Source organism: Aneurinibacillus sp. XH2 (assembly GCF_001439585.2).
In the GTDB taxonomy this organism is placed as follows: Bacteria; Bacillota; Bacilli; order Aneurinibacillales; family Aneurinibacillaceae; genus Aneurinibacillus; species Aneurinibacillus thermoaerophilus.
The window spans coordinates 2940344-3052858 of the sequence record NZ_CP014140.1 but is presented as its reverse complement, the minus strand read 5'-3'; the positions used below and the strand labels follow the sequence as shown (position 1 = coordinate 3052858).

124 protein-coding genes, 4 pseudogenes, 3 riboswitches and 1 other annotated feature (2 of these 132 only partly in view) are annotated in these 112515 nt (G+C 44.2%); of the genes and pseudogenes, 98 read left to right on the top strand and 30 right to left on the bottom strand.

Features of this window, described 5'->3' with window-relative positions; all coding sequences use genetic code 11:
- Together ACH33_RS15180 and ACH33_RS15175 are read left to right on the top strand one after the other, a co-directional pair.
- Window positions 1-192, top strand: the end of a protein-coding gene (locus ACH33_RS15180; protein ID WP_057899778.1) for a uracil-DNA glycosylase. The gene continues 489 nt to the left of window position 1, outside the view; 192 of the gene's 681 nt are visible here — the last part of the coding sequence; the start codon falls outside the window, past its left edge; it ends in the stop codon at window positions 190-192.
- A gap of 19 nt (window positions 193-211) precedes the next feature.
- Entirely contained in the window at window positions 212-1546 is a 1335-nt protein-coding gene (locus ACH33_RS15175) for a purine/pyrimidine permease (RefSeq protein WP_236781905.1), read from the top strand.
- Window positions 1547-1592: 46 nt separating this feature from the next.
- On the opposite strand, the gene ACH33_RS15170 is transcribed toward ACH33_RS15175, so the two are convergent.
- The gene (locus ACH33_RS15170; protein ID WP_236781904.1) at window positions 1593-2279 is read right to left on the bottom strand and encodes a B3/B4 domain-containing protein; all 687 of its coding nucleotides are present in this window, start codon (window positions 2277-2279) and stop codon (window positions 1593-1595) included.
- A 99-nt stretch (window positions 2280-2378) separates the two neighbouring features.
- On the opposite strand from ACH33_RS15170, the gene rnhA reads away from it, so the two are divergent.
- From rnhA to yhbH, 12 genes are all read left to right on the top strand, one after another.
- Window positions 2379-2813: a ribonuclease HI gene (gene rnhA / locus ACH33_RS15165; protein WP_057899777.1), complete on the top strand. Its 435-nt coding sequence runs from the start codon at window positions 2379-2381 to the stop codon at window positions 2811-2813.
- Between the two features lie 27 nt (window positions 2814-2840).
- A complete protein-coding gene (gene queG, locus ACH33_RS15160; RefSeq protein WP_057899776.1) occupies window positions 2841-4010 on the top strand; it encodes a tRNA epoxyqueuosine(34) reductase QueG in 1170 nt (389 codons plus the stop codon).
- 66 nt (window positions 4011-4076) lie between these two features.
- Window positions 4077-4613: a methylated-DNA--[protein]-cysteine S-methyltransferase gene (locus ACH33_RS15155; protein WP_057899775.1), complete on the top strand. Its 537-nt coding sequence runs from the start codon at window positions 4077-4079 to the stop codon at window positions 4611-4613.
- 172 nt (window positions 4614-4785) lie between these two features.
- Entirely contained in the window at window positions 4786-5748 is a 963-nt protein-coding gene (locus ACH33_RS15150) for an amidase domain-containing protein (RefSeq protein WP_057899774.1), read from the top strand.
- A gap of 73 nt (window positions 5749-5821) precedes the next feature.
- Entirely contained in the window at window positions 5822-6799 is a 978-nt protein-coding gene (gene sppA / locus ACH33_RS15145) for a signal peptide peptidase SppA (protein ID WP_057899773.1), read from the top strand.
- A 40-nt stretch (window positions 6800-6839) separates the two neighbouring features.
- Window positions 6840-7238: an RDD family protein gene (locus tag ACH33_RS15140; RefSeq protein WP_082706096.1), complete on the top strand. Its 399-nt coding sequence runs from the start codon at window positions 6840-6842 to the stop codon at window positions 7236-7238.
- A 136-nt stretch (window positions 7239-7374) separates the two neighbouring features.
- A complete protein-coding gene (gene trmL, locus ACH33_RS15135) occupies window positions 7375-7839 on the top strand; it encodes a tRNA (uridine(34)/cytosine(34)/5-carboxymethylaminomethyluridine(34)-2'-O)-methyltransferase TrmL (protein ID WP_057899772.1) in 465 nt (154 codons plus the stop codon).
- A 164-nt stretch (window positions 7840-8003) separates the two neighbouring features.
- Window positions 8004-8729 (top strand): HAD family hydrolase, encoded by a 726-nt coding sequence (locus ACH33_RS15130; RefSeq protein WP_057899771.1) that lies wholly within the window; start codon window positions 8004-8006, stop codon window positions 8727-8729.
- 87 nt (window positions 8730-8816) lie between these two features.
- Window positions 8817-8930: riboswitch (SAM riboswitch) on the top strand.
- A 148-nt stretch (window positions 8931-9078) separates the two neighbouring features.
- On the top strand, window positions 9079-9882 hold the full coding sequence (locus ACH33_RS15125; protein ID WP_057899770.1) for a MetQ/NlpA family ABC transporter substrate-binding protein: 804 nt from the start codon (window positions 9079-9081) through the stop codon (window positions 9880-9882).
- 350 nt (window positions 9883-10232) lie between these two features.
- Complete coding sequence (locus ACH33_RS15120; protein ID WP_236781903.1) at window positions 10233-10526, top strand: antibiotic biosynthesis monooxygenase family protein; 294 nt, start codon at window positions 10233-10235, stop codon at window positions 10524-10526.
- Between the two features lie 328 nt (window positions 10527-10854).
- Window positions 10855-12753, top strand: coding sequence for a PrkA family serine protein kinase (locus tag ACH33_RS15115; RefSeq protein ID WP_062731162.1), 1899 nt, complete (start codon window positions 10855-10857; stop codon window positions 12751-12753).
- Between the two features lie 23 nt (window positions 12754-12776).
- Window positions 12777-14066, top strand: a complete 1290-nt coding sequence (yhbH, locus tag ACH33_RS18835) for a sporulation protein YhbH (RefSeq protein WP_236781902.1) — start codon at window positions 12777-12779, stop codon at window positions 14064-14066.
- 433 nt (window positions 14067-14499) lie between these two features.
- On the opposite strand, the pseudogene ACH33_RS20190 reads toward yhbH, so the two are convergent.
- The 4 genes and pseudogenes from ACH33_RS20190 to ACH33_RS15095 all read right to left on the bottom strand — a co-directional run.
- A pseudogene (locus ACH33_RS20190) lies at window positions 14500-15372 on the bottom strand (recombinase family protein); the annotation flags it as partial.
- An 82-nt stretch (window positions 15373-15454) separates the two neighbouring features.
- The gene (locus tag ACH33_RS15105) at window positions 15455-15988 is read right to left on the bottom strand and encodes an ImmA/IrrE family metallo-endopeptidase (protein WP_057899766.1); all 534 of its coding nucleotides are present in this window, start codon (window positions 15986-15988) and stop codon (window positions 15455-15457) included.
- 198 nt (window positions 15989-16186) lie between these two features.
- Window positions 16187-16492: a hypothetical protein gene (locus tag ACH33_RS15100; RefSeq protein ID WP_057899765.1), complete on the bottom strand. Its 306-nt coding sequence runs from the start codon at window positions 16490-16492 to the stop codon at window positions 16187-16189.
- Window positions 16493-16505: 13 nt separating this feature from the next.
- Complete coding sequence (locus tag ACH33_RS15095) at window positions 16506-16877, bottom strand: helix-turn-helix domain-containing protein (RefSeq protein WP_057899764.1); 372 nt, start codon at window positions 16875-16877, stop codon at window positions 16506-16508.
- Window positions 16878-17041: 164 nt separating this feature from the next.
- Here ACH33_RS15095 and ACH33_RS15090 point away from each other — a divergent pair, with 164 nt between their 5' ends.
- From ACH33_RS15090 to ACH33_RS15010, 18 genes are all read left to right on the top strand, one after another.
- On the top strand, window positions 17042-17281 hold the full coding sequence (locus tag ACH33_RS15090) for a helix-turn-helix transcriptional regulator (RefSeq protein ID WP_057899763.1): 240 nt from the start codon (window positions 17042-17044) through the stop codon (window positions 17279-17281).
- Window positions 17282-17295: 14 nt separating this feature from the next.
- Window positions 17296-17625 carry a hypothetical protein gene (locus ACH33_RS15085; protein ID WP_057899762.1) on the top strand — a complete coding sequence of 110 codons (330 nt, stop codon included), beginning with the start codon at window positions 17296-17298 and terminating at the stop codon, window positions 17623-17625.
- A gap of 526 nt (window positions 17626-18151) precedes the next feature.
- The gene (locus ACH33_RS15080) at window positions 18152-18349 is read left to right on the top strand and encodes a hypothetical protein (protein ID WP_057899761.1); all 198 of its coding nucleotides are present in this window, start codon (window positions 18152-18154) and stop codon (window positions 18347-18349) included.
- Between the two features lie 55 nt (window positions 18350-18404).
- A complete protein-coding gene (locus ACH33_RS19490; protein ID WP_156424096.1) occupies window positions 18405-18617 on the top strand; it encodes a hypothetical protein in 213 nt (70 codons plus the stop codon).
- Window positions 18584-18844 carry a helix-turn-helix domain-containing protein gene (locus tag ACH33_RS15075; protein ID WP_057899760.1) on the top strand — a complete coding sequence of 87 codons (261 nt, stop codon included), beginning with the start codon at window positions 18584-18586 and terminating at the stop codon, window positions 18842-18844. The genes ACH33_RS19490 and ACH33_RS15075 overlap by 34 nt, the downstream gene beginning before the upstream one ends.
- Window positions 18845-18933: 89 nt before the next feature.
- Entirely contained in the window at window positions 18934-19134 is a 201-nt protein-coding gene (locus tag ACH33_RS15070; protein ID WP_057899759.1) for a hypothetical protein, read from the top strand.
- 114 nt (window positions 19135-19248) lie between these two features.
- Window positions 19249-19530: a YqaJ viral recombinase family protein gene (locus ACH33_RS15065; RefSeq protein WP_057899758.1), complete on the top strand. Its 282-nt coding sequence runs from the start codon at window positions 19249-19251 to the stop codon at window positions 19528-19530.
- Window positions 19531-19534: 4 nt separating this feature from the next.
- A complete protein-coding gene (locus ACH33_RS15060) occupies window positions 19535-20479 on the top strand; it encodes a DnaD domain protein (RefSeq protein ID WP_057899757.1) in 945 nt (314 codons plus the stop codon).
- Window positions 20476-20670 (top strand): hypothetical protein, encoded by a 195-nt coding sequence (locus ACH33_RS15055; protein WP_156424095.1) that lies wholly within the window; start codon window positions 20476-20478, stop codon window positions 20668-20670. Before ACH33_RS15060 ends, ACH33_RS15055 begins: the two co-directional genes overlap by 4 nt.
- A gap of 181 nt (window positions 20671-20851) precedes the next feature.
- Window positions 20852-21310 (top strand): ArpU family phage packaging/lysis transcriptional regulator, encoded by a 459-nt coding sequence (locus tag ACH33_RS15050; RefSeq protein ID WP_057899755.1) that lies wholly within the window; start codon window positions 20852-20854, stop codon window positions 21308-21310.
- 356 nt (window positions 21311-21666) lie between these two features.
- Complete coding sequence (locus ACH33_RS20595; RefSeq protein WP_409338415.1) at window positions 21667-21921, top strand: helix-turn-helix domain-containing protein; 255 nt, start codon at window positions 21667-21669, stop codon at window positions 21919-21921.
- Window positions 21922-21971: 50 nt separating this feature from the next.
- Window positions 21972-22211, top strand: a complete 240-nt coding sequence (locus tag ACH33_RS15040) for a hypothetical protein (RefSeq protein ID WP_162265046.1) — start codon at window positions 21972-21974, stop codon at window positions 22209-22211.
- A gap of 161 nt (window positions 22212-22372) precedes the next feature.
- Window positions 22373-22882, top strand: coding sequence for an HK97 gp10 family phage protein (locus tag ACH33_RS15035; protein ID WP_236781901.1), 510 nt, complete (start codon window positions 22373-22375; stop codon window positions 22880-22882).
- Window positions 22879-23361 carry a hypothetical protein gene (locus ACH33_RS15030; RefSeq protein ID WP_057899751.1) on the top strand — a complete coding sequence of 161 codons (483 nt, stop codon included), beginning with the start codon at window positions 22879-22881 and terminating at the stop codon, window positions 23359-23361. Before ACH33_RS15035 ends, ACH33_RS15030 begins: the two co-directional genes overlap by 4 nt.
- Window positions 23358-23618, top strand: coding sequence for a YqzN/YkzM domain-containing protein (locus tag ACH33_RS15025; RefSeq protein ID WP_057899750.1), 261 nt, complete (start codon window positions 23358-23360; stop codon window positions 23616-23618). The genes ACH33_RS15030 and ACH33_RS15025 overlap by 4 nt, the downstream gene beginning before the upstream one ends.
- The gene (locus ACH33_RS15020) at window positions 23599-24960 is read left to right on the top strand and encodes a phage tail sheath subtilisin-like domain-containing protein (RefSeq protein WP_057899749.1); all 1362 of its coding nucleotides are present in this window, start codon (window positions 23599-23601) and stop codon (window positions 24958-24960) included. The genes ACH33_RS15025 and ACH33_RS15020 overlap by 20 nt, the downstream gene beginning before the upstream one ends.
- A complete protein-coding gene (locus ACH33_RS15015; RefSeq protein ID WP_057899748.1) occupies window positions 24960-25403 on the top strand; it encodes a phage tail tube protein in 444 nt (147 codons plus the stop codon). Before ACH33_RS15020 ends, ACH33_RS15015 begins: the two co-directional genes overlap by 1 nt.
- A gap of 55 nt (window positions 25404-25458) precedes the next feature.
- Window positions 25459-25869, top strand: coding sequence for a hypothetical protein (locus tag ACH33_RS15010; protein WP_057899747.1), 411 nt, complete (start codon window positions 25459-25461; stop codon window positions 25867-25869).
- A gap of 329 nt (window positions 25870-26198) precedes the next feature.
- Here ACH33_RS15010 and ACH33_RS20185 read toward each other — a convergent pair whose 3' ends face one another.
- On the bottom strand, window positions 26199-26306 hold the full coding sequence (locus tag ACH33_RS20185; protein ID WP_236781900.1) for a putative holin-like toxin: 108 nt from the start codon (window positions 26304-26306) through the stop codon (window positions 26199-26201).
- A gap of 156 nt (window positions 26307-26462) precedes the next feature.
- Between ACH33_RS20185 and ACH33_RS15005 the strand changes: the two genes are divergently transcribed.
- The 13 genes from ACH33_RS15005 (at window position 26463) to ACH33_RS20390 (ending at window position 39427) form a co-directional block, all read left to right on the top strand.
- Window positions 26463-29819, top strand: coding sequence for a phage tail tape measure protein (locus tag ACH33_RS15005; RefSeq protein ID WP_057899746.1), 3357 nt, complete (start codon window positions 26463-26465; stop codon window positions 29817-29819).
- A gap of 4 nt (window positions 29820-29823) precedes the next feature.
- Window positions 29824-30480, top strand: a complete 657-nt coding sequence (locus ACH33_RS15000) for a hypothetical protein (RefSeq protein ID WP_057899745.1) — start codon at window positions 29824-29826, stop codon at window positions 30478-30480.
- The gene (locus ACH33_RS14995; RefSeq protein ID WP_057899744.1) at window positions 30480-31484 is read left to right on the top strand and encodes an XkdQ/YqbQ family protein; all 1005 of its coding nucleotides are present in this window, start codon (window positions 30480-30482) and stop codon (window positions 31482-31484) included. The genes ACH33_RS15000 and ACH33_RS14995 overlap by 1 nt, the downstream gene beginning before the upstream one ends.
- A 2-nt stretch (window positions 31485-31486) precedes the next feature.
- On the top strand, window positions 31487-31912 hold the full coding sequence (locus tag ACH33_RS14990; RefSeq protein ID WP_057899743.1) for a DUF2577 family protein: 426 nt from the start codon (window positions 31487-31489) through the stop codon (window positions 31910-31912).
- Window positions 31899-32351 (top strand): DUF2634 domain-containing protein, encoded by a 453-nt coding sequence (locus ACH33_RS14985; protein ID WP_236781899.1) that lies wholly within the window; start codon window positions 31899-31901, stop codon window positions 32349-32351. Before ACH33_RS14990 ends, ACH33_RS14985 begins: the two co-directional genes overlap by 14 nt.
- A complete protein-coding gene (locus tag ACH33_RS14980; RefSeq protein WP_057899742.1) occupies window positions 32338-33126 on the top strand; it encodes a baseplate J/gp47 family protein in 789 nt (262 codons plus the stop codon). The genes ACH33_RS14985 and ACH33_RS14980 overlap by 14 nt, the downstream gene beginning before the upstream one ends.
- Window positions 33123-33776, top strand: a complete 654-nt coding sequence (locus ACH33_RS14975) for a putative phage tail protein (protein ID WP_057899741.1) — start codon at window positions 33123-33125, stop codon at window positions 33774-33776. Before ACH33_RS14980 ends, ACH33_RS14975 begins: the two co-directional genes overlap by 4 nt.
- Entirely contained in the window at window positions 33773-34090 is a 318-nt protein-coding gene (locus tag ACH33_RS14970; RefSeq protein ID WP_057899740.1) for a hypothetical protein, read from the top strand. The genes ACH33_RS14975 and ACH33_RS14970 overlap by 4 nt, the downstream gene beginning before the upstream one ends.
- Complete coding sequence (locus tag ACH33_RS14965; RefSeq protein ID WP_057899739.1) at window positions 34080-37187, top strand: hypothetical protein; 3108 nt, start codon at window positions 34080-34082, stop codon at window positions 37185-37187. Before ACH33_RS14970 ends, ACH33_RS14965 begins: the two co-directional genes overlap by 11 nt.
- A 12-nt stretch (window positions 37188-37199) precedes the next feature.
- On the top strand, window positions 37200-37610 hold the full coding sequence (locus ACH33_RS14960) for a YomQ N-terminal domain-containing protein (RefSeq protein WP_057899738.1): 411 nt from the start codon (window positions 37200-37202) through the stop codon (window positions 37608-37610).
- A complete protein-coding gene (locus ACH33_RS14955) occupies window positions 37610-37789 on the top strand; it encodes an XkdX family protein (RefSeq protein WP_057899737.1) in 180 nt (59 codons plus the stop codon). Before ACH33_RS14960 ends, ACH33_RS14955 begins: the two co-directional genes overlap by 1 nt.
- Before the next feature lie 320 nt (window positions 37790-38109).
- Entirely contained in the window at window positions 38110-38535 is a 426-nt protein-coding gene (locus tag ACH33_RS14950) for a phage holin family protein (RefSeq protein ID WP_057898526.1), read from the top strand.
- Window positions 38536-38599: 64 nt separating this feature from the next.
- Window positions 38600-39427, top strand: a complete 828-nt coding sequence (locus tag ACH33_RS20390; protein WP_057899736.1) for a M15 family metallopeptidase — start codon at window positions 38600-38602, stop codon at window positions 39425-39427.
- Between the two features lie 588 nt (window positions 39428-40015).
- Here the strand turns inward: ACH33_RS20390 and ACH33_RS14940 are convergent.
- The 5 genes and pseudogenes from ACH33_RS14940 to ACH33_RS14925 all read right to left on the bottom strand — a co-directional run bounded on the left by ACH33_RS14940 (window position 40016) and on the right by ACH33_RS14925 (window position 43770).
- Window positions 40016-40768, bottom strand: coding sequence for a CsxC family protein (locus ACH33_RS14940; protein ID WP_057899735.1), 753 nt, complete (start codon window positions 40766-40768; stop codon window positions 40016-40018).
- 1106 nt (window positions 40769-41874) lie between these two features.
- Window positions 41875-42300: an IS630 family transposase gene (locus ACH33_RS14935; RefSeq protein WP_057899734.1), complete on the bottom strand. Its 426-nt coding sequence runs from the start codon at window positions 42298-42300 to the stop codon at window positions 41875-41877.
- Between the two features lie 123 nt (window positions 42301-42423).
- On the bottom strand, window positions 42424-43146 hold the full coding sequence (locus ACH33_RS14930; RefSeq protein WP_057899733.1) for a DUF3298 and DUF4163 domain-containing protein: 723 nt from the start codon (window positions 43144-43146) through the stop codon (window positions 42424-42426).
- A 74-nt stretch (window positions 43147-43220) separates the two neighbouring features.
- Window positions 43221-43550, bottom strand: a pseudogene (locus tag ACH33_RS20590) (ATP-binding protein); the annotation flags it as partial.
- 7 nt (window positions 43551-43557) lie between these two features.
- Window positions 43558-43770 carry a hypothetical protein gene (locus ACH33_RS14925; RefSeq protein WP_057899732.1) on the bottom strand — a complete coding sequence of 71 codons (213 nt, stop codon included), beginning with the start codon at window positions 43768-43770 and terminating at the stop codon, window positions 43558-43560.
- An 82-nt stretch (window positions 43771-43852) separates the two neighbouring features.
- Here ACH33_RS14925 and ACH33_RS20175 point away from each other — a divergent pair.
- The 5 genes and pseudogenes from ACH33_RS20175 to ACH33_RS14910 all read left to right on the top strand — a co-directional run.
- Window positions 43853-43990: pseudogene (locus ACH33_RS20175) on the top strand (sporulation protein YhbH); the annotation flags it as partial.
- Window positions 43987-45423 carry a SpoVR family protein gene (locus tag ACH33_RS14920; RefSeq protein ID WP_057899731.1) on the top strand — a complete coding sequence of 479 codons (1437 nt, stop codon included), beginning with the start codon at window positions 43987-43989 and terminating at the stop codon, window positions 45421-45423. The pseudogene ACH33_RS20175 and the gene ACH33_RS14920, both read left to right, overlap by 4 nt.
- 134 nt (window positions 45424-45557) lie before the next feature.
- Entirely contained in the window at window positions 45558-45845 is a 288-nt protein-coding gene (locus tag ACH33_RS14915; protein WP_057899730.1) for a hypothetical protein, read from the top strand.
- A complete protein-coding gene (locus tag ACH33_RS19475; RefSeq protein ID WP_156424094.1) occupies window positions 45842-46015 on the top strand; it encodes a hypothetical protein in 174 nt (57 codons plus the stop codon). The genes ACH33_RS14915 and ACH33_RS19475 overlap by 4 nt, the downstream gene beginning before the upstream one ends.
- A gap of 45 nt (window positions 46016-46060) precedes the next feature.
- Window positions 46061-46831, top strand: a complete 771-nt coding sequence (locus ACH33_RS14910; RefSeq protein ID WP_057899729.1) for a DODA-type extradiol aromatic ring-opening family dioxygenase — start codon at window positions 46061-46063, stop codon at window positions 46829-46831.
- Window positions 46832-47103: 272 nt separating this feature from the next.
- Here ACH33_RS14910 and ACH33_RS14905 read toward each other — a convergent pair whose 3' ends face one another.
- Complete coding sequence (locus ACH33_RS14905; RefSeq protein ID WP_057899728.1) at window positions 47104-47721, bottom strand: DUF3298 and DUF4163 domain-containing protein; 618 nt, start codon at window positions 47719-47721, stop codon at window positions 47104-47106.
- Window positions 47722-47864: 143 nt separating this feature from the next.
- Window positions 47865-47981: riboswitch (SAM riboswitch) on the top strand.
- A gap of 102 nt (window positions 47982-48083) precedes the next feature.
- Window positions 48084-48192: riboswitch (SAM riboswitch) on the top strand.
- A 93-nt stretch (window positions 48193-48285) separates the two neighbouring features.
- Between ACH33_RS14905 and ACH33_RS14900 the strand changes: the two are divergent.
- The 3 genes and pseudogenes from ACH33_RS14900 (at window position 48286) to ACH33_RS14890 (ending at window position 50630) form a co-directional block, all read left to right on the top strand.
- Window positions 48286-49450, top strand: a pseudogene (locus ACH33_RS14900) (trans-sulfuration enzyme family protein).
- A 64-nt stretch (window positions 49451-49514) separates the two neighbouring features.
- A complete protein-coding gene (locus tag ACH33_RS14895; RefSeq protein WP_156424093.1) occupies window positions 49515-49682 on the top strand; it encodes a hypothetical protein in 168 nt (55 codons plus the stop codon).
- A gap of 240 nt (window positions 49683-49922) precedes the next feature.
- On the top strand, window positions 49923-50630 hold the full coding sequence (locus tag ACH33_RS14890) for a pirin family protein (RefSeq protein ID WP_057899726.1): 708 nt from the start codon (window positions 49923-49925) through the stop codon (window positions 50628-50630).
- A 48-nt stretch (window positions 50631-50678) separates the two neighbouring features.
- Here the strand turns inward: ACH33_RS14890 and ACH33_RS14885 are convergent, their stop codons facing one another.
- The gene (locus ACH33_RS14885; RefSeq protein WP_057899725.1) at window positions 50679-52019 is read right to left on the bottom strand and encodes a cytochrome P450; all 1341 of its coding nucleotides are present in this window, start codon (window positions 52017-52019) and stop codon (window positions 50679-50681) included.
- A 218-nt stretch (window positions 52020-52237) separates the two neighbouring features.
- Here ACH33_RS14885 and ACH33_RS14880 point away from each other — a divergent pair, with 218 nt between their 5' ends.
- A complete protein-coding gene (locus tag ACH33_RS14880; protein ID WP_057899724.1) occupies window positions 52238-52498 on the top strand; it encodes a metal-sensitive transcriptional regulator in 261 nt (86 codons plus the stop codon).
- A 56-nt stretch (window positions 52499-52554) separates the two neighbouring features.
- Window positions 52555-52752 (top strand): hypothetical protein, encoded by a 198-nt coding sequence (locus ACH33_RS19470; RefSeq protein WP_162265045.1) that lies wholly within the window; start codon window positions 52555-52557, stop codon window positions 52750-52752.
- Here ACH33_RS19470 and ACH33_RS14875 read toward each other — a convergent pair.
- On the bottom strand, window positions 52727-53167 hold the full coding sequence (locus tag ACH33_RS14875) for a 2-thiouracil desulfurase family protein (protein WP_057899723.1): 441 nt from the start codon (window positions 53165-53167) through the stop codon (window positions 52727-52729). The genes ACH33_RS19470 and ACH33_RS14875 overlap by 26 nt on opposite strands.
- 409 nt (window positions 53168-53576) lie before the next feature.
- Between ACH33_RS14875 and ACH33_RS14870 the strand changes: the two genes are divergently transcribed.
- Window positions 53577-54734 carry an aminotransferase A gene (locus ACH33_RS14870; RefSeq protein WP_057899722.1) on the top strand — a complete coding sequence of 386 codons (1158 nt, stop codon included), beginning with the start codon at window positions 53577-53579 and terminating at the stop codon, window positions 54732-54734.
- A gap of 120 nt (window positions 54735-54854) precedes the next feature.
- Here ACH33_RS14870 and nhaC read toward each other — a convergent pair whose 3' ends face one another.
- Window positions 54855-56252: a Na+/H+ antiporter NhaC gene (gene nhaC, locus ACH33_RS14865; protein WP_057899721.1), complete on the bottom strand. Its 1398-nt coding sequence runs from the start codon at window positions 56250-56252 to the stop codon at window positions 54855-54857.
- A 169-nt stretch (window positions 56253-56421) separates the two neighbouring features.
- On the opposite strand from nhaC, the gene ACH33_RS14860 reads away from it, so the two are divergent.
- Window positions 56422-57099: a hypothetical protein gene (locus ACH33_RS14860; RefSeq protein WP_162265044.1), complete on the top strand. Its 678-nt coding sequence runs from the start codon at window positions 56422-56424 to the stop codon at window positions 57097-57099.
- Between the two features lie 326 nt (window positions 57100-57425).
- Here the strand turns inward: ACH33_RS14860 and ACH33_RS14855 are convergent, their stop codons facing one another.
- From ACH33_RS14855 to ACH33_RS14835, 5 genes are read right to left on the bottom strand one after another with little or no spacing between them, the layout of a single operon-like run.
- The gene (locus tag ACH33_RS14855; protein ID WP_057899719.1) at window positions 57426-58517 is read right to left on the bottom strand and encodes a YheC/YheD family endospore coat-associated protein; all 1092 of its coding nucleotides are present in this window, start codon (window positions 58515-58517) and stop codon (window positions 57426-57428) included.
- A complete protein-coding gene (locus tag ACH33_RS14850; protein ID WP_057899718.1) occupies window positions 58514-58978 on the bottom strand; it encodes a GNAT family N-acetyltransferase in 465 nt (154 codons plus the stop codon). The genes ACH33_RS14855 and ACH33_RS14850 overlap by 4 nt, the downstream gene beginning before the upstream one ends.
- Window positions 58965-60290, bottom strand: a complete 1326-nt coding sequence (locus tag ACH33_RS14845; protein WP_057899717.1) for a YheC/YheD family endospore coat-associated protein — start codon at window positions 60288-60290, stop codon at window positions 58965-58967. The genes ACH33_RS14850 and ACH33_RS14845 overlap by 14 nt, the downstream gene beginning before the upstream one ends.
- Window positions 60291-60294: 4 nt before the next feature.
- Window positions 60295-61386 carry a YheC/YheD family endospore coat-associated protein gene (locus tag ACH33_RS14840; protein ID WP_057899716.1) on the bottom strand — a complete coding sequence of 364 codons (1092 nt, stop codon included), beginning with the start codon at window positions 61384-61386 and terminating at the stop codon, window positions 60295-60297.
- On the bottom strand, window positions 61383-62816 hold the full coding sequence (locus ACH33_RS14835; protein ID WP_057899715.1) for a YheC/YheD family endospore coat-associated protein: 1434 nt from the start codon (window positions 62814-62816) through the stop codon (window positions 61383-61385). Before ACH33_RS14835 ends, ACH33_RS14840 begins: the two co-directional genes overlap by 4 nt.
- Window positions 62817-62977: 161 nt before the next feature.
- Here ACH33_RS14835 and ACH33_RS14830 point away from each other — a divergent pair, with 161 nt between their 5' ends.
- Entirely contained in the window at window positions 62978-63667 is a 690-nt protein-coding gene (locus ACH33_RS14830) for a metal-dependent hydrolase (RefSeq protein ID WP_057899714.1), read from the top strand.
- Window positions 63668-63967: 300 nt separating this feature from the next.
- Here the strand turns inward: ACH33_RS14830 and ACH33_RS14825 are convergent, their stop codons facing one another.
- Window positions 63968-64402, bottom strand: a complete 435-nt coding sequence (locus ACH33_RS14825; protein ID WP_057899713.1) for a GreA/GreB family elongation factor — start codon at window positions 64400-64402, stop codon at window positions 63968-63970.
- A 261-nt stretch (window positions 64403-64663) separates the two neighbouring features.
- Here ACH33_RS14825 and trmB point away from each other — a divergent pair, with 261 nt between their 5' ends.
- From trmB to ACH33_RS14810, 3 genes are all read left to right on the top strand, one after another.
- Window positions 64664-65338, top strand: a complete 675-nt coding sequence (trmB, locus tag ACH33_RS14820; protein ID WP_057899712.1) for a tRNA (guanosine(46)-N7)-methyltransferase TrmB — start codon at window positions 64664-64666, stop codon at window positions 65336-65338.
- A gap of 117 nt (window positions 65339-65455) precedes the next feature.
- A complete protein-coding gene (locus ACH33_RS14815; protein ID WP_057899711.1) occupies window positions 65456-65716 on the top strand; it encodes a hypothetical protein in 261 nt (86 codons plus the stop codon).
- 107 nt (window positions 65717-65823) lie between these two features.
- Window positions 65824-67134: a CBS domain-containing protein gene (locus tag ACH33_RS14810; protein ID WP_057899710.1), complete on the top strand. Its 1311-nt coding sequence runs from the start codon at window positions 65824-65826 to the stop codon at window positions 67132-67134.
- A gap of 28 nt (window positions 67135-67162) precedes the next feature.
- Here the strand turns inward: ACH33_RS14810 and ACH33_RS19715 are convergent, their stop codons facing one another.
- The 4 genes from ACH33_RS19715 to ACH33_RS14790 form a co-directional block, all read right to left on the bottom strand.
- On the bottom strand, window positions 67163-67468 hold the full coding sequence (locus ACH33_RS19715; RefSeq protein WP_057899709.1) for a YtpI family protein: 306 nt from the start codon (window positions 67466-67468) through the stop codon (window positions 67163-67165).
- 110 nt (window positions 67469-67578) lie between these two features.
- Window positions 67579-67788, bottom strand: a complete 210-nt coding sequence (locus ACH33_RS14800) for a YtzJ family protein (RefSeq protein WP_057899708.1) — start codon at window positions 67786-67788, stop codon at window positions 67579-67581.
- A 58-nt stretch (window positions 67789-67846) separates the two neighbouring features.
- The gene (locus tag ACH33_RS14795) at window positions 67847-68251 is read right to left on the bottom strand and encodes a sporulation membrane protein YtrI (protein ID WP_156424091.1); all 405 of its coding nucleotides are present in this window, start codon (window positions 68249-68251) and stop codon (window positions 67847-67849) included.
- A gap of 74 nt (window positions 68252-68325) precedes the next feature.
- Complete coding sequence (locus tag ACH33_RS14790) at window positions 68326-68670, bottom strand: YtrH family sporulation protein (RefSeq protein ID WP_236781898.1); 345 nt, start codon at window positions 68668-68670, stop codon at window positions 68326-68328.
- Between the two features lie 210 nt (window positions 68671-68880).
- On the opposite strand from ACH33_RS14790, the gene ACH33_RS14785 reads away from it, so the two are divergent.
- From ACH33_RS14785 to ACH33_RS14745, 9 genes are all read left to right on the top strand, one after another.
- Complete coding sequence (locus ACH33_RS14785; RefSeq protein ID WP_057899706.1) at window positions 68881-72336, top strand: DNA polymerase III subunit alpha; 3456 nt, start codon at window positions 68881-68883, stop codon at window positions 72334-72336.
- A 142-nt stretch (window positions 72337-72478) separates the two neighbouring features.
- On the top strand, window positions 72479-73711 hold the full coding sequence (locus tag ACH33_RS14780) for an NADP-dependent malic enzyme (protein WP_057899705.1): 1233 nt from the start codon (window positions 72479-72481) through the stop codon (window positions 73709-73711).
- Window positions 73712-73787: 76 nt separating this feature from the next.
- Window positions 73788-74459 carry a FadR/GntR family transcriptional regulator gene (locus ACH33_RS14775; RefSeq protein ID WP_057899704.1) on the top strand — a complete coding sequence of 224 codons (672 nt, stop codon included), beginning with the start codon at window positions 73788-73790 and terminating at the stop codon, window positions 74457-74459.
- Window positions 74460-74542: 83 nt separating this feature from the next.
- Window positions 74543-74725 carry a hypothetical protein gene (locus ACH33_RS14770; protein ID WP_057899703.1) on the top strand — a complete coding sequence of 61 codons (183 nt, stop codon included), beginning with the start codon at window positions 74543-74545 and terminating at the stop codon, window positions 74723-74725.
- Between the two features lie 27 nt (window positions 74726-74752).
- Window positions 74753-75637 (top strand): acetyl-CoA carboxylase, carboxyltransferase subunit beta, encoded by an 885-nt coding sequence (accD, locus tag ACH33_RS14765; RefSeq protein WP_057899702.1) that lies wholly within the window; start codon window positions 74753-74755, stop codon window positions 75635-75637.
- Window positions 75637-76605: an acetyl-CoA carboxylase carboxyltransferase subunit alpha gene (locus ACH33_RS14760; RefSeq protein WP_057899701.1), complete on the top strand. Its 969-nt coding sequence runs from the start codon at window positions 75637-75639 to the stop codon at window positions 76603-76605. Before accD ends, ACH33_RS14760 begins: the two co-directional genes overlap by 1 nt.
- Before the next feature lie 98 nt (window positions 76606-76703).
- Window positions 76704-78455: a pyruvate kinase gene (gene pyk / locus ACH33_RS14755; RefSeq protein WP_057899700.1), complete on the top strand. Its 1752-nt coding sequence runs from the start codon at window positions 76704-76706 to the stop codon at window positions 78453-78455.
- Between the two features lie 25 nt (window positions 78456-78480).
- Window positions 78481-78915, top strand: coding sequence for an acyl-CoA thioesterase (locus tag ACH33_RS14750; RefSeq protein ID WP_057899699.1), 435 nt, complete (start codon window positions 78481-78483; stop codon window positions 78913-78915).
- Between the two features lie 19 nt (window positions 78916-78934).
- A complete protein-coding gene (locus ACH33_RS14745) occupies window positions 78935-79345 on the top strand; it encodes an FxsA family protein (RefSeq protein WP_057899698.1) in 411 nt (136 codons plus the stop codon).
- Between the two features lie 197 nt (window positions 79346-79542).
- On the opposite strand, the gene ytvI is transcribed toward ACH33_RS14745, so the two are convergent.
- Window positions 79543-80676 carry a sporulation integral membrane protein YtvI gene (ytvI, locus tag ACH33_RS14740; protein ID WP_057899697.1) on the bottom strand — a complete coding sequence of 378 codons (1134 nt, stop codon included), beginning with the start codon at window positions 80674-80676 and terminating at the stop codon, window positions 79543-79545.
- Between the two features lie 288 nt (window positions 80677-80964).
- Here ytvI and citZ point away from each other — a divergent pair, with 288 nt between their 5' ends.
- The 3 genes from citZ (at window position 80965) to mdh (ending at window position 84560) form a co-directional block, all read left to right on the top strand.
- Window positions 80965-82074 (top strand): citrate synthase, encoded by a 1110-nt coding sequence (citZ, locus tag ACH33_RS14730; RefSeq protein ID WP_057899695.1) that lies wholly within the window; start codon window positions 80965-80967, stop codon window positions 82072-82074.
- Between the two features lie 140 nt (window positions 82075-82214).
- Window positions 82215-83489: an NADP-dependent isocitrate dehydrogenase gene (icd, locus tag ACH33_RS14725; RefSeq protein ID WP_091259842.1), complete on the top strand. Its 1275-nt coding sequence runs from the start codon at window positions 82215-82217 to the stop codon at window positions 83487-83489.
- 126 nt (window positions 83490-83615) lie between these two features.
- Window positions 83616-84560 carry a malate dehydrogenase gene (mdh, locus tag ACH33_RS14720; protein WP_057899694.1) on the top strand — a complete coding sequence of 315 codons (945 nt, stop codon included), beginning with the start codon at window positions 83616-83618 and terminating at the stop codon, window positions 84558-84560.
- A gap of 116 nt (window positions 84561-84676) precedes the next feature.
- Here mdh and ACH33_RS14715 read toward each other — a convergent pair whose 3' ends face one another.
- On the bottom strand, window positions 84677-85459 hold the full coding sequence (locus ACH33_RS14715; protein WP_057899693.1) for an N-acetyltransferase: 783 nt from the start codon (window positions 85457-85459) through the stop codon (window positions 84677-84679).
- 96 nt (window positions 85460-85555) lie between these two features.
- On the opposite strand from ACH33_RS14715, the gene ACH33_RS19465 reads away from it, so the two are divergent.
- The 5 genes from ACH33_RS19465 (at window position 85556) to pnpS (ending at window position 89162) form a co-directional block, all read left to right on the top strand.
- Window positions 85556-85702, top strand: a complete 147-nt coding sequence (locus ACH33_RS19465; protein ID WP_156424090.1) for a hypothetical protein — start codon at window positions 85556-85558, stop codon at window positions 85700-85702.
- A 253-nt stretch (window positions 85703-85955) separates the two neighbouring features.
- Window positions 85956-86177, top strand: a complete 222-nt coding sequence (locus ACH33_RS14710) for a hypothetical protein (protein WP_057899692.1) — start codon at window positions 85956-85958, stop codon at window positions 86175-86177.
- Between the two features lie 21 nt (window positions 86178-86198).
- On the top strand, window positions 86199-86666 hold the full coding sequence (locus ACH33_RS14705) for a hypothetical protein (protein ID WP_057899691.1): 468 nt from the start codon (window positions 86199-86201) through the stop codon (window positions 86664-86666).
- A gap of 11 nt (window positions 86667-86677) precedes the next feature.
- Window positions 86678-87376, top strand: coding sequence for a response regulator transcription factor (locus tag ACH33_RS14700; protein WP_057899690.1), 699 nt, complete (start codon window positions 86678-86680; stop codon window positions 87374-87376).
- 1 nt (window position 87377) lies between these two features.
- Complete coding sequence (gene pnpS, locus ACH33_RS14695; RefSeq protein ID WP_057899689.1) at window positions 87378-89162, top strand: two-component system histidine kinase PnpS; 1785 nt, start codon at window positions 87378-87380, stop codon at window positions 89160-89162.
- Here the strand turns inward: pnpS and ACH33_RS14690 are convergent.
- Window positions 89159-90043: a DMT family transporter gene (locus ACH33_RS14690; RefSeq protein ID WP_057899688.1), complete on the bottom strand. Its 885-nt coding sequence runs from the start codon at window positions 90041-90043 to the stop codon at window positions 89159-89161. The genes pnpS and ACH33_RS14690 overlap by 4 nt on opposite strands.
- Window positions 90044-90194: 151 nt before the next feature.
- Here ACH33_RS14690 and ACH33_RS14685 point away from each other — a divergent pair, with 151 nt between their 5' ends.
- The 13 genes from ACH33_RS14685 (at window position 90195) to thrS (ending at window position 106083) form a co-directional block, all read left to right on the top strand.
- On the top strand, window positions 90195-91025 hold the full coding sequence (locus ACH33_RS14685; protein WP_204244841.1) for a prohibitin family protein: 831 nt from the start codon (window positions 90195-90197) through the stop codon (window positions 91023-91025).
- Between the two features lie 126 nt (window positions 91026-91151).
- On the top strand, window positions 91152-93800 hold the full coding sequence (gene polA, locus ACH33_RS14680; protein WP_057900412.1) for a DNA polymerase I: 2649 nt from the start codon (window positions 91152-91154) through the stop codon (window positions 93798-93800).
- Between the two features lie 42 nt (window positions 93801-93842).
- On the top strand, window positions 93843-94673 hold the full coding sequence (gene mutM, locus ACH33_RS14675; protein ID WP_057899687.1) for a DNA-formamidopyrimidine glycosylase: 831 nt from the start codon (window positions 93843-93845) through the stop codon (window positions 94671-94673).
- 93 nt (window positions 94674-94766) lie between these two features.
- A complete protein-coding gene (gene ytaF, locus ACH33_RS14670) occupies window positions 94767-95429 on the top strand; it encodes a sporulation membrane protein YtaF (protein ID WP_057899686.1) in 663 nt (220 codons plus the stop codon).
- Between the two features lie 17 nt (window positions 95430-95446).
- Window positions 95447-96058, top strand: coding sequence for a dephospho-CoA kinase (gene coaE, locus ACH33_RS14665; RefSeq protein WP_057899685.1), 612 nt, complete (start codon window positions 95447-95449; stop codon window positions 96056-96058).
- A gap of 27 nt (window positions 96059-96085) precedes the next feature.
- Entirely contained in the window at window positions 96086-96661 is a 576-nt protein-coding gene (locus ACH33_RS14660) for a lytic transglycosylase domain-containing protein (RefSeq protein ID WP_057899684.1), read from the top strand.
- Between the two features lie 182 nt (window positions 96662-96843).
- The gene (locus ACH33_RS14655; RefSeq protein ID WP_057899683.1) at window positions 96844-97878 is read left to right on the top strand and encodes a glyceraldehyde-3-phosphate dehydrogenase; all 1035 of its coding nucleotides are present in this window, start codon (window positions 96844-96846) and stop codon (window positions 97876-97878) included.
- 144 nt (window positions 97879-98022) lie between these two features.
- On the top strand, window positions 98023-98490 hold the full coding sequence (gene nrdR, locus ACH33_RS14650; RefSeq protein ID WP_057899682.1) for a transcriptional regulator NrdR: 468 nt from the start codon (window positions 98023-98025) through the stop codon (window positions 98488-98490).
- A 96-nt stretch (window positions 98491-98586) separates the two neighbouring features.
- Window positions 98587-100083, top strand: a complete 1497-nt coding sequence (locus ACH33_RS14645) for a replication initiation and membrane attachment family protein (RefSeq protein WP_156424089.1) — start codon at window positions 98587-98589, stop codon at window positions 100081-100083.
- 13 nt (window positions 100084-100096) lie between these two features.
- A complete protein-coding gene (gene dnaI, locus ACH33_RS14640) occupies window positions 100097-101026 on the top strand; it encodes a primosomal protein DnaI (RefSeq protein WP_057899680.1) in 930 nt (309 codons plus the stop codon).
- Between the two features lie 177 nt (window positions 101027-101203).
- Complete coding sequence (gene mqnC, locus ACH33_RS14635) at window positions 101204-102331, top strand: cyclic dehypoxanthinyl futalosine synthase (RefSeq protein ID WP_057899679.1); 1128 nt, start codon at window positions 101204-101206, stop codon at window positions 102329-102331.
- Between the two features lie 287 nt (window positions 102332-102618).
- Entirely contained in the window at window positions 102619-103266 is a 648-nt protein-coding gene (locus ACH33_RS14630; protein ID WP_057899678.1) for a hypothetical protein, read from the top strand.
- Between the two features lie 897 nt (window positions 103267-104163).
- Entirely contained in the window at window positions 104164-106083 is a 1920-nt protein-coding gene (thrS, locus tag ACH33_RS14625; protein ID WP_057899677.1) for a threonine--tRNA ligase, read from the top strand.
- Between the two features lie 162 nt (window positions 106084-106245).
- On the opposite strand, the gene ACH33_RS14620 is transcribed toward thrS, so the two are convergent.
- Window positions 106246-107565, bottom strand: a complete 1320-nt coding sequence (locus ACH33_RS14620) for a methyl-accepting chemotaxis protein (RefSeq protein WP_057899676.1) — start codon at window positions 107563-107565, stop codon at window positions 106246-106248.
- Between the two features lie 205 nt (window positions 107566-107770).
- Window positions 107771-107905 (top strand) — a sequence feature (ribosomal protein L20 leader region).
- Here ACH33_RS14620 and infC point away from each other — a divergent pair.
- From infC to rplT, 3 genes are all read left to right on the top strand, one after another.
- The gene (gene infC, locus ACH33_RS14615) at window positions 107896-108447 is read left to right on the top strand and encodes a translation initiation factor IF-3 (protein ID WP_236781897.1); all 552 of its coding nucleotides are present in this window, start codon (window positions 107896-107898) and stop codon (window positions 108445-108447) included. It overlaps the preceding feature by 10 nt.
- A 26-nt stretch (window positions 108448-108473) precedes the next feature.
- Window positions 108474-108674 carry a 50S ribosomal protein L35 gene (gene rpmI / locus ACH33_RS14610; RefSeq protein WP_057899675.1) on the top strand — a complete coding sequence of 67 codons (201 nt, stop codon included), beginning with the start codon at window positions 108474-108476 and terminating at the stop codon, window positions 108672-108674.
- Window positions 108675-108707: 33 nt separating this feature from the next.
- The gene (rplT, locus tag ACH33_RS14605; protein ID WP_057899674.1) at window positions 108708-109067 is read left to right on the top strand and encodes a 50S ribosomal protein L20; all 360 of its coding nucleotides are present in this window, start codon (window positions 108708-108710) and stop codon (window positions 109065-109067) included.
- A 53-nt stretch (window positions 109068-109120) separates the two neighbouring features.
- Here the strand turns inward: rplT and ACH33_RS14600 are convergent, their stop codons facing one another.
- Window positions 109121-109702 carry a class I SAM-dependent methyltransferase gene (locus tag ACH33_RS14600; RefSeq protein WP_057899673.1) on the bottom strand — a complete coding sequence of 194 codons (582 nt, stop codon included), beginning with the start codon at window positions 109700-109702 and terminating at the stop codon, window positions 109121-109123.
- A 156-nt stretch (window positions 109703-109858) separates the two neighbouring features.
- Here ACH33_RS14600 and ACH33_RS14595 point away from each other — a divergent pair, with 156 nt between their 5' ends.
- From ACH33_RS14595 to ACH33_RS14580, 4 genes are all read left to right on the top strand, one after another.
- A complete protein-coding gene (locus ACH33_RS14595) occupies window positions 109859-110278 on the top strand; it encodes a CoA-binding protein (protein WP_057899672.1) in 420 nt (139 codons plus the stop codon).
- Window positions 110279-110946: 668 nt separating this feature from the next.
- Entirely contained in the window at window positions 110947-111378 is a 432-nt protein-coding gene (locus ACH33_RS14590) for a winged helix-turn-helix domain-containing protein (RefSeq protein WP_327874982.1), read from the top strand.
- Window positions 111375-111920: an IS630 family transposase gene (locus ACH33_RS14585; protein WP_082706086.1), complete on the top strand. Its 546-nt coding sequence runs from the start codon at window positions 111375-111377 to the stop codon at window positions 111918-111920. The genes ACH33_RS14590 and ACH33_RS14585 overlap by 4 nt, the downstream gene beginning before the upstream one ends.
- A 372-nt stretch (window positions 111921-112292) precedes the next feature.
- Window positions 112293-112515, top strand: the 5' portion of a protein-coding gene (locus ACH33_RS14580) for a DUF5412 family protein (RefSeq protein ID WP_162265043.1). 146 nt of this gene lie beyond the right edge of the window; the window shows 223 of its 369 coding nt (coding positions 1-223); it begins with the start codon at window positions 112293-112295; its stop codon lies off the right edge, out of view.

The window sequence follows — 112515 nt, the reverse complement described above, 5'->3', positions numbered from 1 at the left end:
CAATTTTTCTTTCCGGATATGAAAACTATGTCACAGTTCAGGGGCAATGTGTATGACTATCAGGGAATTAAAGTTGTACCCACATGGCATCCAGCATACGTAGTACGGCAGCGGGGCGATGCCCTTGCCAAAACAAAGCGGGAAGTATGGGCAGATTTGAAGGTTGCTATCGAATGTGCCAAGGGAAATTAGAAAACGGGAGGAGAGAAGAGTGGGATCACAGCTAGAATCAGGTAGAAACTTGTATGGATTAAACGAAACGCCGCCTCTCTCAGTAACGGTAACCGCTGCATCGCAGTGGTTTTTTGTTACGCTTTCAAGTTCTCTTGTCGTGCCGTTGGCGATCGGGGAAATGTATGGATTGCATGCATCGCAGCTGAGTCAGTTTGTACAGCAGACGTTTTTTTTTATAGGACTTGTATCGCTTTTGCAAATCTTATTTGGTCACCGATTGCCGATTACAGAAGGACCGGCTGGTATGTGGTGGGGCATTTTCGTGATTTTAGCCAACCTCGGCATGGCTGCTGGACAGGCGCCGCGTGAAATCGCGCAATCTTTGGAACTAGGGCTTATTGTTGCAGGAATTATGCTGATTATTCTCGGAGCGACTGGATTTATTGAGAAAATCGAGAAAATATTTACGCCGCTTGTCAGTGGAAGTTATTTAGTTTTGCTTGCCGCCTCGCTAAGCGGCCCGGTTGTGAAAGGGATGCTCGGTATTGATTATTTTTCGCCGGGAAGTGGGGTTCAGCCTGCTCTGGCCGCTGTTTCTTTAGGGCTTGTTTTCTTTACGTTTGTCATGATTCGTTCACGGTTTAAGTACATCCGCAGTTTCGCTATTCTTATCAGTATGGTCGTCGGATGGCTCATATATTTAGCGACGGGGTGGATAAAGCCGCTGCAGGAGGCAGGGGCGTTATTTTCTTTACCCAAACTATTTTTCTGGGGGCCACCTGTATTGCATGTCGGCACGATTTTAACTTCTCTGATTACAGCTTTAATTTTGTTGACGAACCTTATTGCCAGCATTGCTGTTGTAAGCCAAGTGGTAGGTGTGCGGCCGCAGGAAGAAAATTATCGGCGAGGGGGAATAATGACGGGGGTAGCGCATATCTTGTCAGGAGTCGGAGGCATCGTCGGTCTCGTTCCCCTTTCCATCGCTGCAGGTGTTATTCAGGTGTCGCGCATCGCTTCGCGTCTCCCCTTTATAGTTGGTTCGGTCATGATGATGTTACTCGGCATCTTGCCGCCGGTAAGTCGTATTCTTGCTGGCTTGCCGTCTCCTGTCGGGTATGCGGTCATGTTCGTTACATTTACGCAGTTACTTGGTTTTGGTCTGCGGGATTTCGGGCGTGTTATTCTGGATGAAAGAAAGATTTTAATTGTCGGGTTTGGATTGTTGGGGGGAATCGGACTGATGTTTGTTCCGCCTGAAGCGTTGCGGAGCTTGCCGCCTATCTTCAGCAATCTATTTGGCAATGGTCTTGTTATGGGAGTTCTGTTGGTTATTTTTATGGAACAGGTTGTCATGCGTCAAAAATCATAACTTTCAAGCAAAAAACTCGCGAAGTTTTCGCGAGTTTTTTGCTGCGCTATGTAATAACAAGATATGGCTTTCCGTCTACTTTCGTGCATGCTCCGCCATTTACATGAGTGAACATTTCTCCGGCCGATTTCAACAACTGTTCGTCTGTCCAGCGGTTAAATTCTGGATAGATGTAGAAAACATGTGCTAATCGTTTTGCCTCTTCCGTGACGCTTGTACGTATGGAGTCGACAAAAGGGCTGCCAAACGGTCCTTGCTCGTCAGCAAGCACAAGTTTTCCTGCACAGGAAATTTCCCGCCCGTTTAATCCTTTATATGTTTCACTTTTCTTTCCAAGGCGCAGGCAGACATTTCCTTCGATTTTATCACGGTCATACAATCCGGCCGGAAGACCGAATTGCAAAGATAAGAAGTTATTTATATCCACGCCTGTATGGATCCAGTGAAACGGTTTGTTTTGTAGCACGCGTCGCACAAGCGCCTCCGAGGAAGGACGATAGCGTGAAGGATCTATACCTAAGGCTTTGAATATACGGCGCCATTCTGTAATGCCAGGGACTTCTGTTATCGGTTTATCCAGATAATCATGACGTATATTTTCCAAAAACAGATTAATGCGTCCTTTCAGCATTTTGGGTGTGGCTGACAGCGATACATTATCATAATGTAAAATACCGAGCCTAAGTCCGGGCACTTTATCGCGAATGGAGGAATCCATTGTATATGTTTGCACAGGTCAACCTCCTTTTTGATGGTATTTTATCATATTTGCCAAAAAGACAGGAGAAATTGATATACTAAATAAATAAATCTAAAGAAAAAGAGGGACAAGATGAAAGATGTGATCATTTATACGGACGGCGCCTGTTCCGGCAATCCGGGGCCCGGCGGTTGGGGAGCCGTGTTATTATATGGGAAGCATCGCAAAGAAATGTGCGGTAGCGAAGATAACACGACGAACAATCGCATGGAGCTGAAAGCTGCCGTAGAGGCACTTAAAGCATTAAAAGAGCCGTGCAATGTACGTTTGCATAGCGACAGTGCTTACCTTGTCAACTGTTTCCAGCAGGGCTGGTATAAAGGCTGGATCAAAAACGGCTGGAAAAATAGCAAAAAGCAACCAGTGGAAAACCAAGATTTATGGAAAGAACTACTGGCGCTGATGGAAATTCACAATGTACAGTATGTAAAAGTAAAAGGACATGCAGACGACGAATTAAACAACCGATGCGACGAACTGGCGACTGGGGCCATTGTGCGCCGGTAGAAGGAAGAAAAACGAAGGGGTGGCAGGATGGAACAAAAGCAGCACAAACAAGCGGAGACGGATTGGAGCCACCTGAAGCAGGAAATCATTGCATATGCGCATAAAATTGGAATTGATAAAATCGGGTTTGCCTCGTCGGCCCCGTTTCTAACATTAAAAGAAAGATTGTATAAACATCGTGAGCTGGGTTACGAGTCCGGTTTTGAAGAAAAAGATATTGAAAAACGGACGCATCCAGAGCAAATTATGCCGGAAGCCAAATCGATTATCGCTATTGCACTCGCCTACCCCTCCCGCATGGAAGCGCCGCCAAAATCGACGCCTGGAAATTATCGGGGGATTATGGCCCGCGTGTCGTGGGGGGAAGACTACCATCGTGTACTGCGCGATCGTCTGAAAAAGCTGGAACAATTCCTGCACGAAAAAGTCCCTGATATTAGGACCGAGATTATGGTGGATACGGGTGCATTATCAGACAGGGCGGTGGCGGAACGCGCCGGATTAGGCTGGGTAGGCAAAAACACATCGCTGATCACTCCTGAATTCGGCTCATGGGTATACCTTGGAGAAATGTTGACGAGCGCGCCGTTTCCGCCGGATAAACCGATAGAGGACGAATGTGGGGATTGCACGATTTGCATCGATGCTTGCCCGACGGGCGCCATCGTTCAAAGGGGACAGCTAAATTCACAACGTTGTATCGCATTTTTGACACAGGTTAAAGATATGATTCCGGAAGCATTTCGTCCGGCGGTTGGCAACCGTTTATATGGCTGCGACACATGCCAGCAGGTTTGTCCCAAAAACCGCAAAATCAATTTTACCCATCATCCGGAATTCGTTCCTGATCCGGAGATGGCCAAGCCATTGTTAAAACCGCTTTTAACCATTAGCAAAAAAGAATTTGCTGCGAAGTTTGGCCGTACATCCGGAGCTTGGAGAGGAAAGAAGCCCATTCAGCGCAATGCGATTTTAGCCTTGGCACATTTTAAGGATAAGAGCGCGGTTCCGGATTTAATTGAGATCATGACAAATGATGAACGTCCTGTGATGCGGGGAACGGCTGCTTGGGCGCTCGGCAGAATCGGCGGCGATGCAGCAATTACCGCTCTAAAAAAAGCGAAAACACGCGAAAAAGTTAAAACAGTTCTTAGAGAGATAGAAAAAGCGCTGTCCCTTACAGAAAATGTCGAATGATTGTACTGGATTTTCGTTTTTTATCCGAGGTAAGATGAAAAGAAAATGTATAAAGGTAGGGATTAGGTGAAGTCGGAAGTTTACTATACCGTGTATCAAAGTCCCCTCGGGCCTATTACATTGGCCGCTGCTGACGCTGGAATGTGCTGGGTAGAGTTTGGCGAAAGCGAGACAGCTAAGCTTTCTTTGGTGCGTTGGACGAAGAAATGGCTTCATACGGAGAAAATTACCTATGCTCCGAAATTTTTCTTAGAAGCGACAAAACAGTTAGACGAGTATTTTGCGGGCAAACGCCGTGAGTTTACCCTTCCGCTTGACATACACGGTACGGCGTTTCAAAAAATGGTCTGGGAGCAGTTACGAAGGATTCCATATGGCGAAACGAGATCGTACAAAGACATTGCATTGGCAATAAACGCTGCGAAAGCGGTGCGCGCTATTGGCGGAGCTAATAACAAAAACCCGTTGTCTATTTTCATTCCGTGCCATCGGGTTATTGGCTCAAATGGCGCGCTTGTCGGGTACGGCGGCGGGTTGCATATCAAAGAATATTTGCTGCGGTTGGAGGGCGTACTGGAGCGTTCGGAAATCGGTTTTGTATAAATGATAAATAATACAAGAAATAAGAAGTGGAAAAGGTGGTGTATGACGCTTGCATACAAAGCGTCATACACCACCTTTTTTGGTTTGCGCTATTATTCTGGTCTTCGTGGAGCATATACATATTTTGAAACGATATTTTTTAAGATAGACCGCTTTGGAAAGGAGAAAGGAAATGACCACATGGAGAGAGGCGCTAGAACACTATTTTCAATGTCGGACAAAAGGAATGATTGTAGGGACGGAAGAACTGGATTCTTATCTGGGCGAAGGCACAAAAGCGGAAATGATTCAGGCCTGTAATGCGCGGCGCAGGCAGCAGCTTTCTGCGAGAAATGCGCGTCCGCTGAAAAGTCGGTTGCAGCTTAGTGGTATCCAAATTGAAAAAGAAGGTACCACAGAAATTATCGTTCGGGTTGAAGCGAACGAATGGTATGCTTATCAACTGGAGAATCAATGGTATGAGCAGGAAAAAGAAGTACGCACACGCATTGTATTGCGAAAATGCGAGGAAAACTGGGTCGTTGAGCAGGAGGAACCGATTGTCGCCCACCTTAATGCTTGGGAATCAGAAGCATTAGAAGTTCTTTGTTTGGGTGGTAATGACAAATATGAGGTAGAGGACGGAAGTGAGCACGGATTACGTTATACGTACGATCGGCTTCAGGCGGTGCGTTATGCCGAAGCGTGGTGGGACGGCTACAACCCACAGTTTCGTCACTTTGACGTGGATTGTACGAACTTTATATCGCAATGTTTGTATGCGGGGGGAATCCCCATGCGCTATACAGGCAACAAGGCGACAGGTTGGTGGTATAGAGGAGGAAACAGCCCATCGGCACAGTGGAGTCATAGTTGGGCGGTTGCGCACAGTTTTCGCTGGTATCTCGAAAAGGGAGGCCATATTAAAACCGAAGTGAAAACGAGCGCTGGTGAACTATCGCTAGGAGATGTGATTTGCTATGATTTTGACGGCGACGGGCGGTGGCAGCATTCCACTATTGTTGTGGCCAAAGACAGCCAGGGTATGCCACTTGTGAACGCCCATACGACGAACAGTCGCCATCGCTATTGGGACTATCATGATTCAACCGCTTATACACCGCGCATTCAGTATCGTTTTTTTCATATTTTATAAACGAATTGAATCTTTTGAACGGATGATTCGTAAAGAAAAGAGGAAGGATGATATGCAGATAAGGAGGAAGTGAATGATTGTTATGAGCAATATGAACAAACGGAGGTGGATTGCGCTTGCAATCGTTGTAGTCATAGTAGGAGCGGCGCTGTTCCTTCAAATATTGCGGGGCGATACGATATCTGCTTCTGCCCCGAAATTGTGGCAAGAGGAAATCGTATCAGGAAGCGGCTCCGACAAGATATTGCAACTATATGTAGAAGGCGTGATCTCGGAAGAAACAAGCTGGAATAGTTCATTTGATTACGAAGCGCTTATTTCCCAGTTGAACCAGGGGAAGGATGACCCGAAGGTTAAAGCGTTCGTTATTCGGATTAACTCGCCGGGCGGAGCAGTTGTTCCGACGGATGAATTGTATCGTAAACTCAAACAGATTAAAGCGGAAACGAAAAAGCCGATTGTTATTAGCATGGGTTCATATGCGGCCTCTGGCGGCTATTATATTGCAACAGCTGGAGATAAAATCTTTGCCAATCCGTCCACGCTGACTGGTAGTCTCGGCGTGATCGCTTCGTATTTGAACTACGGTGAGCTTGCAGAAAAATACGGGGTTAAAGAAGTTGTAATTAAGAGTGGTAAGTTCAAGGATATTGGAAATCCGATGCGCGAAATGACGCAAGATGAACAGGCATTATTGCAAAATATGATTAATGAAAGTTATCAGCAGTTTGTTTCAGTAATTGCGGAAGGCCGAAAGATGCCACGGGAAAAGGTTCTTCAACTTGCCGATGGCAGGGTATATACAGGAAAGCAGGCGAAAGCGAACGGTTTGGTTGACGAATTTGGCACATTGGAAGATGCGACTGAGGCGGCACGAAAAATGGCCGGTTTGCAGGAAGCAACGGTTGTTCGCTACGAAGAGCCGTTCGGCTTTTCTAAAATATTCTCGTCTTTTTCGGCTAAACTTTTTTCATTGAATTTGCAGTCTTTACCCGATGTTCTGAAAGAAGAAAGACGGACACCAAGCCTCGAGTATATTTATCGTCCGTAGTTTATACATTGGTGGCAACCGGGCAAAAGGAGGAGTGCTTATGGAACATGAAAGCATGCGGTACGCCGGATTTTGGATTCGTTTTTTGGCAGCCTTGATTGACGCTATTGTGCTGATGGCAGTTATGTATATTTTAGGGTTAACTTCGTCCGAGACATTTTCCGTAGAGTGGAATATAGAGAATCTTATCGGGCTTGCCTACTACATTATCCTTACTGGTTTGTATGGGCAGACGCTTGGCAAAATGATTATTGGGGTCAAAGTAGTGCGGACGGATGGCAGCGCGGCAGGTTGGGGCGCGGTTGTCTTAAGAGAGACAATCGGCAAAATCCTATCCGCCATTGTATTTTTCCTCGGGTTTATATGGGCCGGATTCGACAAGCAAAAACAGGCTTGGCATGACAAGATAGCCAGCACATATGTAGTGAAGACGAAATAAAGGAATGCGAAGAGAAGGGCCGCAATTTTGCGCAGCGGCTCTTTTTTACATATTATGATGAAAAGCAACAGACGAAAGTACGTTCATTTCTGTTTTACAAAGAATGTGCTATGATAAAGATGAGGTGAACAGGTGAATGGCGTTTAACATCGTGTTGCATGAGCCGCTTATACCGGCCAATACGGGCAATATCGCCCGCACGTGTGCGGCGACCGGGACAAAGCTTCATTTAATCGAGCCGCTCGGTTTTTCCACGGACGATAGATATTTAAAGCGGGCAGGGCTTGATTATTGGCATGCGGTCGATATTACATACTATAAATCGTTCGCCGATTTCGCAGCGCAGCACAGGGAAGGACGGCTCTTTTTTGTCGAGACGAGTGGAGCGAGATACCATTCCGAGGTAGAATACAGGGATGGTGATTTTTTTGTTTTCGGTAAGGAAACAACCGGTATTCCGCAAGAGATTCTTTCGCAATATCCCGGACAAACGATACGCATCCCGATGGGCGATGCGACTCGTTCACTTAATCTGTCTAATACAGCGGCGATTGTATTGTATGAAGGTCTTAGACAAATAGGTTACCCTGGCATGAAGTAAAACGGGATACAGAAGTTTGGAGGTATATATTATCGAAGGAATAAATTCCGCATGTTCATTATTATCGACCGTGCGAAACAGACAGGCTGCAATTATCGGGATTTGTACAAGAATAGAAAGAGCATATCGCTCAGCAGTGGAAACAGTAAAAGGAGGATCCGGGAATGGCGGAAAGAGCGATGCTATTTGATCTGGACGGAACGTTGTTGGCATTGGACACAGAAGCTTTTGTTCACAGGTATATGAAGAGGCTGGGGGAATATACCGCTCATATTGTCGATCCGGAATTGTTGGTCAAGTCTGTGTGGCAGGCGACCAAGTACATGATGACAGATGACAGGGCAGAACGGACGAACGAAGAGATTTTCCGTGACCATTTCCTTTCGTTATGCGGCTTAGAACAGGAAGCCATCTGGCCTGTGTTTGATAAGTTTTATGCGGAAGAGTTTCCGCGGTTGAAGGAAGATATTGAACCGCACCCGTACGCGCTTCAAGTCGTAGAGGAAGCGAAAAAGCAGGGCTACAAGCTTGTTGTGGCTACCAATCCGATATTTCCCGACGTTGCTATTCGCGAGCGGATGAAGTGGGCTGGTCTCAAGGAAAATGATTTTATTCATGTAACCGTTTTTGAGTCATCCCATTATTGTAAGCCGAACCCGAAATATTTCCTGGAAATTTGTGAACGGATTGGCATAAAGCCGAAGTATGCTATCATGGTCGGCAATGATATGCAACAGGATATGGTAGCGGCGGAAGTTGGTTTGAAGACATTTCTTGTCGAAGATTACAAGATTGATCGCGGTGTGCCACAATACCGGGTGGATGCTTCCGGTACGCTGCAAGAGCTGTACGATCAACTTATTTCACGCAACGGAATTTTTTCCGAATAATTAACAAAAACATTTTATTAGAAAAATAATTGACAAGAGTGCATAAGACACGTAATATAGTTCTCAGCATAATAATTAAATACTTCTCGCTTATCGAGAGAGGCGGAGGGACTGGCCCAATGAAGCCCGGCAGCGGATTTTCCTTGAGCGGAAAATGCTGTGCCAATTCCAGCAGGATTTTTCTATCCTGGCAGATAAGAGTTCGAGGTTAAGATATAACCCCTCTTCGCTCTGCCGGAGAGGGGTTTTTGTATCACGCATATCGGGCCCATGTGCGCGATACGAACCGACACCTTTGCCAGACATAGAAAATTAGAAATGAATTGAGAGTAAAGAGGGGTAAAAGACGATGAAAAAATGGATTGTATCTGTCGTTTTGTTGCTCACCGTCGGTTTGCTCGCGGCATGCGGCGGGGAAGGTAATGGGAAGAAAATTGTGGTCGGTGCAAGCTCTGTTCCGCATGCGGAAATTCTTAAGTTTGTACAGGATAAATTAAAAGAGCAAGGCGTGGAGATGGAAGTAAAAGAATTTACAGACTATGTGCTGCCGAACACGGCGCTTGAAGAAAAACAGCTTGATGCGAACTATTTCCAAACCATTCCTTATCTTGAAGATTTCAATAAAAAACATGGCACTCATATCAAAGCATTGGATGGCATTCACTTGGAACCGATGGGACTGTACCCAGGCAAAGAAAAGGCGCCTGAACCGAAACAAGGTGCAGTTGTAGCGATTCCAGACGATGTATCCAACGGTGCACGCGCATTGAAATTGCTGGAATCGAAAGGCTGGATTAAACTGACGCCCGGCAAAGAGCTAAACAGCTTGACGAAACAGGATATTATCCAGAATCCGAAAAAGATCAAAATTACGGAAATGCAAGCTTCCATGCTGCCGCGGGCGATCAATGAAGTGGATTACGCAGTCATTAATGGAAACTACGCGATGGAAGGCGGTCTGACGTTCGACCAGGCGCTTGCGGTAGAAAACAAAGATTCCGAGGCCGCCAAAACGTTTGCTAACATTATCGCTGTTAGAGAAGGCGATGAAAACCGCGAGGAGATTAAGAAGCTGATTCAAGTACTGAAATCAGACGATGTGAAGAAGTTTATCGAAGAAAAATATAAAGGTGCAGTTATTCCGGTATTCTAAGAAGCGAGACAACCGGCTTGCCCTTTTTGCCTAACGCAAGAACTCCGCTCTTTATAAAAGATGCGGAGTTCTTATATTTCATAGTCCCCAAGTTTTGTCTTCGTTATAACCAGCTGTGAAGATCGCACCAAGTAACATGACTGAGACAAGCAAGATGATAACCATTTCTTTGTCTCCTTTCCCAAGCCTATTTCATCTTTATTATAATGGATTGTGTCATACTTTGGAATATCGCAGAAAAGACAATCTTGTTAAAGATAATGCGCTTACATTGGAAATTAACGGAGTGATTTGCTATATTGAAAAGGAGCGATACTTTACGGAGGTGAGCTTTACAAATGTATGTTGTGATGAATGTGTTGCAAGTCCCCGCTGAAGGCAAGGAGCGGATGGCAGAGATGTTTGCTAAAAGCGTGGAGCGGATGAAACAGGTACCCGGTTGTCTGGAATTCCAGTTTTTAAGCGCAAAAGGTGCGGACAAGCAGATCGTGTATACGAAATGGGATAGTGAAGAATCGTTCCGAGCGTGGACCGAAAGCGAAGGATTTCGTCAGGCTCATGCGCACGCTTCCAACAATAATCCGGCTACCGGATCGCAACTGGAAATTTACGAAGTGTTGCATGGTGCTACATACGACAAATAAATTGAATCGGGATATAAGTTGAAACACCAGACCTATAGCGGGGCTGGTGTTTTTTAATACCCTGCCTGCAATTTTTGCTTAAGCAGTGATTCTACATTCGGGTCGTTCCGTCATATATATATAAATACTAATAAGAACTACTGGCTTAACTTTATACAAATGGTCATATGTTATAGCTGGAATAGCAAGGGTTTTTGCAAGTATGTAAGCCGGATAAAAATCTTTATGGTGAAAAACCTGCTAGCATGTCATCTGCATTTTCAGAATAAGATAGTAAAAAGCGCCCTAAGAATGACCATTCCGTAGAAGAAAAGGAGAGGAGTGCCCGATGGATATCCTGAAGCGGATTGCAGAACACCGTGCACGTGAAGAAAAGATAAAATGGGAAGGAACATTCGCTGAGTACTTAGAGATCGTAAGAAAGAATCCGCACGTGGCCCAGACCGCACACGCCCGGGTGTATAACATGATTAAGCACGCCGGGATTGAATATAATGAAGACGGCACGAAACGATATAAATTTTTTAGCGATGAAATTTTTGGCCTAGACCGTGCGATTGAGAAGTTGGTGGAGGAGTATTTCCATTCAGCCGCTATGCGTCTTGATGTTCGTAAGAGGATTTTGTTGTTGATGGGACCGGTCAGCGGAGGAAAATCAACCATTGTTACGATGCTTAAGCGCGGCCTTGAACAGTATACACGCACCGATGAAGGAGCGGTATACGCGATTAAAGATTGCCCGATGCAGGAAGATCCGCTACATTTGATACCGCATGAATTGCGCCCGGAATTCGAAAGGGAGCTTGGCATTAAGATTGAAGGTAATCTGTCTCCATATAACCAGATGCGTCTTGAAACAGAATATGGCGGTCACATCGAAGATATGCCAGTCGAACGCATCGTTTTCTCGGAAGCAAAACGGTGCGGCATTGGAACATTTAGTCCGTCTGATCCGAAATCGCAGGATATTGCCGATCTTACGGGAAGCATCGACTTTTCAACGATTATAAAGTATGGCTCCGAATCTGACCCGCGCGCGTATCGTTTTGACGGGGAATTGAACAAAGCGAATCGTGGTCTGATGGAATTTCAGGAGATGCTGAAGTGCGATGAGAAATTCCTCTGGAATTTGCTTTCGCTTACCCAAGAAGGAAACTTTAAAGCTGGCCGTTTCGCCCTTATTTCCGCTGACGAGCTTATCGTTGCCCATACAAACGAATCAGAGTACAAAGCATTTATCAGTAATAAGAAAAATGAAGCCCTCCAATCCCGGATGATCGTGATGCGCATTCCGTATAACTTGCGCGTATCGGATGAGGAGAAAATTTATGGGAAGCTAATTAGACAAAGCGACCTTGGACACGTCCATATCGCGCCGCATTCCCTGCGTGCTGCAGCGATTTTCTCCACTTTGACACGCTTGAAGGAATCGAAGAAGCAGGGCGTTGATTTGTTGAAGAAAATGCGGTTGTATAACGGGGACGCTGTGGAAGGATTCAAAGACTCAGACATTAAGGAACTGCAAAGCGAATTTCCGGATGAGGGCATGTCTGGCATTGACCCGCGTTATGTTATTAATCGTATTTCTAGTGCTCTTATTCGCCGCGATACCGAATGCATCAATGCCCTTGATATTTTGCGGGCGCTCAAGGATGGCTTGGATCAGTCACCTACCATTACAAAGGAAGATAAAGAACGCTACCTTACATTCATTAACATTGCGCGCAAGGAGTATGACGAGTTAGCCAAAAAAGAAGTACAAAAAGCGTTTGTTTACTCGTATGAAGAATCTGCGAAAACCCTTTTGGATAACTATCTTGATAACGTAGAGTCCTATTGCAACAAAACGAAGGTATGTGACCCTATTACCGGTGAAGAAATGGACGCGGATGAAAAACTTATGCGGTCGATTGAGGAACAGATTGGCATCTCGGAGAATGCGAAAAAAGCATTCCGTGAAGAGATACTCATCCGGATTTCTGCTTATGCGCGTAAAGGCAAGCGATTCGACTATAACAGTCATGAACGACTGCGCGAAGCGATCGAGAAGAAGTTATTTGCTGATTTGAAAGATGTTGTCAAAATCACGACCTCAACCAAAACGCCGGACGAAGTGCAGTTGAAGAAAGTAAATGAAGTAACCGCGCGCTTGATTGACGAGCATGGATACTGCCCGATTTGTGCAAACGAACTCTTGCGTTATGTGGGCAGTCTTTTGAATCGATAAGCGGTGAAAAAGGGGGAAATTTTATGAAACAAGAACCACCGTTTATCATTTCACGTGAAGATTGGTCGCTGCACCGTAAAGGTCATCAGGATCAGCAACGCCACCAGGAAAAGGTGAAGGAAGCAATCAAACAAAATCTTCCTGATTTAATAAATGAAGAAAGCATTGTTATGTCGAACGGACGGGATGTTGTAAAAATCCCGATCCGTTCTCTTGATGAATATCGTATTAGATATAATTACAACAAAAGTAAACATGTCGGCCAAGGTGATGGCGATTCTAAAGTTGGCGACGTGATTGCACGAGAAAGCGGAGCGGGTCAGGGGCCGGGCGCAGGCGATCAGCCTGGCATAGATTACTATGAGGCGGAGATTTCAGTAGAAGAGCTGGAAGAGATGCTATTCGCCGAAATGGAATTGCCGAATCTTCAACAAAAACAAGAGGATCAAGTGATCGTTACCGATATTCGCTTTAATGATGTAAGGAAAAAAGGATTGATAGGAAATATTGACAAAAAGCGTACGATTTTGGAGGCGCTGCGTCGCAATGCGCGAGAAGGATACAAAGGAATTAAAAACATTATTGATGAAGATTTGCGTTTCAAAACATGGGAAGAAATCGTCAGACCACACTCCAACGCGGTTATCATCGCAATGATGGACACTTCAGGTTCGATGGGGGCGTTGGAAAAGTACGTAGCGCGTAGCTTTTTTTTCTGGATGACCCGATTTTTGCGCACGAAGTATGAGAAGGTGGAAATTGTATTTATTGCACACCATACCGAAGCGAAAGAAGTAACGGAAGAAGCGTTCTTTTCCAAAGGTGAGAGCGGGGGCACGATTTGCTCGTCCGCCTATCGTAAAGCGCTTGAGATTATCGATAGCCGTTACCCACCATCTCTGTATAATATTTATCCATTTCATTTTTCAGACGGCGATAATTTGACATCAGACAATGATCGTTGCGTGAAGCTGGTAAAAGAGCTAATGGCAAGGTGCAATATGTTCGGATATGGTGAGGTTAACAGTACATTTCTTGATGATATATATAAATCGAGGCCGCCTAAATCGGAAGCCTCGGCACAATTTCAAGTTCAAACTGATCTTTTTTTGTCCATTCTTTCTTGCGAGTGTAGTATACTTTTTCCAATATGGATTTCAACAAATGGTTTTTTTCAACCGGGCTTTCAATTTCCCAGTATGTATCAACAACCTTCTGGATTTGAGGCAGTATATTTTTCTGATGGTGGAGCTGGGCTTCTTCCAGCTCTATTTCTTTTTTTAGTTGCTCAATGTTTGCTTCTGCTTCTTTGATTTTTTGTGAAATAGTCTGGTGACGCTGCAAAAATATCTCTTCTGTGTACACCTTCTTTTCTAGCATTTCAAATGCTGTATCTCTCATTCCGTGCAACTCTTGAATCTCTCTTTCAAGTTTGCTGATTTGTTTTTGCTTGCGTTCAATTATAGATTCCTCTTTTTGTAACGAAGCGGCCAGCTCGTCCTGCTGAAGCGTCGCCTGTTCGACAAGCATATGAAGAGAATTGATAACCCGTTCTTCAATAAGATGAAAAAGCGCCCCTTTCTGAACAGATTGACAGTGTAGATTGATACATCTTAACTGCGGCCTTCTCTCTTTTGAATAAACATAACGCAAGGAACGTCCACAAACGCTACATTTTACAATGCCAGCAAGCGGATTGGTTAACTGACTGCCTTCTTTTGTTGGCGTGCGATAACGGCCACTTAGGGCTAGATTTGCCTGCTCGAATAAATCTTTTGATATGATTGGCTCATGTGCGTTTTCATGACGAATCCAAAGTTCTGGAGGAACGTTTTTTCGTATTCTCTTGCCGTTTCGTTTGATATATTTATGTTTTCCCCAAACGATATGTCCCAGATAGACTTCATTCTTGATGATATAGCTGATGGTAGACTGCTCCCATACCTTTCCTTCTGGTGGCTGAATGCCGAGTAGTTCTAATTTTTTTACGACAGCCTGCCGTCCGTTTCCTTCTGCGGCCAATTCGAAGATTTTGCGTACAACTGGTGCCTCTTCCGGGTGAGGGTGAAGCTTCAAATTCTCATCACGTATATATCCATACGGTGGTTTGCGCGTAATAGATTTTCCATCCTTTGCGGAACGGCGGCGGCCACCTTGCAGACGTTTGTTGATCTGCTTGAGTTCTTCGCGGGCAATAATGGATTTAACACCGAAAAGAAGCTCAGCGCCTTCAGAATTACAGTCAATCACTTCGTTCGGAGTGATGATGAGCGTATCGGAGAATTTGAAAGCGCGGAAGATTGTTCCTGCGTCAATCATATCACCACGACCCAAACGGTCTAAGTCCATAACGACGACGCCTTCAACAGCGCCTTCTTCTACCTGACGAAGCATTTCCTGTGCAACATGACGCTCAGAAAGAAATTCACCGGACACAACTTCTTCAAAGATATCGATGACGTTGTGTTGTTCACGCTTGACGAGCTCCAGCAGTTCCTTTCTGTGTTTAGAAAGCGTATCGTATTGCCGGCCATTTTCCAGGGCCTTTTTTTCTTCCTCGATATCTTTCCTACTTTTTCGTAGATAAATGAAAACATCTTTGCCAGTAGGACGGTACATGTACAATTCACCTCTTCATGATTGTAACACTTGTCGCTTGAGATGTTTGTCAGATTTTCTGTGAACTGTACAGTTGAGATTGTTAATAATATGAATGTACGTTCTGTTTTTGGGATAAAATTTTTTTAGCCTCTTGTTCGACTAAATAGTTTGCTTCAATTCGGTTTCGAATGTAGGTAAGACGTTCGCAAGCATATTCATAAGAGACGCGGAATATTGTAGCCAAGCGAACTGGATGCCAATCGTAAGGTTCTAGTTTTTTCATCATAAAGAATGGCATCATTGCCAAGCTTGTGAATCGCTTAGCATCCATTTCCAAAAATTCGCGCCATGTGTGAGGCATCATGAACTGATCGCCTTCATGGCGCAACATGTGGCATAGCTCATGAAAAAAACGTTTCTTAAACTCAGATTTATTCAACCCTTCCGTCATTAAGATAACCCGAATTCCATCCTGTTCAGTAGAACGTGTCGGGCCGAAGGTAGGGAGTAGGAATACAGAGAAGATTCGTGTCAGGTTTTTAATGCTTAAATCTTGTGGAGTTAGAATACCATTTTGTTTATACAATTGCTCGATCCATGTTTCGGTTAGTCCTTGTCTATAGTATTTTAGCATGTCTCGTCCTCTCCCTGATGCTAACATATGTTCTTGTTTTTGTGTAAAAAGAAAAGCCCAAGAAGGGTGTGTTTAGAAAAAAATAGTTTATTCTGGACGTTTCATCATTTTTTCATATCCCTTTACATTTATGTAATAATTTTCTTTGATGTCTATAATAATTCCCTGCTTGTCCAACTGGTCAGGCAGGGTCATTGTTTATTGTCCAAGGCGTTTCAGGCGACTAATTTCTCTTTCATGCTCACTTATCTTTTTGTACATCACATCAAAGTCAGATTCGAGAAAGCGGAGTGTTCGGTCAGTTTTGTCAAAGCGATCATGAATATCATTTGTCAGAGCATCTAACTTAGCATCAGCTTCCTCCTGTCGTTCCTGAATCGCTTTTACGATTTCGTTTGTTTGAATAAGTTGTTGCTGTATTTGTTTTTGTCCTGTTTCAATCGCCGAAATACGGCTATCCATCTGAGTAAGTTTTTGAAGAATCAAGTCAAGTTTGTCAGACATTTTGGCCCCCTCTTTATTTCTTTTTCTTTAGCTTCTTAACGAGCTCAATAGCTTGTCTCGCTTCTTCATACATATGTTCACGAAAGGCTTCCTGCTCTTCAGGCGAAAGGTCTTCATATCCTTCCAGTCCATCATAGAAGAAGAGGTTCATTTTTTTATCGGATTCTTTTGGTGATGGATCGTTGGTACGGCCTAAGAGATAATCAGCAGAAACATCAAAGATATCAGCGAACAGCTTGATTTCACTGTCTTCTACAGGTCTTTTTCCAGACTCAATTCTAGATAATACACTATAGTTAATATTTGCTCTTCGGGCTAGCTCTCTTTGGGTCCAATCTCGCTGTTCCCTAAGTTTTTTTATAATATTACCAATACCGTTACCCACTTGCTCACCACCTTTTATTTTAACAATGTAATTTTAACATGTTTCTGATATAGAAAAAAATAATGTTGCTAAAAGAGAAATTAATTACTTGACGTTGCTAATATAGAAACGTATAATAAAGACAAGAAAGTTGCTAAAAGTGAAACGAGAAAGGAGGAAGGAACATGAAAAAACTTAATCTCCCTTTTGTTAAAAAACGAAGAGTAGAATTAAAGCTTACTCTAGCGAATATGGCAGATAATTTCGGGTTTAAGTCTCCATCTACATATTTAAAGTATGAAAATGGAGATTACGCTTTTCGTGCTGAACATTTACCACTACTAGCCCAATTGTTGAAATGTAATATCGAAGACCTTTTTTTGACAATATCATTGCTAAATCAGCAACAAAAAACATCGGCATAAGGTGGTGACACAGCTTGAAAACACATTATTTCACCTTCGATCATCTTGCTTGCATTAAAGGTCAAGTTAAGCAAGCGGTGTATGAGAATCAACTGGAAGTACCATGTCGCGTTATCGCTACTATTCCATACATGAGGTATGGCAAAGAGCCAATCGAGTACAAGTTCGACTTCCTTATCGAACAGGGAGCAAGCCAGTACGGAATGGTAGCGCATGAAATAGATAACTGGATTGAGAAGGTCGAGTCACCAAAAACGTTGGCTGAAATTTTGAACGAATTCCCAGATGAAGAAATCGCCGAAGTGCTAGCGCAACGGTTAAAGCAAAGAAGGCACTCAGACTGAAAGGAGGTGAGACAGACACGCTTCAAGGCGTAATTTCCAGCGTCGCTGGATTTGGACGATTAGCTTATCTAGTTACATCTAAGCAATCAAAAGATTAAATCTACCCGACATTGTTTTTTTCCTTTTTAGAAGATGGATTGTTTTCCTTTCATAGTTTTTCTTGATCGTTACAAACCTCCTTGATTCTTAAGTAGGTTTTGAAATAAAGACGAGCGCAGTCTTCGGTTGTTTTATGGTCAGCAAGATTCAATGAATTTTGTAAGAACAAAATCGTTAACCCATGAAATTATCCATATTTTCACCTCCTGTATATTCGAACTCGGAAGAACTCCAACTCGCCAAAGTCCTCGTTCTTCCGAACACCATAATTTTACAGAGAGATAGGAAAATTCTACAAATCTAAATATCGTCAATTTTTCCCCACTTTGATTACCAAAAGCAGCCTCGGTTGGTAAGGAGGTGAAAAAGTATGTGGGTTGTCCTTCTTCCCCAAACTCATACACATAGAGCAAGGGGGAATGAGCAAATGGAAGACCGTCCTTGCTTTGAAACGCAAATTGGCAACACGACCATTAAGATTCGTTCAGCACTCCCGTTTATGACAGCAGAGGAACAAGCACAGTGGTTCCAAGACAATGATTCTCTGCCGGAAGTGCGGATGATGAAAAGAGCATGGATTCGCGCTCTACATCACATAGAAAAAGAAAAATCTGATTCAGCTTGACTTTCCTTTTTTTGAGTAGACAAGCTTTGAAAACTGAATAGAAAGGAAAATTCGCATGATACGGCGTCAACTCAGTCCTTTGCACGAAAACATGCTACTCATTCAAGAAGCGACGGCGCAATGGTCAAGAATGGGGTCTTCACCCGAAAAAGCTCGTTCGCTTGAACAACTAGCACAATACGCAACAGATTTTGTTGTTCACTTCCATTTTCGCACAGAAGAAGGGGCGACACCATGTTCAAGGATGCGAGAAAACGCGCTGGTCTAAGCATCGAAGAGGCGGCTTTCCGTGTGAATGTTGCACCACGGACGCTATGCAAGTACGAAGCTGGCGAGACGGTTCCGGGGCCTGACGTTGTGCCTGGAATGAGCCAAGAATATAGAAGGCCAGACATGACGCAGCGCTACTGCCGGGAACACTGCCCAATTGGACAAAGATATAGCTACATTCATCTGAACAACGTTAGCACGAATTTCTCGGACATATGGATGTAGTTAGAACTGGAGCTGGCAGTCTATAATTTCGAGCCTCCAGGCAGCACGGCGGCCTATATGCGAAATGTACTGTTAGGGAGGTGATAGGGATGATTGGAAAAGCGAGCAGCATTAAAGTAGTACACATTACGCGCTACTCATACGACGGAAAAGGTGGTTTCGATGGGGCTATTAATCGTTGGCTATCTGAAAATGCAGAGGTTGAAGTTTTAGACATTAAATTTTCTTCTAGTGCAACTCAGGAAGATACTTACGAAGATGCGCTAATCATCTACAAACCAGCGCAATAAAAAATGACCTGCCGCTAACAGGTCACAAACAATCCAAACTTATTTGCGGTTATTGTACCATGTTCGGGCATTGGCCGCAAGTTCAAACTTTGAAAATTGAACAGGGGGATACCTATGAGCAATATAGCATACACGATAGACGGCCAACAACGTCGAATTGAGCCGGGAACACATGCGATTCGATTGGTCAATACGCTTGATATGCCGCATGAAGAATGGCTTGAATGGCGGCGTAAAGGTATCACAGGTAGCGATGTTGCTGGCATCTGCGAAATAACAATGTGGAGTTCGCCAGTAAAAGCATATCTCGACAGGCTCGGCCAGTTAGCACCACAAGAAGATAGCGACGCGATGTACTGGGGCCGGATTCATGAGGATGCGATTGCGAGAGGATGAGGAGATGAACTACATCAAAGAAATTAACGCCTTTATGGATTGGCTCGAAATAAACCCACTGGAAGCAATCACACAAACTTTGTGGTTTCACCTTATGGCGATCGCAAACAAGAGTGGTTGGCCAGAGTGGTTTACGGTAGCCAATCTGACTTTACAGGCGCGTTTAGGCGTATCGGATAAAACATTGGGGAAGCACCGAAACATTCTCATTCAAAAGGGAAGAATTGAGTATCGGAATCAGGGAAAACAGCAAGCTGGTAAGTATCGTTTCCTTCCTTTCTATCCGGAGGAATCATCTCGAAGTGAAGAGCTTACCGGAAAAATTCCGGTAAAAGATTCGGTAAGCGACCCTCTTACCGGAAATATTCCGGTAAACCCTCCGGTAAAGTGTTCGGTAAACTCTTCGGTAAACCGTTCGGCATTATATAAACAAAACGAAACAAAACAAAACGATAGCAATCAGGATCTTCTTCTGCAGCGGCATGCGCGCGCAGATTTCAGCAACCCATTTTTGCTTTATGAACACGAAATTGGCCCAGTTACAGATGTCATTCGGGAAATGATGCTAGACTGGCTGGATAGCGGTTATTCAGATGAGCCTGAGGCGCTGCTTTGCCATGCGATACGGGAGGCAGTGATTCATGAAAAGCGTTCCTGGGCCTATGTCAACAAGGTTTTGCAACGTTGCATTCAACAAGGAATTCGGACGGTTTCGCAGCTTGAACAAAAAAAGAAAGAGTTTGAGGCACGCAAGGATAAAAAAGTTGCTCCTTTGCTGATGAAAAGGGAACAGGTGCGAAGAGAGAAGGTTCCTTCTCTAATCTTGGAACAGTTAGAACGGCAGAAGAAAGCAGGAATAGAACAGAAAAAACCAGCAGAGCAGCTTAGTTACGAGGAGAAAAAAGCTAAGATGCAAGAATTACTGAGGGCTATGGGTGAGGTGAAATGAGGAAGTGCCGAGTGCTGATTCCAGAAAAAGCCACGGTTCGGGCCATGATTTGCTGCCTGGACAGCATGAAGGAGCAGTTACACAAACTTGGGCCGGAAGCGTTGGACAAGCGGATTACAGGATTTCGGATAAAAGCAGATCGGAGCTGGGAAATCGAAACAGGGGGCGAGCCTGATGAGAAGCTTTTATGAGCATGGACGAACATTGGTTCCTGGGGAGAAGCATGATATACATTCGTCCAATGAAATTTGGACAAGGTTGGAGAAGTTTTTAAAGGGGATAAAAAATCCCCTCCCGGTCGCTACAACCGGAGAGGGGTTCTATGCTTCCTTCCTTTAAAAATATTTTACCATAGAGCAGGGGGAATTAGGTATGCAATTATCGTTTTTGCCGAAGATTGATCGAAAGGCTACACAGAAGCGTGTAGAGGAAGCATTGGAGACAGCACGTATTTATCGTCAGATTGGTTTTGTTCGCCGTGAAATCGGGATGACGCCTGCTTATGAAGCTCGATACCACGGTGCGACGAACAAGACGACTGATGCCGCAGCGGATTGTGCAGTATGGAATGTTGATAAGGAAGAGGAAATTCGGCAGCTTACGGAGCGTGTGGAGTGGGCTGTGAGCCGTTTGTCGAGGAAGGAAATAGAAATTATTCAGAAGCGTTATTTGAGCGATGAAGAGACGTTTGATTACCTGTTATGCGATGAATTGCATATGAGTGAGCGGACGTATGCAAGAATAAAAGCGAAAGCATTTTATAAACTGGCCTTTATGTTAAAGCTGGAGGTATTGGAGGAGGAAAAAAAAGCAGAAGACCGCTTAAATTAATGGCATCCAAACGTAGTCTATTTGGCAGGAAAAATGCAGTTAGTTTGGAAGTGAATGTGTTACTATGATAGTGTCAGAAGATAAGCGAAGGCCGTTCCAGGGGAGCGGCTTTTTCTTTTACATTAAAATGGAGAAAAAAGCACCCTATTTATGGGCGCTTTTCGTTTATTCCTGAGTATTGTTTTAAAGCATCTTGTAAAATATGCGAAAAGTTAACGTTATGTTCTGATGCTAAATCATCGAGCCATTTTGGAATTGTTAACGTTGCTTGCTTCTCAATGCTTTTTCAGTGTTTTGGATTGTAAAAATAAAACTGGAGGTGGGTGGTGATGTAGATGGCGAAGAGAGGATAAAAGATAACCGAAGAACTTGAAGCAAAAATTTTAGCGATGGCCGCCGAAGGAACGAGCCGGCGGAAAATAGCTAAAATGCTTGGTATCAGCATATCTACAGTGAATCGAGTGGTAAAAGGAAAGGGTGTTTCCGAGGACTTGCTCGAACACTTCGAACAAGAAGATAGGCTCTTTTTTTATATTTCGAAAGGGGATGATTTCACGGAACAGGTGGGGATCATGAAACAACGAAAGGAGGTGAAAGGAGATGCCATATGAGTTGAAAAATGCAAAAATCACACATATTTCACTTGTGGATAAAGGAGCGAATGGCGTACCGTTTGCGATTATCAAATGGCCAAACGATTGATGAGTTTAAAACGGTCGCTGTAGCGCTGACAGCTAAATGGCCGGCAGAAGCAGATGTAATTGGCAAAGCCGAGAAAATGGAGCTTATCAGTAAAGCAGGCAAAGCGATTTCATCTGGAAATATGAAGCACATTGAAGATGCTATTACTGCATTAACCACATTAAAAGAAAAAGTGACTGTGAAAGAGTCAGGGGGATGATGATGTGAAAGTAGAAGACGTTCAAAAAGCTTACGATGACAAAGGCACTTGAACCGATTAAGAGGCAAGTAGAGCAACTTGCCGATGATGTGCAGGTACTGAAGAACAGTCGAAGTTCGAGTTGATTTCCCGGACACGGTTGACGGCAAAATCATGCTAGCATGGGTGAAGCTACAGTGAACATTCATGATTTTGATGGACTTTATCGAAAACTTCAGGAAATGCAACACGGTGTAATTGAAAAGGTCATCCGAAACATTGTAGAAGCATTAGGCGAAACGCTATTGAATGAACTTATCGAAGAAATCGGGCGACAGGATTTAATTGATACGGGAACGTTGTGGAATTCTTTTACACGTGGCGATGAAGAGAATGTATGGGAATGGGATATTGACCGCAATGCCATTACATTAGAGGTCGGCTCTAATCTCTCATACGCTCGATACTTGAATGATGGATATACAATAGAAAAAACGCATTTTGTTCCTGGTTATTGGAACAGTGGCGGAAGTTTTATATATGCTCCATCTGCTAAAACTGGTTTTATGGCAAGGCCACGCACTTTTATCGGCCGGACATACTTCGATATTACAGTTCAGCATTTTGAAGGCGGCATGAATGAATTGATCGTACAACGATTAGAAAAAGAGCTGGGGAGGGGAGCGGCATGATGGATATTGGTAAAAAAGTATGGGTTGAAATCATTAATCGAATATATCCTGACTTGCCTGTTATCCGAGATAAAGATACCTGGTTAACCGGGCAATTTAAACGACCCAGTGTGTTTATTGAAACCGATCTTGTTTCGGAAAAAGTGCATACGCCGCAATCTGTAAGAGTTATAGAGGATGTAGGGCTAGTCTTTCATTATGATTACGAAAAAGAAAAAGAAGAGGATAAAGGGGAACCGATTCCATTTGATTTATCACCGTTCTTTTTGTATTTGCGTCAGGAACGGTATTGTGTAGGTCCACAAAAACATGGAATTATGCTAGTGGTCGATCCGCCACGAACACGTGAGAAAAGCGATCAGATAGAAATAATATGCCGTTACTCCTATCTTTTGCACATTCCCAAGCATACAACAACGCCTGGGGGCAAAGAAATACAGAAAATCAATCATTTTTGTGTGGAGGGGGTGGACGAATGAGTACACGAAAGAATACACCAACTGAACATTGGAAGCAGTTTGAGAATATGGAGCTTACGAAATCAGAAATGATTGAGCAAGCTCCTATTTTATTCAATGCGGAACGCTTTGAAATGGCTGGCGCACTGCATGATGTAGGACACAAGGAAAGTGTAACGGTTAAGACAGCAAAGAGAAAACTGGATAGCTACTTAAAATTAAAAGAAAATACACCAGTAAAAGAAAGGATGAAAGAAAATGTCAATTCAGAGAATTAGAGGCGGCGTATATATTGACCTGATGGCTGTCGCCAAAGAGCGGATTTTGCCCCGTTCCGGCCGTGTGCTGGTTCCGTACCAGGGCGACTGGGGACGACCCAATTTTCCGGTCGATATGGCGAATACGGCTGAACGAACGGCAGAAACCTGCCTGCTTGTCGATGAAGTAGAACTGGCGGCCGAGAACGGCGCCACGGTTGTTGGTTTCAATATCACGAATGGAACAGAGAAAAAGGCAGCTATTGAGGTGGCGACAAACTATGTCATTGAGGCCAAATATCCGGGTGCGCGCGGGAATGATTTTGGTCGCTTGATTCGCAAAAGTATCGGTGATCCAAGCAAAAAGGAAATGGTTGTGAAGGACACAAAAGGCATCTTTGAAGATGAAGTGTTTGTGTTTGAATCACGAAAAGACTTGGAGAACCGCTTGAAAAAGTCCAAGATGGTGCGTTTTGTAGATAAATCTACAGATGAAGCGCTCGACATTCCAGAAACAACGTTTGAACAGCTCTCCGGCGGTGTATCCGGCATCGGTACGATTACACCAACGGATTGGACACGCATCTTCAATCAAATTAACGGTGTGCAGTTTGATGCGATGTACTTACCAACGTTCGACCCCGCGGTACAAGCAGCAGCAAAACAGTGGATGACAGACCGGAGAAAGCAAGAGCGGCGATTATCACAGCTTGTTGTTGCAGGCGACCCGAATAAAGATGATGACATGGAGGCGCACAATGCGCGCAGTCGGGCTATGAATGCACGTTTCATTATCAACAATACGATTGCCGGACGGCATATCAACGGGAAAGAATACAATTCACTGCAATGGGCGGCATGGCTGGCCGGTCTTGTGGCCGGAACCCCGGCTAATGTATCCATGACCAATATGAAAGTACCGCTCGAAGAAGCTTTGATAGACTGGGGACACAGCGATGTAATGAAAGGTCTATCAGAAGGTACGCTCATGGCGACGCGGGATGGTTATGACTATGTCATCGAATCCGCTGTTAATACGCTTACCACGCTGGGGCCAGGCGAACGGGAGGACTTTGGTAAAATCCGTGTTTCCATGACAATCGATCAAATTATGAATGATATCTATACAGCAGGGAAAAAGTACAAAGCTAAGCTCGACAACGATTCAGATGGTCGGGCTATTTTTATTGGCGCGGTTCTGGAATACCTGAAAATACGCGCTGAACAAAAAGCGATCGATAAACAATTCTCATTTACGGAACATCCGACGAAAAAGAGCGACTTCGATTTTGCTTACTTTAAACTTTTTGCCAAACCGCTTGATGCCGTTGAGGCATTTTTCGTTGACTGGGAGGTAGCATAATGGAACGCGAACTGATTGGACGGAATATGTGGATCCAAGACCATAATGGTGACCCGATTCAAACCATAAAGGAAATGGAAGTATTGCTTAAAACAGAGACTCTTGACATTGTTCGAGCCATGCGGATGGCGAAAACAAAGCAATTGGTTGGGTATGAAATCACATTCAAGATGGTGATGTCGAAGTTAGAGTCACGGCTACGTTATAAGCTGTTAGACGACTTTAAAGCCGGGCGAACGATGTTTTTGCCGCGCGTGACGGGGAAACTGGAAGATAAAATCACCGGAAACATTGAGCGCGTGTTAATGACAGGCATCCATATTCATGGTAATATTGATATTTTTATCGCGAAAACGAATGAAAATAAAGGAATTGACATCACCTTAGAAGGAACGGTAACAGACTTTGAATTCTTGGATAAATTCCCGGATTATATGGCGTGAGTATATACTCGCGCCTTTTCATTTCACTATTAAAAAATCGAAAGGATGAGAAAAAATGAGCGATAAACTACAAAAATACTTGGCAAAAGGAAAAACAGGTTATAAAAGCGAGACCATCACAGTGAAAGCGGATGGCGAGGAATGGTCTGTGCGTCGGCTTACCACAATGGAAATTCGCCGCGCGGTGGAATTGGCCACAAATGAAGATGGTACACCACGCGAAACGTTCAACGAAATTGATGTGATGATCGTGAAAGCGACAGAGCATGAATTTGATTGGAATAACGATGAATTACTAAAAGTGTATGGTTGCGAGATTAAATTCGAACTGCCGCCGCGCATTCTGGACAACCCGGAAGAATACGCGAAATTGAGTCGTGCCGTTCGTGACTTCACCAAAACAAAAGAGGGATTGATAAAAGAAGCAAAAAACTCATCCGAACCGACGGAGAAGCAAGTTGGGTAGCAAGCTTTTGGATTAATCAGCACAAGCTACCGGCTGAGATTTTGCCGTATGAAGTAGATAAGGAGATGCAGCAATACTTTTGTATGGCGGCTTCGATGTTGGCGGAGGAAGAGATGAAACGAATGGCACGAAAATAGGACACGTTTGTTTACGTTGATTCCTATTTTTTCAAATGGTATAATATCAGTACAAACATACGTAGAATAAAAAAGACCGCTGGTGCGGCAACACCAAGCGGCCTGTACAATAGACGTTCCCACAAGGGGATCGGCTCATAAGCTCTAATTAGAAATAGACCTTCCTTTCTGCTTGCGAGGCTCAAGGGAGGTCTATTTATCTTTCTTCATGACAGCAATGGCTGTGAATACTGCGATAAATATTGTGGCAACCAGCACGCCACAACCCAGCATTAAAGATATTGCCTCATATACTGTCATTATTCTCACCCCCTTTCTATTAGGGGATGAGCCGACCACCCTTGAGAGAGCCGATTCTATTGTACAGGAAGATTATAGCATATTTTTATAGAATGGATGCGCGCTCTTTTCCGGGCGCGCTTTTATTTTGCTTAAATTTTGGAAGGAGGTGAAACATTGGCAATAAAACCTGTTACATTCGTATTCCAAGCAAAGGACTTCATTTCGGAAAGATTAAGAAAAATGGGTGCTGAAATACGAAGAACGTCGGAGGACGTGATTGGCCTAAGAAGTACTACTGAAAAAATGTACGACAGTTTGGCAAGTGGCGGACAAAAAGTACAAAAAAGTATGCGCGATATTCGCGATCAAGTTGGCGCCGCAAATAATGAAATGCAAAGTTTTGCTCGAAAGAAAATGGATGATATCTTTGGTCGTGCAAAAAAAAGTGCAGACGATTTTCGCTCTGAAGTGAAACGAGCCGATGACGAGGTTAGAAGCATGAACGATGCGACCGTTCATTTACAGGCAAAGGATGAGGCCAGCCCAACACTTGATGGAATTACCTCAAAACTTGCAACCATCGCAGCAACAGCGGGAAGGATTTTTATTGGAGTATTTGATGGCGCTACTGAGTATTGGAATGAAGCGGCTCGCTTGGCACCATATATGTCAAAAGCAGAACGAGAATCAGCGCTAAAAAAAGCGGATGACCTATACGGGAAAGGCTTTTTTGAATCACGGGTAGAAGCGGTAAAAGTTACAGCCGACATTGCGCCGCTCGTTAGTGACAAAAAACAACTGCCGTCTTTTGTTGAGTCTTTAGCAAAAATGAAGTATATAATGCCAGATTCAAGGTGGGAAGAATTAAGTCGCGCGCTTGGACAGAGTACAAACGTCTTTGAAGAAACTCCGCAACAGGTCACTGACAGCATGATGTATGCCTATTCGAAAGTCGGGGATAGGAAGCAAGATTTAGCAAACACTTTCTGGGAATCTGCACTTTACTTTAAGAATGCGAATTTGACTTCTGCTCAAATGTCGAACTTTCTTGTGCAAAGTGTGCAGAAAGGCGCGTTTAACTATGACAAGCCCGCTGACTGGTTTAAAGAGGCGTTTGGTGTAAAAGCGCTTAATGAAGGTGATATGGCTAAATATTTCGAGCATCGTGGTTCAAGTAAAGATGTAGCAAAAAAACAAGCGAAAGAATTTGTAGCCGATATCAATTCAGGAGATCGTCAAAAGTCTCAGGGAGCTATAATGGCGCTTGTAGCCGATCTTGCAAGCCAGGAACGCTCCGAACGGAAAGCCTCGCTCGTTATGCTTGGTTCAGCGGTTGGTGCAGACTTAGCGAGTTCAATTCTTGAGACATATGGAGTGGCACTTGAAAAGCCTCCGGACGAAATCGCTGGTACAACGGATCGGATGATTAAGGCGCAAAAAGATGCCAACCCAATGATGGAATGGATTGAAGCGCGTCGTCAAATGGATTTAATTATGCAGGAAATCGGTGGTAATGTAGCTCAAACATTTCTTCCGTTAGTCAAAAAAATGAATACGCTTCTTGTCGAAAATAAAAGCGAAATTCAAGGATTTATAGGGGCTATTACTAGTGGCTTAACTAAAATAACGGGATTCTATAAAGAACATACAGGCCTTATTAATGGCATTTTAGGTACAGTACTTGCTGTTGGAATTGCGTTAAAAGCCTGGACCATAAGCAAAAGAACGATTGATACCATTAAAGATATAAAATCAACCATCGGTAGTGTTGCAAGAAAACTCGTTTCTTTGCTTCCTGGTAGAAAAAAAGGCAATGATGTCCTTCCTGAACGCCGCCGCTTCACCCTAAAAGGAAGCGATCCTATCCATTCCGTCTCGTCCGTAACTATCAACGCCGCGCGCGTCTACATTAACGGCCCGGTTGACGGTGGTAGAGGCGTCCGGACGCGTGATGAAATTGGCGGCGGACGAAAGAAAAATAGTGACACTACACCGCGGCGGCGAAAACGAACCATCCCGCGTGAGGTGGCAGGCGAATTCCTTCGTCGTGGCCGTCCGGAACCTAAACCGAAAAAGAGTGTCTTTTCCCGTTTCAAAGACTTTGTAACAGGAAATCGCAACAAAATAGAGGAAACAGGTCTTGAACAGGCCGATAAATTAGCGAGGATGGGTAAGTTCGTTAAAGGAGCTGGCGTCGTTGGTACAGTGGCTGGCACCGCACTAGCCGGATACGACATGTATCAAGCAGCGAAAGAAAAAGGATGGCGAGAAGCTATTTCCACAAAAGGTGGAGCTATGGCCGGCGGGGCATTAGGTGGAATGATTTTTGTCGTAGGCAGTTCTATTCTTGGCCCTGTCGGAACAATGGTCGGCGCAGCCGCTGGGAACTGGATAGGAACTAAACTGGGGGCTTTAGCTGATCAAAAAGGGTGGACAAAAAACATCGTAGATGGCGTTGTAAGTGCGAAAGAAAAAATGAGCGAATTTACATCTGACGCCGTTAAAAAGCTTACCAGTCTAAAAGATAAAGTGTCTTCCTGGTGGCGGGGAGACAAAGGGAAAACGAAAGAAGTACAAAGTGCAGTTGCGAGTTCCTCTTTCTTCTTTCCTTCTTTTACTCCAGAAGGAAAGAAGAAAATACAGAACGCAATCACCTCCCTTAGGAATTCGCTGAAAGAAAAAGGAATTGAGATAGACCTTTCTCCGCTCCAAAAGGCCGGTACAAAGGTGAAAGATGCTTTTACGATGATGAAGAAGAATGTTACAGGGTGGTGGAAAAGCTCTGATTCCAAAAAGGCGCAGGATGATATGAAGGCGGTTGGAACTTCTACCCAAAAAACAACCGCACAAGCGAAGCAACTTGGTGTTACAACGGCTAAAAGTACGCAACAGGTAGTCCAAGGCGCAAAACAAGCAGGCCGGAGCTTTACAGACGTGAAAGCGGCGGCGACAAATGCCGTTGCCCAAATTAAACAAAAACTTGAATCTCTTGGTGATATCGTAAGTAAGGGGCAAAACTGGGGGAGCAACCTCATTTCCATGGTTATATCTGGAATGCGCAGCCAATTTCCTACGTTAACATCTGTTGTATCCAGTGCGGCTGGAATAATAAAAAATTTCCTTGGTTTTTCTTCACCGACAAAGGAAGGGCCCGCAAGCAAATCTGACCGCTGGGCACCGAACTTTATCCATATGTTCGTCAGCGGTATTGATGAGCATATTGTTGGACGGAAAATGAATCGTGTAGCTGCCATGATGAATCAGCCGCTCCGTGGCCGTGCTTCCCTTGATGTGGTGCCACATAGCCGAATGGCTTCCGGTAGCGGTATTCCGGTTGCCAAAGCGTTTCAGGGACAAGCAAACCGAGCAGCCAATATAAACATTGGAAAAATTGTCATTGATATGGGACAGCTTATGAAGAATGTCAGTGACCCACAAGCAGTTTTGCGTATTTTATCTAGCCGAGAAGCGCATGGAATTATTATCAATACGGTGGAAAAAGCATTGATTAACGCTTTGGAAAACGGGTGATGCAATGTTAGCGTTAGCACAAGGAAATCATCGGTTTCGGTTTCCTCTCACAACGGCTGAATTTCAAGTCCAAATGGGAAATGAGATCGAGACCTTTACCATCATTACAGGAGAAGAGATGACGTCAAAAAAACCGGTTTCAAAAGCAAAACGGGTTTCTTTTCAGGTGATTGTACCACGAAGATGGGAAGAAATATGGGAAAGCGGAACCGAAACGATTAAATATAAATCACCAGAACAATTCATAGAGTTGATGGATCAGTGGAAGGGACGACCGGTTGTCGTCCTTTTTTATTCCGTATTTTCCAAGACGATGCTCATCGAAAACATTGAGGTGACATACAAAGACGGACAAGGGAACTTGCATGTGACCCTGTCATTTGTCGAGTATAAGCCAGTTAAAATTGTCACCTATTCAAACACAAAACAATTGCTGAAACCGGGGCTGGTGATTACAAAGCCGGCCAAAAGCCGCGCAAATACAACGACGAAAAAGCCGAAGAAAAACGAGAGGAAAAACAAGGACAAGAAAAAAAATAATACGAACAAAGATAAGAAAAAGGATAAGAAAAAAGAGGAAAGCAAAATGGGCAACTTTGATTATGCCGCCCAAAAAAAGCGAATGAGTCAAACAATAGAGCGGGCAAAAGGTGGGAAGTGATGCAAACCGTTCAAAATATCAACACACAGGATTTTGCGGTCGTGTATGGCAAACAGAATGTCCGTCATATTCTCACGGACGCTCTGACCGATTTATCCTGGTCATCGAACCGGGATGAAATCACTCAAACGATGACAGCGCGGTTGCGAAACGCACCTCCCATTCAAGAGGCGGGGATGCTTATGTGTTTTGCCAAGCGTTCCAAGCATCAGCTACTAAACCAGATGAACCAGTTTTTTCACGGCCCCATTATAAGCTGGGAGAAAAACGAGTTTACGGACGAATGGGAGATTACCGCGAAAGAGCTCGGATGGTATTTGACCAAAAATGATGGCACACGCCCGTATCTTAAGGGAGAGGCGGGAGCGGAGCTACAAAGATATATCCAGTCAACAGGCGTTGACTTTCGTTGCCCAAATCTTGGCTTTTCAATAGACGAACGGTATGGAACAAGGCCACATAGCGAAATTGTGTTGGATGTGTTGCAAAAGGCATATGAGCATACCGGATACCGCTTTTATATTGAGTATATCCGTACTGATCAAAGTTACTTTATGGTGGTGACGCGCGAGGGAAGAAACACGCGTGTGCCAGTCTTTGTACGTGAACAGATGGAAGCCAGTAGTATCAGAAAATCAATCGAAGACGTATATACGGTGGTCACCGCGCAAAAATGGAAGGATGACAAAGTGGTTTCGTCTGTGACGAAGAAAAATGACGGTGCCATAAAAAACATTGGGCGAATGGGAAAGATCATTGAAGTAGAAGAAGGAGAAGACCCGGCGGCTATCGCCACCTATAAACTTTATGAGCTTTCCAATCCGCGCCCAACAAAAAAAATCACTGTTCGTCATTCCGATCATACGCTATCCGGTCTCCGGGCTGGATGGCTTGTTTTGATCCAGGAGGAAAAATACAAGTCGAAATGGGTGGTTGTTTCGGCAGATACAACATTCAAAAATGGGGTATATACAGTACAGCTTACACTCGAAGGAAGGGAATGAAAATGAATGAAGCGATAAAACGAATTAAAAATAAAGTGGCGCGACACATTGACGCACGAGATGTAGAATATGCAACACTTTTAAGTTGGCCGAATGCCAAGATAAAAATAGAAGGGGATCCTCATCCATATGAGCAAGACAAACTTGTGTTTGCTGAATATCTGCTTGACCGAAAAGTAGATGTTGTTTTTCAGGTGGTCGAATATATGGAGGGAGAAGAGGCGAAAGGCTCTGTTTCGGGAGTACTTGCCAATGGGATGGAATATGAAAGCGGAATGCCATACCAACAAGTGCCGCGCTCTCTTCTCAAAGGCGTTCTGCTCATTCCCAGTCCCTTAAAAGTCGGTGATAAGTTGATTGTTGAACGTATCGCCGACCAACGCTATTACGTACTGGGGAGAAGGGATGTGGTCTATGATGGCGGATGAGTCTCAAGTGTTTCCGGATATGAATTTTGAAGACTTGAATGATATTGACCAATTCGAGGGAATGCCTTCCGAACAAAAATGGACGTATATGATTGACTTTGAAAAACGTCGGCTTCTACTGGATGAGGATGGACGTCCTAAAAAAACAGAAACATACGAGGAATATTTGATCCAAATATGTACGATGATTTTGAATACAGAACGGTTTCAGTACGTCATTTATGATGGGGAAATCGGCGTGGAGAAGTCAGAATGGCCGGCATGGGAAGACCTTGAAATCAAACGCGATATTGAGGAAGCGCTGGAAGTCCATTCAGAAATCGTGAAAGCCGAGGTTTTAGCGATGGAACGGGCGGAAAATAAAATGCATATAAGTGTCCGTTTAACTGGATTATCAGGGATGGTGGAAACGGAGGTGGAGGTACTTGGAACTGGATGACAAAATGTTGTTGCTTTTAGAAACACCAGAAATGATTTATGAGCGTGTAGCGAACCGCGTTAAAGGCGAAATTCCTATCGAGCAGGGAGAATTATTTTATATCTTTGCTTATCCAATTTGTCAGGAGATTGCCGAGCAGCAAGAGCAATTACAATACATGTTTATTCAAGGCTTTCCTTTATGGGCCGACGGGGAATTTTTAGACCGACATGGGGAAAAGGAATTCATTAAGTTAGAGCGTCTACCGGGAGAAGACGACGAATCATACCGTAAACGAATCCTTACAGCAACCAGAGAAGAAGAAGGAAATGGGCGTCGTCGGGACTATGAACGATGGGCGCGTGATGCCGGTGCTGGTGGTGCCTTCGCCGTCGAACACGCTCGGCATGAGAATAGCATTGATGTGTACATTACAGACTACCAGGGCAATCCGGCAACGCCTGAACTATGCGCCACAGTTCGTGAAAAGATGGAAAGCAAACGGATCGCTGTCCATGATTTGCAGGTTCTTCCAGCTCTTACGAACGCGATTCATGTAGAAGCGCGCCTGCATCTGCTTCCTGATGCAAAGCCAGAAGAAGTTGATCGGTTGATTTTAGAACGTCTCACCCAGTACGTTCAGCAAACGTCGCTGATTCGCTATCATGTTATCAATACGCTTTTGTTTGTTCCTGGGGTTGTCGATTGGGAATCTTGTACCGTAAATGGGGGGACTGACAATATCGAAAGGCCAGAGGGAGCGATTAATGTTGTGACGTGGAGGCGAATCGAATGATTCGGATTCCGCTAAAATACCGACAAAAAATCCCGCCTTTTGTATATGAAGACCCCATTCTTGCCAAGGCGTTTGAAGCCATTGACGAGGAAATCCAGTTATTCAATAAAAAGGCGCAGGAAATTGTTGATCAATATTTTCTGTCCACAGCTACATGGGGATTACCTGTTTGGGAGAAAATGTTCGGGATTACGGACAGTAGCGGGACAGATGAGGAACGACGTGAGAAAATTCGGCGTAAATATTGGGCGAAACGGAATTTTACATTGGAAACACTACGGTTAGTCGGGGAGCAAGCAGGGCATTTAGACGCTGTAAAAGAAGATTTCATGCGTAAAATCGTGATGTTTGAATTTTTCTTGGACAAACCTGTTCATTTGCCTTCGTTATATAAAGATTTTGAAGAATTACGCCCCGTCCATGTGCAGGGAGCAGAAGTGATCCTTCATCATCAACCTGAAGTTGTTTTGATTGAAGAATACGCCCGTTACCATCACATGGATTCCTATATTTGTGATACGTTTTATCCAGAGATTGACGCAGAAGGTCGATTATATCATGAAGCATTAGACGTATCTGAACAGGGAAGAAATCATAGGCTCGACTTTCCTATTATAGATACATTCTATCCAGAGGAGGAAACACGATGATTATCCAGCCTCTTTTCTTGACAAACATCGTACAGGATATGGATAACCGTATTGATCATGCATTGGTCAACGTTGCCGGGGAGCTTGCGAAATATCCTATTTTTCGCTCGGAAATCCAAGAAAAAAAGTTAACGGTTTACATCTATATTCCTGATAATGAGGCGATAGGCAAGCAAATTCTTGGCGCATCGCTCATGAGCAAAGACGGAAACACATTAGCAAATAAACCCTTGAACGCAATCAAAGGCGACAAGGGTTTTTTAATTGCTTTCGAATTTTCTGTGGAAGTGAAGGTGAAGACAAATGGCGTATGAAAAGCAGACATGGATTCCTCACATTGTTGACCCGAATAAGCCGCTTATTGATCCGAAGACAGGGAAGCAGGCTATTGACCCGAATACAGGACGCGTCTTGTGGCAGCCAGTACAGGAGGGCACAAGATTCACTCCCGGAAGAATGAATCATATGGAGGAGGGAATTGAGCAAGCGCATATCTTAATTGAGCAACTGGCTAAAGAATGGGGAGGAAACTTTGTTGCCTCTCCAAACGGAGCGGCTGGCTTCCAATTCTCGCATGATGGCCTGACCGTTTCATGGACCGCAGGTATTGCGTATGTAAACGGCCGCCGCTTTGAAGTTCCGGCGGGTAGCATGGAACTAAACCCGACGCAGGGACAATACATCTATCTGGACACGGACGGAACGATGAAGAAAACGACGTCCCAGGCGACCGCAGAGGCTGGGCTTTTGCTTTGGTATTTTGCCACGGATGCCAGTCAAGTTATTACGTCTACGGATAAACGAAAAATCATTACGCCGGACACATATGCAAAAAAAGAAGAAGTAGTCATGAAAGAGCCTGGAAAAGGGTTGTCTACTAATGACTATTCTGATACAGAAAAAGGGAAAGTAGCATCACACGAAACCCGCCTACAAAAAATCGAAGAAGAAATGGGGGAAGGGACACCGTTTCAAACAACAGTACTTCCTGGTATGAATATCATCACCGTCCCACGTAGTACACCGTTCAATGTGCTGAACATAAAAGGTCGGACGTTGATTAACCTATTGGGACGGGATGGAAATTGCGAAAGTTTAACTAACCTCTCTAGCCATTTGAATGTTAATGTAACTGCTACGTTAGATTCAACGAATAAAAGCATAGGGAGTAAAAGTATAAAGGTTACGTTGAACGCAGGAGCAACATCAGGTAATACCGTAGGTGCTTTTTTTAATTTACCAAGCACTACAGCTAACGACTACTATATTTTTATTGGTGAAATTAAAAACGGTAATGCAACTCAAGCAAGAATAGGACTTCCAAATGTAGGAAATGTATATAGTATGTTTGCAACAGATACCACAAAATTTACAACTGTATATAAAAAATTTATTCCACAAACATCTAGTTCTACGTATGTTGCATTAATGGTAGAAGGGGCGGAAGGACAATATGCATACTTTGACGCTCTCCGCCTTTATAAAATTAGCGAAGCCGAATACAACGCCATAGACAATATGACACCGGAGCAAATCGCCCAACGTTGGCCGTATGTAGACGACATAAAAGGCGTTCGGAATCCATATATCATCCGGTATGGTAAAAACATTCTGCCGCCGTTTACGGAGTGGACGCTTCATGCAAATACAAAAGTGCAGAGTTCTTACGAATTAAAGCACACGAAAACAACGACAGGAACTTATGAGGCAAGTATTTTTCGTTTACCAGCCGTTGCTGGACAAACGTATACAATCGCTGGAGATATTGAACTGTCAGGTATTGTTGGCTCTAGCGGACAAACGGCTACTGTAGAGATTTATGGATTTGACAAAAACGGAAACTATGTTTCTCTTGTTGACAACTGGATTAATGAAAATGGACAATCTAAAGTATCCTACACAGTCCCAAGTAACGTAACACATATCGAAGGTAGATTAACTGTTAATGCTAATGTAACTGGTACTGTAACTTTCAAAAACCCGATGCTCAATATCGGAGACACCCCCTTACCTTTCGAGCCACAAAACAATGACTATATCTTCATTGACGGTACATTCCATGGAATGAACGGCGTATCAGACGAAATTGTTGTGCGGGATGGTAAGGTATCCGGGAAACTGAAACGGTTTGAAGAGATTGCGTTGGATGGAAGTTTATCGTGGGAATTTTTCATGGATTCGGCAGGCTGGAAGGTGGTAAGAACAAAAATTCCAACCGGAAGATGGCCGTACAATATCTATACTCATGTCATGACAAAATACGACGGGAAAGTATTGGTAAACAAAAATGCTGATACCTTTACTGCCGCTGACTTATTTGATTTGTACGTTAATGACTATGTTTATATCTCTATCGCAGACACAGACAGCGGTTGGCCGGAAGCATGGGCGGGAGCTACTCTCGCAAAAGCAACCTATACCACACTTACAAGAGACGCAACTGCCGTAGATATGATAAAAGCATACTTTAATGGATGGAAATGGGACGAAGCGAATAAACGTTGGTTTCCTATAAATAATCCAGCGTCATATTCCTCCGATGTTGATTATGTAACCAATCCATCCAATGCCGGAGCATATCCATACCGTCTACTCTACCAACTCGCTACACCAGTCGAAGTCCCGGTAACATCCGAAGGGGAAATTTCTTTGCACGAAGGGGATAATTTGCTTGAAGTCGGGACAGGGGTTGTACGAAGAGAGCATGCAAATCCCGGTTTATCGTTACCAAGATATTGGATAAACGCAAATGGATTGCAGAGTACATGGTTTAAAAATCGTGCAGAAAAAATCCTTGCCGTATATAAGAATGAAATTATTGATAAAAGCTGGACGATATGGACAAACACTATAACAGGATATGGTCTTTCCGAAGCAGGTGTATTAACAACAGATTATGACCCGACAGCAGCCTACTCTGCATCATACATTGTATTAGATAAGTATTTATATACAGCACCGTTACTTGACTTACAATGTGAATATAAAACAAAATTAGCTGGGGTAGTATCAGAATTAGCGCAAGACCAGGCGGATACAAAAACCGATGTAGACATGATAAAAGCACAGTACGCACGAAAGCAACAGGGGCCATGGGTTCCGGCGGTGTTGTTGAATGGGTGGGTGAATTATAAGGAGTCTTTTGCTACTGCCGGGTATATGAAGGATGAATTTGGATTCGTTCATATTAAAGGCACGATAAAAAGTGGAGTCACAACAGCAGGAACGGTGATTACTACACTTCCTAAAGGTTGCAGACCAAAAGAGAAGCGGGAAATTGTTACAGCGTGTTTCAGTCCTGCTTCCGTTGCGCTTCTATCTATCTATCCTACAGGAGATATTGTAGCGGATATTGTCCCATACAACACATGGTTGTCTTTAGAACTAAAACCGTTCCTAGCCGAACAATAAAGGAGGTAACATATGCTCATACAAGTACACCGGATAGATGAAAACGGGTTTTATGTTGAGCCTGTTCTTATCGAATCGGAAGAAGAACTATACGAAACGGTGACGATGTTTGAAGAAACACCAGAAGGCGAGCGAGTGCAATACACAACTCAGCAGAAACGTGCGGATATTATGGAAATTGCCCCACCGGAAGGTCTTTTCCGGCCGCGTTGGGTTGAAGGAGAATGGACGGAAGGGTTATCCCAACAGGAAATCGACGAACTGACGAAGCCAAAACCATTGACGCCGTCTGACATGGAGCTTTTACAACAAGAAAATGCAAGTTTAATTATGAAAGTCGCTGCTTTAGAAATGCAAAATGAACAACAAGCACAAGACCAAGCGGCGTTGATTATGGAATTAACTGAGAAAGGAGTTTTATAATGAATTGGTTTGATACCATCAAACGTTATTACAATATAGGCTGCTATACAGACGATCCAAAAAGTACAATGTATGTTGGGAAATTCGTCGAATATGGAAAAATCACAAAAGAAGAATACGAAACGATTACAGGCGATCCTTATCTGAAGCCGGAGGATAATATAAAAACGAAGAAATAACCAACGTCTTTTCCAAAACGGAAGAGGCGTTTTTATTTTCTTGAATAGATGTATAAATGACTAAATAATAGCACACGCTATCCAAATGGAGGTGGATAGTGATGTGGATAATACTAGGTATTTTGGTTGCAATTATTTTATGGAAGTTACTTAAATTGACGTTTACCGCTTTGATCTTACTCCTTATTGTCGGCGTAATTTTAGGAGCTATACCGACGTTTAGAAGGAGAATAGGAAATCGATAACTAAAGATGAATGCATTTTTTAGGAGCCATATTGGCTCCTTTTATTTTTCCCCAACAGGGGTGAGGAGGATGTAGATGAGACAGGAAACAGATACATTTTATACTTTTGTAGTTGGGGGCGGCGCAGCGAGCGCTGCCTTTTTACTTGGAGGATTTGACCGTTTAGTGGTTGCCCTTGCTATTTGTATGGCAGCAGACTATCTATCTGGCATTTTAGTCGGGTTTTTTAGAGAAAAAAAGATAAGCTCAGAACGAGCATTTCACGGACTGCTTAAAAAAGGGGCCATGATTCTACTGGTCATTGTTTCCCATCAGTTGGATGTAGTAGCTGGCAGTACAGATTCGCAATTCATGCGAAATGCAATGATTATGTTTTTAATCGCAGTGGAGGGGATTTCACTTGTGGAAAACATGGGGAGGCTTGGGGTTCCAGTCCCCGCGTTTTTGCGTCAACGTTTTGAACAAATGAAAAACGACAACGACAAGGAAGCAAAATTTTGAAGAGAAACGGAGGCAACAAACGGGCATCTATGCCTTTTCATGATCTAAAGCAGGAGGGATGGACATGGCCATTGCATGGGACTGGTTGAAACAAAAGAACTTTCGGTTGAACGACCCGAATTTACATCCAGTCGTTGCCCAGCGTGGCTGGGAAGTTGTATTCGAAGCCTGGCGAAAGGGTATTTACGTGCTTATCACTCAAGGGAATCGTACCTTTAAGGAGCAGGAGGAAATATACGCAAAAGGTCGGCGGAAAAATCCAGATGGTAGCTGGACAGTTGTAAACAAAAAAGAAATCGTGTCCAACGCAAAGCCAGGGGAAAGCTATCACAATTACGGTATCGCTCTTGATTTCGCTCTATATACACCAGATGGCAAACAAGTTACATGGGACATGAACACAGATTTTAATAAGAATCACAAAAAAGACTGGATGGAAGTCGTACAAATGTTTAAAGCCAGAGGATTTGAATGGGGTGGTGATTGGAGAAGTTTCAAGGACTACCCACACGTTCAAATGACCTTCGGTTTTTCTATTGCACAATTAAAAGCGGGAAAACGTCCATCACGTCCAGCTATGGTGGTACAGGTTCCAGAGCTGACGAAAGTTGTTGCATCGGTTACTGACAAAAAGAAGGAAGAATACATGATTCCCGTTTCAAAAGCGGACAAAATCATCGCACTCATCCAAGCAGAGTGGAAAGAGAAGGACGAACAAATCAAACAATATCAGAAAATGTGGCAAGAAGAAAACGCGAAGCCGGACAAGTGTCAGCAAAAGTTGGACGAGTATCACAGAGCAGCCGAAGCGTTGCGTAAGGATAAGAAAGAGCTTGGTGAGCTGGCTGACGAGGTGAGGAAGGTGTCAGGTAGACGAGCGGCGAATAACTAACTATATAGGTCAAAATAAATAACGATTGTCGTCGATGTCGTCGACCTCTAATCCTGCAAAAAAGGCGGGGGATCGACGACATTTGATTTTGGTTTAAATATGTATAAACATTGAGGTTGGCGATAGGACGTAAAAAATAGCTTATCATATGGCGTATGTTTATATTTTGGTGTGAGAACTAAAAAAACGTTATGTCGCAAGGATTCTCATTATGTATGTTTTCATGTAAAATGGGTTTGTAGCTTACCTATAAGGAATTGAAACTCGTCTTTACCCATGTGAAGGCGACCGTCTTATACTGTTTGTAGCTTACCTATGAGGGATAGAAACAATCCTATAAATTGGCTTGACAAGTTATCGCTGCAACGATCTCACTAAAAAAGCTGAAGTTTTGTAACCAGAATTCAAGAAAGGGGTAAAAGATACCCCGCTATCCGGTCGTCCGGATGGCGGGGTGTTTTTATTTGTTGCGAACCGTGCTGACCAAATCAAAGTCGATATTCCTTTGTGCCAGCGGCTGCTTCTTCATACGTCTTGGGGGTACTCTCTTTAAAATATTCTGGAGATATTAAGAGATATTAAAGGCTGTCAACAAGGGTTGTCAGCACTGTCAATGCTGTCAACGCGCACTTGCTGATTCTGTAAGACTTTGACCGTAATATCGAGCACCATCTTCTCTACAATGCTTCTGAACGTTCCTTCTTCGAATGGACCATTTACCAGTGGCTCCCGATCGGTCGCTTCATCCCATTCGGTAATATCAGCGCGAACCAGTTCGCAGAAGACCTGTTCGTTGAAAAATTCAACGCTTTGTTGATGGAACTGGGATAAATCCGTGGACATGAGGCGGTCTTTGGACGGAAAGCCAGCGGGTAGCGGCTGCTCTACAAGAAAATCGAATTCGTTGCGCACATTAAAGAAAGGACCCACCGGGGGCGTAAGGAACGTCGTAATTTCCGCCACACAATCGAACGGGACATCAACCGTTAGCGAATGAATCACAGAGCGTACCTCATCCTCATCACTAGGGCATACAGGTGTTGCATACTGAATATTTTTGCGCACAAAACCACTTAGGAACAGTTTACTGCGGGGTGTTTCACCCGGCAAGGTACGCGGTTGGATAAGACGGCATTGCGTTAATTTTACGCGCTTTTTAATTTTCTTGATTTCAAGCACATCTTCTGGAAAAGTAATACGCGCTCTTAGCGGCAGCTGCACCGACACTTCCTGAAGTAGTACCGGAACTTTGACAATAGGGTTGCCTCCTGTTAGGGTAGGTCGGACCGCGCGCGCGTCACATTCATTTACACTAGCTGTTTCATCAAAATTAATTGGCATTTACCAATTCTCTCCCTCCAATTTTGACATACTACATACTATGAAGGAAAACGGATTGTGTATGGATATATCACATAGGACAACCGTACATTGTTTGTATTTAAAAAAGAAAAGCTGACTTGTGAGCCGTTTTTCAACGCTATTTTGGTTGCTCAAAAACATTCCCTATATTTTCCTTTTGTTGTGATATGGAACAAAAAGGGAGTGTGCAAATGAACAAACGCTATCTCTCCCGTGTAGACAAAACAGGGGCTATCCTCTTACTCGAAGACCTTCAGAAGCTTGTCCACGCAGGCAAACTGGAAGTACATACAGAAAACGGCTAGCTTGCACTAAAGAACCCGAAACCTGACTACGTATTTACAGGATGTCAGAACAAAAATAACCCGGCGTGGCCGAGATGTTTTATTTTAACGTGCTTATAATTTTTTCACCTTTTCTAAATATCAGGTCGTTTTTGTTTGCGTATACTCTTGAAGAGCCTCTTCTAAAATCTACTGCTGTTCTTTCTCGGTAATAAATGCCCTCGTTTTCAATAAATATACATTATATTATGAAAGTTTAAATATGCGTGCTTTTTTAGCCATTAGTATCGCCCTCTTCTTCTATTTCTAATAAATCGTCGTAATATAATTAAGAGCACAATGACGGACGATACAAGCGCCATTACAGAAGCGATGAAAGCAAACCAATAAATTGACATCGAGAATTCCTTCCTTTCTTTCCAAACATGTGGCTTTTTATTGTTTATTATTCAGAGATTATACGTTTTGCAACATCCTTATAAGAATAAGGGTTGCGAAACAATTTGGAAAAACAAAGGTAAATAAAATTAAATATCTCTGTTTATCTCAAGTTTTTGCAAGAGGAAAGAGAATAAAAAGGAAAAAAATAAAATAAGTATGTGGTCAATGTGGTCAAACAAAAACCTGGCCTTGCGCCGGGTCTTCTCTTTCACTCGCTCGTACGAAAGCTAAACATCCCAAGTTCCTCTTACGATAGGGATGAGGGGAAATTTTCTAATAAAAATAAAAAGCCGCTACTATAAGCAGCGACCTTCTTCCCACTACGTTCAGATAATTACTATATAAATTTGCTTTGAGATTTTAACGTTTCAAACAACCAATTCTGGATAATACTTTCTCAGGACACGGGTGAATAAATTCAAGAAAATCAGAAACAGATGAGCGAATCTCCGATTCATCTTTATGGAAACGGTTGACGATAACCATATCCTTCAGCCAGCGCCATAACTTTTCAATGGGGTTCCATTCTGGAGAGTACGGAGGAAGAAACAATAAGGAAAGCTGGTGCCGATTCTGCTCTAAAAACGGTCGTAACAGCTTCACATGATGAATCCGGGCATTATCCAGTACAAGAACAATAAATTTATCCATATAATGGACCAGAAGTTTTTGGAGAAAACTTAAAAAAGCAGCGGCATTACACTGATTGGCTGAAGTACAGAATCCATCTCCTGTCTGGACATCGACGGTTCCAAACAGGGTAACATGGGCGTGATGATTCGTCATAAAATAATCTTAAAATTATGTATATTTTTAATTTATCTAAAAGGAAATAGGCTGGAAACAAACGATAGAGCGTAAATGACAAGGAACCCCGCTATCCGTATGGATGGCGGGCTTTTTATAGTTTTACAACTTAGAGATATTTAAATATTTCTTTACTGTAGTGTAAGGAATTGTGAATCTTGGTATTCCGGCAGCATACGATGTGTATTCGTAAAGAGAAAAATAAATAACAATACCTTTGTCTGTTAAATAAAAACGTTGGTTTTGTTTGATGTTTTTGAATGAAGATAAATCAAATTGGTATTTATCCTTGGCCTTCACTTGTTTTTTTATCTCATTGCTTAAAAGTGACACATAGTTTGTATTTTTCTTAAACAGATCCTTTAAATTATACACTTTGCCTGTGTTTACATTGATGTTATAGGCGATCAAATCATACATTCCATGAGCTCCGCCCAAGTATTCAGAATCAGTAAATACAACACTTATTATACCATTCTTGTTTCTGCTTACTTCATATGTTGTTGAAACATTATACTTATGATCTTTCATGAATGGATCTGGACCCTTCGCATTCACTTTTTGTGCATACTTTTTTCTTTGTTGTACGTGGTTAAAGAAAAGCGTATTAATGCTACTTTGAATTTTTGCATTAGAAAGACCGGAGATATAAGGATATTCGATATCTCCCTCAACATATTTAAGATTAATTTTTTCTTTCTTTTTTGTAATTTTCACTGTGGAAATTTTAGAAGCTGCCGATACAGATGAATAATTTGGAACCAAGCCTATGTAAGTTCCTGTTAATAAGAGAAAAGTGAGTGCAAAAGCAATAAACTTTTTCATTAGATAGCCTCCTAAAATTTTTAAAATACCTTCTTTTTCCATTGATTATAGTTTGAATGACATAGTTTTGGCTGTCAAGTATGTTTGAACACGTAGTGGCTGCCAAATATGGTTTGCCGATTTTAATACGATAACTTTCTCCATGTAAATGAATGACTTCGCTTTTTTGGATGAGTCGGTCTAAAATAGCGGTGGCGATGGCTGGATCGCCAAGCAACTCTCCCCAGTCCTCCGGTCCTTTATTGGACGTAACGCTCAAAGAGGTTTGCGCGTACATTTCATTAATGAACTGAAAAACCAGGTTTCCTTTATTTTGATCCGTTGCCATAAACAATAATCACCAGCTCGGAGGATAGAATTCTTTTAATACGGCTCTGGCTGCTGCGGGTAGTCTCCTGGATTTTTCATACGTCATTTAGTGTATAGTCCTATTAAATAACTTGCATACTCCATACTATCTTTAGTAACTTTTGTATGCCCTGTTAGGGTTCTAACATATTTGTAACCTGGAAGTGCTGTAAGAGCAAAGTTGCTTTTTGACTGATTGCTTTGCTGACGTTTCATTTTCAAGGGTAATATTTCTCCGTTAAATTTTACCTCTCCACTATTAAAGTTAAGTTCCATCTTACCGGTTTTCCCATCCTATTCAGTGAAAGTACGATAGATTCCTTTTTCTTCTACTGCCTTATCAAGTTTTACATACTTTCAATATAATAGACATTCAACGTTAATGTCTGCCTATAAACATATTAAAGATCCAAAATTCAAATACTGTATCGTTCGTGAAAAAGGTGAGGTTTATAAAGCGTTAACCACTTTCTTTGGGAAGGAGGAGAAAGAGTGACATCGGATGAGGTTAGACAATTAGAGCGGGCGGTTGATGAGATTACTGAAATTGCCAAAGGGTTCGGGCTTGATTTTTATCCGATGCGCTATGAAATTTGTCCGGCGGACATTATTTATACGTTTGGCGCATATGGTATGCCAACACGCTTTTCTCATTGGAGTTTTGGTAAAGCTTTCTATAAAATGAAACTGCAGTACGATTTAGGTTTAAGCAAAATCTACGAACTAGTCATCAATTCGAATCCGTGCTATGCGTTTCTTCTGGAGGGCAATTCGTTAATTCAAAATAAACTAATTGTAGCCCACGTGCTGGCACATTGCGATTTCTTCAAAAATAACGTTCGTTTCAGCAAGACAAACCGAAATATGGTCGAGAGCATGGCGGCGACAGCAGAGCGGCTGCGCCAGTATGAGATTGAATATGGCAAGCAAACCGTAGAAGAGTTTCTTGACGCGGTGCTTGCGATTCAGGAGCATGTCGATCCAAGTTTGAACCGCCGCCATTTTAGCTGGGCGGAAGAGATAGAAAAAAAACGGAACACCGTCGAACTAAAAAAAAACAACCCTTATGGGGATATATGGTTTTTAGACGAAGAGGAGCAGAAACGACGGAAAATTGCGGAAGAAGAAGTGAAGAAGAGGTGGGATCGCTTCCCTCCAGATCCGGAAAAAGACTTGCTTTTGTTCATTGAAGAGTTTAGTCCGCGCTTGGAGAATTGGCAACGCGACGTACTTACGATTATGCGGGAAGAAATGCTGTATTTCTGGCCGCAAATTGAGACGAAAATTATGAATGAAGGCTGGGCGTCTTACTGGCACCAGCGTATTCTGCGGGAAATGGATTTAACTGAAGAGGAGACCATTGAATACGCGAAGCTGAATGCTGGTGTTGTGCAGCCGTCTACCATAAGCATTAACCCGTATTATTTAGGCCTGAAAATGTTCGAAGATATTGAAGAGCGCTGGAATAACCCGACTAAAGAAGAACAGGAACGTTTTGGTCGAAAGCCAGGCATGGGGCGTGAGAAAATCTTTGAAGTACGCGAACTGGACAGTGATATTTCTTTTATCCGTAACTATTTAACAAAAGAACTTGTTGAAAAAATGGATATGTACGTATTCGCACGTCAAGGCAACGATTGGACGATTACAGACAAATCGTGGGAGATAGTGCGCGATCAACTGGTGACGAGTCGCGTCAATGGCGGATTTCCATACATTTTAGTACAGGATGGCGATTACTTGCGCAATGGCGAACTATATTTGTTTCACCAGTATGAGGGAATGGAATTGGATATAAAGCACCTAGAAAGAACGTTGCCATATATCTATAAGCTTTGGGGCAGAACGGTGCACTTGGAGACAAAAATCGAGGAACGTCGCGTGCTGTTTACTTATGACGGTAAGAAGTGTCACCGGAGATTTCTTTAATTACCGAAGACCGCTACAGGAAAAGCGGTCTTTTTCTTTCCCATATTATTCATACAAGGTAAAGAAATTTTTTCTTTTTTGTCTAACTAACTATTTAACCAAAGGAGAAAAGGAAGAAAAAGGGGGATTTGGCGATGGCGCGAATCGACACGGGCGGAATTTTGATTTCCGTATTTATTGGCTTTGTGCTTGGATTGAAAATGCAGGATAATTATTTATGGGTACAGCCAAAACCGACGGAAAATGCGCTGCAAGCAATTGCCTCCACGGATGTTGTGCAAGCGAAGAATATAACAAAGGAAAGGCTTGTAGAAGAACTAAAGAAATACATGACATCCAACTTTGGCTACCAGTCGTTAAAAGTTTCATGGATTCAATATATTAAAGATTACGATATTTTTTTGAAAACGAAGGTGTTATGATTCAAGTTCAGACTCATTTGCTTGAAACGAGCGGGGATTTAGTATATATGTTAAACGCGGTACAAGGGTTTGTGAAAAGCCGCTTGCCGGATATGTATGAACAGAGTCGAGTCGTGATTATAAACCAAAAAGGGGATATACTGATGGAAAGGAAGTTTTCTGCTTCATAAAGATAAACGATTATTATAGGGAACAGAAAACGGAGGGATGCAGTGATGGTACCTGCTTTGTTTGTTGCACACGGCGCGCCGACATTGGTATTAGAAGAAAATCAATATACGAAGATGCTAAAAGGATTGGCTGATCGTCTGCCGGAACCTCGTGCTATTGTGTTGTTTTCGGCGCATTGGGAAGCGCCTGTACAGATGGTGAGTGCTGTAGAAGAATATGAGATGATATATGATTTTTACGGTTTTCCGGAAGAAATGTATAAAATTGTATATCCGGCCAAAGGAAACAAGGATCTTGCACAGAAGATCGTAAAGTTGTTGGAGGAAAGTGGAACCGATTCCAAAGTGGACGCGGAGAGGGGGATTGATCACGGAGCTTGGGTGGTACTTCGGTTGATGTACCCGGATGCTCGTGTCCCGGTTGTTGTGCTATCGGTGAATCCTGCGCTTTCCCCTGCGGAGCAATATTACATAGGGCGGGCGCTGGCACCGTTGCGGAAAGAAGGTGTGATGATTATTGGAAGCGGCGGAACGGTACATAATTTGCATAGGTTGAATTGGAACAGTTTAGAAAAAGAAAAGTGGGCGGCCACGTTTGACGATTGGCTGCAAGCAAAAATAGAGATGTGGGATACGGATTCGCTGTTTAGGTATGAGACGGAAGCGCCGTATGGCAGGGAAGCTGTGCCACGCAACGAGCACTTTATTCCGCTGTTGCTCGCCATGGGGGCGGCGGATGACGGAAGAAAAGCGGATTTGCTGCATCGGGAATATCAGCATGGAAGCTTGAGTCTATGTTGTTGGAAGTTTGAATAATCAGTGTAAGGGTGTCGCAATTTATAGTCATTTAACTACAAATTGCTAATTGGAAGCATCCTTCCTCTGCAGACGAGCAGCCGATTGGTAGGTATTCAGTATACAACGATTGGCAAAGTATTTGAATATCCGCGTCACGCATTTGAAATATGAAAGACCTTTCGATAATTGAAGGGTCTTTCATATTTCAAAGCGGTGTTTGAACAGCATGTATCCAGTTTTATGACGTTTTCGGATATAATCTTGCGTTTTATACGGCAACAGATGTAATGTTATGCTTGAGCCATTTTTCCTAAAGGCCCATTTTCATTGATGATATCTTCCAAGTCGTATACAGATATGGGAAACATGGGAAAGCCGACATAGTAAGGGGTAATTTCATACAGTTGAAAATAAATAACCAATGCTTTATCTGCTATATAAAAATCTTGATCTGGCCGAATCCCTTTAAATTCGCCTAACAATGGGATGTTTCGTTTTTTAATCTGGAATTGAATAATATTGGACAGTCTTTTTATGTAATCACTTCCTTGTTGAAATAAATCCTTCAATTGATAGAGTTTACCTGTTTGAATATTTATAGTTAATGATTTTAAAATGGTGAGTCCATGTGCGTGGTGCAAGATATAGGCATAATTCTCTAGGGTTAGGCTAAGGATATCTCTTTCATTGGATTTGATCTCATAATGGCCGAGCATTTCGATCGTTGTTGGATTTTGATAATACCCTTGTTCTTGGATTAAGGCATAAACTTGATGCAAAATGATAACGTTTATTTTTTCTTGTACAGCCTTATTTTTCAGTCCTTCTACCCGAGGATAATAAATGGTGACATTTGGGGCAAGAATGGACATTGTTTGTATATAAACGGGGAAGTTATATGAATCCATAGCATACCAATCCCTTTCGATTTTTTCCTATGTTTTAGCCTATTCAGGAAGTGGTTGCACGGTTTTTGTTTAGAGATTTTTTAAATTTATTGACAGTTTTCATAAACGTAATTATTATAGAATAAATAATTTATATATTGATTTTCTTATCAAGAGAGGCGGAGGGACTGGCCCAGTGAAGCCCGGCAACCCCAATGACCCTATTCGAGGGAAGGAAGGTGCCAATTCCAGCAGGATACACATATCCTGAGAGATAAGGAAAAGGATGAGCAATCAGCTCCTTTATACCTTACTCAGGATAAAGGGGTTTTTATTTTGCCCTGCAATTTGGTTCGTACGATGCACACAAACTGAATATATCGCTCTTATCAAGAGAGGTGGAGGGACTGGCCCGATGAAACCCGGCAACCATCAAACGCAATGTTTGAACGGTGCTAATGCCTGTGGAACGACTGTTCTAAACGATGAGAGGGGAAAGTTTGCTGTATATAAACACTCTCCATCGAAGAGTGTTTTATTTTTTATCTTTGATGTTTATGAAACGAAATGAAACGGAGGAAGAACATGAACATTGAAACACTTCTTGTTCGTTCTGGGTTAGAAAGAGACCGCGCGACTGGTGCAATCAGTACACCGATTTACCAGAGCGCGACTTTCCAGCATCCAGAGCTGGGTGTCAGTACCGGATATGATTATTCCCGCACAGCCAATTCAACCCGGACAGCGCTGGAAGAAGCGATAGCCGTGTTGGAAAAAGGAGCGAAGGGCTTCGCTTTTGCTTCCGGGATGGCCGCCATTTCCTCTGTTTTTTGTTTGTTAAAGAGCGGGGATGAGATTTTGCTTTCTGATGACATTTACGGCGGCACGTACCGGGCGATTACAAAACTGTTCCCTCGTTTCGGCATACAGTCAAAGTTCGTAAATACAACGGATATCGGTGCGATTGAAAGCGCGATTACGCCGGCGACACGTGCGATATTTTTGGAGAGTCCGTCCAATCCGCAGATGAATATTACAGATATTGAAGCCGTATGCCGGCTGGCCAAACAATACGGGTTGCTAACCATTGTCGATAATACGTTTATGACGCCTTATTTACAGCGGCCTTTGCGGCTGGGAGCCGACATTGTGATTCATAGCGCCACCAAATATATCGGAGGACATAGCGATGTTGTAGGGGGGGGTGGTGGTAGCGGGCAAAAAAGAAATCGCTGAAGAAATCGGATTTATTCAGAACGCGTTCGGTGCCATTCTCGGCCCGCAAGATTCCTGGTTGTTGCTACGGGGATTGAAGACGTTGAAAGTGCGGCTTGACCAACATCAGAAAAGCGCGCATAAAATAGCGGTTTGGCTGCAAAACCATCCCGCGGTAAAGCGGGTATATTATCCCGGTCTTCCCGAACATCCGGGGCATGAGCTGGCCGCTAAACAGGCAGCGGGCTTTGGCGGCGTGCTCTCTTTTATGTTGCATAATGTAGAACAGGTAGAGCGATTTTTGCGGAATGTCACTCTTCCGGCTCTTGCCGTAAGTCTCGGCGCTGTCGAAAGTATTTTGACGTATCTGGCTCGGATGTCGCATGCCAGTATTCCGGAAGCGGATCGAAAGAAAATGGGAATTACGGATACGTTATTGCGCCTATCGGTCGGTCTGGAAGAGCCGGACGATTTGATTCAAGATCTGGAGCAGGCTTTGCAATGTAGTGTTTCCAGTTCCAATTATGTTTCTTGAGTATATATCATTTTGGATGTTTTGTATGTACAATCAAAAGAAACTGTTTTGTACATATAGGACATTGATACACAAAGATGGAAAATCTTTCGGGGTATGGGTAACGATACGGGCTGTGCCCAACGGCAAAGAGCATCATGTGCGGCAATACGGCGTGCATTTAATAAACAAGCCGTGTGGCGAAGAGAGACCGGTCGGTGATGCAATTGAACGGCAGTGTTTGATGGGATGAAAAAGTGCAGTTCCTGGCTGGGAAGCGCAGCGCATGTTTACCGGGGAGAAGTCATTTCCATAAGGGCAAACCGGGATAAGGAAGGACAGCCGATAGATGTTTCGGCTGTTTTTTTACATAGAAAATGATTTGAGAAAGAATAGGCTCATAATAAAGGAAACAGGGAAAAGATGATTGACTTTTTTATTTATTGTAATATACTTTTATAAAGTAAGTTAATAACTTATCAGGAGGTTGGATATGATTACTATTTATCCAGCAGCTTCGCGTTATTCCACAAATCATGGTTGGCTGCAAAGTAATTTCAGTTTTTCGTTTGCTGAGTATTATGATCCAAATAATTTACAGTTTGGCCCGCTTCGGGTGTTTAATGATGATATCGTACAACCGGGTACGGGCTTTGGTGCTCATCCGCACAGGGAAATGGAGATTGTCTCTATTGTGCTGAGAGGACAATTGAAACATCAGGATAGCACTGGTAATTCAGCGGTGCTTGTGCCGGGAGAAATTCAGCGCATGACCGCCGGGACGGGGATTATGCACGCTGAGTTCAATCCGTCCGATACGGAAGAGGTTAATTTTTTGCAGCTTTGGTTTCTACCGGATGAAAAAGGATTGGAGCCTTCATACGAACAATTCGCGTATAATCAGGAAGCAATGAGAAATAACTTGTTGCCTATAGTAGCGAAACGTCAAGTAGATGGGCATCGCGTAGCGCATATTCATCAGGATTTGACGTTATATCTTTCCAGGCTGGATACCGGCAAGAGCCTGACATTTACGCAAGCGGAAGGCCGCCGTATCTATGTATTTGTGATTGAGGGCGAACTGGAATTAAACGGGAAGAAAACGCTGCACACTCGTGATGCCGCGCGCATTATGGACACGCTAGTATTGGAGTTGAAAGCAGCAGAAAATGTACACTTTATGCTTATCGATCTTCCTTAATCATGCAAGTAATGAAAAACTTGCGGGTAACGTGCCCGCGAGTTTTTCTTATCTTTTTTTCACGATCATGCGCAAACCGTTTTTGGGGCGCAGCGTCACCACCGGTTCCGGTTCGACCGGATTGTGCGGATCGGCGAGACGCAACTGGAATTTTTGAGCAATTGTAACGAGAATAAGCGTGGCCTCCATAATGGCGAAATGATTACCGATACAGACGCGCGGCCCCCCGCCGAACGGAAAGAAAGCAAACTGCGGGATTTCTTTAAGGAGATTGCCTGCAAATCGCTCAGGAATAAAGGCATCTGGATTATCGAAATATTTTGGATTGCGGTGCATGACATACTGGCTCATCATAATCGATTCGCCCGGTTTAAATGTATGTCCTCCAATCTCTATTTCATCCGTCACCTCACGGTTAATTGCCCAGGCGGCCGGATAGAGGCGCAGCGTTTCCCAGATTATATTTTCCGCGTATTTTAATTTCGGCAGATCATGTACGGTTACTTTCCGTCCGCCAAGCACTTGTTCGATTTCCGACCAGAGCTTTTGCTCCGCTTCCGGGTGTTGGGCGAGAAGGTATAGCGTCCATGACAATGTGTTTGCCGTTGTTTCATGGCCGGCGATGAAAATCGTCATGACTTCATCGCGTACCTGATGGTCGGTCATGCCCGTACCATCGTCTTCATCCCGTGCCGCAAGCAGCATGGAGAGTAAGTCGCCACGGTTTTCATCTTCGCTTTTCCGGCGTTCTTCAATAATCGAGAAAATGACCTTATCCAATGTTTCCGCTGCTTCTTTAAATTCGCGATTGCTTTTGGTCGGGATGCTTTCCGGAATATCAATAAACGAAGAGGCGCGTCGGCTTACATATTTTAACCCTACATCAATCGCATGCTCGATATCATTTAAATTTTTATTAATACTTGTCCCAAACATTGTTTTTGTGATAATGGAGAGGGTTAATTCCATCATATCTTTCGAGATAAGGCGCTCTTCGCCGTCCTTCCATTTACTGATGAGTTTCTCCCCATATTCCACCATCGTGTCGCCGTAGCTGACAATATGGTCTTGACGGAATGAAGGCTGCATAAGGCGCCGCTGACGCATGTGGAATTTTCCTTCGCTTGTGAGGATGCCTTCTCCGACGACTGCTTTGGCAACTTGTAGACCTTTTCCTTTTTTAAAGTGTGCTTGTTTGGTTACGAGTACTTCCTTAATATAATCGGGGTTGCTTATTAGATAAAGGTGCCGGGGACCAAATCTCAGGTGAACAATATCGCCATATTCTTCAGCGGCGCGGCGCAGAAATTCAAGGGGATTCTTGCGAAAAGCAAACAGATTGCCGGTAATGGGTAAGCCCTTTGGGCCGAGAATTTCGATTTCACTCATGTATGTTCCCTCCATTTTTGGTTATATTGTGTACTATCTCCCTTTCTTATTCTTTTTTTTATTTTTCCTTTATAAATCTTACGGAAAGACAAAAGAACATTGTCCGTGGGGAGGAGTTCGTGCTATGATTTGAAAAAAACGGGATTGCGAACTTCCTGTTTATTGTTGATACCTTAGCGGGTATGATAAAGACATACCATCGATTGAGGTGATAAGGGATGGAATATAACGATGCTATAAAAAATCGCCTCCGCCGCATTGAAGGACAGATTCGCGGAGTGCTCAGCATGATGGAACAGCAAAAGGATTGCCGTGATGTTGTCACCCAACTCACCGCGGTTCGTTCCGCTGTTGATCGCGTGATCGGATTGGTTGTGGCAAATAATATGGAAGCGTGTATACGCATGGAAATTGAAAAAGGAAATAATCCCGATCATGTTATTAAGGAAGCGGTTGATTTGCTTGTAAAAAGCCGCTAAGAAAGCAAAGCAGCACGTTATGTGCTGTTTTTTTGTGATACCAGTTTACTTACGACTTGAGAACAAAATGTGAAGATATGGAAAATATGTTGTTAGGGAGTGTCATTTCCGCGCTGTCGACCGGACTGAGCGCCGTGCCGATTTTGTTTCTTCCGCATATTTATCATTATGCACAGCATATACTGGTAGCGCTGGCCGCTGAAATAATGATGGTCGATTTCCCTAACATTATGATTCCTCCGATTGGACGGTGATTCCGTGACGCATCAACAGGGCGGTAGTGACACCGACACCTTTTCGTTTTGTTTTGGAAAATGTGCCATTATAAATCATGTTGCTGCCACAGGAAGGGCTACGTTCTTTCAAAATGGCTTCTTTAGCATTAACTGATTGCGCAATAAGCAAAACCTGCCGTGCACCTTGCAGGAACTGTTCTGTTACGTCATTGCCTTGATTGTCAATAACTTTTGCTTTCCCATCGAGTACATCAAATCCGTCGCCGCCCACAATTTCCGCCGGATTGCGGGGGGTTGACAGCCCGCCCAGTTGCTCTGGACAGACAGGAATTGCTTTTCCGTCTTTGACGAGTTGCTCAATTTCTGCTACCCGATTGTCTTTTTGGTCGTACCGGCATGCGCATCCCATTAAACAAGCGCTTATGATTTTCATCTTTGTTTCCCCTTTATCATTTTATTATTTGTGTTGTCAATCACACGATCATGTCGTTTCCGGTTTCTTTTGTTTTTTGTTGCAACTTCTGCAAGCTTTCTTCAAGATGAGCGATCAGCATGACTTTGCCTTGTTAGGGGAAAGCGCTTTTATCGTTGCTCCCCCGATTCTGCTGATGGCTCCGGTAATCATGGCACCTTTTCTTTCTATTGTTCATATATGCTGTTCCCTTTGAAATAGGGTGGAGAGGCAAATTATATTATACCACGTACCACAAAGTCTGAATCGAAGCCGCTGAAATTATACGGATGCTTAGTATTGAACAGCAAAATTCATCATAAGGCGTGCTATACTTGAAAAAAAGAGATAAATATGCGTACTGCGCGCGGAAGAAAGGGTGTACGAGCAGATGGAACATTTAATCAATCCGCGGGTTCGTGATATTCAAATTTCCGGTATCCGCAAATTTTTCAATCTTGTGCAGCAATACGATGACGCCATTTCTTTAACAATTGGTCAGCCTGATTTTGCTACGCCAGGTCATATTAAAGAAGCAGGAAAACGCGCGATTGATCAAAACTGGACAACATACACGCCGAACGCTGGCCTGCCTGAGCTGCGGGAGGCGGCCGCAGCGTTCGTTTGGAAAAAATACGGCTTACGTTATGACCCGGTGACGGAGATTATTGTGACGAACGGAGCGAGTGAAGCGATTGATATCGCGTTACGTACCGTTCTGACGGAAGGCAGCGAGGTTATTTTGCCGGGCCCGGTTTATCCTGGCTATGAGCCAATTATTCGCTTATGCGGCGCCACACCTGTATACGTGGATACACGTGAAACCGATTTTAAAGTCACAACGACGTTGTTAAGCGAGAAAATAAATAAGAATACGCGTTGCGTGATTTTACCGTATCCGTCCAATCCGACCGGCTGCACATTAGAACAGGATGAAATTGAAAAGATTGCTGCCCTCCTGGAAGACAAAGAGGTGTTTGTGATTTCGGACGAAATTTACAGTGAGCTTATTTACGAGAAAAAGCACCGCTCCATCGCTTCGCTTTCTTCCATGCGGGAAAAGACGATCGTTATCAATGGCTTGTCTAAATCTCATTCCATGACAGGATGGCGCATCGGATTTACGTTCGCACCTGCATATATAACATCGCAGATGGTGAAAGTGCATCAGTATAATGTTACATGTGCCAGTGCAATAAGCCAGTATGCGGCGCTTGAAGCATTAACGGAAGGCATCAATGACGCGGAGATCATGAGAGCCGAGTATGACAAGAGAAGAACATACGTGTATGACCGCCTTACAGAAATGGGGCTGGACGTTGTTAAGCCGAATGGCGCATTTTATATTTTTCCGCGTATTGGGCACTTTGGACTGTCTTCGTTTACATTTGCTTCGCGTCTTTTGGAAGAACAACGGGTGGCGGTAGTACCAGGGGACGCTTTTTCAGCTTATGGAGAGGGATACATCCGTATTTCTTATGCTTACGCGATGGAAGTGCTGGAAGAAGGGCTGAATCGTTTGGAAGCCTTTATCACATCTTTGAAATAGTTGAAATTACGAATGATGGTTAATCGAGAGCCATAAAGCAGAAGAGGGGAAGACGCGGCCGCAGCCGGGAGGCGATAGGATTGTCCGCTCGTGGCCGTCAGATGAGAAAGAGGAGCCTTGTCAGCTCCTCTTTTTTGTTTCATACGGCACGCCGATACCCGTAAACCCGAATAGTATCGTGATTACAGGACAAAGCAGACAGAAAAACGCGAACGGCGCATATTCAAAAACAGATACGCCAAGTACTCCGGAAATAAAGACGCCGCTGACGCCCCACGGAATAAGCGGATTTACAACGGTGCCGGCGTCTTCAAGCGTTCGTGCCAGATTTTTGCGTGCAAGACCGAGTTTTTTGTATTGCTTGACAAACGCATTACCGGTAAGAATGATAGACAAGTATTGCTCGCCGAGCAGTAAATTGATACCTATGGCGGATAAAGCGGTTGAAGCGATCAAGCGTCCGCGCGTCTGGATAAAACGTTGAATCATATCCATCAGTTGATAGATAATGCCAAGATGATATAGCAAGCCGCCCATGCTGAGCGAAAGAAAGATAAGAGAAACGGAAAACATCATGCTTTGAATGCCGCCTCGTGTTAGCAATGAATCAATGACTTTGTTTCCTGTCTCGGACGTAAAGCCATTTTGGATAATCCCGATCATGTCACCTATTTTCAATTCATGATTAAGCATGAACGCTACTGCAATTCCCGATAGAATACCAACCATCAGCGTTGGAATGGCCGAAATCCGGCGCATCGCCATGACCATGATGAGCAGAGGCGGCAACAGTGCCACAGGATGGACAACAGCATGTTCGATAAGCGCACGGTGCAGGCCCTCAATTTGTTCCTGCGGAATGGCTCCTGCGTTTCCGTTTCCGAGAAATAAAAACAGCAGGAGAGAAAGCAACAGCGCCGGAGTTGTTGTCCATGTCATGTGGCGAATATGGGTGAATAAATCGATGCGTGCTACTGTAGGCGCTAAGTTTGTCGTGTCGGACAGGGGCGACATTTTATCACCAAAGAACGCTCCTGATACTATCGCACCTGCTATCCAAGCGGGATTGATGCCTATCATCGTTCCCATGCCCATAAATGCGACTCCGATCGTGGCTGTCGTTGTTAGCGAACTTCCGGTGCAGGTTCCTACAACCGCAGTGATAAGCAGAACGGCGGCTAAAAAGTATTTTCCCGATAAAATGCTGAAACCGTATGCCATCATTGTGGGAACAGTGCCGCTTGCTATCCAAACGCTAATGAGTGCACCGATAAGAATAAAAATAAATATCGGCGTAAGTCCTGGCCGCACGCCTTCAATCATACCTTCTTCAACCGTTTTCCAGGGCACTTTTTTTATGGAACTAATAATGATTAAGAGAAAAAGGGATAAAAGTAAAGGAACGTGCGGAGGCGCCTGCCATCCGATAATACAGAAGCTAAGAATGCTGAGCAAAAACAATGTAATAAGCCCAGCTTCCGCTTTTGTAAATTTTGTTTCTTGGTGTTGCTCTGGCACGATTCATTCCTCCAAAAAATTTTACTACTTAAACGCTTGTACGCTTTTAAGCGTTAAATTAACTTTTTAAGAATACTCGATTAATAGTTTGTTTGTAAAGCATTATTTTAAAAGATGATAAAAAAAAGATGAGTTATACTGTCTAGTAGAAATCAATCCATAACAGAGAATGAAAGGCAGGAAAAACATGGGGAATGACGTGCTATGGTGGGAAGAAGAAAACAGGCAATTGTTGTCCGCAGTATGCCGAAATTGCCCGGAACCGCATTTTCAGCGGCGTTCAGGTGATTTACCGCATATCGGGTGCTGTGCGTATGAACCGGTATTTACTTTGTTTGAAATATATAAGATGATTGCCGCGGGAAAGACGGAATTCTTTCTCAAGGAAATATATGCAAATCCGCAAAATGAGATATACGACTATGAAATTGTGGCGGGTGCTAGCATTCAACCGTTATTTTACGAGCGTTCTTCGGAAGAAGATGAATCGCCGGCGGAGCGCTATGAACGTCTGAAACGATCGCCCAATACGGCGTATCTTGCGGTGGATGAGCGGCTGGCGTATGCGGTATGCCAGTTCTTTATTGATGGCAAAGGGTGCGGCCTCGACCCGCGCTTTAAAACAAGCATCTGTCGTTCCTTTATTTGCAGCTCGATTGAGGAGCAGTTGACAGAAGAGGAACGGAAGCATTTGAGCGCCTGGCAGCGCGCGATCCGTGATGAAGCAGAGCCGTTTCACAGACGACATAAAGCTATTTTAGAAGAGAAGGGGTGGACATTACACAATCACGTACATGGCATTGTGGAATACTTTCGCCAGGTAAGCCAAGAAGCCCCTCTTTTTTGATGAGAAAAGAGAGGCGCAAGCTGTGAGTTTTTCTTAATTTTACAATCCGGCGTGCGGTTACATAATATTTTTTATGCTAGGGCTATTAAGGCTGCTGAGCGTGACGTCTGTTTGACGGTTCTGCCGAATTTCGCAGACACCATTGCCGCTTCGGCTTGTCCTGGAGCGGCGGCCATACCTCCTGTTAGCATGTTTTTTGCCATTAAGGAAAAGAACATTAGCAGATGGATGGCATTGTTTCCTGTAATTATAAAAAAAGACAGAAAGTCATATAGCCTTTGTTTCGCCTATAAGCGAATAGAGACTATATGACTATGTTGATTGTTTTACAAATAAGGGGAAGAAATCTGGTGTATGGCTGCGCGAATAGGCATTTCGACAGCCTTTTTATACGTTTCTATCAAGCCTGCGAGGCGGAACAGTTCCCGGTTAGGTTTGGTATTCACTTCGATGATCCAGATTTGGCCTTTTGTATCAATTCCGATATCAATTCCAAACTCTATGAAAGAACCGAATTTTGATTCGATGTGTTGGGGCAATAATAAGCTTACTTGTTTAATGCCTTGCAGGATGCTTTCTGTTTCTTCGGGAGAAAAGCGTAGCGTAAGCAAGTTTTTTATGGGAACAGCGCGGCCCCCGCTTTGTAAATTGGAAGTAATGAGCTGTTGTGGAGATTGTTTGCCTACGATACCGGTTATTATCCACTGTCCTACCTCATTTTTTTGTACGAGTACACGGCTGTCACAGATGAAACCGGGGAGAAGCGCAAGATCGAGGCCTTGCTGTAAAATAAACGTGCGGCCCTGCCTTTGACACCAGAGCAGAAGGTAACGTTCGGCTGCAGGAAGAGAGCGGATCGTATTGCGGATGATGCAGCCTGTTTTATCTCTGCCGACCATCTCGAATATCTCGTGCTTGCGCTGAATACGGATGATTCCTTTGCCTCCCGAACCGTTAACTGGTTTTGCGTACAGGACTGGATATTTTCGTATTAGTTTTCCGAGTGCGCCCTGCTGTACGCGCATTGTTTCAGGCAGATGCGGGGCGATGTCGGAATGACCACTAAAAAACTGGTGCGCGTTCCACTTGTGAGCAAAACGGCTATTTAAATAAACAAGGCGGCTTTTGTTCCGGTATGCTGCGTACTTTTTGAATATCTCAGGTGTCATGTTACTAAAGCGGTCATATACAATATCGGGAGTCCGTGTCTTTTTGGCCTCCCATTTTTTTTCTTTTTTGTCGTATGCAAATCCGCGGACGATGTTTTTTTCTTCACAAATATCAGCTGGAGAGTAAACAACGAGCTCGCAACCGTATGTTTCAGCCACGAGCGCCAAGCGAGTAAGATATGTTTTGCCAGCGATAAAAGCGCCGTTGCGATAAGTTAACACTCCGATAAGTAGTTTTCTTCCAGTCATATTGTTTTCACGTCTTCTTTTCTCCAATCTCCTGCCGCAAGCCATAATGTCGGCTTTCCGGTAACGCCGCGCACGCAGGCGAACGCAACCATTCCGATGGTAAAGCAAGTTTTTAAGCTAGCCGTATTATCGGCTGCTACCCGCACGTACAATTTGCCAAGCCGGGAGAGCGCCGCGTTCGTCAGCGCTGTTCCGATCCCCTGTTCTCTTGCTTTCTGGTGGACAACGAGAAACGATTCCTGTGTCCCATACCCATAAACGGCGATACAGCCAAGCAATTTGCTGTTTTGGGTATAGATAAGAACAATATTCCCTTCCTCTTCTAGCATTTCCGCAGGCAATGCGCGCAGCCAGCGAATGGCGCGGGCGGTGATGCGTCTATCCCCATGTACATGAATGAAACGGAGCAATTTTTCCCGTGTTCGGGAAAACAAAGCGGGAGAAAGTTCATGAATGAACATGGCGTTTTTCACCCGAAATAGCAGCGAAATTTGCCTGATACTGTGCGTACTCGACGATGCGCCGCAACGAAAGTTTACGGATATGGGGTTCGTCGAATTTGCCCGGTTTGGCATTTGCCTCTATAAACCAGAGACGTGCCGTCTTATCAATGCCGATGTCTATGGATATCTCCCCGAGAGTAGGCCACTCTTTTTCAAGGGATCTGGCGATACATAACGCCATAAGCCGTATGTTTGAGAGCAGCTTTTCCGCTGAGTAATCCGGAAAAGCGGCTGAAAGGATGGGGACCGGAGGCTGCACGGAACCGCCGCGTGGCACGTGAGTCGTAATTTTACCGGAGCCGGCCAGCCGAACCCCGATGCCCGTCACCCCCCATTCACCTTTTCCGTCTTTTTGCACAAGCAGACGAATGTCAAAAAGTTTGTTATCAAATGTGGCGAGGTCAATTCCTTTTTGAATTAAGTAATGCTTTTTTACGTGCGGAGCGAGATAGAACCATGCTTCTTCTTTTGTTTTAAACATTTTTCCTACTGTTTTTTTTCGTTCTTGATGTTGCACGAGATAGTTTCCGCCACTTTGACGCTGAACCCGGTAAATTCCCTGCCCTGACATTCCATTTGCCGGCTTTAGATATACGAGCGAATAGGAAGAAATCATATTATAAAAAACATCTTTGGAAGAAAGCGGGAGCGTACGTGGCAGATAGGGAAGGGTCTCGGGATTGTTCTGTAGGGCGGCGTACAATTGTTGTTTGTTAAAAAAGTGTGGGTTATAAAGCGTTAGACCGGGGGTGGCAGAAAGCTGGTTTAGTGCGGCTTTTACATGCGCTTTTCCCTCATACGCTCGGTTTGGAATCCTGTTATAGAAAACATGCGGAAACGGAAGTTTTTCTTTTATCCATTTTTTTCTTTTTTTATCGAACAAGTATCCTCGCACGGTGCGAGAATTCCAGTCGATATTTTCCACTGGAACGACATAAACGAGCGCTCCCAGCTTTCTTCCTGTTTCGATAATATCAATAAAGTTGCTTTGTACACCGCGGAACAGACCGCCTCCTGCCACGGTTAAAATACCAATGAAAGGACCGATGGTAAGGTGTTTTTGCTGAGAACGGATTCGTACTTTTGAATTGATAGTATGGGGGCTGGGATGCTTACAGGTGATAAGCAGTGTTTTTTTCCAGCCACCAATGCGAAGGTGTAGCTTTTTCTTTGCCAGTAGGGTGTGCGGCGCTTTTTTCGCGGAAAAATGAAGGTGCCATGTACGATGCAAGGGGTGAATGGACACCCATCCCGTCGCGATTATACTCATATGCTCACCGACCCTTTCGCAACTGCGCAAGATAATGTGTATAGCGCAAAGGGTTGAGCCGTACATCCCGGTAATATGTGCTGTTTTCGATTCGACGAAATGAAGCGCGTCCTGGCTTGGAATTCACCTCAATCAACCAAACTTTGCCTCCCCTATCGACTCCAATATCAATGCCGAGTTCGACTAAGCGCCCGTGTTTGCTTTCTAGAAACGGTGGGAGTTCCTTAACGATGTATTCAATATCACTATAAATTTTCTGTAACTGTTCTTCGGTGAAATATTTGTTTAGAAATGGTTTACACGAATGCGCTTTGCCGCCGCCGCATAGATTGGACGTAAGGCCGTTTACTACTCCTGCCCGAATGGCGCGCCCGGTCTCAACCCATTCGCCTTGGCCATTTTTTTGTACAAGCACCCGGATATCAAAAGGGATGCCTTCCGGTGTGGAAAGCTCTAGATAAGGCTGGGCGATCATTTTTACACTAAATTGGTTGCGTAGCCAGAGCAAGAGCGCAGTACGATTGGAGAATTTGCGGTAAAAGATTTTGTTTTTAAAATCGCGCCCTTCGACTCGATGGCTTCCTTGTTTGGAGGTGATTTTCATAACGCCGATGCCAAGCGAATTGCGCATTGGTTTAATTACGACTGCATCGTACTTGTCGAGCATGTTTTTTATTACCTGCAGCGAAGTGACAAGTTCGGTTTCCGGCATATATGCGGCAAGGCCAGCGTGCTGGATAAGTAGGTTATGGTTTTTGAGTTTATCGCCCAGCACATGTCCTAGAAAAGTAATCGAAGGATCATTTTTTAGTTTTCGGATTTGCGTCTCATACTTCTTGCGATTAGAAAGCCGATCATAGACAAAGGTGGGGAAAGGAAAGCGTCTTTTTATCCATTTTTTTTGTTTTGTATACTGGTAACCAATAACAGTCCGGGTAACGAAATTAATCTGGGTTGGTAAAAAGACGTATACGGGCAGTCCGATACGTATCCCGGCCTGGCATAAATACGCGTAGAATGACTTTTCCGGAAATGGGTGATATTTTGTGCTTGGGGTCGCTAGGATGCCAAGATACCCCAACGTCTTTTTTATCATGGTGATAACCTCCTTTTCGAGGAACGTTTGATTTGCATTGTTTTTTTGCGAGGATTAGGTATATAACCGCTGCGGTAAAAACAGTAGTCGACCAGCCGAATGACAGAAGGGCGGGGCCCTTTACCGGCATTCGCCAAGGAGTTGTTTGTTTTTGAAGGTTTCGAATTGATTTCAAGCAGCCATACTTTGCCTGTTCTATCGACACCGAGATCGATGCCGAGTTCAGCATAATGTCCTTCCGTACACTGTTCGAACAGGCGGGCGATAAGAAGCGCGTGTTGCCGGACGGAAGCAGTGATGGAAGCGCGGGCGGCGGGGGAAAAACCGGCTGCAATCAGCGTATTGCCCAACGGAAGTATAGTGCCGCCGCGTGCTACATTAGAGACGATACTTTTGCAGGTGGGAGCACTTCGTCCGACAATAGATGTAATACTCCATTCACCGTTTTTATTTTTTTGGACAAGGGCCCGAAAGTCGACAATGCCTCCCTTGAGTTTGATTAAATGCAGTCCCTGTTGCATAAGATACGGTTGTTTACGCATACGGGAACGTAGCATTTGGTGCAGCAAGTTGAACGAGTTGTATCGCCGCGTTACCGTGTCATTGAGGGTAGCATACTGACATATATATCCATTTTGGGTACGGGACAGACGGATAATTCCGCGCCCCAGGCTTCCGCTCGAAGGTTTTAGGTAAATATAAGGATGCTTTTGCAGCATGGCTTGCAATGAAGCGGCTCCTTTATATAAATCCGTATAAGGTGTAAACGATGCTGTTTCTGGCAGCAAGGACATACGCTGATGAATTTGCCATTTATCCAGGAACTGTTCGTTGAAAAATAGGACGCCTTTTTCTTTTAAAATCGCGATTTTTTCTTTGGTCTCCTCCCTTTCTTCAACTTTGCGTGAACCGATTCGATTGTACGTGCAAAACGGTATAGGAAATACTCGCTTTATCCAATGACCATTGCGGTATGTCCAGCCGTTCACCATATCTTTTTCCCGCGAAATTTGATCGAGTGTGAAAATAAAGCCGAGCCCGCCGCGCAGGCGGCATGTTTGTGTCACTTCCCGACAGAAGTCGGTAATGCTGCCGAAAGGACCTTCGTCTGTTGGCACCATCCTTGAGATTAAAATACCGACAATCGGCCCGATAACTAGCCTCCTTGTTGCCGGGTGGAAGTGGAGTCCATACGCGATTTCTTCTTCTAATAGGCCGAGCCGCTGTGCGAAAGATTCTTTTATTTTTATGACGGATGAAGTCGTAATTTCAAAAGCGGCAGTTATTGTCCGCAATCCGTACATAAGTTCGAACGGTTTTTTGCCGACAATCCCGTATTGTTTGACAAAGGAAGCCGGGAGCAGCACATCGATCGCAGCAGGAAAAGACTGGTCGGGTGTGCGCTGGATACGCGTATAACGTTGTGGCAAGGCTCGCTCCCCCTTTCCTACATCTATATATCATCCCTTCATCTTATGAAAAAAAGAAAGGGAGCGTGAGTATTCTCCTATTTGTTTGTTTGTTTGTCGTACATAACGCTGGTACAATAAGAAAAGATGGACAAGAAAAGAAAATAATGGAGGGTAGAAGTATGAAGATTACGTATCATGGACATTCTTGCGTACAGGTTTCTCATGCGGGCAAATCTATCATTATTGATCCGTTTTTGACTGGAAACCCACTGGCGGTAACAAAAGCGGAAGATATCGAAGTGCAATATGTATTGTTGACGCACGCACATGGCGATCATATTGGTGATGCGCTTACTATCGCAAAGCGGAACAATGCCATGATTATCGCCACACATGAATTGGCTACATACATGGGATGGCAAGGCGCAAATGTCCACGGAATGAATCTTGGCGGCGCCTATGAATTTGAGTTCGGCAAAGTGAAAATGACACAGGCGTTCCACAGTTCTGCCATTGTGCTGGAAGACGAAAGACAAATTATTTATGGTGGCATGCCGGGCGGGTTCCTCATCACAATGGGAGGCAAGACACTCTATCACCTTGGGGATACCGGATTATTCAGCGATTTGAAATTGATTGGCGAGCGAAACGATATCGATGTGGCATTTGTACCGATTGGCGACAACTTCACAATGGGGCCAGAAGATGCGTTGCAGGCGGCTGAATGGGTCAGCGCCAAGCTGACGGTTCCGGTGCATTACAACACGTTCCCGCCGATTAAGCAAGATCCGGAAGCTTTTATTCATAATCTGGAAAACAAAGGATTAAAAGGAAAAGTTGTAAATCCGGGAGAAGAATTGGAAATATAATAGATTAGTAATAGTTTTGTAATATGTGTGTAATATTGATGAGGTATCTTAAAAGTGTGATGAAAAACCCCCTTTTTATATACCTCTTGTGTTTTGGGCGGCGTACAAGCCGCTCTTTTTTTCGTAAGATAAAGCGAGAGCGGAAAAAGAAATGGCCTGCCACTTGATCTCCTCGTACTTAAGGAAAGAAGTGTCAGGCCTTTTAAGCTGTGCTTATGTGAGGCGAGAATGCCTAGCAATAGGTATATAAGGTACTAATGTAAAGTTCGAAAGGTTTGTGCTCATGATTTTTTAGTATTTTTACCAATCATTAAATTCAATTTTTTGAATGACGACATCCGTTTTTCCGTTTGGTGTATTTAAAGTAAATGCTTCGTTTGTTGAGCGCAGTATGAGTTGCCAACCTACCGGAGAAAGAAAAGAAATGTATCCAGAATCTGGGTTGGCTTTTTCGGGAAAACATAAAGTGAAGGAGTCTGTTTCCTGCCCTTGCTCATAAAATAGCAATACTTTACTTCCGATAAACACGCGAGACATTATTGAAGTAGGGCCCGCGTTAAATGTTGAAAGAAAACTCTCAACTTCTTGTACATATTGATCGAAAAACTTGTCCACTTTACTTCGTTCCAAAAGGTTTGAAGGGAAGTAAGTATCTAAGAAAGTATAACGATGTTCATCAATAAATGCTAGCTGTTCAACTAAACGCTTTTGCAAAGGATGATAACTATGGTTCATAGTAGATTTCTCCTAAAGCTGGATTTTTTCTTGGATTCGGTTTGGTTGTGATACTTATCGTACTCATATAATCCTCCTTATTACATAGATTTAGGTGCATGATAAAAAAACACCCATTATATATTTTATCATTAACAACCAGGAAATTTTATCTAAAAAATGAAAATTTCGCGCCTTGTTTTCTTGGTTGCATCTATCTCCCATAATGCGTAAGATAAATAACAGTGCATAAAATCTCGAAACAAATAGGTGATTCTACCCATGCGTCTACGTAAAAAACCTGGCGTGCGCGAAGCGATGGCCAACTATCCGAAACTTGTCCCACAGGATGCGGAACAGTACAAAGGCAAGTGGCGCGAGTTTTTTGGCAACAACAATCCAATACATGTCGAACTCGGTACTGGTAAAGGCAACTTTATTACGACGCTTGCCGAACAAAATCCGCATATCAATTATTTTGGTGTCGAATTGCATGAAGAGGTGCTTATTAAAGCCGTGAAAAAAGCGGAGGAAAAAGGGCTTGCGAATATTGCATTTCTCTGGATTAACATTCGCGAACTTGAAAGCTATTTTGCACCCGCAGAGGTAGACAGGTTCTACCTTAATTTCAGCGATCCTTGGCCGAAAAAGCGCCACGCAAAGCGTCGCCTGACCCATAATGATTTTCTAAAACAGTACAAAAAACTATTAAAAGCGGAAGGCTGTATTCAATTAAAAACGGACAATGAGGGATTATTTGAATACAGTCTCAATCGATTCGCAGAAGAGTTGTTTTTGTTGAAAGAAATTACGTTTGATTTGCATAACAGCGAATACGCGGAAGGCAACATCATGACTGAGTATGAAGCGAAATTTGTACAGAAAGGGATGAAAATTTTCCGCTGTATCGCCGCGCATCCAGCGCAACTGGCGGCCAATTTTGTGGAGAATGAATAATTTCTTATCATTCTGATTTCTCAGCCTCGCGCATATACTGTACAAGCGTAAAGAGAAAAGGAAGCGTTATATCCAACTTCCTGTTTACGCTTATTACAGCAAAACGAGGTGAAGAATATGAGGAATGATTTTCGGCATATTATTTATCTGATTTTCGCATTTTTGCTTGTATTATATAGCTTGCCGCGCCTTCCGCTTTTGCGCAGTCAAACAGAAGCGGTCTTGTTCAGCGTTATATGGCTCACATTCGCTCTTCTTATTATTGGCTCTCAGCTTTATCAAATCATTGATGGATGGGCGAAGGCAGAGCAATCACCGTTGCTTGCTATGACGCAGGATGAGCAGAAGGTTGGAAGAACACAACCCGATTATGAATAGTACAGAGGAAGCCGCCTTATCAAGGCGGCTTATTTTCTGTTTGTGATTGTTATAACAAAGAAGTATAATAAAAATAATACAGATTGATACAGAAAAAAGGTGAGTCTATGGCAACGAAACATGAACAAATTCTTCAGCATATCGAAGATTTGGAAGTAGGTACCAAGATTTCCGTGCGCCAGATAGCAAAAGATTTGGAAGTGAGCGAAGGAACGGCGTATCGGGCGATTAAAGAGGCGGAAGCGCAAGGATTGGTCAGCACGATTGAACGTGTAGGAACTGTACGGATCGAAAAGAAGAAAAAACAGAATATTGAGAAGTTAACGTTCGCTGAAGTCGTAAACATTGTCGATGGACATGTGCTTGGCGGACGGGAAGGGCTTCATAAGACGCTGAACAAATTCGTTATTGGAGCGATGAAACTGGAAGCGATGATGCGTTATGTGGACGCGGGCAGCCTTTTGATAGTTGGAAACCGTTATCAGGCACACAAGCTTTCCTTGCAACACGGAGCGGCCGTATTAATTACCGGTGGTTTTGACACAAGCGAAGAAGTAAAGAAATTGGCGGACGAATTGAAGTTGCCCATTATCTCCAGCAGCTATGATACGTTTACGGTGGCAACATTGATTAACCGTGCGATCGATGATCGTCTTATTAAAAAAGAAATCATGATGGTGGAAGATATTTTAATTCCGCTGGAGGATGCCTATTATTTGCAGGCAAATCATACAGTAGGAGATTGGCGCCGGATGGTAGAAACAATCGGGCATGGCCGCTTTCCGGTTGTGGACGAAAACATGAAAGTGCTTGGCGTGGTCACAACAAAAGATATTGTAGGGCACGATTATAATGTTCCGGTAGAGAAAGTAATGACGAAGAACCCGATTACCGTAATGGCGAGGGTTTCGGTCGCGTCGGCGGCTCATATGATGGTGTGGGAAGGCATTGAGATGCTTCCGGTTGTAGACAATCACCGCCGCCTGCTGGGGATTATTACTCGCCAGGACGTATTGAAAGCGTTGCAGTATATCCAGAAGCAACCCCAAATGGGAGAAACGTTTGCAAACCAGATTATGAACCGATTCCATGAAGAAAAAGGAGAAGGGGGCATTTATTTTCGAGGAGAAGTAACACCGCAGATGACGAACCATCTCGGAAACATTTCCAGCGGGGTGCTGACTACCCTCGTCTCCGAATCTGGAAGCCGAGCGTTGCGCCAGTATAAGAAAGGCGATATGGTGCCGGAAAATATTACGGTGTATTTCTTAAAACCGGTACAAATCGAGAGCACGATTGAAATCCGCCCGCGCGTGCTGGAGGTGGGCCGAAAATTTGGAAAGGTGGAAGTCGAAGTGTACCATCAGGGTATGCTTGTTTCAAAAGCAATGATGACCGTGCAGGTTATCGAACGATAAAACAAGAAAGCGGAGTCGCGGCTCCGCTTTATCTTTTATTTTGTTGTTCTCTTTTGAGCTTCGTAAAGTATGTAAGATTACGGATTCCCATAATCAAGTTAACCGCGCCTATAAAAAGGAGAATAATACCAATAACCAAACGAATTGTATCCACATCGTCAAACATAAGCTGATTAGTACCGACACCGAGCAAGAATATGCCCATGCCGATATTCATGCGCGCCTGATAAATTCGAGCGATCACACCGGGTTGGCTGCGCCATGTAATCGCGTAGTAAATAGCAATGGTAGCTGATAAAATGATAACGATGGTAAAAATGGACGATAATGGCAATGATTGAACTCCCTTTCCTGCATTTTTCTTCAATTCATTTTTGCATTCATTTATCCAGTAATTATAAACAATGGCCGCTTTTCGGCAGGGAAAGCGGCCGTGCTTTCGCGTTATGAATGGGGGCGGGTCTCGTGTTCTGTACCGTCCGCGGGAATGAACCAGCAGCCCAAGGATGTTTTGTCGACATGAACATTTAGCTTCTCTTCCTTGATGTAGCGTTCCATCAGTTCCGTAATTTCTTGCGTTTCAGAGAACGCGGAGAACCCTTTTTTTAATTTTTTGACTTTAGCGCGAGCCATTTCTCTTCGACTAATAACCATTGTTCATTCCTCCTTTTTTTTATTTTACTAAAGTTTGCAAGCGGTGGCGATAGGAAGACTATCTTTTTTCTTCAACCCGGATATAAAAATGCAAGGAGGGCGAAATCACAAGTGTAGACAAGTGCAGTAAATATGTCCGTCCATCGATTGTGTATGTGCGTTCCGCAAGCATTATTCCGATCCCTTCATGAAAACTGGCGACATAATCCAGCGGCTTTCCTTTAAGAAAATATAAGTCCTTGAGCAGCTTTTTTTCCAGTTCTGTTCCCACGAACTCGTCTTGTGTTTGCAAATGAATTTCTATTTTTTCTACCACTTTTTTTTCTTTTTGAATCAAGTTTTTTCTTATTTCTTGATACTCTATTAGTTGTTCTACATATTGAATATTTTCATTTTCTAGTTTACGGGCTTTTAAATGGAGCCTGTCCATTTCGTCTCCTACCATGAGAAGAAGCGCGCACATTCCTGCAATCACCCCGAGAAGAAAAAGAAGAACAAACCGGAGGGAGCGCCGAAAAGCGGAAGCAGAAGGCACCCTCATGAAGGCTCACCACGGATGAGCCATTGGATCATGCGTGTGCCTGTATCCGCACCAATAAACGCGCTGATGATAAAAATAATTTGTTTAATAACAGGAGACATGTTGCCGTCGAGAATGACGCGCTCGATTTGCATAAATGAATCAAAGGTGCCACCAAGTGCGCCGACCATTCCCCATATTTTTAATTTGACCGCGAGCGTTTCCATTTCATGAAACGGAGGCTGCCGGGTTAGAAAAGCTGCCAATCCCCCCAGAATAGCACCTCCTAGGACAATGCCGAAGGCGACAAAAAAGTACATCACCATATGGCTAACTAAATAGCCGAACAACGATTTGTTCACAGGAGATTTACTCCTTTCTATAATAAAATAGATTTGTTTTCATGCTTTGATGAACCGTGAAAATATCCTGATATATCAATCTGTATGGGAGACAGGCTGCAAATAGAAGGGGAATATTTGTTCTTATATTGCTTTGAGTATTATATGTTAAGGTTTATAATAATTGCAGGAGAAAACGGGAGATTCCCGAAGGCGAAGAGGGTGAGAAACATGAAAACGGCATCTTTTGTTCATTTGCATGTGCACAGTGAATATAGTTTGCTTGAAAGCGCGGCGCGCATTTGGCCGCTGGTGCACCGGGCGAAAGAGTTGGGGATGGAAGCGCTGGCAGTTACGGATTCCTCAGCGATGTACGGGGCTATCCCTTTTTATAAGGCGTGCAAAGCGGAAGGAATTAAGCCGATTCTTGGGACACAGCTTCAAATTAAAGATGAGACGAAAGAAGATGGACAGGTACATGGCCAGAAAGGATTTTCGTTGATTTTGCTTGCGGAGACGCTGGAAGGCTATCGTAACATTATGCGGCTGTTATCCCGCGCACATGCGGAAGGTGTGTATCACCCGGTGCTGGCAAAAGAAGCCTTGCACGGATGCACAGAAGGTATCATTGCACTGAGCGGGGCGCAGGATGGAGAAATTGGTTCGTTGTTGAGAGCAGGGAAAATGGATAAAGCGAAGGAAGTGGCTGAGGAATACAGGGCACTGTTTGGTTCAGAACATTTCTTCCTTGAGATTCAGGATCATCTTCTGGAAGAGCAAAGGCTTGTAAATCAGCGCACAGTCGATTTGAGCAGAGCTACCGGGATTCCGCTTGTAGCTACCAACAATGTACGTTATTTACGCGAAGAGGACGCTGACATTTTGGATATATTGCTTTGCATAGGCGAAGGGAAAAAGATAGATGATACAGAGCGGGCATACCAGACAAAGGAGTATTATTTAAAGAGCGCGGAAGAAATGAGCGAGCGTTTTATCTTTCTGCCAGAGGCGATTGAAAATACGGTCCGCATTGCTCGGCGTTGCCAGGTGGAGCTTCCGTTGGGTGAGACGATTTTGCCCCGTTTTCCTCTTCCAGACGGCCAAACCGCAGAAGAGTATTTGCAGAAAGTATGTGAAGACGGACTTCGTTTACGCTATGGTAACGATGCGAACGAAGAGGTTCGTGAACGGTTGGCTTACGAACTTAGTGTAATTAACCGCATGGGATTTGCCGACTATTTTTTGATTGTATGGGATTTTATCCGCTACGCGCGTGAACGAGGGATCGCGGTCGGGCCAGGCCGGGGATCGGCGGCGGGCAGTTTAGTCGCGTACGTGCTACAAATTACGAATATTGATCCGGTAAAATACAATCTCTTATTCGAACGTTTTTTAAATCCTGAGCGTATTAGTATGCCGGATATCGATGTGGATTTCAGCTACGAGCGCCGTGATGAAGTCATAAATTATGTAGTAAAAAAATACGGGGCTGATCGCGTAGCACAGATTATTACGTTTGGAACGATGGCGGCGCGTGCGGCTGTGAGGGATGTAGGGCGCGCGCTCGATATACCGCTGCGGGATGTAGATCGAATCGCGAAATTGATACCGGCTGAACCCGGCATTACACTGGATCGCGCGCTGAAAAGAAGCAAGGCTTTGTGTCAGGCGGTAACGAATAATCCGCAGACGAAGAAGCTGATCGAGCTTGCGCGTGCTGTGGAAGGGCTGCCACGGCACGTTTCCACTCATGCGGCCGGTGTGGTCATTTCGCGCGACCCTTTGACTGAGCACGTGCCGCTACAGCAGGGGCATGACGGGCATGCGTTGACACAGTATACGATGGAAGCGCTTGAAGATGTAGGGCTTCTAAAAATGGATTTTCTTGGATTGAAAAATTTAACGTTGCTTGAACAGGCCATTCGCCTTATCAAAGAGCAAGAAGGGATTAGCATTGATTTGGCGGCCATTCCTCTTGATGATACGCGTACGTACCGAATGCTTGCAGAAGCAGATACAGCAGGCGTCTTTCAACTGGAATCGGGGGGCATGCGTCGTGTGCTCAGGGAAGTAAAGCCGTCCAAGTTTGAGGATATCGTTGCTGTTTTAGCCCTGTTTCGTCCGGGGCCGATGGAGTTTATTTCGGATTTTGTAGCGGCCAAGCATGGCAGGCGGGAAGTGACCTATTTGCATCCTGTACTGGAACCGATCTTAAAGGAAACGTACGGCTTTATTCTTTATCAGGAACAAATTATGCAAATCGCTTCCAAGGTGGCTGGGTTTACGCTTGGCGAGGCCGATATTTTGCGCCGCGCGGTGTCAAAGAAAAAGCGTGAGTTATTGCAAGAGCAAAGGAAAAAGTTTGTCGATGGCGCGTTGAAACAAGGATACGATGATAAACTTGCCAACCAGCTGTATGACATGATTGTTCGTTTCGCTGATTATGGATTTAATCGGAGTCATAGCGCTGCGTATGCAATGATTGCGTACCATATGGCGTATATAAAAGCTAATCATCCAGTCGCATTTTTTGCGGCGTTGTTGACAATGGCGCAGGGAAATATGGACAAAGTAGCTGAGTATGTAGACGAATGCAAGAAGCGCTCCATTCCTGTGCTAGGGCCAGACGTTAACCGCAGCGAAACAGATTTTACAGTAGAAGACGGAAGCATTCGTTTTGGGCTTGGAGCAATTAAAAACGTCGGAGTGCAGGCGATTCGACGAATTCTAGAGGAGCGAGCCAAGCGCCCGTTTGTGGATTTGGCCGATTTCTGCATGCGCGTTGATCAGAGGGTGTGCAACCGACGTGTGCTGGAAGCGCTCATTAAAAGCGGAGCGATGGACAGCTTTCCCGGACATCGGGCGGCTTTGCTGGCCGCGCTGGACAGGGTGATTGAATGGGCGCAGCGCGCGCGGCGCAAGGAAGAAGAACAGATTGGCTTTTTAGTAAAACCGGAACAACATAATGAAGAGGTGCTAATGGTTCCGGACGTTTCGATTAATACCCCGGAATTTGGTTATGAAGAGAAGCTTTTGCAGGAAAAGGAATTGCTTGGCTTGTATATATCAGGCCATCCTCTGGATGAGTACCGCGAGGTGTGCGAGCACTTTTCGTTTCTCCCGCTTCACCGGCTTAAGGAAAAGCGGGAAAAGCAGCCGGTGCGTCTTGCTGGTATGGTATGCGCCGTACGCAACATTACTACACGCCAAGGACAACCGATGGCATTTGTACAGCTGGAAGATCAGACCTCGCGTGTAGAAATGGTTGTATTTCCGGGCGTTTACCATCATGCCATGCCGTTACTTCAGAGAGGAAAGTTGTTGGCGGTTGAAGGGAAAGCTAACAGACAAGGGGATGAAGTGAAATGTATCGCTGAACGGATTAAAGAGCTGACGGAAATCGCTTATACATTTACTCACAGTGATATACCTAGGGAAGCGTTTGAATCTCCACCTATGGTATTCATTAAAATCGAAGAGGCTGTGGAGAGCGATGTGGTCAAACTGCAAAATTTACAGCAGATTTTGCGCGCGGAGCGGGGGATGAGTCCGGTTATTCTCTATTACGCAGGAAAACGGCATTCTGTGCAATTGACGGAAGAATATAATATAACTCCTAAAAGTGATACTATTAGAAAAATTGAGAAAATAATTGGGGAAGGAATGGTTATTATTAAAAAACGGTAAATTTACGGTAAAAAACCCCTAGAAGCAGGTTCGATCAGGTTTACAGATTACTCTCTTTTGGTATAATGAGAGAATAATAAACGGAGTGGTCAGACCACTTTGATGAAATTCGGGGTTGAAGAGAGAAGGAGTTGTTAAAAAGGTGCCAAACATGCGTGAAGCAGCACTGAAGCTGCATAGAGAGAATCGAGGAAAAATTCGGGTGGAATCGAAAGTTTCGCTAAAGAGCACAGAAGATTTGAGTCTGGCTTATTCACCCGGAGTAGCTGAGCCGTGCAAGGATATTTTTGATAATCGTCAGAAAGTATATGAGTATACCGTGAAAGGAAATATGGTTGCTGTCGTTTCCGATGGTTCGGCGGTACTTGGTCTCGGAAACATCGGACCTGAAGGAGCGCTTCCGGTTATGGAAGGCAAAGCGGTTCTCTTCAAATCTTTTGCAGGTGTAGACGCGTTTCCAATTTGTTTGAACACGCAGGATCCGGAAGAAATTATCAAAACCGTAAAGTACCTGGAACCGACGTTTGGCGGCATTAATTTAGAAGATATCGCCGCTCCGAACTGCTTTATTATTGAAGAGCGGTTAAAGCAGGAATTGTCCATTCCCGTATTCCATGACGACCAGCATGGAACGGCGATTGTTACAGCAGCCGGGCTTTTGAACGCGCTCAAAATCGTCGGTAAAAAAATGGAGGATATTTCCGTTGTTGCAAATGGTGCGGGCGCAGCTGGTATCGCCATTATTAAGCTGCTTCTATTCATGGGTGTCAAAGAAGTCATTATGTGTGACTCGAAGGGTGCGATTTATGAAGGGCGTCCGTTTGGCATGAATCCGATCAAGGAAGAGATCGCGCGCATTACAAACCAGCGCAAAGTGGAAGGTACATTGGCCGATGTGCTGAAAGGAGCGGATGTGTTTATCGGCGTATCCGTCGCAGGATCGCTTACGCTAGAGATGGTACGGTCGATGAACGATAACCCGATTATTTTTGCAATGGCTAATCCGGTACCTGAGATTATGCCAGATTTAGCAAAAGAAGCGGGGGCTGCGGTAGTTGGCACAGGACGTTCGGATTTTCCGAATCAAGTGAACAATGTGCTTGCATTTCCGGGAATTTTTCGCGGAGCGTTGGAAGTTATGGCTACCGATATTAACGAAGAGATGAAGCTGGCCGCCGTACGTGCGATTGCAGACCTAATTAGAGATGAAGAACTGAAACCGGACTACATTATTCCTTCTCCGTTTGACCCTAGGGTGGCACCGCATGTAGCTGCCGAGGTTGCGAAAGCAGCGATGGATACCGGTGTAGCCAGAAAGGAGATCGACCCTGAACAAATCAAAGGACAGATGCTTTCCGCAGTACAAATACTATAAAAAAGCTGTTGATGATGATAAGGAGGAGCAATCCTCCTTTTTTGGCAATTAAAAATCAGCAAACAGGGTGAGTGCCGTGTCAAGTTTGCCCGAGCAGCGCAAAGTGTATCAGGAAATTCTTCTGGAAATAAATAAGATTATTAAAGAGGACGGATTAAAGCCGGGAGACAAGCTTCCTTCTGAGCGGGAACTGTCGGATCGGCTTCAGGTGGGACGTTCCTCGGTGCGAGAAGCGCTGCGGGCGCTCGAGCTCCTAGGATTGATTACGACCCGCCGTGGGGAAGGAACGTTTCTCCAACATTACCGACATAATCAGCTTATTAATGTTATGGGCGCATATATTTTAAAAGACTTTAAAACGAGAAGAGACGTAGTCGAAATGAGAAAAATACTGGAGCTTGATGCGGTTCGCTTGGCATGCAGCCGAGCCGGTGAAAAGCATTTCTCCGAGATGGAACGCATTATTTTGCAAGGTGAAGAAAAAATTAGGGAAGGCAAAGTGCCGACGGAGGAGGATTATTTGTTCCATAGGGCGATTTGCCGTGCGAGTCGTAATTCTGTATTACATCGGATATGGGTACCGTTGGTTGAGTATAGTAAGTCGGTGCGCGAACGTTCTCTTGCGCGTGAAGGAAGAGCAGAAGAAGGATTTAAGGAACACAGGGCGATTTTGGAAGCTATTCGAGCCGGTGACGAAGAAGAAGCTGTGCTCCGTATGGCGAACCATCTCGAAAACAGTATCTTATAGCCTTGAACGTACGTAAAGAACAATAAAGCAAAAGGTTTAGAATGGAACCAGATAACATATATTTGTTTAAGGAGGAAGACGGGATGTGGACGGTCATCTACATCGCCCCGAGCGCAAAAATCGCGGAAAAAATCCAAGACAAGCTAACAGCCGAAGGGTTCCTTGTGAAAATACGCCAATCCGGTGTCTCCAAGCAGTATGAAATTCTCGTTCCTGCGGGTGAGGTGGAAGAAGCGCAGGAAGTCTTGAGTACGATTCTTCATTGATACCTTAAGAGAGGTGTACTATTTTTTATGTTAAAAGATATTTTCTATAAAAAACGTCGGTACGCAACTGTACGTACGGGACAGGCCCAGGATCGGGGGGAGGAAAAAGCTGAAGTCAAGGAAGTGCCCGAAGGTCTGATGATTAAATGCGACAAGTGCGGTACAATTGCGTACGCCAAAGAACTTGAAAAAAATTTAAAAGTTTGCCAGGGTTGCGGCTATCATTTTCCAATGACAGCATTCGAGCGGATCGCGATGCTGTTGGATGAAGGGTATTTTTTCGAGTATGATAGCGAACTGCTCTCGACTGATCCGCTGAACTTTCCGGATTACTTATCGAAGCTAAAAAAGGATATGGAGACATCCGGCCTTTCTGAAGCGGTTGTAACGGGAGAAGGTACGATCAAAGGCTATCCGGTAGTTATCGCTGTTATGGATCCGCGCTTTCGCATGGGAAGCATGGGCTCGGTTGTTGGCGAAAAAATCACCCGTGCGGCTGAACAAGCGCTCGAGAAACGGTACCCATTCATTTTGTTTTCTGCTTCCGGCGGCGCGCGTATGCAAGAAGGCGTGCTCAGCCTGATGCAGATGGCAAAAACAAGCGCCGCTCTTGCTAGGCTGAACGAAGCGGGCGTTTTGTACATTTCCGTGATGACGAATCCGACTACTGGAGGGGTGTCGGCCAGCTTCGCTTCGTTAGGTGATTACAACTTTGCGGAGCCGGGGGCGTTGATCGGTTTTGCGGGGCGGCGCATTATTGAACAGACCATTCGCCAGGAGCTTCCGGAAGATTTTCAAACCGCGGAGTTTCTTCTAAAAAAAGGTCAGCTTGATAAAGTCATTCCCCGTCAAGAACTGCGTCATACGCTTGCTAAAATTCTTGATATGCATACGGTAAGGAGGGGAAGCTAATGGCTGGAGAATTATCATTTGAAAAGCCGCTCCTAGAATTAAACAGAAAAATTGAGGAATTGCGCAGATTTACGGAAGAAAAGGATATAGATTTTACGGATGAAATTGTAAAATTAGAAGCGAGGGCGAAAGCGCTGGCCCAGGAGATATACGGAAATTTGACGCCGTGGCAGCGCGTGCAGTTGGCTCGTCATCCGGAGCGTCCGACCACACTTGATTTTATCAATGCGTTATTTACTGATTTTATCGAACTGCATGGCGACCGTTTGTACGGGGATGATGCTGCCATCGTCGCCGGTATCGCTAAATTTAACGAGCAGCCTGTCACAGTAATAGGGCATCAGAAAGGAAAGGACACCAAAGAAAACATTGCGCGCAATTTCGGAATGCCGCACCCGGAAGGCTATCGCAAGGCGTTGCGTCTCATGCAGCAGGCGGACAAGTTCAACCGGCCGATTATTTGCTTTATTAACACGCCGGGCGCTTATCCGGGTAAAGCAGCGGAGGAACGTGGTCAAAGCGAAGCGATTGCACGTAATCTCCGCGAGATGGCCTCGTTTGGGGTACCAATTATTTGCATTGTGACCGGCGAGGGCGGAAGTGGTGGCGCATTGGCGCTTGGCATTGGTAACCGTTTATTAATGCTTGAGAACGCCTTTTACTCCGTCATTTCTCCGGAAGGGGCGGCGGCGCTTCTGTGGAAGGATGCATCCCAGGCACAACGCGCGGCTGAGTCGCTGAAAATTACGGCGCAAGACTTGTTTGAATTAGGAGTGGTGGACGAAATCGTGCCGGAGCCTATCGGTGGCGCGCACCGTAATTTTGCGGAAACAGTAACCGGCTTGCGTTCTGTGTTGCTCAAACATCTTGATGCGTTAAAAACCATGAGCCGAGAGGAACTGGTTGTTGATCGTTATCACAAATATAAAGCAATAGGACGGTATGCAGCCTTCACGGAATCTGTATAATATTTCATTCTTGATAGTTTGACATTCGTATTGTGGTGAGAGGATACATAAAGAATGTCGAACTATCAAATCAAATGTACATAGGAGGTCCGTAAACGATGCGAAAAACGAAGATTGTATGCACGATTGGCCCTGCAAGCGAATCGATTGAGACGTTGAAAGCATTGATGGAAGCAGGAATGAACGTTGCCCGCCTCAACTTTTCTCACGGCACGCACGAAGAGCACGGTGCGCGGATTGCCGCGGTTCGTAAGGCGGCATCTGAAGTGGGAAAAAACGTGGCGATTTTGCTTGATACGAAAGGACCGGAGATTCGTACAGGTGTGTTGGAGAGCCCGTCCGTTGAACTAATAGAAGGTGAAACGGTTGTACTGACGACGGAAGAGATCAAAGGAAATGAAAAGCGTGTATCCGTTACATATGCGGGACTTCCAAACGACGTGCATCCGGGATGCACGATTCTTATTGATGACGGCTTGATCGAGTTGACTGTCGAGAAAGTAGAGGGCACGGAGATATATTGTCGGATTCGTAACGGCGGGACGCTAAAAGATAGAAAAGGGGTCAATGTTCCCGGTGTGCAAATCAGGTTGCCGGGCATTACAGAAAAGGATGCTAAGGATATCGAGTTTGGTATTGAACAAGGCATTGATATTATCGCTGCTTCATTTGTCCGCAAGCCTGAAGATGTGTTGGAGATTCGCGAAATTTTGGAACGTCATAATGCGGATATTCAAATCATTTCAAAGATCGAAAATCATGAGGGAGTTAAAAACGCGGTCGACATTCTTGCTGTTTCAGACGGCTTGATGGTTGCTCGCGGAGATTTAGGAGTAGAAATTCCTGCGGAGGAAGTGCCGCTTGTACAAAAAGAATTAATTCGCCGTTGCAACGAGGCAGGCAAACCGGTGATCACGGCAACGCAGATGCTGGATTCGATGCAGCGTAATCCACGTCCGACACGCGCTGAAGCGAGCGATGTGGCGAACGCGATTTTCGACGGTTCAGACGCGATTATGCTTTCCGGTGAGACAGCAGCTGGTAAATATCCGATTGAAGCTGTGAAAACAATGAACCGAATCGCGGAACGAACAGAAGCTGCGCTTGCGTATCGCGAAATTTTGCACACACATTCGAGTGCGAAGCAGATGCACATTCCGGATGCACTAAGCCAGGCGGTAGCGAACGTGGCATTTGATTTGGATGCAGCCGCCATTATTACCGCAACAGAGAGCGGACACACGGCGCGAATGGTTTCGAAATTTCGTCCGAAAGCGCCGATTATCGCAGTTACTCCACATGAGCACGTATGCCGCAAGCTGGCGCTTGTGTGGGGCGTGATTCCGCTTTACAGCGAACCGACGGAAAGCACGGATGAAATGCTGGATATTTCCGTACGTACAGCTGTTCGTTCAGGTATTGTGAAGCGCGGTGATCTTGTCGTCATCACAGCGGGTGTACCGGTGCGTGAGTCGGGTACGACAAATCTTTTGAAAGTGCATATTGTCGGCGATGTTGTGGCCCGAGGTCAAGGCATTAGCCACAACACTGCCACAGGTAAGGTGTTGAAGGTAAAGAGCGGTGTCGAAATTCCGCCGGTTGGTGAGAAAGGGTACATCGTGGTAGCAAAAGGAACAGACCGCGATATGATGCCAGTTATTGAGAAGGCAGCTGCGCTGATCGTGGAAGAAGGAGGGCTTACTTCGCACGCTGCAGTGGTAGGGCTTAATCTTGGCATTCCAGTTGTTGTTGGCGTAGCGGATGCGATGAATTTGTTTTCGGATGGCGATGAAGTAACAGTGGACGCAGCAAGCGGTCGCATATATGCCGGATTTTCACAGATTTTGTAAAATGGGAGAAACGGTGGAGTGAAAGATGGTGACAGAAGGAAAAGAGAAGTGGTTTGAGACGACGCTCAGGGTTCGCTATCAGGAGACGGATCAGATGCAGGTTGTTTATCACGCCAATTATCTTGTATGGTTTGAAGTTGGGAGAACGGAAATGATCCGGCAGATGGGCTTCACTTATCGGCGGTTTGAAGATATGGGATTTATGCTTCCACTTTCAGAGGCACACGTAAAATATAAACGTTCGGCCCGTTATGATGATGAAATTCTTATCAGAACGAGGGTGATTCGTTGTGAAGGCGTTCGCCTTTTGCTTGGATATGAAGCGTTGAGGCTACCGGATCGCGAGCTTCTAGCCTCAGGTGAGACACATCATATCTGGACGACGACCGATTTAAAGCCGGTGCGTCTGGAGAGACATGCGCCGGAAGTGTACCGCTTGATGAAGCAATACGAATGGTAAAAGGAAGGGGGAAGAAGACATGCTGCGCGTATTTATAGCGATATTGCTGATCGTGCCTGTGCTTGAAATTTGGTTGCTAGCGGCCGTCGGAAAAGGTATTGGCTGGCTTCCGACGCTTTTGCTTTGCATTCTGACAGGGGTGATAGGAGCGTGGCTCGCCAAGCGCCAAGGATTGCAAATTTTTCAGTTGGCGCAGGTACAGTTCAGCCGGGGTGAGTTGCCGGGTGAAGCGATTTTGGACGGCATTTGTGTGTTCGCCGGCGGCCTTCTTCTCCTGACCCCCGGATTTTTTACCGATATTGCTGGATTTTTGCTTTTGATTCCATATACGAGAGGAATCGCCAAATTGTTCATGAAGAGATGGCTGTATAAAAAAATTCAGTCCGGCAACACTCAAATATTTATATGGAACCGATTCAACCGATTTTAAGATAGTCGATAGTACGCCCTTTTTTTCGTACTCTTTAACATTCTGCTCGGCGAATGGTTTTGCTGCATAATGTTAATACATACAAAGAAGAGCGCATCACGCCGTAACGCTGCCGGTTAGCTTCTTTTCCAGCATAAGGCAATCCTGTCCTTCTTTCGAGGACAGGATTGCCTTTTCTGTTTTGTGGACGCCTTTTTTTACAGTTCTGGCGGTTTTCCTTTTATATATTTCCACGTATCGCGGAAGATACCCGCGTTGCGCAGTGCGTTAATAATCACCAGCAGCACGGGGCCGAGAATAAGGCCAAGGAATCCGAATAGTTTCAGTCCGACGAAGAGCGCGATGAGCGTAAACAACGGATCAAGACCAACATTCGTAGCGACGATTTTAGGTTCCATAATTTGCCTTTGTATGATTACGATTGCGTACAGAATAGCAAGTCCGATAGCAAGACGGAGATCTCCTGCGAAGGCGGCGTATGCAATCCACGGTACGAATACTGCCCCTGTTCCCAGATACGGCATTAAATCGACCAAACCGGTAAGAAGACCAATGGATACAGCATACGGAACGTCGAGAATGAGCAACCCAACGATCACAATCATAGAGGTAATGGAAACAAGTGTAAGTTGCGCTTTCACGAAACCAAAGAGCGCTTTTTGCAAATCAGTCAATATTCGTGCGCCTTTGTTCGTGAACTCGACGGGAACCATGCTTTTTGCTTTGCTTATCATTTTATGGTAGTCCTTGCTTATAAAAAAGGCAGATAGAATCGAAATAACGAATACAGTCGCCATATTGGGAATGGAGCTTAGAAAATTACTGATGCCGGTAAGAATTGTTTTCGTCATATTTGTTCCGGCCTGGGCAATCTTGGTCAGAGCCTTTCCTGCATTTTCCTGTATTTTTTGCTGGTATCCCTCATCAAGACTGCTGTACAGGCTGACAAAGTGTTCATACAGACTGGATTGCAAACTGCGCGATATGAAATTTTTAGCATAATTGGAAAGTTGATCGATGTATATCGGCAGCATTTCGAGCAATTTTCCTATTTCAATGACAACTTGTGCGACAAGTATAGTAATGATGCCAACCAGAACGGCGATCACTATCGTAAGCATGACGGTTACGGCAAGCCAGCGTGGCCAGCGTGCCCGCTTCTCCAGCATATCTACCGGACGGTTAATTGCATATGCAATGATAAAACCGATGATGAAAGGATATAATAAAGGAGCAAAAAAGATTGTGAGTCTGTACGTGGCGTACAGAATACCCATCACAAGTAAGAAACGGAGCACCTGAAACATTCGATGGTAAATAAGAGGATTCATTCCGACCTCCTTATACATAGCCAGACTAATGATTAGCACTTTCACAAATTTCTATTTTAGGTTATGATAATTGTGAACAAAAAAGCAAGCTTTCTGCTTGTTGTGGAAGATTTCACATTTTTTTTAGGAAACATTCACAAACCCGCTGAAATATTCTATAATTATTCTGAAACTAAAGACGTATCTTCTCTCTTTTTTTATGCCTACAGAGTTTTCCGGGAAAAGAGAGAGGATATTTCTGAGGGCGTCCGACAGATAAAATTATAGGGATAAAGGAGAGATAATACTATGTCAGCAAAAGGATTAGAAGGAATTGTAGCAGCCCAGTCTTCCATTAGTTCCATTATTGACGGGGTGCTTACATATGCAGGTATCAATATTGATGAACTTGCCGAAAACGCTTCATTTGAAGAAGTTGTGTACTTATTGTGGCATGGTCGCCTTCCGAAGGCTAATGAACTTAGCCAGCTGAAAAAAGACTTGGCTGAAAATGCTGCGATTCCTGAAGATGTAATCACGCTGTTAAAAACTATCCCTGAAGGAAATCATCCGATGGCTGTTCTGCGCACAGCGATTTCCGCTCTGGCTCTGTATGATCCGGAAGCTCAAGATATGTCTCGGGAAGCAAATCTACGCAAAGCAACTCGCCTGCAGGCGAAAGTAGCAACCGTCGTTGCGGCTTACCACCGTATCCGTCAGGGGAAAGAAGTAGTGGCTCCGCACGCGGAATTTGGCTACGCGCAAAATTTTCTATACATGCTGAACGGAGAAGAGCCGGATCAAATCGCGATCGATGCGCTTGATACGGCACTTGTCCTGCATGCTGACCATGAGCTGAATGCATCCACGTTTGCTGCTCGTGTTACAGTAGCTACTCTGTCTGATATTTATTCCGGAATTACATCTGCAATCGGCGCTTTGAAAGGACCGCTACACGGAGGAGCGAACGAAGCGGTAATGGCCATGCTTGAAGAAATTAAAGACCCGGGCAATGCGGAAAGCTATATTCGTAATAAACTTGCTAATAAGGAAAAAATCATGGGATTTGGTCATCGCGTATACAAAGATGGTGACCCGCGCGCGAAGCATCTGCGTAAAATGTCTGAAAAGCTAACAAAGCTTACAGGTCAGCCGCAGTGGTATGAGATGTCCGTGAAAATTGATGAATTGGTAACGGCTGAAAAAGGATTAAAGCCGAATGTAGACTTTTATTCCGCGTCTGTATATCACAGCTTAGGTATTCCGCGTGATCTGTTCACGCCGATTTTCGCGATCAGCCGTATGTCTGGATGGACAGCCCATATCTTAGAGCAATATGAGAACAACCGCCTCATTCGTCCGCGCGCCGAATATGTTGGACCGGTAAACGCGCATTACGTTCCACTTGAGGAACGCTAAAACATAAATAAAGTTTAGGTGAGGGGTTACCGTAAGGCAGGCCCCTCTCCTGCTTTTGCCATAATTGTGTTGTAGGGAAACCTCACGCGCTTAATACATATTTAGGAGGGGTAAAGGTGTCCATTTTTGAAAAATATGAAATGCCTACACACGGAGAGAAAATCACGGTAGACAGCACAGGCAAGTTGAATGTTCCAGACAATCCGATCATTCCTTTTATTGAAGGAGATGGCACGGGTCCGGACATCTGGAACGCGGCGGTTCGCGTTCTTGACGCAGCAGTAGAGAAAGCATACAAAGGCCAGAAGAAAATTGCGTGGTACGAAGTATACGCGGGGGAAAAAGCGTTCAACAAATACGGCGAATGGCTTCCAAATGACACATTGAAGGCTATCAACGAATATCTTGTCGCTATCAAAGGCCCGCTGACAACGCCGGTTGGCGGAGGTATCCGTTCTATTAACGTAGCGCTGCGCCAGGAATTGGACTTATATGCGTGCGTGCGGCCGGTGCAGTATTTCAAAGGCGTACCTTCTCCTGTAAAACACCCTGAACTGACAAACATGGTTATTTTCCGCGAGAATACGGAAGATATTTACGCTGGTATCGAATGGAGCGCGGACAGCGAAGAAGTGAAAAAAGTGATCGCGTTTCTGCAAAACGAAATGGGCGTTAAGAAAATCCGCTTCCCGGAAACGTCCGGAATCGGTGTAAAACCTGTTTCCCAAGAAGGGACAAGCCGCCTTGTGCGCGCCGCTATTCAATATGCGATTGACAACAATCGCAGGAGCGTAACATTGGTGCATAAAGGCAATATCATGAAGTTTACTGAAGGCGCGTTTAAAAACTGGGGATACGAGGTGGCGGAAAAAGAATTCGGCGACAAAGTATTCACTTGGGCGCAATACGACCGTATTGCCGCAGAATTGGGTAAAGATGCGGCAAACAAAGCGCAGGAAGAAGCGGAAGAAGCAGGGAAAATTATTGTAAAAGATTCTATCGCTGACGCGTTCCTACAACAAATCTTGACTCGTCCTGCCGAGTACGATGTGGTAGCTACGTTGAACTTGAACGGTGATTACATTTCAGATGCGTTGGCTGCTCAGGTTGGTGGCATTGGTATTGCGCCGGGCGCAAACATTAACTATGTAACCGGTCGTGCAATTTTTGAGGCAACTCATGGCACTGCTCCGAAGTATGCAGGACTTGATAAAGTAAATCCGTCTTCTGTTATTCTATCCGGTGAAATGATGCTCCGTCATTTGGGCTGGACAGAGGCAGCCGACTTGGTTATCAGCGCGATTGAAAAAACAATCTCTTCCAAGCAAGTAACATACGATTTCGCTCGTCTCATGGAAGGTGCAACTGAGCTGAAATGCTCTGAATTTGGCGATGCACTAATTAAGAACATGTAATTTAAAACTTGCTTTTTATGGGGCAACGCATACACATCGTGTATATGTTTCCCCTTCCTTATGTGTTCTACATGCTTATGCATGTGAAACATTCTATAAATTGCATTCAATCAGGAGGAGACCGTTATGTCTTTCACTCGTAAGAAAATCGCTGTTATCGGTTCTGGATTCACTGGAGCAACTACCGCATTCATGCTGGCTCAAAAAGAACTCGGAGACGTCGTACTTGTTGACATTCCGCAAATGGAAAATCCGACAAAAGGTAAGGCATTGGACATGGCCGAAGCAGGCCCGGTTCAAGGATTTGATGCTCGCATTACAGGTACTTCCAACTATGAAGAAATCAAAGATGCTGATCTTGTGATCGTAACGGCAGGTATTGCGCGTAAGCCTGGCATGAGCCGCGATGACCTTGTCAATACAAACGCAGGCATTATGAAATCCGTGGGCGAGCAAATTAAGAAATATGCGCCGAACAGCACAATTATTGTATTGTCTAACCCGGTAGATGCGATGACGTACACGATTTACAAAACGACTGGTTTTCCGAAAAACCGCGTAATCGGCCAGTCCGGTGTGCTTGATACAGCACGTTTCCGTACATTCGTAGCGATGGAACTGAATATCTCCGTTAAAGACGTAACAGGTTTTGTGCTTGGCGGCCATGGCGATACAATGGTGCCGCTTGTACGTTATTCCTATGCTGGTGGTATCCCGCTTGAAACATTGATTCCAAAAGATCGCCTGGATGCTATTGTTGATCGTACACGCAATGGCGGCGCGGAAATTGTAAACCTCCTGGGTAATGGTTCCGCTTACTATGCTCCGGCTGCTTCTCTGGTAGAAATGGCTGAAGCCATCCTGAAAGATCAGAAGCGTATTTTGCCTGCTATCGCTTATTTGGAAGGTGAATATGGCTACAACGATCTGTACCTTGGTGTACCGACATTGCTCGGCAAAGACGGTATCGAAAAAGTATACGAACTTGAACTTACTGCAGAAGAAAAAGCGGCGCTCGACAAATCCGCTGATGCCGTTCGCAACGTCATAGGTGTATTGAAATTTGACTAATTTGATCCATGTGATTTTCGATAAGAGTCCGGTGCGTATCCGGGCTCTTTTTTTGAGGCGACGAATAAGAAAAGAGAGCCATCAATAAAAGGTGTAGCTCTCTGATATCCTTGTAGCTATTGATTTGTTGCAAGGATTCCCAATTTCGACTCCAATAAACGCTTATTGTGAAGTACGCTGTTATCTTCCGGTCTATATTTGCGAGCTTCTTCATTATGTTCGTAAGCTTTTTGATAATCGCCTAAATAATAATGACAAATACATAGTTGCAGGTGGGGATACCAGGTATGATAGGCAGGGTAGCTAAAGCTCCATTGATCGGAATCGATCGTTAACCGCGTGGCAAATTCAAACCAAGCGGCCGCTGTTTTGTAGTCTTTTTTACGGAGAAAATGATATCCGATCCGGCAAATGGCTTCCGCTTTCGGTTTTGCATACTGAAAACTTTTTAATAATGAGGTGAGTTCATTTGGAAAATCTCCTAAACTGCGGTAGCAATCCGCCATAAAAATGCAAGCATATATCTTGTCTTCGACCCATCCTTCTTCCAATGCGAGGTTATTTTGATAACTTTCAATCGCCTTTTCACCGATTGTAATGCCAGGCAAGAGTGTAGCATTATTGCCTATTTTTGCTCCGCGCTTGATCATTGGCCCTTTATGCGGGTAATTTCCCATTCCCATATACTTATCATTTGATGAGGAACAGCATGGGCCAATGAATACCTCATCTTCGATGATCATGTTTGCCGTAATATAGCTACCCGTTTGAATCGTTACTCTTTTGCCAATCGCAGTAGCTGGTTCAACAATCACGTTGCGTCCGATAATACTGGATTCTTCGACGACTACATCTTCTCGGATACTGCTTAAATCCCCGATCAGAACATCTTCGTGCAAAACAACGCCATAATAGATCTCTTTAGCCCCCTAGAGAAGTTGGACACTAAGGGTGTATTTTGATTACACTTATAGTGACAGAGGGGGAAGACATCAATGACAAGAAGAAAGTATTCGATTGATTTCAAAAAACAAGTGGTGAAAGAAGCGAAAGAGAAGAAAAGGGGACATGCCCTGCGCGAAAAACAGCGGCAGATGGCTTGTTATTCCCTTTTTTCAGGCTATAGGCAGGGCCCATCGTAGCCTTTCCTCTCTCCTTTTCTTACCCTCTTACTACCATACACATGTCGAAACATTAAGCCAGATGTATATAAATTCCCTGCTAAATGACAGGGATTACCACATAAATGAAATAGCTAAAAAGCAAGAGACATCGTTTGGCATACGTCAACAATTGCTAAGTAGTCGTCGTATTTCACTCTTTTCACCTCTCACATGGATTTTCTGTTCAACTTATTGCAGGATATGATTTTCATATTTATAAAGTTTATAAAGAATGAAAAAACAGGCGTTTGGAAAAGCCTCTTCAAGTGATTGTGAACTTCAAAAGCGGATTCAGGATTTGGAGAAAGAGCGCGCCTTGCGTGAAGAACAACTGCGGCTGGCTTGCCATTCGCCTTCTTCCAGGTTTCAGGCAGAAAAAGTGTGCTGCGTTCAAATGGTTATGCCGGATGAGGAGAAAGCTCTTCTTGCTTCTTATTTTTTCGATAAGGTATGATAACTTTGGAGGGATATAGTTATGCCAAACAAAAGATTGATTTTGGCTATTTTTGTGGTCGTATTGTTGGTACTTGGTGGGTGTGCAACCAGCCAGGAAGATCTGGCTTATTATCAGAGCCAATTTTTAAAAAAGTCAGATGCTGCTTTTGAAGCTTTGGACAACTTCGGAAAAGTGCTGGAAGATGTACGGAATGAGGCGTCCAAAGGTATGAAGCGGACAAAAGTCATGAATGCGGTTGATCAGGGTCGCACAACCCTTCAATCCATGCATGATGACTTGTTTAACTCGCCTGTTCCGAAGGAAATGGAGCTGGCTAAAGAAACGCTATTAAAGGGAATTAACAAAAAGATAGAAGCGCATAGCGAATTATTTACGTTTTATGATTTGCAGGACAAGCAATTCGAACAAAAAGCGGAGCAGTTGTTAAAAGAGTCAAATGATTTGATTCAGCAGGCGAAAGCTGAAATCCAAAAATTTAAGAAATAAGGGTGCTAAGAGTGAAGAAAATACTTGTAGTAGATGATGAACAATCAATTGTAACATTGTTAGAATTTAACCTTCAAAAAGCAGGTTTTGCAGTAATAAAAGCCGGAGACGGTCCGACAGCGGTAAAAATGGCGGAAGCAGAAAATCCTGACTTAATTATTCTCGATATTATGCTGCCGGGGATGGATGGCATGGAAGTGTGTAAAACGCTAAGAATGGAAAAAATGAATACGCCGATTTTGATGTTGACTGCCAAAGATGAAGAATTTGATAAAATTCTTGGTCTTGAACTCGGCGCGGATGATTATATGACCAAGCCATTCAGCCCGCGCGAAGTCGTTGCGCGCGTAAAAGCGATTTTACGTCGCAGTGGACATCAGGAGCAGGAAAGCGGGGCAGGGCAGCAAGAGCAAACGATTACGATTGGAAAGCTGGTGATTTATCCAGAGAAGTACGAAGTTTTCTTTGACGGCAAACGTCTGGAGTTAACACCGAAAGAATTTGAGCTCTTGCAGTATATGGCCAGTCATCCGGGGCGTGTTATGACGAGGGATCAATTATTGAACGCCGTTTGGAATTATGACTTTGTTGGCGATTCGCGGATTGTTGATGTGCACATCAGCCATCTGCGGGAAAAAATTGAAGAAGATACAAGACAGCCGAAATATATCAAAACGGTGCGCGGCCTTGGTTATAAACTAGAGGGATAGCATGCAGAAATTCCGAATTCGCCTTAACTTTGTTTTTCTTATAATTATTGGTGCTCTTTTGCTTATCCTTGGCATTTATTTTGCGAAAATGTTGCAGTCTCTGTACATTGACGTGTTGGAAGAACGTCTTGCGACAGAAGCGCGTATTATCGCTGATGATGTGCAGTATGCTGGTTTGATGACCAGAACTGATCTCTTGCAACAACGCATGAAGCGGTTTGCTGATGATATTGGAGCACGCATTACAGTGCTTGATCGGCAGGGAGATGTATTGGCTGATACGGAGCATGATCCGGCAACGCTGCCGAACCATGCCAATCGGCCAGAAGTCCGCAAAGCGCTGGAAACAGGTGTGGGACAGGCTGTAAGGTATAGCGCGACGCTTCATTATGATATGATGTATGTCGCTGTGCCGCTGAAACAAGGGCAGGATATTAAAGGAATTGTACGCGCGTCTATTAAAGTGACACGTGTACAGGAAACCGTGAAAAAACTGTGGATGAGTCTCGGCGGTGTGCTTGTGTTCACGCTTTTGCTGTTTGGTTTCATCAGCACGCGCATTACGAAAAGCATTACCCAACCGATTGAAGAAATCACCCGGGTGGCTCGATGTATTACGCGCAAGGAGTTTAAAAACCGTATTCGCACGAACGCCAAAGGGGAGATTGGGCAGCTGGCCCAGGCGATTAATTTCATGGCGGTCAGCCTTGAGCAACAGATGTCAGCTATTCGGGAGAATGAGAAACGGCTGGAGAGTATTCTGAACAATATGTTCAGCGGAATGATGTTGATTAGTGATACGCGCCGCATTGCGATGATGAACACGGCTGCGGAGCAATTGCTGGGCTATAACGCGAAAGATTTTCTTGGCCATATCCATACCGAAGTCGGTAAGAATTCAGGCTTAAGCCAACTGATTGACCGTTGCCTGGAAACCGGAGAGAAAATACGTGAAGAAATTCATGTTTACTATCCTGAGGAGCATATTATTGACGTCAATCTGGGAGCGTATACGAATGAAGAAGGCGAAATCAAGGGAGTGATTGTGCTTCTGCACGATATTACCGCAATCCGCCGTTTGGAAAAAATGCGGAGCGAATTCGTTGCCAATGTCTCTCACGAATTAAAAACGCCGATTACTTCCATTAAGGGATTCACTGAAACGCTTTTGGATGGTGCGTTGGAAGATCCGGATATCAGCCGCTCTTTTCTTACGATTATTAATGAGGAAAGCGATCGTCTTAATCGCCTGATTACCGATATTCTTGATTTATCGAAAATCGAACAGAAAAAAATGCTATTGAAAATAGAAGAACTTAACTTTAGTAAGTTAATTAAAGAAACCGTACGAATTGTGCGGGAAGAAGCACGTGCCAAAAACATCGCCATTTATCTTCCTACGGAAGAAAACATTACACTGGAAGCGGATCGTGACCGCCTCCAGCAAATTGTTCTGAATTTGGTAAGCAATGCCATTACCTATACACCTGAAAACGGGGAGGTAACCATTACATTGTGTGAGCGTGAAGACAAAAGCGTGGAAATGATCGTTGCTGATACCGGGATCGGCATTCCGCCCGAACATCTCCCGCGCATTTTCGAGCGTTTTTACCGTGTGGACAAAGCACGCTCACGCGAATCCGGAGGCACCGGACTTGGACTTGCCATTGTTAAACATCTGGTAGAATCGCATCATGGCACGATTCATGTGGAAAGCCAAGAAGGGAAAGGGACGACATTTACAGTTATTCTTCCAAAATATCAGCCGCCAAAATTTTTAGGCTAGCGGGCTGTGGGCTGATTGTAACGCATAAACAAATAGATGCCACTAATAATCACAGCTGTTCCGATAAGTTGGGCGGCTGTTATTTTTTCGCCAAGAATAAAATAAGCGAGAATAGCGGCCCCGATCGGTTCCCCGAGAATAGCTACGGAGATGGTATTTACGCTTAACCACTTAATCGCCCAATTAAAAACCGTATGTCCAAGCAAAGTCGGAAAAACGGCAAGCCCGATAAAAACAAGCCAATCTTTTCCTGGATAAGGATACAAAGCGAAGCCGAGTGATAAATCGTATGCCAGTAATACAGAAGTGCTAATTGTATATACGACAAACGTATACATCATAAGGGAGAGGCGTTTACGAACGCTTTGTCCGAATAGCCAGTATCCCGTGACAGTTGCCGCGCCGAGAAGAGCGAGAATGTCGCCGAGCAGCGCCGTGCCGCCGATGCGGAAATCGCTCCAGCCGATATATACGCTTCCGGCTACAGCCAGCAGACAGCCGATTATTCCCTCTAAGGAGACGCGTTCTTTAAAAAAGAAATAAGCCCCTACAAATGAAAACAGCGGCTGTAGGGTCACAAGCACGACCGAACTGGCCACTGACGTGTAGTTTAGCGATTCAAACCAGAGAATAAAGTGAAGCGCAAGAAATACCCCAGCTATCGCAGAGAAAACCCAATCGCGGGCGCATATGTTCTTTATTTCATGGGCATGCTTCCATAACACGAACGGAAGCATAAAAAGCACGGTAAATAACAGCCTATATGTGGCGATAACGCCCGCAGGCGCATCCGTAAGTTTTACGAAGATGGCGGAAGTGGAAACCGCGATGGTTGCGATGACAAGAGCTAGATAAGGTGAAAAAATCGGTTGTTTGTTCATAGCATCTCCTATTTATACATATTATGAATTTATTATAGATTCCTTATTTATGGTAAAGAAAATGATTATTTTTGACAATATTGAAAAAAGAAACTTTGAGGCTAGGCGAACCGTATTACATAATGAGAAAAAGATACGAGGAGGAAGCAGCGTGAGCGAAAAAAAAGTTGTACAAATGGGAAGTGAAAACTTTAAAGTGGGAAAAATTCTAAAATTTCTTATCCCTGTTATTATTCTTGTTATTTTAGCGTTTGAATCGTTTACGGTCGTTCCGCCTGGACACAGGGGAATTGTTGTGCAATTGGGCGCTGTGCAACCGAAAGTATTTGATGAAGGGCTTCATTTCAAAGTTCCGTTTATTCAGGAAGTAATGCCGATAGAAGTTCGTGTACAGAAAGCAGAAAGCAAAGCGTCTGCCGCTTCAAAGGATTTGCAGGTTGTGACAACGCAGATGGCGGTAAACTTTCACATTGATCCAGCGTCCGTTAACAAATTGTATCAAAATGTTGGTATAGATTATAAAGCGAGAATCGTTGATCCGGCCATCGGAGAGGCACTCAAAGCGGTCGCGGCCCGCTATACGGCCGAACAGCTTATTTCCAAGCGTTCGGAAGTTAGCCAGCAGGTAAAGGAGTTGCTTGCTAAAAAGCTAAGCACATATCATATGGCACTTGACGAAGTAAATATTACTGAATTTAAATTTAGCGATGAGTATAATCGCGCGATTGAGCAGAAACAAATCGCGGAACAGCAAGCACTGAAGGCGAAATTGGATCTTGAACGGGTGAAGATTGAGAAAGAGCAAACCATTACCAAGGCGCAGGCGAACGCCGAAGCACTTCGCCTACAGAAGGAAAACGTAACGCCTGAACTCGTAAAATTGCGCGAAATCGAGGCACAAATTCAAGCGATTGAGAAGTGGGACGGTAAGCTGCCAAGCACTACCGGTGGAGCCATTCCGTTCCTGAATGTTCAAAAGTAAAAATCCATGTTACAGGTAGTCTGGCGCTGTCCTTTTTATGGACAGCGTTTTGTTTTGTCTTCAAACTCTATGGTATGATGGAAGCGTATATGCTTATTTCGCTAAAGAATAGGGCGTGGAATGGAAATGAACGAGAAATTAATGATTATTGACGGCAACAGCATTGCCAACCGGGCTTTTTACGCACTTCCTCTTCTGACGACAGAAGAGGGTTTGTATACAAATGCGGTGTACGGATTTACCACTATGCTGTTGCGCATGATGGAAGAGGAGAAACCGACACATTTGCTGGTAGCGTTTGACGCGGGCAAGGTTACATTCCGGACGGAAGAATATAAAGATTATAAAGGCAAACGTCTAAAAACGCCGAGTGAGCTGTCCGCGCAGTTTCCGCTGTTGAAAGAATTGCTCGAAGCTTTTGGCGTCAAGCATTACGAGCTGAACGGGTACGAAGCAGATGATATCATCGGAACGATATCCGCGCGGGCGGAAGCAAACGGCTTTGAGACGCTGATCGTATCTGGAGACAAGGATATGCTGCAACTCGTCTCAGATAAAACGCATGTCGCCTTGACACGCAAAGGTATTAGCGAAGTGGAAAGGTATTCTCCGGCTGAGATTGATGAGAAGTATGGTCTGACGCCTGCGCAGATTGTTGATTTAAAAGGACTGATGGGTGACACCTCTGACAACATTCCTGGCATTCCGGGGGTTGGCGAGAAAACAGCGCTTAAATTACTGCATGAATTCAAGACGGTGGAAGGCGTTCTTGAGCACGTTTCTGAAGTAAAAGGTAAAAAGTTGCAGGAGAAAATCGAGGCACATGCGGATGATGCGCGCATGAGCAAACAGTTAGCCACAATTCTTCGTGATGCGCCGATTGCACTTTCGCTCGATGAGCTTAAATATAAGCCGTATGAACGGGAAAAGGTTGTGCCGGTACTGGAGCGGTTCGCTTTTAAATCCCTGCTGGAGCGTCTGGGCTTTGATTCAGCGGAAGCGGACGCTTTGCTGCAACAGGAAGAGAAAGAGATCGAATTTGTGACGATTACAGAAGAGAACAGGGATAAGTGGGCGGACAAACTAACGTCGCCTATGGCGGTCATGGTAGAAGTGGACGCAGAAAATTACCATGGAGCTCCGATTCATGGCGTTAGCCTGGTGAGCGAAGATGTACGGCTGTATGTGCCGTTTGGGCAGGTCAAATGGCCAGCGCTTGTGGAGTGGATGGCTGACCCAGAACAGAGGAAATGGATATATGATGCTAAGCGCAGTCAGGTGGCGCTTGCATGGAAGGGCATTTCGCTGGAAGGGATCAGCTTTGATGTATTGCTTGCTTCTTATTTAAGCAATCCATCGGAGACGAATCATCAATTGTGTGATGTGGCGGAAAGATACGGCATCAAGCTGGCCTCTGACGAGACGATATATGGAAAAGGAGCCAAACGCTCCGTACCGGACATATCGGTTCTAGGGCCGCACATTGTGCGCAAAGCGGATACCATCTATCGTCTTTATGATAGAATGAACAGTACTTTGAGAGAAGAAGGGCTTACAGATCTGTTGTATGATTTAGAATTGCCGCTTGCGGCCGTGCTCGGCGCAATGGAGAAACGCGGCGTACGTGTGGATAAAGAACGGCTCGATGAAATGGGTGTGGAGCTTAAGGAGAAGCTTGAAGGGCTTACTAAGGAAATTCATCGCCTTGCCGGCACGGAATTTAATATTAATTCGCCGAAACAGTTGGGTGAGATTTTATTTGAAAAATTGCAACTGCCTGTGATCAAAAAGACGAAGACCGGTTATTCAACGAGCGCCGATGTGCTTGAGAAGTTGGAGGGAGCCCATGAAATTGTGCCGCTTATTCTTGAATTCCGCCAGCTGGGTAAATTACAGTCAACGTACATTGAAGGGTTAAAGAAGGAAATTCATGAAGAAACAGGTAAAATTCATACATCATTTAATCAGGCGGTTACGGCGACCGGACGTCTAAGCAGCACGGAGCCAAATCTGCAGAACATTCCAATCCGCCTGGAAGAAGGAAGAAAAATTCGGCAGGCATTTGTGCCGTCTGAGCCGGGCTGGTATATTCTTGCCGCCGACTATTCACAGATTGAATTGCGCATTTTAGCACACATTTCGCAGGATGAAAATTTAATTGATGCGTTCCGCAAAGATATGGATATTCATACCCGCACCGCGATGGATGTATTTGGGGTAGAAGAAGACGAAGTGACATCGCTTATGCGCCGTCAGGCAAAGGCGGTTAATTTTGGTATTGTGTACGGGATCAGCGATTACGGTTTATCGCAAAACTTGCATATCACGCGAAAACAAGCGGCTGAATTTATCGAACGTTATTTCTCCGTCTTTCAGGGAGTTAAGCGTTATATGGACAATATTGTCGTTGAGGCAAGGAAAAATGGGTACGTAACAACGATGTTGAATCGCCGCCGGTATTTGCCTGATATTAATAGCAGTAACTTTAACCAGCGTAGCTTTGCCGAGCGTACGGCAATGAACACGCCGATTCAAGGGACGGCGGCTGATATTATTAAACTGGCGATGGTGAATGTGGCGCGGCGGATGGAAGACGAGAAGCTGGCGAGCCGCATGCTTTTGCAGGTGCATGATGAATTAATTTTTGAAGTGCCAGAGCACGAACTTGAAACGATGTGCAGGCTTGTACCGGATGTGATGGAAAATGCACTACCGCTGGATGTTCCGCTGAAAGTGGATGTGAATTATGGAATAAACTGGTACGAAGCGAAGTAGAAGTAAATGTAGAGAAAGCGATAAGCAAAGGAGAGAAACTGAATGCCAGAATTGCCAGAAGTGGAAACGATCAGGCGCACGCTAAGCAAGCTGGTCATCGGCAAAACAGTTGCCGATGTTATTGTGGGTCTGCCGCGCTTAATTAAAGCACCGGATGATGTCATGCAGTTTGTTGAGTTGCTGAAAGGGCAGACAATCCGGGAAATCGGTCGGCGCGGAAAGTTTTTGCTTTTTTATCTGGATGATTATGTGCTGGTGTCTCACCTGCGTATGGAGGGGCGTTACGGTCTCTATCGGACAGGAGATGAAGTAGAAAAGCATACGCACGTCATTTTCCGGTTTACGGACGAAACGGAACTGCGGTATAAAGATGTGCGTACTTTCGGGACAATGCACTTGTTCCCGAAAGGACAGGAAATGGCTGGTCCTCCTCTTCATAAGCTGGGACCGGAGCCGCTGGATGAAGCATTTTCCGCAGCTGTTTTGAAAGAAAGGCTTGAGCGGAGAAAAACAAAAATAAAGCCTTTATTGTTAAACCAGGAAATTATCGTTGGTTTGGGGAATATTTATGTTGATGAGGCGCTGTTTCAGGCCGGGATCCATCCAGAGAAAACCCCGGACGAATTAACGGATGATCAATGGGAGAAACTGCATGTGAGCATTGTACAAATTTTGCAGAAATCCATTTCATTAGGCGGCTCGTCCATTAAGTCATATGTAAATGGACAGGGAGAAGCGGGCCGTTTCCAGCACACGTTAAAAGCATACGGGCGTACGGGAGAACCTTGCTTCGTATGTGGCACCCTGATCGAAAAATTTGTTGTCGGGGGCCGTGGCACACATATTTGCCCGAATTGCCAGCCACGCAATTAAGAGGCACCCCTTTCTTTCCTTCTCATATACTGTAACAGGTGCCCATGCAAAACAAAGCGCACGAAGAATAATGGATGGGAAGGAGGAAATAAGGTGCTGCACATTTTTTCACTCCTGGTGCTGGCTTTTGCGGTCAGCCTTGACGGTTTTGGTGTAGGGGTTACGTACGGAATGCGCCGCATTAAAATTCCGGTGCGTTCCGTTCTTATTATTACTGCATGCTCGGCACTGGTCATTCTCGTTTCTATGTATCTGGGCAAGTGGTTGACCTATTTTTTATCGCCCATTGCCACACAGTATGTTGGCGGTTTGATTTTAATTGGCATCGGGCTATGGACAATATATAATGTGAAGCACCAGCAAGCGCGCGAAGAACAAGAGGAAATGGAACAAGAACGACAGGCGCAGGAACCTCGTTCGCTAGTTGCTTTTGAAATTAAGTCGCTCGGTCTTGTTATACAAATTTTGAAAAGACCTATTGAAGCGGATATTGACCGTTCCGGGACAATTTCTGGAGTGGAAGCCATGTTTCTGGGGCTTGCTCTTTCTTTAGACGCATTTGGCGCGGGGATCGGCGCGGCGCTTATTGGATATGAACCTTGGGTAACGGCGCTGCTAATCGGAGTAAGTAACTGTTTGTTTATTTTGATCGGTTTAAAGATTGGATTTATCTACTCGGAAGCGGATTGGATGAAGCGGATGACGTATCTGCCAGGGGTGCTGCTGATTTTGTGCGGTTTTTTTAAAATGATTTGAGAGCGAGTTGAAAGGACATGATTGTTGGATTAACAGGCGGCATCGCTTGCGGTAAAAGCACGATATCCCGGATGCTGGCCGAGCGCGATGCCCGTATTATCGATGCGGATATTATTGCGCGTGAAGTCGTTCGACCAGGTGAAGAGGCCTGGTCTCTTATTGTCGAGCGATTTGGACGAGGGATTCTGCTTGACAGTGAAGAGATTGACCGGGTTAAATTAGGTTCGATCGTGTTTGCCGATGAAAAAGCGCGGCTTGCTTTAAATGACATTGTACATCCGGCGGTACGGCAGCGTATGCGTCAGCTGACGCAGGAAGCGCAGGAAGAGGGCGTGTCACTTATTGTATTAGACATTCCGCTTCTTTATGAATCAAAGCTCGAATATATGGTGGAAAAGGTAATCGTTGTCTATTGCACACCCGAACAGCAGTTGGAACGGCTGATAAAGCGCAATGGATTCAGCGCGGAAGAGGCGCGGCGTCGCATTGCGTCACAGATGCCAGTAGAAGAGAAAAAGCTCCGCGCGGATTATGTAATTGACAATAGCGGCACGTTAAAGGAAACAGAGGAACAGGTGGATGAACTGATGGAACAGCTGCTTTCGTCAGATAAAGGCGCGAAACGATAAAGTACGATTGTAGTGAAGGGGTTGAGGATGAAACGATTGAATCGAAAACATGCATTATTTTTCCTATGTCTTCTGGTGGTTTTTCTGCTGTTGGACGCGCCTGTTATCTGGAAAGCGATGTACCCTGTATATTACAAAGAGGAAATCCGTAAATCGGCGCGGCAGTTTGAGGTAGATCCGTATCTAATTATGGCGATTATTCAAGTGGAATCCAAATTTGATAAGAACCGCGTATCGAAAAAAGGGGCTATTGGCTTAATGCAGGTAATGCCTGCGACCGCGGAGTGGGCAATCCGGCAGACAAAAATGTCGCCTATGGCGGTCGATTATTTGGACGAACCGGATACAAATATTTTTCTTGGAACATGGTATGTTTCATTTTTGTACGAAATGTTTAATCATAACCCGTATGCTGTGATCGCGGCGTACAATGCTGGTCCAGGAAATGTTAAAAAATGGATGGAGCGCGGAGTCTGGGATGGAACACCAGAGCATATTTCACAAATTCCGTTTGGCGAAACACGGCATTATGTACAGCGAGCATTATACTACAAACAACGGTACGAAAAAATTTATGCGGACGAGTTTGGCGTTTTGAAGTAAGACAAGCAGCAAAATGAGTTTCTGTTTTATTCAGAGAAAGCAGGACTGTATTTTGCTGCATTTATTTTGTTTGAATATTTAGAAATTAATAAATTTGGGTTGGCATATTGAAAAAAGTGTCATACTTATTATAATAAATACTTGTAATAGTATGGAACATATCCGGGGAGGAGAACGTATTAATGACGACACGAATTGCCATTAATGGATTTGGACGTATTGGACGGATGGTATTCCGTAAAGCGATGAACGATCCGGAAGTTGAAGTGGTAGCAATCAACGCGAGCTACCCTGTTGAAACGCTTGCTCACATGATTAAGTATGACACAATTCACGGTAACCTTTCCGATAATATAGAAGTAAAAGATGATATGATTATCGTAAACGGTCGGGCTACGAAAATTGTTTCTGACCGCGATCCGGTTAATTTGCCGTGGAAAGAATTGGATGTCGAAGTTGTTATTGAAGCGACAGGCAAGTTCCGAGATAAAGAAGGCGCAGGCAAACATATTACAGCTGGCGCGAAAAAGGTTGTTATCACCGCACCGGGCAAAGACGACGACGTAACAATTGTCATGGGCGTTAACGAAGATATGTACGATTACGAAAAACATCACATCATTTCTAACGCTTCCTGCACAACTAACTGCCTTGCTCCAGTAGCAAAAGTGTTAGACGAAGCGTTTGGCATCGAATATGGAATGATGACAACCGTACACTCCTACACAAATGATCAGAAAAATCTGGACAATCCGCATAAAGATCTGCGGAGAGCACGTGCGTGCGGGCAGGCAATTATCCCGACGACAACAGGCGCTGCTCGGGCGGTTGGACGCGTGTTGCCGCAGCTGCAAGGCAAGCTGAACGGTTTTGCACTCCGCGTTCCGACACCGAACGTATCCGTGGTCGATCTGGTGGTAAATGTGAAGAAAAGCGTAACGGTGGAAGAGGTAAATCGCGTGCTGCGCGAGGCGAGCGAGGATAGCATGAAAGGAATTCTCGGCTATACGGAAGAGCCACTTGTATCTGTAGATTTTAACGGCAATGAGAATTCTTCCATTGTTGACGCGCTCTCTACAATGGTAATGGGTGATAAACAAGTAAAAGTGTTGGCTTGGTATGACAACGAGTGGGGCTATTCCTGCCGTGTGCTTGATCTGACAAAGCATGTGTCCGCCGCTGCTTACGCGAAAAAAAAACAGGAAGTAACTGTGTAATTACGGTTTGAAATGGTATTTCCGGCATAGAAAGACGGGACAATCCATATCGGGTTGTCTCGTTTTCTTATGTTTTTGGACTTGACTACAGCTTTTTTCTGGGACAAACTAGGGAAAAGTACGCAATGGAGTGGGGTTGATGACATGCGTTGTCCTTATTGTGCTCACAACGGAACAAGGGTACTCGATTCGCGCCCGGTAAACGATGGAAAGTCGATTCGACGGCGTCGTGAGTGTGAAGAGTGCACAAGGCGTTTTACTACATTTGAAGTCGTGGAAGAAACACCGTTATTAGTCGTGAAAAAAGATGGCGCCCGTGAAGAATTCAGCCGAGAAAAAATTTTACGTGGAATCATCCGGGCCTGTGAGAAGCGTCCAGTTCCCTTAGAAACACTGGAGTCGATCGTCGATAAAATTGAACGAGACCTGCGCAACAGTGGCAGATCCGAGGTGCAAAGCAAAGACATTGGGGAATTGGTCATGAATGCGCTCTATGATGTTGATGAAGTGGCATATGTGCGATTTGCTTCTGTATATCGTCAGTTTAAAGATATTAATGTATTTGTCCAGGAACTTGAAGAATTAATTCGTAACAGCAGGAAAAAAGAATAGAACACGAGCCGGTCACGCGGTGTAAGATTGCGAAGAATAGCGGCGGTGATGCTATAATAAAAAACGAAAAAATTGATGGCATAGGGAGTGATACGGGTGAGATGGCAGGAGACCGTCCCGAATGATCCCTACCTTATCCGGGTGAGGCGGCCGATTAGCAATGTGGAACTCAGTTATTTGATTCATCTGTACCAACCGCTGGTCGGGGCGCTACCTGTCGCACTGTACCAGACATTGCTTTATAACCTTTCGCTGGCGAATTTTTCGGCTGTGCAGGGGTTGCATTATAGATTAATGGTAACAATGGCAGTTCCATTGAATGTCATTGTAAAGGCGAGACATCAATTAGAAGCGATCGGACTTTTGGAAGTATATCAAATTGAGGCGGACGGACAGCGTATTTTTGAATATATTTTACAGCCACCTCATTCGCCGGATATTTTTTTTAGTGACGACACGTTAAGCATTATGCTTTTGAATCGGGTAGGTAAAGAATTTTATCGCAAGCTGCGGCGCCAATTCTCGATCCCGGAGGAATATCGTTTGCCGGAGAATGTGGAGAGAAAACGGATTACGAAAGCGTTTGACGAAGTGTTTTATCATCTTTCCCTGAGTGAAATTACGGTAGAAAAGGGCACTGAGACGTATAATTTCCTTAAAGACGTGAGGGAAGAAAGTCCGCTGCCCTTGTTTGATCCGATGGCGGCGACGCGGCTAAATTACGCGAACTCTCGCCTTGATTTTGAGTTTTTGGAAGCTTCGCTTCCTAAGATGATTAAAAAAGATGGGCTGTTTACGAAAGAAGTAAAGGCTGAGTTAGAAAGCCTGGCCTTCCTATATGGCATTGATAATGAAACAATGGCTCGCTTTTTGCAAGAGCCTTCTGTCATCGAATATGATACGATTGATACCGCTTCGCTACGCCGTCTGGTAAAAGACTGGTTCCGCAGGGAGAATGGCCGGGCCCCAAAAATCGTGTCACGGGAAGAAATTGTGTTTCACTCAGATACGGTGGAGACAGAACGGAAAGAGCGGGAAGAAAAGGCGCTGACGGAGGCGGAAAGTCATGCGTTGCGCCTATCTTCCCTTTCGCCTTTTCAACTTATAGGACTTTATCAGAGAGGAGCCAAGATTGCTCCAGCCGATCAGAAGATCGTTGAAGAATTGCTTGAGGAGTATCAGCTTCCTCCTGGAGTAGTGAATGTGCTGCTGGAGTACGTTATGATGACATATGACCGGCAGCTGCCAAAAGACATCATTTATAAAATCGCCGGTCACTGGAAGCGGAATAACATTAGAACTGTACAAGAAGCGCAGCGCCAGGCCCGGCAATTTTATTCAGAACGGAAAAGTGCCAAGGCGGCTTCTGCCGATAAAAAAGTGTTTACTCGCGCCTCTTCTGGCGGACGAAGCAAGCGGCGTAAAGACGAGATTCCGCCGCTCATACTGGAGCAGTTGGAGCGGCAAAAAAACCAGGTGACAGAGGGGAAAACTGCAAAATCATCCAAGGTGGAAATGATAGATGAAGAGTATGAAAGAAAGCGAAAACGAATGGAAGAACTGTTGAAAGCGCTGGGAGAAAGCAAGCAGTAAGGGAGAGGAGAATATGCAGCGTGTGAATAAACTATTGTCTTCTTATAAGGTAAACGGGCGCTATTCATTCGAGGAAATTGTCAATGAAGTGACGGTAAAGCCGGAAGTTATAGAGTTGAGAAAAAAGCATCCGGAGATTGAAACGATTCATATTATGCGATCCCTTTCCCGTATCAAGCAGGCTATTGATGAAGCGGGCCATTGCCGCCGTTGCCCCGGGCTTGCCAAATGTCCGAATCTATTGTGGGGCCACAGGGCGGAACTTGGCTGGACCGGGGTTTCCATTGAAGTGCGCCATACTCCTTGTAAGCTTTATATGCTTGACAGGCAACAAAAAGAACGAGAAAAGCTAATTCGTACACACCATATCCCGAAGGAAATTTTGGCTGCTTCTTTTGCTTCAATAGAGGGAGATAAAGAGAGAATTGATGCGATCAATGCCGTTATGAATTTTTGTGTAACGGTCGAGCCCGGAAAGCCAGGGACAAAAGGGCTGTATTTCTACGGTCCGTTTGGCGTCGGCAAGAGCTACATGATGGGTGCGGCTGCCAAAAAGCTGGCTGAGCGCGGCATTGCTTCGCTTATGGTGTATACGCCCGACTTTTTCCGGGAAATTAAAGATGCGCTGAATGATAATACGGTTCAAGAAAAAATCGCGGTGCTGAAAGAAGTGCCCGTACTTATTCTTGATGATATCGGAGCTGAAACGCTTTCGCCTTGGGCACGTGACGAAGTCCTAGGCGCGATTTTGCAATACCGGGTAAGCGAAAATTTGCCTGTGCTTTATACGTCGAATTATACGTATGATGAACTGGAGGAGCACCTTGCTCATTCGCAAAAGGCAGGGGTCGAACAGTTAAAAGCGATGCGAATTATGGAACGGATCCGCTATTATACGGATGCGTACAAGGTGGATGGAATCAATCGCCGTATCCGCAAATAACTGTAAAGAAAGACTAGATGAGACAATGGAAAAAGGACGAGCGGGCAGTTTACATGAGTTTTTTACTTGTAGTGAATGACAAAAAGTGAAGACGAACGAAGTGGCCTGATGGAGCAGTAGGCAAGCAGGGGGCATTGTGTTACCATTAAAGGGTGAATGTAACGTTTGGAGGGATAAATCGTGGCGATTGACCAAATATTGGAACGAGCGCTGGCCGGGGAACGGCTGGAATTGGAAGATGGCCTCCGTTTGTATGAAAGCGATGAAATCGAAAAAATGGGTTACTATGCTAATAAAGTGATGGAGAAGTGGCATCCGGAGCCGATTGCAACATTTGTAATCGGGCGCAACATTAACTATACAAACGTGTGCGACACATACTGCCGTTTTTGTGCCTTTTATCGTCCGCCAGGATCGGACGAAGGGTATGTACTTCCGGATGAAGAAATTTTTAAGAAAATCCAGGAAACGGTTGATGTACAGGGAACGGAAATTTTGATGCAGGGAGGAACCAACCCGAATTTGCCTTTGGAATATTATACAAATTTGTTGCGCAACATTAAGAAGCGTTTTCCAAGCATTCACATGCATTCGCTGTCTGTGGCGGAAATCGTAAAAATATCCGAAGTATCGAAGAAACCGGTAGAGGAAGTGTTGCTTTTGCTTAAAGAAGCAGGACTCGACTCTTTGCCGGGTGCGGGTGCGGAAATTCTTGATGACCGGACGCGGAAAAAAATCAGTCGCCTAAAAGGCTCTTGGAAAGAATGGATCGATGTGATGAAAACCGCTAATCGGGTCGGTCTGTCAACAACAGCCACCATGGTTATCGGATTCGGTGAGTCGATGGAAGAGCGCGTGCTGCATTCGTTGCGTATACGTGAAGCGCAGGATGTAATGAAAGCGGAAGGTGGGCCTGGCTTCCTCGCTTTTATTTCTTGGACGTTCCAGCCGGACAACACCAATCTGAAAGCAGAGCGGCTTCCGGCCGAAGAATACTTAAAGAATGTGGCAATTACGCGCTTGCTGATCGACAATATCCCGAATTTCCAGTCTTCTTGGGTCACCATGGGGCCTGAAGTGGGCAAGTTGTCGCTTTCCTATGGTTGCAACGATTTTGGATCGACGATGATGGAGGAGAACGTAGTATCTGCTGCGGCCTGTACGTATAAGGTAAACACGAACCATATTTTGCAGTTGATTCGGGAAGCCGGCAAAACTCCGGCGCAGCGCAACACAAAATATGAAATCTTGCGCGTCTTCAAGGAAGGCGAAATGGCAGAAACCGATTTTGTGATGCAGAACTAGTAAGTATTTATAAATGAGCAAAAATGAATACAATAAATAGGGCTTTTCAGGACTGATTGTACAGTATAGATGCGTAAACGAAAGAAGCGCACATACATAGCAGTATGAGACATTTTCTTTCCTGCTCTGGTAAGGTTATACCATAGGAAAAGAAAAATGTCTCTCTTGTTTTTTATAAGGAGCATCTTTGGCCTTCACCTCATGTCTCTTCGTTTATAAAAATCAGGGTGTCGTAAGAATACGTGAGTATTCGTAAGAAAAACTTTAATTCATAGAGGGAGAGTAAAATGAATAAAACGGTAAAGGTTTTGGCTTGGGGTTTTGGCATCTGCTTATTATTGGTTGTCAGTTTAGTCATCTCGTTTAAAATTGGAACAAAGGGAAGCGAAAAGGAAATGGCCAAGATTAAGGCACAAGCCGAAAGTTATGTAAAAGAAAGATTTACAAGGCCAATGAAAGTATATGATTCGATGTATGATAACATGGGGAATTTCTCCTATTTTGACTATGCTGCCAAAGTGTATTCAGTTAATGAAAACAATCTATCTTTTCTTGTTTTTTATAATCAGGATACAAAGCAATTAGAGGATAACTATGTGGCTAGTAAATGGGGAAGGGATTTGGAAAAAGACTTGTTTCCTTTTGTAGAAAAAGAATGGGGAAAAGTAGATCACTTATGGGTAATATACGACGAACGGGTAGGATATGATTATGAAATTGACGTAAATAAAATGCCTGCTTATAATACCGTAGCAGCGAAGCCATTGATTATTATTGCCATTCCTCGAAAAAAAGAAGCGAAGGATAATGAACGGTATGATAAAACAATTGCGTTTTTGAAAAATCAATTAAAGCTCCAACATGCAGGTGTCTCTTTTGAATATATAAAGGACGGGGTTATTCTGGAGAAAGAAGGAATTTCCCGTGAATTTTAAGAAAGGACGATAATTTTGAGTGCCGGTCTTTACCTTTTTCTTCTTATTTTCAATTCTTTACTTTCAATCATGGTGTTTCCTGGATTTGTTCGGACATGGAAACAGCTCAAGACGGGTAGGATGAAAGGCAGAGCAATCGTTGTAGCGTTTTCTATTATTTGGTTGTGGATAGTCATTCTTTATCAAACTTTTGTTTATCTTGGATTTATAGATTAAGGGGTGACCGTATCGAAACGGGGGAATGGTACGCTATTTTCACTGTTAAACCGTTATGTGTATGATAGCAAGGATCATGTTGTCGATACGAACTATGGCGAGAAAGACAACAATAGCAAGATGAAATAAAATGGCCGCACAAAAAAAGACCCATTGAACAATCAATGGGTTCAAGGTAGGAGTGGAGAGATTAATTCAATTCCAGGAGGTGTCAACCCATTTAAGGGGGTTGTTTTTATTATAAACGTTTTTGAAAGCGTTATCAATATTATTTTCCAAATTTTTTAATCTTTTTTGAGGTTTTTTGATGGAACATCAGGAAAGAGGAAGTATAAGCTGGCTTGACTTTCACTTTCAGGATTACTATAATCAAAACAACAACATTATACTCAAAAGCAATGACAAGGACACGGTCCCAACCAACCGGTTTTCAGAGAGGAAAGTCGTAGGCTGTGAGCTTTCTAACACGAGGTTGTCGGACTACCCCCTTTAGCTGCCGACCGGAACGCGCATATGTGTCAGTATGGAAGGCCGGAATGACCGATTCCGTTATTTTAAATGAAGGGCATGGTTGGTGCATGTTAGCCTCCGTGCCGAAATAGGGTGGTACCACGAGAACAACACGCTCGTCCCTTGGGGGATCGAACGTGTTTTTTATTTTTATAAGGAGGAATTGTGATTATGTCTGTACTGCAAGTAACGCTGCCGGACGGTTCCAAACGCGAATACGAAGCCGGCGCAACTGTAGAAGATGTCGCTGCTTCCATCAGCCCGAGTCTTCGCAAAAAAGCGATTGCTGGTAAGGTGGATGGTAAGATTGTTGATTTAAAAGCAGTCATTCCACATGATGCTTCTGTGGAGATTTTGACGGAAGACAGCGAAGAGGCGCTTGAAGTGATGCGTCATAGCTGTGCGCATCTTATGGCACAGGCAATTAAACGTATTATTGGCGACGACAAAGTGCGCCTTGGCATTGGTCCGGTCATTCAGGACGGTTTTTACTACGATATCGACACCGATGTAACCATTACACCGGAGATGCTTGAGCAAATCGAAAAAGAAATGCAGAAAATTGTCAAGGAAAACCTGCCGATCGAGCGTCGCGTTGTATCCCGTGAAGAAGCGATCGGCATCTATAAAAAACTCAATGATCACCTGAAACTTGAGATTATTTCCGAACTGCCGGAAGACGCAGAGATCACGATGTATTATCAGGGCGAATTCTTTGATTTGTGCCGTGGGCCGCACGTACCTTCTACCGGAAGAATTAAAGCATTTAAGTTAATGAGCGTAGCTGGTGCATACTGGCGCGGCGACTCCGATCGTCAGATGCTGCAGCGCATTTATGGCACATGCTGGGCGAAGAAATCCGATCTTGATGAATATTTGCACTTCCTTGAGGAAGCCAGAAAGCGCGATCACCGCAAGCTAGGAAAAGAACTTGAATTGTTCATGTTTTCAGAAGAAGCTCCGGGCATGCCCTTCTACTTGCCGAACGGAATGATTATTCGCAATGAATTGGAAAAATATGCTCGTCAGCTGCAAATTGAGCGCGGCTATCAGGAAGTGCGCACGCCTCTCGTTATGAACCAGCGCCTGTGGGAGCAATCCGGTCACTGGGATCATTATCACGAAAATATGTATTTCACGGAAGTGGATAATACAAAATTTGCGTTGAAGCCGATGAATTGTCCGGGGCATATGCTTGTGTTCAAAAACAAAATTCATTCGTATCGCGACCTGCCGCTGAGAATGGCGGAGTTCGGCCAGGTGCACCGCCACGAATATTCCGGCGCGTTGAACGGAATGATTCGTGTCCGCACATTTACGCAGGACGACTCGCACATTTTCGTACGTCCGGATCAGATCGAATCCGAGATTAAGCATGTGATTGAATTGGTCGATAAGATTTACGGCGTATTCGGCTTCCCGTACAGCGTCGAACTGTCTACCCGTCCGGAAGATTCCATGGGTAGTGACGAACTGTGGGAGCTTGCGGAGCGTTCGCTGCAAAACGTGCTGGAAGAGTTAAAAATTCCATACCGCATTAATGAAGGGGACGGGGCGTTCTACGGTCCGAAAATTGACTTTCACATTCAGGATGCGATTAAGCGGAGCCATCAATGCGCGACGATTCAGCTCGATTTCCAGATGCCGGAGAAATTTGATCTCGCTTATGTGGGAGAAGATAACGCAAAGCATCGTCCGGTTGTTATCCACCGCGCGATTTACGGTTCGATCGACCGTTTTATCGGTATTCTAACCGAGCATTTCGCAGGCGCGTTTCCGACATGGCTGGCTCCGGTACAGGCGAAGTTGATTACAATCGCTGAGCCGCATATGGAATACGCGGAAAAAGTGAGAGAAAAAATGGCGGAAAAGGGGATCCGCGTTGAAGTGGATAGCCGTAACGAGAAAATTGGTTACAAAATCCGTGAAGCGCAGATGAACAAAATTCCGTTCATGCTTGTTATCGGCGATAAGGAGAAAGAGGACGGTACGTTGTCCGTGCGCCGTCGCGGTGAAGGCGATCTCGGAGCGAAGAAAGTGGATGAAGTGATCAAACTTATTCTTGACGAAATCGAGACAAAGAAATATTAAGGTTAGCAGGAAAAAAGAATTAACGCCAGTCATTCATGATGCAAAAAGACCCTGTTTTTAGTAAAAACAGGGTCTTTTTGCATATTTTTTACGCTGAAATCACGGAACGCCATTCTTTTCATTTGTATGACGTAATCATGTCACTATCTCAAATGTGATTTTTTATAATGTAAAATTGTTTATTTCTTTCTTTAATTCATCTGATATTTTATGAAGCGAATTTGTCGATGCAACGATTTTTTCCGAGAACGTAAGCTGTTCCTTGGATGAATCAGCAACACTGCGAGTATTTTGCGCAGTGTTTTCGGAAATGTAAGCAAGTTGCTCAAAGGAGGCAGTTAATTGTTCGGTGCTTGCTGATATTTCTTCCGTTGCTGCGGAAATGTCTTGTATTTGCCCGGTGACATTTTGAATAGATTGCAGAATCTCTTGAAATGCGACACCGGCTTTATTAACAACCGCGGTGCCTTGCTGAGCTTCCTGGGTTCCCTTTTGTATTTTTTCAACAACCTGCATCGTCGTTTTTTGTATCGTTTCAATTAAATGATAAATTTGTTCGGAAGACTCTTTGGATTGTTCGGCTAATTTTCGCACTTCATCCGCCACAACTGCGAATCCTTTTCCGTGTTCGCCTGCACGAGCGGCTTCGATTGCCGCATTGAGGGCCAGTAGGTTTGTTTGATTTGCAATATTGCCAATCACCTCAACTATTTTTCCGATTTCCTTTGAATGCTGGTTTAATGTCTCAATAATCGAGGCGGATTCCTGGGCGGATGAGTTAATTGAGCTTATTTGTGCAACGGTTTCGTCTATGATTTCATTTCCCTGTTTCGCTTTCATTAGAACCTGCATAGTCGATTCTGAAACGTTTGCAGCCGATTCGGCAATGCGTTGTATGCCGATAGCGATTTCATTCATCGCTTTCTTGTTTTCTTCCATTCCCTGCATTTGTGTTTCTGCACTTTCGGAAATTTTTTGCACATTGCTCGTTATTTTGTTTAATGTTTCGGAAGAATGTTCAGATGAAGCAAGAAGTTCCTGAGCAGAAGCAGTTACGTGGCTTGTTGTTTCATTTACTTTTTTGATAAGAGTACGCAGATTAGACATCATGTAATTAAAAGAATTGGATAGTTGACCGATTTCATCTTTCGATTCGTACTCTATCTTTGCATTTAAGTCTCCCTGGGCTGCTTGTTCAATAGCCATAACAACCTTTTTTAGTGGGTTGATCACTAACCATTGCGTAAATAAGGCAATGATGATTGTTGTCGAAAAGAAGCTAATAAAAGTATTAACATATAATTCAATACGTTCATTTATAAACTGATCAATAAGAGAGTTTAGATAGGCGGAGGCAAAAAAGCTGACGAGCAGACTTATGATAACAGCAACGATCATTTTGTTCCGTAGACTTCGTTGCACAGACGCGATGTCAGTAAACATGAATTCATTTTTTGTTGAGGAATTTTTTCTATATGACATGTTATTCTCCTCCTTAATTGCTTGTTTTTAATATAAATTTTATAATAAATAGAACTTTATTCATAGTTCTATATTACATGTTAGAAAACAGAAAGTTTCTTTTCAGGAAAATTATCCTTTCTGAAAAAATTACAAAAATAAGGGGACAGCCTTGACGGAGTAACCGGCATCCGCTATACTACTAGAAGTGTAAAGAATATAACGGAATCCAAAGCAGAAGCACCCGCTTCTCACCTGCATGATGCACATGGTGTTGTCGACAGGTATGCTTAATCCATAATATCGGGTTATATTTATGGAATAGAATGCGGGCGCAGTGTGTCCGCATTTTTGCTTTGGTCCAAAATCTTTTGGAGGTGGCAGGCTATTAGCAAAGAGCATTTAGTCAATGAGGAAATCCGCGCTCGTGAGGTTCGTTTGATTGACACGGATGGTCAACAGATCGGGATCGTTTCTTTGCGAGAAGCACTTCGTCTGGCTCAGGAAAAAGATCTTGACTTGGTGAACATGGCGCCGAATGCGAAGCCGCCGGTATGCCGTATCATGGACTACGGTAAGTTCAGATACGAACAGCAGAAAAAAGAAAAGGAAGCTCGTAAAAATCAAAAAGTGGTTGACGTGAAAGAGGTTCGTCTGTCACCGACTATTGAAGAGCATGATTTTCAGACAAAGCTGCGCAATACCGTAAAGTTTCTGGAGAATGGAAACAAAGTGAAGCTCACGATTCGTTTCCGCGGGCGTGCGATTACTCACGCTGAGCTCGGACAGCAAGTCATGGAAAAGCTTGCGAAAGAAGTAGAACACATCTCTACAGTAGAGCGCAAGCCTAAGATTGAAGGGCGCAGTATGATCATGATTCTGGCGCCAAAAAGCGACAAGTAATTTTTCTTGATTGGAGGATTTGTACGATGCCAAAAATGAAGACCCACAGCGGTGCTGCCAAGCGTTTTAAAAAGACTGGAAGCGGCAAATTGAAGCGTTCCCATGCGTTCACAAGCCATATTTTGGAGAAGAAATCTCCGAAGCGTAAGCGTAATCTACGCAAAGGTGCGCTCGTTTCTAAAGGCGATCAAAAACGTATCGCTTCTCTGTTAACGTACGTGAAGTAATTTTGATTTGAAAAATGTAGGAGGAGAACATCAATGCCAAGAGTAAAAGGTGGAAATGTGGCGCGCAAACGCCGCAAAAAAGTATTGAAGCTTGCAAAAGGTTATTTTGGTTCCAAACACCGTTTATTTAAATCCGCAAACGCGCAAGTCATGAAGTCTTTGCTGTACGCTTATCGTGATCGCCGTCAACGTAAGCGTGACTTCCGTAAACTGTGGATTACTCGTATTAATGCGGCAGCTCGTATGAATGGTTTGTCCTATAGCCGTTTTATGCATGGTCTGAAAGAGGCGGGACTGGAAGTCAATCGCAAAATGCTGGCTGACCTGGCTGTAAACGACAAAGAAGCGTTTGCTCAACTGGCAAACACGGCAAAAGAAAAGCTGAACGCGTAATTGAATACGTAGATGAAAAGCGGGGTAGAATAATGTTCTACTCCGCTTTTGCTTTATACCTGCTGTTCTTGCCTGGTGGATAGGTTGTCCCGTTTTCGGCAGCAGTAAACAAAAGCCGGCGGGATATTGAGTGGTACAAAATCGATGTCTACCTGTTCAAAACGCTTATGAAGCTGGCGTTTCATTTGTTGCGAATATTGGAAAGCGATGAATAAGCCGCCAGGTTTGAGCGCTTTTTCTACGCCGTCCATAATGGCATCGCGCAACTCTTGCGGAAAATTGGCGAACGGTAGCCCCGATAAAATATAGTCGAAATTTTGAATCTTGAGTTTGCACATTACGTTATAAATATCGGAAGCGTTATTGTAGTAGGATAAGTCAGGATACATGTTTTGAAGCCGGTTCCTCATGTTATCATCTTTTTCAAATACGACCAGTTTGCAGTCATTGCGTTTATTTTTACGCAAATATTCCGTAAAAATTCCGGTTCCCGCGCCCAGTTCAGCGATCGCTTTCGCATTTGCAAAATCAATCGGTTTTATCATCGCGCGAGCCAAAAAGCGGGAGCTTGGTGTTACACTACCTATGCTTCTTGGAGAACTTAAAAATTTATAGAGGAAAAGCAGTTTTCCCATGTGTTCCTCCTTGTGTGGGTATTGTCATTATTATAACAGTAACATACTTCTAGACCAAACAAATCCGTCGACAGGCGGAAAACACATTGAAAAAGGGTTTGGACAGGCGGATAGCGAAAAAGTAAAAGGAAAGAAGAAGTGAAGGAGGATATAGATATGGCTTTTATGAACCCATCGAACGAAGAACGGCGCAAGATTCTTGAAGAAGCGAAAACCATTGCTGTCGTTGGCTTGTCTAACAAACCGGAGCGGACGAGCTACATGGTGTCTCAGGCGATGCAAAACAATGGGTATAAGATTATTCCGGTCAATCCGACCATTGAAGAATCGCTTGGAGAGAAAGCGGTTAGCTCGCTGACAGAAATCAAGGAGCCGGTAGATATCGTCAACGTGTTTCGTCGCAGCGAAGAGGTAGGCCCAGTGGTAGATGACGCTATTAAAATCAAGCCGAAAGTAATCTGGATGCAGCAGGGTGTTTATAACGAGGAAGCCGCGAAAAAAGCGCAGGAAGCAGGGATTACCGTTGTTATGGATCAGTGCATTAAAGTGGATCATGCCTTGCTTGTAAGAAAATAAGCAAAAGCAAGGAAAACGTGCGGTCAATCCCGCGTCTCAAAAATCGTGAGATTTTAACTTTTCAGCCAAGAAGTCTCCCACTTCTAAACGTGAAGGTGCTTTCGTCACCAGTGAAAGTGGGGGATGAATTGGCTTCGGACAAGGACAGGCTAAAGCCTGTTCAATTGTCCGACATTTTGATAAAATCAACCTATGATGTTCTTTGATAACTGGATATATAGGGTTGCATGGAGAAATAAAAATGCGAAAACCAAGCTGACCCTTCCATGCGTAAAATATCCAAGGTAAGAAAGAACCCCGAATCGTCCATCTAGGGCAGGAACTGTCCGAAGTAACGCTCAAGGAGACGAAAGAGTACTTTCGTCGAGGAGTTGAGAAGCTCCCACTTCAAGCGTTAGCTAAGTGGCGAGTAGTTCACTAGCTCCCTAGGATCGTTGCTTTTTTCAAAAATCTCATGTTCATCAGACACTATATAAATCTAACTTGAATCTTCAACTTTTGTGTAATTGACGGAAATTTTGTCCATACTGCTCCTAAGAACCTACGATGGTAAAGGAGCGGAATCAAGAATGAAGCGAGTAAAAATTACGAACACTCATGGCTGGACAGCCAAAACATGACGAAAACAAGAACGGAAAGTCAAAGATCCTGCCTTACGAGCGCGTGTCATGGCGGTTCGTCTTGTCATGGAAGGCTATCTTGGAAAAGAGGTCGCCGCCATGCTCAATCTTCATCGTCAATCTGTCTCTACCTACGTTGCGATCTTTAACCAGGGTGGTGTAGACGCTTTACTCGAGCGGAAAAAATCGCCTGGAAAAGAACCGTATCTGACAGAAGAACAACAGGCGGAATGGAAACGAATCATTTTAGAAAGCACACCTGCCGAACAAGGACTGGAAATGTATGCTTCATGGGATACGCGCATCCTGCAAACGTTTTTGAAAGAAAAATTCGGCGTTTCCATGACTCGTGTTGGCATTCTAAAAATGCTCCGTCGGTTGCGTCTCCGTTATACACGTCCTACCTATACACTGGCGAAAGCCGATGCAAAAAGACAGGAAGCTTTTGTCACACAAATGAACATGATAAAAAAAACTTGATCACAGAGGATACGGTTCTGCTTTATGAAGACGAAAGCCACATTCGTTCCTATCAAGTACTGCGCTCTACATGGGCAGAAGTAGGCAAGCAGAAACAAATTCCTACTTATGGACATCACGTAAGTGTAACATTATTCGGTGTGGTCAACGTGCTGGACGGAGATGTTCTTTGTATGCAGTCAGATACGTGTAATGCCGAAGCTTTTCTTTCTTTTTTACAAAAAACATTGGAACGTTATCCAGAGAATTATATCGTAATGGTACTTGACAATGCACGTATTCATCACGCCAAACTCATTCAGCCATTTTTGGAAGAAAATAAAGAACGCCTCTACCTGATGTTTTTGCCGCCTTATTCACCCCATCTCAATCCGATTGAACGGTTATGGAAATGGATGAAAGAGAGCGTGATTGCGAATCGATTTCATAAAAACAAGAATGAAATCCAAAAATCCATTGATTCTTTTTTAGAGGGAATTAAAGATTGCACAGAGCAAGTGCTACAGAGAATTGGTTGCCTGCCCGAGATGTCGAAATGTTAAGTTAGATTTATATATATTCAAAACCTCCTTTACTGGGTATTGAAAATATAATATCTATTACATTTTGATTGAATGATTCTCCTTTTTTTAGCCCTTTACCAAATATTATATCATAAAGACATTTTTTTCCTATAACTATGTTAAAATAAGTAAAGGAGATAATTGAATCAATTTCATAACTCGGAGCCTTAGAGCCCCAAGGGTTTCAGGAGCTTAAAAAAGTAGCACCTCCCCAAGTTTTACTTACAAACATGTGTTAAAAACTCGATAATCCCTGTAAAAACGCAGTTTTTAATGGGTAATTATGAAATTGATTAAATTATTTAACGATTTGAAGATTTGTTTTCTCTACTATATCAAGGAGATTACACAATGTCTGTAAAAAAGAAAGTCTTACTTGGGTTAATTATATTAATCCTTATATTTGCTGGGGTTATTGGTTATGTATACTATTCTCTCTTTTATTCAATGTCTAATCTTCCTAAGGGTGATTTTATAAAAAAAGTTGATTCTCCTGATAAAAACTATACTATACAAATGTATATTGTGAATGGGGGAGCTACTGTATCGACAGCAGTTCGAGGTGAGCTAATAA

What these genes read in the sequence shown, in the direction of transcription:
- rnhA (WP_057899777.1), top strand. Translation starts at nt 2,379, where the DNA reads ATGAAAGATGTGATCATTTATACGGACGGCGCCTGTTCCGGCAATCCG.
- queG (WP_057899776.1), top strand. Translation starts at nt 2,841, where the DNA reads ATGGAACAAAAGCAGCACAAACAAGCGGAGACGGATTGGAGCCACCTG.
- ACH33_RS15150 (WP_057899774.1), top strand. Translation starts at nt 4,786, where the DNA reads ATGACCACATGGAGAGAGGCGCTAGAACACTATTTTCAATGTCGGACA.
- sppA (WP_057899773.1), top strand. Translation starts at nt 5,822, where the DNA reads ATGATTGTTATGAGCAATATGAACAAACGGAGGTGGATTGCGCTTGCA.
- ACH33_RS15140 (WP_082706096.1), top strand. Translation starts at nt 6,840, where the DNA reads ATGGAACATGAAAGCATGCGGTACGCCGGATTTTGGATTCGTTTTTTG.
- trmL (WP_057899772.1), top strand. Translation starts at nt 7,375, where the DNA reads ATGGCGTTTAACATCGTGTTGCATGAGCCGCTTATACCGGCCAATACG.
- ACH33_RS15130 (WP_057899771.1), top strand. Translation starts at nt 8,004, where the DNA reads ATGGCGGAAAGAGCGATGCTATTTGATCTGGACGGAACGTTGTTGGCA.
- ACH33_RS15125 (WP_057899770.1), top strand. Translation starts at nt 9,079, where the DNA reads ATGAAAAAATGGATTGTATCTGTCGTTTTGTTGCTCACCGTCGGTTTG.
- ACH33_RS15120 (WP_236781903.1), top strand. Translation starts at nt 10,233, where the DNA reads ATGAATGTGTTGCAAGTCCCCGCTGAAGGCAAGGAGCGGATGGCAGAG.
- ACH33_RS15115 (WP_062731162.1), top strand. Translation starts at nt 10,855, where the DNA reads ATGGATATCCTGAAGCGGATTGCAGAACACCGTGCACGTGAAGAAAAG.
- yhbH (WP_236781902.1), top strand. Translation starts at nt 12,777, where the DNA reads ATGAAACAAGAACCACCGTTTATCATTTCACGTGAAGATTGGTCGCTG.
- ACH33_RS15105 (WP_057899766.1), bottom strand. Translation starts at nt 15,988, where the DNA reads ATGCTAAAATACTATAGACAAGGACTAACCGAAACATGGATCGAGCAA.
- ACH33_RS15100 (WP_057899765.1), bottom strand. Translation starts at nt 16,492, where the DNA reads ATGTCTGACAAACTTGACTTGATTCTTCAAAAACTTACTCAGATGGAT.
- ACH33_RS15090 (WP_057899763.1), top strand. Translation starts at nt 17,042, where the DNA reads ATGAAAAAACTTAATCTCCCTTTTGTTAAAAAACGAAGAGTAGAATTA.
- ACH33_RS15080 (WP_057899761.1), top strand. Translation starts at nt 18,152, where the DNA reads ATGGAAGACCGTCCTTGCTTTGAAACGCAAATTGGCAACACGACCATT.
- ACH33_RS19490 (WP_156424096.1), top strand. Translation starts at nt 18,405, where the DNA reads ATGATACGGCGTCAACTCAGTCCTTTGCACGAAAACATGCTACTCATT.
- ACH33_RS15075 (WP_057899760.1), top strand. Translation starts at nt 18,584, where the DNA reads ATGTTCAAGGATGCGAGAAAACGCGCTGGTCTAAGCATCGAAGAGGCG.
- ACH33_RS15070 (WP_057899759.1), top strand. Translation starts at nt 18,934, where the DNA reads ATGATTGGAAAAGCGAGCAGCATTAAAGTAGTACACATTACGCGCTAC.
- ACH33_RS15065 (WP_057899758.1), top strand. Translation starts at nt 19,249, where the DNA reads ATGAGCAATATAGCATACACGATAGACGGCCAACAACGTCGAATTGAG.
- ACH33_RS15060 (WP_057899757.1), top strand. Translation starts at nt 19,535, where the DNA reads ATGAACTACATCAAAGAAATTAACGCCTTTATGGATTGGCTCGAAATA.
- ACH33_RS15055 (WP_156424095.1), top strand. Translation starts at nt 20,476, where the DNA reads ATGAGGAAGTGCCGAGTGCTGATTCCAGAAAAAGCCACGGTTCGGGCC.
- ACH33_RS15050 (WP_057899755.1), top strand. Translation starts at nt 20,852, where the DNA reads ATGCAATTATCGTTTTTGCCGAAGATTGATCGAAAGGCTACACAGAAG.
- ACH33_RS15040 (WP_162265046.1), top strand. Translation starts at nt 21,972, where the DNA reads ATGGCGTACCGTTTGCGATTATCAAATGGCCAAACGATTGATGAGTTT.
- ACH33_RS15035 (WP_236781901.1), top strand. Translation starts at nt 22,373, where the DNA reads ATGGGTGAAGCTACAGTGAACATTCATGATTTTGATGGACTTTATCGA.
- ACH33_RS15030 (WP_057899751.1), top strand. Translation starts at nt 22,879, where the DNA reads ATGATGGATATTGGTAAAAAAGTATGGGTTGAAATCATTAATCGAATA.
- ACH33_RS15025 (WP_057899750.1), top strand. Translation starts at nt 23,358, where the DNA reads ATGAGTACACGAAAGAATACACCAACTGAACATTGGAAGCAGTTTGAG.
- ACH33_RS15020 (WP_057899749.1), top strand. Translation starts at nt 23,599, where the DNA reads ATGTCAATTCAGAGAATTAGAGGCGGCGTATATATTGACCTGATGGCT.
- ACH33_RS15015 (WP_057899748.1), top strand. Translation starts at nt 24,960, where the DNA reads ATGGAACGCGAACTGATTGGACGGAATATGTGGATCCAAGACCATAAT.
- ACH33_RS15010 (WP_057899747.1), top strand. Translation starts at nt 25,459, where the DNA reads ATGAGCGATAAACTACAAAAATACTTGGCAAAAGGAAAAACAGGTTAT.
- ACH33_RS20185 (WP_236781900.1), bottom strand. Translation starts at nt 26,306, where the DNA reads ATGACAGTATATGAGGCAATATCTTTAATGCTGGGTTGTGGCGTGCTG.
- ACH33_RS15000 (WP_057899745.1), top strand. Translation starts at nt 29,824, where the DNA reads ATGTTAGCGTTAGCACAAGGAAATCATCGGTTTCGGTTTCCTCTCACA.
- ACH33_RS14995 (WP_057899744.1), top strand. Translation starts at nt 30,480, where the DNA reads ATGCAAACCGTTCAAAATATCAACACACAGGATTTTGCGGTCGTGTAT.
- ACH33_RS14990 (WP_057899743.1), top strand. Translation starts at nt 31,487, where the DNA reads ATGAATGAAGCGATAAAACGAATTAAAAATAAAGTGGCGCGACACATT.
- ACH33_RS14985 (WP_236781899.1), top strand. Translation starts at nt 31,899, where the DNA reads ATGATGGCGGATGAGTCTCAAGTGTTTCCGGATATGAATTTTGAAGAC.
- ACH33_RS14975 (WP_057899741.1), top strand. Translation starts at nt 33,123, where the DNA reads ATGATTCGGATTCCGCTAAAATACCGACAAAAAATCCCGCCTTTTGTA.
- ACH33_RS14970 (WP_057899740.1), top strand. Translation starts at nt 33,773, where the DNA reads ATGATTATCCAGCCTCTTTTCTTGACAAACATCGTACAGGATATGGAT.
- ACH33_RS14965 (WP_057899739.1), top strand. Translation starts at nt 34,080, where the DNA reads ATGGCGTATGAAAAGCAGACATGGATTCCTCACATTGTTGACCCGAAT.
- ACH33_RS14960 (WP_057899738.1), top strand. Translation starts at nt 37,200, where the DNA reads ATGCTCATACAAGTACACCGGATAGATGAAAACGGGTTTTATGTTGAG.
- ACH33_RS14955 (WP_057899737.1), top strand. Translation starts at nt 37,610, where the DNA reads ATGAATTGGTTTGATACCATCAAACGTTATTACAATATAGGCTGCTAT.
- ACH33_RS14950 (WP_057898526.1), top strand. Translation starts at nt 38,110, where the DNA reads ATGAGACAGGAAACAGATACATTTTATACTTTTGTAGTTGGGGGCGGC.
- ACH33_RS20390 (WP_057899736.1), top strand. Translation starts at nt 38,600, where the DNA reads ATGGCCATTGCATGGGACTGGTTGAAACAAAAGAACTTTCGGTTGAAC.
- ACH33_RS14940 (WP_057899735.1), bottom strand. Translation starts at nt 40,768, where the DNA reads ATGCCAATTAATTTTGATGAAACAGCTAGTGTAAATGAATGTGACGCG.
- ACH33_RS14935 (WP_057899734.1), bottom strand. Translation starts at nt 42,300, where the DNA reads ATGACGAATCATCACGCCCATGTTACCCTGTTTGGAACCGTCGATGTC.
- ACH33_RS14930 (WP_057899733.1), bottom strand. Translation starts at nt 43,146, where the DNA reads ATGAAAAAGTTTATTGCTTTTGCACTCACTTTTCTCTTATTAACAGGA.
- ACH33_RS14925 (WP_057899732.1), bottom strand. Translation starts at nt 43,770, where the DNA reads ATGGAACTTAACTTTAATAGTGGAGAGGTAAAATTTAACGGAGAAATA.
- ACH33_RS14915 (WP_057899730.1), top strand. Translation starts at nt 45,558, where the DNA reads ATGGCGCGAATCGACACGGGCGGAATTTTGATTTCCGTATTTATTGGC.
- ACH33_RS19475 (WP_156424094.1), top strand. Translation starts at nt 45,842, where the DNA reads ATGATTCAAGTTCAGACTCATTTGCTTGAAACGAGCGGGGATTTAGTA.
- ACH33_RS14910 (WP_057899729.1), top strand. Translation starts at nt 46,061, where the DNA reads ATGGTACCTGCTTTGTTTGTTGCACACGGCGCGCCGACATTGGTATTA.
- ACH33_RS14905 (WP_057899728.1), bottom strand. Translation starts at nt 47,721, where the DNA reads ATGGATTCATATAACTTCCCCGTTTATATACAAACAATGTCCATTCTT.
- ACH33_RS14890 (WP_057899726.1), top strand. Translation starts at nt 49,923, where the DNA reads ATGATTACTATTTATCCAGCAGCTTCGCGTTATTCCACAAATCATGGT.
- ACH33_RS14885 (WP_057899725.1), bottom strand. Translation starts at nt 52,019, where the DNA reads ATGAGTGAAATCGAAATTCTCGGCCCAAAGGGCTTACCCATTACCGGC.
- ACH33_RS14880 (WP_057899724.1), top strand. Translation starts at nt 52,238, where the DNA reads ATGGAATATAACGATGCTATAAAAAATCGCCTCCGCCGCATTGAAGGA.
- ACH33_RS14875 (WP_057899723.1), bottom strand. Translation starts at nt 53,167, where the DNA reads ATGAAAATCATAAGCGCTTGTTTAATGGGATGCGCATGCCGGTACGAC.
- ACH33_RS14870 (WP_057899722.1), top strand. Translation starts at nt 53,577, where the DNA reads ATGGAACATTTAATCAATCCGCGGGTTCGTGATATTCAAATTTCCGGT.
- ACH33_RS14860 (WP_162265044.1), top strand. Translation starts at nt 56,422, where the DNA reads ATGAAAGGCAGGAAAAACATGGGGAATGACGTGCTATGGTGGGAAGAA.
- ACH33_RS14855 (WP_057899719.1), bottom strand. Translation starts at nt 58,517, where the DNA reads ATGACTGGAAGAAAACTACTTATCGGAGTGTTAACTTATCGCAACGGC.
- ACH33_RS14850 (WP_057899718.1), bottom strand. Translation starts at nt 58,978, where the DNA reads ATGTTCATTCATGAACTTTCTCCCGCTTTGTTTTCCCGAACACGGGAA.
- ACH33_RS14845 (WP_057899717.1), bottom strand. Translation starts at nt 60,290, where the DNA reads ATGAGTATAATCGCGACGGGATGGGTGTCCATTCACCCCTTGCATCGT.
- ACH33_RS14840 (WP_057899716.1), bottom strand. Translation starts at nt 61,386, where the DNA reads ATGATAAAAAAGACGTTGGGGTATCTTGGCATCCTAGCGACCCCAAGC.
- ACH33_RS14830 (WP_057899714.1), top strand. Translation starts at nt 62,978, where the DNA reads ATGAAGATTACGTATCATGGACATTCTTGCGTACAGGTTTCTCATGCG.
- ACH33_RS14825 (WP_057899713.1), bottom strand. Translation starts at nt 64,402, where the DNA reads ATGAACCATAGTTATCATCCTTTGCAAAAGCGTTTAGTTGAACAGCTA.
- trmB (WP_057899712.1), top strand. Translation starts at nt 64,664, where the DNA reads ATGCGTCTACGTAAAAAACCTGGCGTGCGCGAAGCGATGGCCAACTAT.
- ACH33_RS14815 (WP_057899711.1), top strand. Translation starts at nt 65,456, where the DNA reads ATGAGGAATGATTTTCGGCATATTATTTATCTGATTTTCGCATTTTTG.
- ACH33_RS14810 (WP_057899710.1), top strand. Translation starts at nt 65,824, where the DNA reads ATGGCAACGAAACATGAACAAATTCTTCAGCATATCGAAGATTTGGAA.
- ACH33_RS14800 (WP_057899708.1), bottom strand. Translation starts at nt 67,788, where the DNA reads ATGGTTATTAGTCGAAGAGAAATGGCTCGCGCTAAAGTCAAAAAATTA.
- ACH33_RS14795 (WP_156424091.1), bottom strand. Translation starts at nt 68,251, where the DNA reads ATGTGCGCGCTTCTTCTCATGGTAGGAGACGAAATGGACAGGCTCCAT.
- ACH33_RS14785 (WP_057899706.1), top strand. Translation starts at nt 68,881, where the DNA reads ATGAAAACGGCATCTTTTGTTCATTTGCATGTGCACAGTGAATATAGT.
- ACH33_RS14770 (WP_057899703.1), top strand. Translation starts at nt 74,543, where the DNA reads ATGTGGACGGTCATCTACATCGCCCCGAGCGCAAAAATCGCGGAAAAA.
- accD (WP_057899702.1), top strand. Translation starts at nt 74,753, where the DNA reads ATGTTAAAAGATATTTTCTATAAAAAACGTCGGTACGCAACTGTACGT.
- ACH33_RS14760 (WP_057899701.1), top strand. Translation starts at nt 75,637, where the DNA reads ATGGCTGGAGAATTATCATTTGAAAAGCCGCTCCTAGAATTAAACAGA.
- pyk (WP_057899700.1), top strand. Translation starts at nt 76,704, where the DNA reads ATGCGAAAAACGAAGATTGTATGCACGATTGGCCCTGCAAGCGAATCG.
- ACH33_RS14750 (WP_057899699.1), top strand. Translation starts at nt 78,481, where the DNA reads ATGGTGACAGAAGGAAAAGAGAAGTGGTTTGAGACGACGCTCAGGGTT.
- ACH33_RS14745 (WP_057899698.1), top strand. Translation starts at nt 78,935, where the DNA reads ATGCTGCGCGTATTTATAGCGATATTGCTGATCGTGCCTGTGCTTGAA.
- ytvI (WP_057899697.1), bottom strand. Translation starts at nt 80,676, where the DNA reads ATGAATCCTCTTATTTACCATCGAATGTTTCAGGTGCTCCGTTTCTTA.
- citZ (WP_057899695.1), top strand. Translation starts at nt 80,965, where the DNA reads ATGTCAGCAAAAGGATTAGAAGGAATTGTAGCAGCCCAGTCTTCCATT.
- icd (WP_091259842.1), top strand. Translation starts at nt 82,215, where the DNA reads ATGCCTACACACGGAGAGAAAATCACGGTAGACAGCACAGGCAAGTTG.
- mdh (WP_057899694.1), top strand. Translation starts at nt 83,616, where the DNA reads ATGTCTTTCACTCGTAAGAAAATCGCTGTTATCGGTTCTGGATTCACT.
- ACH33_RS19465 (WP_156424090.1), top strand. Translation starts at nt 85,556, where the DNA reads ATGACAAGAAGAAAGTATTCGATTGATTTCAAAAAACAAGTGGTGAAA.
- ACH33_RS14710 (WP_057899692.1), top strand. Translation starts at nt 85,956, where the DNA reads ATGAAAAAACAGGCGTTTGGAAAAGCCTCTTCAAGTGATTGTGAACTT.
- ACH33_RS14705 (WP_057899691.1), top strand. Translation starts at nt 86,199, where the DNA reads ATGCCAAACAAAAGATTGATTTTGGCTATTTTTGTGGTCGTATTGTTG.
- pnpS (WP_057899689.1), top strand. Translation starts at nt 87,378, where the DNA reads ATGCAGAAATTCCGAATTCGCCTTAACTTTGTTTTTCTTATAATTATT.
- ACH33_RS14690 (WP_057899688.1), bottom strand. Translation starts at nt 90,043, where the DNA reads ATGAACAAACAACCGATTTTTTCACCTTATCTAGCTCTTGTCATCGCA.
- polA (WP_057900412.1), top strand. Translation starts at nt 91,152, where the DNA reads ATGAACGAGAAATTAATGATTATTGACGGCAACAGCATTGCCAACCGG.
- mutM (WP_057899687.1), top strand. Translation starts at nt 93,843, where the DNA reads ATGCCAGAATTGCCAGAAGTGGAAACGATCAGGCGCACGCTAAGCAAG.
- coaE (WP_057899685.1), top strand. Translation starts at nt 95,447, where the DNA reads ATGATTGTTGGATTAACAGGCGGCATCGCTTGCGGTAAAAGCACGATA.
- ACH33_RS14660 (WP_057899684.1), top strand. Translation starts at nt 96,086, where the DNA reads ATGAAACGATTGAATCGAAAACATGCATTATTTTTCCTATGTCTTCTG.
- ACH33_RS14655 (WP_057899683.1), top strand. Translation starts at nt 96,844, where the DNA reads ATGACGACACGAATTGCCATTAATGGATTTGGACGTATTGGACGGATG.
- nrdR (WP_057899682.1), top strand. Translation starts at nt 98,023, where the DNA reads ATGCGTTGTCCTTATTGTGCTCACAACGGAACAAGGGTACTCGATTCG.
- dnaI (WP_057899680.1), top strand. Translation starts at nt 100,097, where the DNA reads ATGCAGCGTGTGAATAAACTATTGTCTTCTTATAAGGTAAACGGGCGC.
- ACH33_RS14630 (WP_057899678.1), top strand. Translation starts at nt 102,619, where the DNA reads ATGAATAAAACGGTAAAGGTTTTGGCTTGGGGTTTTGGCATCTGCTTA.
- thrS (WP_057899677.1), top strand. Translation starts at nt 104,164, where the DNA reads ATGTCTGTACTGCAAGTAACGCTGCCGGACGGTTCCAAACGCGAATAC.
- ACH33_RS14620 (WP_057899676.1), bottom strand. Translation starts at nt 107,565, where the DNA reads ATGTCATATAGAAAAAATTCCTCAACAAAAAATGAATTCATGTTTACT.
- rpmI (WP_057899675.1), top strand. Translation starts at nt 108,474, where the DNA reads ATGCCAAAAATGAAGACCCACAGCGGTGCTGCCAAGCGTTTTAAAAAG.
- rplT (WP_057899674.1), top strand. Translation starts at nt 108,708, where the DNA reads ATGCCAAGAGTAAAAGGTGGAAATGTGGCGCGCAAACGCCGCAAAAAA.
- ACH33_RS14600 (WP_057899673.1), bottom strand. Translation starts at nt 109,702, where the DNA reads ATGGGAAAACTGCTTTTCCTCTATAAATTTTTAAGTTCTCCAAGAAGC.
- ACH33_RS14595 (WP_057899672.1), top strand. Translation starts at nt 109,859, where the DNA reads ATGGCTTTTATGAACCCATCGAACGAAGAACGGCGCAAGATTCTTGAA.
- ACH33_RS14590 (WP_327874982.1), top strand. Translation starts at nt 110,947, where the DNA reads ATGGCGGTTCGTCTTGTCATGGAAGGCTATCTTGGAAAAGAGGTCGCC.